At 52.7% G+C, this 87840-nt stretch carries 80 protein-coding genes, 1 other RNA gene and 1 other annotated feature (1 of these 82 only partly in view); of the genes, 38 read left to right on the top strand and 43 right to left on the bottom strand.

Annotation, left to right across the window (positions count from 1 at the left end; genetic code table 11):
- Positions 1-173, top strand: the 3' portion of a protein-coding gene (mnmH, locus tag J4613_RS11835) for a tRNA 2-selenouridine(34) synthase MnmH (RefSeq protein ID WP_080170026.1). 922 nt of this gene lie to the left of the window's left edge; the window shows 173 of its 1095 coding nt (coding positions 923-1095); its start codon lies off the left edge, out of view; the stop codon is at positions 171-173.
- Between the two features lie 38 nt (positions 174-211).
- Here the strand turns inward: mnmH and J4613_RS11840 are convergent, their stop codons facing one another.
- From J4613_RS11840 to ybbA, 6 genes are all read right to left on the bottom strand, one after another.
- Entirely contained in the window at positions 212-871 is a 660-nt protein-coding gene (locus tag J4613_RS11840; RefSeq protein WP_000342247.1) for a methionine ABC transporter permease, read from the bottom strand.
- Positions 864-1880 (bottom strand): virulence-associated ABC transporter ATP-binding protein SfbB, encoded by a 1017-nt coding sequence (gene sfbB / locus J4613_RS11845; protein ID WP_000569660.1) that lies wholly within the window; start codon positions 1878-1880, stop codon positions 864-866. The genes J4613_RS11840 and sfbB overlap by 8 nt, the downstream gene beginning before the upstream one ends.
- A gap of 36 nt (positions 1881-1916) precedes the next feature.
- A complete protein-coding gene (locus J4613_RS11850; protein WP_000524310.1) occupies positions 1917-2747 on the bottom strand; it encodes a MetQ/NlpA family ABC transporter substrate-binding protein in 831 nt (276 codons plus the stop codon).
- Between the two features lie 256 nt (positions 2748-3003).
- The gene (locus tag J4613_RS11855) at positions 3004-4137 is read right to left on the bottom strand and encodes a porin (protein WP_111742421.1); all 1134 of its coding nucleotides are present in this window, start codon (positions 4135-4137) and stop codon (positions 3004-3006) included.
- Between the two features lie 185 nt (positions 4138-4322).
- The gene (gene ybbP, locus J4613_RS11860) at positions 4323-6737 is read right to left on the bottom strand and encodes a putative ABC transporter permease subunit YbbP (RefSeq protein WP_111742422.1); all 2415 of its coding nucleotides are present in this window, start codon (positions 6735-6737) and stop codon (positions 4323-4325) included.
- Positions 6734-7420, bottom strand: coding sequence for a putative ABC transporter ATP-binding protein YbbA (gene ybbA, locus J4613_RS11865; RefSeq protein ID WP_001110598.1), 687 nt, complete (start codon positions 7418-7420; stop codon positions 6734-6736). Before ybbA ends, ybbP begins: the two co-directional genes overlap by 4 nt.
- Between ybbA and tesA the strand changes: the two genes are divergently transcribed.
- The 3 genes from tesA (at position 7391) to cnoX (ending at position 9844) form a co-directional block, all read left to right on the top strand.
- Positions 7391-8005, top strand: a complete 615-nt coding sequence (gene tesA / locus J4613_RS11870; RefSeq protein WP_001010574.1) for a multifunctional acyl-CoA thioesterase I/protease I/lysophospholipase L1 — start codon at positions 7391-7393, stop codon at positions 8003-8005. The two genes, ybbA and tesA, sit on opposite strands and share 30 nt — an antisense overlap.
- A 154-nt stretch (positions 8006-8159) precedes the next feature.
- On the top strand, positions 8160-8930 hold the full coding sequence (locus J4613_RS11875) for an SDR family oxidoreductase (RefSeq protein ID WP_058331291.1): 771 nt from the start codon (positions 8160-8162) through the stop codon (positions 8928-8930).
- Between the two features lie 59 nt (positions 8931-8989).
- Positions 8990-9844: a chaperedoxin gene (cnoX, locus tag J4613_RS11880; RefSeq protein WP_000116060.1), complete on the top strand. Its 855-nt coding sequence runs from the start codon at positions 8990-8992 to the stop codon at positions 9842-9844.
- An 85-nt stretch (positions 9845-9929) separates the two neighbouring features.
- On the opposite strand, the gene fetB is transcribed toward cnoX, so the two are convergent.
- Entirely contained in the window at positions 9930-10709 is a 780-nt protein-coding gene (fetB, locus tag J4613_RS11885; protein ID WP_001002130.1) for an iron export ABC transporter permease subunit FetB, read from the bottom strand.
- Positions 10696-11373: an iron ABC transporter ATP-binding protein FetA gene (gene fetA / locus J4613_RS11890; RefSeq protein WP_061379753.1), complete on the bottom strand. Its 678-nt coding sequence runs from the start codon at positions 11371-11373 to the stop codon at positions 10696-10698. Before fetA ends, fetB begins: the two co-directional genes overlap by 14 nt.
- A 146-nt stretch (positions 11374-11519) precedes the next feature.
- Between fetA and J4613_RS11895 the strand changes: the two genes are divergently transcribed.
- Positions 11520-12437 carry an SPFH domain-containing protein gene (locus J4613_RS11895; RefSeq protein ID WP_000906146.1) on the top strand — a complete coding sequence of 306 codons (918 nt, stop codon included), beginning with the start codon at positions 11520-11522 and terminating at the stop codon, positions 12435-12437.
- Positions 12434-12886, top strand: coding sequence for an NfeD family protein (locus tag J4613_RS11900; protein ID WP_000561177.1), 453 nt, complete (start codon positions 12434-12436; stop codon positions 12884-12886). The genes J4613_RS11895 and J4613_RS11900 overlap by 4 nt, the downstream gene beginning before the upstream one ends.
- Here J4613_RS11900 and cueR read toward each other — a convergent pair whose 3' ends face one another.
- A complete protein-coding gene (gene cueR, locus J4613_RS11905) occupies positions 12887-13303 on the bottom strand; it encodes a Cu(I)-responsive transcriptional regulator (protein ID WP_001026761.1) in 417 nt (138 codons plus the stop codon).
- Positions 13304-13412: 109 nt separating this feature from the next.
- Here cueR and copA point away from each other — a divergent pair, with 109 nt between their 5' ends.
- The 4 genes from copA (at position 13413) to ybaK (ending at position 18456) form a co-directional block, all read left to right on the top strand.
- Positions 13413-15914 (top strand): copper-exporting P-type ATPase CopA, encoded by a 2502-nt coding sequence (gene copA / locus J4613_RS11910; protein WP_080170029.1) that lies wholly within the window; start codon positions 13413-13415, stop codon positions 15912-15914.
- 153 nt (positions 15915-16067) lie between these two features.
- Positions 16068-16895 carry a lysozyme inhibitor LprI family protein gene (locus tag J4613_RS11915; RefSeq protein WP_020839521.1) on the top strand — a complete coding sequence of 276 codons (828 nt, stop codon included), beginning with the start codon at positions 16068-16070 and terminating at the stop codon, positions 16893-16895.
- A gap of 85 nt (positions 16896-16980) precedes the next feature.
- Complete coding sequence (locus J4613_RS11920; RefSeq protein ID WP_000771536.1) at positions 16981-17775, top strand: TraB/GumN family protein; 795 nt, start codon at positions 16981-16983, stop codon at positions 17773-17775.
- Between the two features lie 201 nt (positions 17776-17976).
- Positions 17977-18456, top strand: a complete 480-nt coding sequence (ybaK, locus tag J4613_RS11925) for a Cys-tRNA(Pro)/Cys-tRNA(Cys) deacylase YbaK (RefSeq protein ID WP_000186618.1) — start codon at positions 17977-17979, stop codon at positions 18454-18456.
- Positions 18457-18572: 116 nt separating this feature from the next.
- On the opposite strand, the gene ushA is transcribed toward ybaK, so the two are convergent.
- Positions 18573-20225 (bottom strand): bifunctional UDP-sugar hydrolase/5'-nucleotidase UshA, encoded by a 1653-nt coding sequence (gene ushA / locus J4613_RS11930; RefSeq protein ID WP_080170030.1) that lies wholly within the window; start codon positions 20223-20225, stop codon positions 18573-18575.
- A 172-nt stretch (positions 20226-20397) separates the two neighbouring features.
- On the opposite strand from ushA, the gene J4613_RS11935 reads away from it, so the two are divergent.
- Together J4613_RS11935 and ybaL are read left to right on the top strand one after the other, a co-directional pair.
- Positions 20398-21618 (top strand): MFS transporter, encoded by a 1221-nt coding sequence (locus J4613_RS11935; protein ID WP_001251593.1) that lies wholly within the window; start codon positions 20398-20400, stop codon positions 21616-21618.
- Between the two features lie 214 nt (positions 21619-21832).
- Positions 21833-23509, top strand: a complete 1677-nt coding sequence (gene ybaL, locus J4613_RS11940; RefSeq protein WP_000546202.1) for a YbaL family putative K(+) efflux transporter — start codon at positions 21833-21835, stop codon at positions 23507-23509.
- A gap of 122 nt (positions 23510-23631) precedes the next feature.
- Here the strand turns inward: ybaL and gsk are convergent, their stop codons facing one another.
- The gene (gsk, locus tag J4613_RS11945) at positions 23632-24936 is read right to left on the bottom strand and encodes an inosine/guanosine kinase (protein ID WP_000671592.1); all 1305 of its coding nucleotides are present in this window, start codon (positions 24934-24936) and stop codon (positions 23632-23634) included.
- Positions 24937-25088: 152 nt separating this feature from the next.
- On the opposite strand from gsk, the gene aes reads away from it, so the two are divergent.
- Entirely contained in the window at positions 25089-26060 is a 972-nt protein-coding gene (gene aes, locus J4613_RS11950) for an acetyl esterase (protein ID WP_111742423.1), read from the top strand.
- Here the strand turns inward: aes and hemH are convergent.
- The 8 genes from hemH to J4613_RS11990 all read right to left on the bottom strand — a co-directional run bounded on the left by hemH (position 26057) and on the right by J4613_RS11990 (position 34222).
- Positions 26057-27019, bottom strand: a complete 963-nt coding sequence (hemH, locus tag J4613_RS11955; protein ID WP_001250078.1) for a ferrochelatase — start codon at positions 27017-27019, stop codon at positions 26057-26059. The genes aes and hemH overlap by 4 nt on opposite strands.
- A gap of 228 nt (positions 27020-27247) precedes the next feature.
- Positions 27248-27892: an adenylate kinase gene (gene adk, locus J4613_RS11960; protein ID WP_001220237.1), complete on the bottom strand. Its 645-nt coding sequence runs from the start codon at positions 27890-27892 to the stop codon at positions 27248-27250.
- 241 nt (positions 27893-28133) lie between these two features.
- Complete coding sequence (gene htpG / locus J4613_RS11965; protein WP_001523272.1) at positions 28134-30008, bottom strand: molecular chaperone HtpG; 1875 nt, start codon at positions 30006-30008, stop codon at positions 28134-28136.
- A 110-nt stretch (positions 30009-30118) separates the two neighbouring features.
- Positions 30119-30724, bottom strand: a complete 606-nt coding sequence (gene recR, locus J4613_RS11970) for a recombination mediator RecR (RefSeq protein ID WP_001195023.1) — start codon at positions 30722-30724, stop codon at positions 30119-30121.
- Positions 30724-31053, bottom strand: a complete 330-nt coding sequence (locus J4613_RS11975; protein ID WP_000467098.1) for a YbaB/EbfC family nucleoid-associated protein — start codon at positions 31051-31053, stop codon at positions 30724-30726. The genes recR and J4613_RS11975 overlap by 1 nt, the downstream gene beginning before the upstream one ends.
- A gap of 45 nt (positions 31054-31098) precedes the next feature.
- A complete protein-coding gene (gene dnaX / locus J4613_RS11980; RefSeq protein ID WP_111742424.1) occupies positions 31099-33027 on the bottom strand; it encodes a DNA polymerase III subunit gamma/tau in 1929 nt (642 codons plus the stop codon).
- Positions 31702-31766: a sequence feature (DnaX frameshifting element), on the bottom strand. Its footprint overlaps the gene before it by 65 nt.
- A 113-nt stretch (positions 33028-33140) precedes the next feature.
- Positions 33141-33692 carry an adenine phosphoribosyltransferase gene (apt, locus tag J4613_RS11985; RefSeq protein ID WP_000127350.1) on the bottom strand — a complete coding sequence of 184 codons (552 nt, stop codon included), beginning with the start codon at positions 33690-33692 and terminating at the stop codon, positions 33141-33143.
- Positions 33693-33844: 152 nt separating this feature from the next.
- On the bottom strand, positions 33845-34222 hold the full coding sequence (locus J4613_RS11990) for a DUF454 family protein (protein ID WP_001189860.1): 378 nt from the start codon (positions 34220-34222) through the stop codon (positions 33845-33847).
- Between the two features lie 68 nt (positions 34223-34290).
- Between J4613_RS11990 and priC the strand changes: the two genes are divergently transcribed.
- From priC to J4613_RS12005, 3 genes are all read left to right on the top strand, one after another.
- A complete protein-coding gene (gene priC, locus J4613_RS11995; RefSeq protein ID WP_001519637.1) occupies positions 34291-34818 on the top strand; it encodes a primosomal replication protein N'' in 528 nt (175 codons plus the stop codon).
- Positions 34819-34831: 13 nt separating this feature from the next.
- Positions 34832-34999: a pleiotropic regulatory protein RsmS gene (gene rsmS, locus J4613_RS12000; RefSeq protein ID WP_000051161.1), complete on the top strand. Its 168-nt coding sequence runs from the start codon at positions 34832-34834 to the stop codon at positions 34997-34999.
- Between the two features lie 69 nt (positions 35000-35068).
- Positions 35069-35992 carry an Rpn family recombination-promoting nuclease/putative transposase gene (locus tag J4613_RS12005; RefSeq protein WP_000440508.1) on the top strand — a complete coding sequence of 308 codons (924 nt, stop codon included), beginning with the start codon at positions 35069-35071 and terminating at the stop codon, positions 35990-35992.
- 41 nt (positions 35993-36033) lie between these two features.
- Here the strand turns inward: J4613_RS12005 and mscK are convergent, their stop codons facing one another.
- Together mscK and acrR are read right to left on the bottom strand one after the other, a co-directional pair.
- A complete protein-coding gene (gene mscK / locus J4613_RS12010) occupies positions 36034-39396 on the bottom strand; it encodes a mechanosensitive channel MscK (RefSeq protein ID WP_000178249.1) in 3363 nt (1120 codons plus the stop codon).
- A 118-nt stretch (positions 39397-39514) separates the two neighbouring features.
- Positions 39515-40168 carry a multidrug efflux transporter transcriptional repressor AcrR gene (gene acrR / locus J4613_RS12015; RefSeq protein WP_000101755.1) on the bottom strand — a complete coding sequence of 218 codons (654 nt, stop codon included), beginning with the start codon at positions 40166-40168 and terminating at the stop codon, positions 39515-39517.
- Positions 40169-40309: 141 nt separating this feature from the next.
- Here acrR and acrA point away from each other — a divergent pair, with 141 nt between their 5' ends.
- From acrA to J4613_RS12045, 6 genes are all read left to right on the top strand, one after another.
- Positions 40310-41503 carry a multidrug efflux RND transporter periplasmic adaptor subunit AcrA gene (gene acrA / locus J4613_RS12020; RefSeq protein ID WP_001039202.1) on the top strand — a complete coding sequence of 398 codons (1194 nt, stop codon included), beginning with the start codon at positions 40310-40312 and terminating at the stop codon, positions 41501-41503.
- Positions 41504-41525: 22 nt separating this feature from the next.
- Positions 41526-44675, top strand: coding sequence for an efflux RND transporter permease AcrB (gene acrB / locus J4613_RS12025; protein ID WP_001132508.1), 3150 nt, complete (start codon positions 41526-41528; stop codon positions 44673-44675).
- A 495-nt stretch (positions 44676-45170) separates the two neighbouring features.
- Positions 45171-45545 (top strand): Hha toxicity modulator TomB, encoded by a 375-nt coding sequence (gene tomB / locus J4613_RS12030; protein WP_000344807.1) that lies wholly within the window; start codon positions 45171-45173, stop codon positions 45543-45545.
- A gap of 27 nt (positions 45546-45572) precedes the next feature.
- Positions 45573-45791, top strand: coding sequence for an HHA domain-containing protein (locus tag J4613_RS12035; protein ID WP_001280991.1), 219 nt, complete (start codon positions 45573-45575; stop codon positions 45789-45791).
- Positions 45792-45969: 178 nt separating this feature from the next.
- Positions 45970-46521, top strand: a complete 552-nt coding sequence (gene maa / locus J4613_RS12040; protein ID WP_001278792.1) for a maltose O-acetyltransferase — start codon at positions 45970-45972, stop codon at positions 46519-46521.
- Between the two features lie 116 nt (positions 46522-46637).
- The gene (locus J4613_RS12045; RefSeq protein ID WP_000136181.1) at positions 46638-47108 is read left to right on the top strand and encodes a YlaC family protein; all 471 of its coding nucleotides are present in this window, start codon (positions 46638-46640) and stop codon (positions 47106-47108) included.
- A 54-nt stretch (positions 47109-47162) separates the two neighbouring features.
- Here the strand turns inward: J4613_RS12045 and ykgO are convergent, their stop codons facing one another.
- Positions 47163-47303, bottom strand: a complete 141-nt coding sequence (gene ykgO, locus J4613_RS12050; protein WP_001197749.1) for a type B 50S ribosomal protein L36 — start codon at positions 47301-47303, stop codon at positions 47163-47165.
- Between the two features lie 5 nt (positions 47304-47308).
- Positions 47309-47569: a type B 50S ribosomal protein L31 gene (locus tag J4613_RS12055; RefSeq protein ID WP_000801415.1), complete on the bottom strand. Its 261-nt coding sequence runs from the start codon at positions 47567-47569 to the stop codon at positions 47309-47311.
- Between the two features lie 224 nt (positions 47570-47793).
- Here J4613_RS12055 and J4613_RS12060 point away from each other — a divergent pair, with 224 nt between their 5' ends.
- Entirely contained in the window at positions 47794-49344 is a 1551-nt protein-coding gene (locus J4613_RS12060) for an EAL domain-containing protein (protein WP_000213145.1), read from the top strand.
- Positions 49345-49393: 49 nt separating this feature from the next.
- Here J4613_RS12060 and ffs read toward each other — a convergent pair.
- An RNA gene (gene ffs / locus J4613_RS12065) (signal recognition particle sRNA small type) lies at positions 49394-49490 on the bottom strand.
- A gap of 84 nt (positions 49491-49574) precedes the next feature.
- Between ffs and J4613_RS12070 the strand changes: the two genes are divergently transcribed.
- Positions 49575-49964 carry an MGMT family protein gene (locus J4613_RS12070; protein WP_000961285.1) on the top strand — a complete coding sequence of 130 codons (390 nt, stop codon included), beginning with the start codon at positions 49575-49577 and terminating at the stop codon, positions 49962-49964.
- 32 nt (positions 49965-49996) lie between these two features.
- Here the strand turns inward: J4613_RS12070 and J4613_RS12075 are convergent, their stop codons facing one another.
- Positions 49997-50566 (bottom strand): YbaY family lipoprotein, encoded by a 570-nt coding sequence (locus J4613_RS12075; protein WP_000779802.1) that lies wholly within the window; start codon positions 50564-50566, stop codon positions 49997-49999.
- A gap of 214 nt (positions 50567-50780) precedes the next feature.
- On the opposite strand from J4613_RS12075, the gene tesB reads away from it, so the two are divergent.
- Positions 50781-51641: an acyl-CoA thioesterase II gene (tesB, locus tag J4613_RS12080; protein WP_000084176.1), complete on the top strand. Its 861-nt coding sequence runs from the start codon at positions 50781-50783 to the stop codon at positions 51639-51641.
- 99 nt (positions 51642-51740) lie between these two features.
- On the opposite strand, the gene amtB is transcribed toward tesB, so the two are convergent.
- The 5 genes from amtB to decR form a co-directional block, all read right to left on the bottom strand.
- Positions 51741-53027, bottom strand: coding sequence for an ammonium transporter AmtB (gene amtB / locus J4613_RS12085; protein ID WP_023227339.1), 1287 nt, complete (start codon positions 53025-53027; stop codon positions 51741-51743).
- 31 nt (positions 53028-53058) lie between these two features.
- Entirely contained in the window at positions 53059-53397 is a 339-nt protein-coding gene (glnK, locus tag J4613_RS12090) for a P-II family nitrogen regulator (protein ID WP_000780341.1), read from the bottom strand.
- Between the two features lie 212 nt (positions 53398-53609).
- Complete coding sequence (locus J4613_RS12095; RefSeq protein WP_111742425.1) at positions 53610-55391, bottom strand: SmdB family multidrug efflux ABC transporter permease/ATP-binding protein; 1782 nt, start codon at positions 55389-55391, stop codon at positions 53610-53612.
- Positions 55384-57156 carry a SmdA family multidrug ABC transporter permease/ATP-binding protein gene (locus tag J4613_RS12100; RefSeq protein WP_001235559.1) on the bottom strand — a complete coding sequence of 591 codons (1773 nt, stop codon included), beginning with the start codon at positions 57154-57156 and terminating at the stop codon, positions 55384-55386. The genes J4613_RS12095 and J4613_RS12100 overlap by 8 nt, the downstream gene beginning before the upstream one ends.
- Before the next feature lie 40 nt (positions 57157-57196).
- Positions 57197-57655, bottom strand: coding sequence for a DNA-binding transcriptional regulator DecR (gene decR, locus J4613_RS12105; RefSeq protein ID WP_080219291.1), 459 nt, complete (start codon positions 57653-57655; stop codon positions 57197-57199).
- 112 nt (positions 57656-57767) lie between these two features.
- Here decR and cdsH point away from each other — a divergent pair, with 112 nt between their 5' ends.
- Positions 57768-58823 (top strand): cysteine desulfhydrase, encoded by a 1056-nt coding sequence (cdsH, locus tag J4613_RS12110; RefSeq protein ID WP_072209479.1) that lies wholly within the window; start codon positions 57768-57770, stop codon positions 58821-58823.
- 49 nt (positions 58824-58872) lie between these two features.
- On the opposite strand, the gene cof is transcribed toward cdsH, so the two are convergent.
- Positions 58873-59691, bottom strand: coding sequence for an HMP-PP phosphatase (cof, locus tag J4613_RS12115; protein ID WP_000113030.1), 819 nt, complete (start codon positions 59689-59691; stop codon positions 58873-58875).
- Positions 59692-59791: 100 nt separating this feature from the next.
- Here cof and J4613_RS12120 point away from each other — a divergent pair, with 100 nt between their 5' ends.
- Together J4613_RS12120 and queC are read left to right on the top strand one after the other, a co-directional pair.
- Positions 59792-61492, top strand: a complete 1701-nt coding sequence (locus J4613_RS12120; RefSeq protein WP_001238164.1) for an SgrR family transcriptional regulator — start codon at positions 59792-59794, stop codon at positions 61490-61492.
- A gap of 64 nt (positions 61493-61556) precedes the next feature.
- A complete protein-coding gene (queC, locus tag J4613_RS12125; RefSeq protein WP_000817210.1) occupies positions 61557-62252 on the top strand; it encodes a 7-cyano-7-deazaguanine synthase QueC in 696 nt (231 codons plus the stop codon).
- A gap of 105 nt (positions 62253-62357) precedes the next feature.
- Here the strand turns inward: queC and fadM are convergent, their stop codons facing one another.
- The 9 genes from fadM to bolA form a co-directional block, all read right to left on the bottom strand.
- Positions 62358-62756 carry a long-chain acyl-CoA thioesterase FadM gene (gene fadM, locus J4613_RS12130; protein ID WP_001194543.1) on the bottom strand — a complete coding sequence of 133 codons (399 nt, stop codon included), beginning with the start codon at positions 62754-62756 and terminating at the stop codon, positions 62358-62360.
- Positions 62757-62859: 103 nt separating this feature from the next.
- Positions 62860-63234 carry a helix-hairpin-helix domain-containing protein gene (locus J4613_RS12135; RefSeq protein ID WP_000680322.1) on the bottom strand — a complete coding sequence of 125 codons (375 nt, stop codon included), beginning with the start codon at positions 63232-63234 and terminating at the stop codon, positions 62860-62862.
- Positions 63235-63383: 149 nt separating this feature from the next.
- Positions 63384-65255 carry a peptidylprolyl isomerase gene (ppiD, locus tag J4613_RS12140; protein ID WP_000969432.1) on the bottom strand — a complete coding sequence of 624 codons (1872 nt, stop codon included), beginning with the start codon at positions 65253-65255 and terminating at the stop codon, positions 63384-63386.
- A gap of 290 nt (positions 65256-65545) precedes the next feature.
- Entirely contained in the window at positions 65546-65836 is a 291-nt protein-coding gene (gene hupB / locus J4613_RS12145) for a nucleoid-associated protein HU-beta (RefSeq protein ID WP_254888479.1), read from the bottom strand.
- Positions 65837-66026: 190 nt separating this feature from the next.
- The gene (lon, locus tag J4613_RS12150) at positions 66027-68381 is read right to left on the bottom strand and encodes an endopeptidase La (protein ID WP_001067723.1); all 2355 of its coding nucleotides are present in this window, start codon (positions 68379-68381) and stop codon (positions 66027-66029) included.
- A gap of 185 nt (positions 68382-68566) precedes the next feature.
- Positions 68567-69838 (bottom strand): ATP-dependent protease ATP-binding subunit ClpX, encoded by a 1272-nt coding sequence (gene clpX / locus J4613_RS12155; protein WP_000130314.1) that lies wholly within the window; start codon positions 69836-69838, stop codon positions 68567-68569.
- A 251-nt stretch (positions 69839-70089) separates the two neighbouring features.
- Positions 70090-70713, bottom strand: coding sequence for an ATP-dependent Clp endopeptidase proteolytic subunit ClpP (gene clpP / locus J4613_RS12160; protein ID WP_000122257.1), 624 nt, complete (start codon positions 70711-70713; stop codon positions 70090-70092).
- A 246-nt stretch (positions 70714-70959) separates the two neighbouring features.
- A complete protein-coding gene (tig, locus tag J4613_RS12165) occupies positions 70960-72258 on the bottom strand; it encodes a trigger factor (RefSeq protein ID WP_001198403.1) in 1299 nt (432 codons plus the stop codon).
- A gap of 346 nt (positions 72259-72604) precedes the next feature.
- Positions 72605-72922, bottom strand: coding sequence for a transcriptional regulator BolA (gene bolA / locus J4613_RS12170; RefSeq protein ID WP_000973433.1), 318 nt, complete (start codon positions 72920-72922; stop codon positions 72605-72607).
- Between the two features lie 303 nt (positions 72923-73225).
- Between bolA and J4613_RS12175 the strand changes: the two genes are divergently transcribed.
- The 7 genes from J4613_RS12175 to cyoE all read left to right on the top strand — a co-directional run bounded on the left by J4613_RS12175 (position 73226) and on the right by cyoE (position 80569).
- Entirely contained in the window at positions 73226-73804 is a 579-nt protein-coding gene (locus J4613_RS12175; RefSeq protein WP_001537832.1) for a lipoprotein, read from the top strand.
- Positions 73805-73847: 43 nt separating this feature from the next.
- Entirely contained in the window at positions 73848-75323 is a 1476-nt protein-coding gene (ampG, locus tag J4613_RS12180; protein WP_000098479.1) for a muropeptide MFS transporter AmpG, read from the top strand.
- 452 nt (positions 75324-75775) lie between these two features.
- Complete coding sequence (cyoA, locus tag J4613_RS12185; protein WP_001239448.1) at positions 75776-76732, top strand: cytochrome o ubiquinol oxidase subunit II; 957 nt, start codon at positions 75776-75778, stop codon at positions 76730-76732.
- A gap of 10 nt (positions 76733-76742) precedes the next feature.
- On the top strand, positions 76743-78734 hold the full coding sequence (gene cyoB / locus J4613_RS12190; RefSeq protein WP_111742426.1) for a cytochrome o ubiquinol oxidase subunit I: 1992 nt from the start codon (positions 76743-76745) through the stop codon (positions 78732-78734).
- Positions 78724-79338 carry a cytochrome o ubiquinol oxidase subunit III gene (locus J4613_RS12195; protein ID WP_000179833.1) on the top strand — a complete coding sequence of 205 codons (615 nt, stop codon included), beginning with the start codon at positions 78724-78726 and terminating at the stop codon, positions 79336-79338. The genes cyoB and J4613_RS12195 overlap by 11 nt, the downstream gene beginning before the upstream one ends.
- Positions 79338-79667, top strand: coding sequence for a cytochrome o ubiquinol oxidase subunit IV (locus tag J4613_RS12200; protein ID WP_000019878.1), 330 nt, complete (start codon positions 79338-79340; stop codon positions 79665-79667). Before J4613_RS12195 ends, J4613_RS12200 begins: the two co-directional genes overlap by 1 nt.
- 11 nt (positions 79668-79678) lie before the next feature.
- A complete protein-coding gene (cyoE, locus tag J4613_RS12205; protein WP_000971352.1) occupies positions 79679-80569 on the top strand; it encodes a heme o synthase in 891 nt (296 codons plus the stop codon).
- 84 nt (positions 80570-80653) lie between these two features.
- Here the strand turns inward: cyoE and J4613_RS12210 are convergent, their stop codons facing one another.
- On the bottom strand, positions 80654-82144 hold the full coding sequence (locus tag J4613_RS12210; RefSeq protein WP_111742427.1) for a tetratricopeptide repeat protein: 1491 nt from the start codon (positions 82142-82144) through the stop codon (positions 80654-80656).
- 11 nt (positions 82145-82155) lie between these two features.
- Positions 82156-83667 carry an SEL1-like repeat protein gene (locus J4613_RS12215; RefSeq protein WP_111742428.1) on the bottom strand — a complete coding sequence of 504 codons (1512 nt, stop codon included), beginning with the start codon at positions 83665-83667 and terminating at the stop codon, positions 82156-82158.
- A 524-nt stretch (positions 83668-84191) separates the two neighbouring features.
- Between J4613_RS12215 and J4613_RS12220 the strand changes: the two genes are divergently transcribed.
- Positions 84192-85556 carry an MFS transporter gene (locus tag J4613_RS12220; RefSeq protein ID WP_001000938.1) on the top strand — a complete coding sequence of 455 codons (1365 nt, stop codon included), beginning with the start codon at positions 84192-84194 and terminating at the stop codon, positions 85554-85556.
- Between the two features lie 46 nt (positions 85557-85602).
- Here the strand turns inward: J4613_RS12220 and J4613_RS12225 are convergent, their stop codons facing one another.
- Positions 85603-86094 carry a YajQ family cyclic di-GMP-binding protein gene (locus J4613_RS12225; RefSeq protein ID WP_001138913.1) on the bottom strand — a complete coding sequence of 164 codons (492 nt, stop codon included), beginning with the start codon at positions 86092-86094 and terminating at the stop codon, positions 85603-85605.
- A gap of 125 nt (positions 86095-86219) precedes the next feature.
- Here J4613_RS12225 and panE point away from each other — a divergent pair, with 125 nt between their 5' ends.
- Together panE and yajL are read left to right on the top strand one after the other, a co-directional pair.
- A complete protein-coding gene (gene panE / locus J4613_RS12230; RefSeq protein ID WP_000705816.1) occupies positions 86220-87131 on the top strand; it encodes a 2-dehydropantoate 2-reductase in 912 nt (303 codons plus the stop codon).
- Positions 87094-87684, top strand: coding sequence for a protein deglycase YajL (gene yajL / locus J4613_RS12235; protein WP_001275809.1), 591 nt, complete (start codon positions 87094-87096; stop codon positions 87682-87684). The genes panE and yajL overlap by 38 nt, the downstream gene beginning before the upstream one ends.
- The last annotated feature ends 156 nt before the right edge of the window (positions 87685-87840 follow it).

Genomic DNA, 87840 nt, shown 5'->3' on the forward strand with positions numbered 1-87840 from the left:
CGCTGGCAGAGCAATTATCCAGCGGCAGCACCGACGGCCATATGGCATGGCTGGTTCCGCTACTTAACGAATATTACGATCCGATGTATCGCTATCAACTGGAGAAAAAAGCCGCGAATATCGTTTTTCGCGGCCCATGGCAAGACGTTGCCAACTGGCTAAAAGCGCAATAGCTTATTTTTATTGCCGGCTGACGCTACAGTAAGCCGGCTTAGTGTCTGTCGCGCTTGTCGGCACGTTTTGCCAGCCAGTCGCCCAGCATCTGAACGACCTGAACCAGCACAATCAGCGCCACCACGGTAACAACCATCACTTCGGTTTCGTAACGGTAGTAGCCATAGCGAATCGCCAGGTCGCCTACCCCGCCGCCGCCGACAATCCCGGCCATCGCCGAGTAGCCGATTAAGCTTACCAACGTAATCGTCAGGCCGCGCAGCAGCCCTGCGCTGGCTTCCGGCAACAGTACGGTACAGATAATACGCATCGGACTAGCGCCGAATGCCAGCGCCGCCTCAATAATCCCTTTATCGACTTCACGGAGCGCGCTATCTACCAGGCGTGCATAAAACGCGATTGCGGCCACCGACAGCGGGACGGAGGCTGCAATCGGGCCAATCGTATTGCCCAGCAAAAGCTGCGTTAGCGGCAGTAACAGCACCAGTAAAATAACAAATGGCACCGAGCGGATAATATTCACCAGAACCGAGGCGACGAGATAAATAAAACGGTTCTGCCAGAACAGATGACGATCGGTGACAAAAATCAGAAAACCGAGCGGTAGACCGCCAAGAATCGCCAGCACCGTTGAAATACTCAACATCTGGAAAGTTTCATTGAACGCCAGCGTTAAATCCGGCAATAAATCATCCACGGATCACCTCCACCTGTGCGGTACGTTGACGGATATGCTCCACGGCGGCGGCCACCGCCGTTGGATTATGCGGCGCGGTTAATTGCACCACCAGAATGCCCAACGCGCGTTCGCCGATATACTCAATCTTGCCATGCAGGATATTGACCGCGACGCCAAACTTGATCGCCACCTCCGACAGTACCGGCTGCTCCGCCGAATCGCCGATAAACAAAATTTTCAGCAACTGCCCGGGCAGGTGTTCCCGTAAACGTTCCGGCAGGGTCAAATTAAGGGTATGAGACACCAGTTGCTGTGTGAAAGCGTGTTGCGGGTGGGCAAACACATCAAACACCTCGCCCGATTCCACAACCTTACCGCCCGACATCACCGCCACGCGATCGCAAATAGATTTGATCACGTTCATTTCATGGGTGATCAGCACAATAGTAATCCCGAGCTGTGCGTTGATCTGTCTGAGCAGAGCCAGAATCGTGGCGGAAGTTTCCAGATCCAGAGCGGAAGTTGGTTCGTCACACAACAACACATCCGGATGGTTAGCGATAGCGCGCGCTATCCCCACCCGCTGTTTTTGCCCGCCGCTGAGCTGTACCGGAAAACGGTTCGCTTTATCGGCAAGGCCCACCAGCGTTAAAATTTCCGCCACCCGTGGCGCGATTTTGCTGCGTTCCCAGCCAGCCGCTTTCAGGCTAAACGCAACGTTTTGCGCCACTGTCCGGGTATGCATTAAGTTAAAATGCTGGAAAATCATACCAATACGCTGCCGCGCCTGACGTAACGCTTTTCCGTCCAGCGCAGAAATTTCCACGCCGTTGACGTTGACGCGCCCCTGACTGGGACGCGTTAAGGCGTTCAGGGTACGCAGCAGAGTGCTTTTTCCTGCGCCGCTGGTACCGACAATGCCAAAAATCTCGCCCGCGGCGATATGCAGGCTCACATCATCCACCGCGCGCGTGGGGGTACCGCGACCGGCGGTAAAATCGACGCAGACTTTTTCTATTTCAATCATATTCACCTCAGAAATTGGGGATGGCCACCGCTGCGATCAGGGTGTCGCGGTCATCCATTCCGGTTTCTGGAAGGCGCTATAAATATTCTTTGGATCGTCGATAACCGCGCGATAAGCCGGCGATTTCACCGCCTCGACAATATCTTTGGCAAACGGCTTATCGGCATCTTCACTGCGTACCGCAATGATATTTTTCAGATTCTCATCCAGGTGTTCCTGCTTAATCGCGCTGGAGAGATCGAGTCCTGCCGCCACCGCAAAGTTCCCGTTAACCAGCGCGCCGGTCACGCCATCCAGCGTGCGCGGTAGCTGTGCGGCTTCCAGCGGTTTGAAAACCAGTCCTTTTGGATTGCTGGCGATATCTCGTTCAGAGGCTTTGGTCGGATCGATATTGTCCTTAATCGTGATCAGCTCCAACGATTGCAGGAAGCGAAGGCCGCGCGCCAGGTTGGTCGGATCGTTGGAGAGGGTAATAATGTCCCCTTTTTTAAGCGCATCCAGACTGTTGATTTTACGTGAATAGAAGCCCATCCCGGCGGTCGGTACCACAATAAGTTTGCTGAGCTTCAGCCCTTTGTCAGCGGTGAATTTGTCAAAATAGAGGGTATGTTGAAAGAGGTTGGCGTCAATGCTGCCGTTAGCTAACGCCATATTGGGCTGGACATAGTCGCTAAACTCGCGCACCACAACCTTATACCCTTTTTCTTTTAATGTCGGCGCAATCGCCTGCTTCACCATGTCGCCATACGGCCCTGGCGCGACGCCAAATACGATCGTTTGCGGGGAACCATCGGCATGGGCAAACTGTAATCCGCAGGCCAGTAATAGCGTGCTGGCCGCAATGCGTAAACTCTGACGCAATCCCATAATTTCTCCATTTTAAATAGTGTGATGCTGTGCCGGATGCCGTTCATGCGGCATCGTCTGTTTTGGCCCAAACGAAAGGCTATTTCTTAACATGACACAGATCACAGCCTGCTGTCCTTGAAATTATTTCATGATGTTTCCTGGTGTGTCGTTAAATGTACGAGGCAGGCGCTCAGGCGTGTGTCAGGCGGGAATGGCGTAAAGGGAAATGCCGGATAAGACGTCTTAACGCCAACATCCGGCACAGGAAAACGCTTTAGAAATCGTAACGCAGACGCACCAGGTTCATATCGCCCAGATTGTCAGTGCTGGAGGTGAAAACATGTTCATAATCAACGCGGAAACCATAATCCAGTTGGAAGGTGATCCCCACGCCGTTATCGGTGCGCAGATAGTCGCGGCCATTCACATATTCAATGCGGTCGCCCATAAAGTACGGTTGAATAGCTTTCACGGCATACTGACCAATCGGGAAAGCGTAACCGACAAAATATTCCAGACCCCACGCATCGCCGGCAAAGTAATCATTCACAGACACTTTTTTGGTCGTCATAAAGTTCTGATACCAACCGCCGCCTGCGGCGATAGTCCAGTTTTCCGGCGTCCAGCTTAACGCGGTACCGACAATATTTTGATCGTAAGTTTTATTGCCGTTGCCGCGCATCTCCGCACGGGTATAGTTCCATGCCGTCCCCCAGGTCAGATCGTCGGTGAGATGGTAATCCGCGCCTAAAGAACCGCCGCCTTTACGTTTATAATTCAGGCCGTTATTGGCATTATAATCGTCGCTGAACAGATAAGACGCGTAGAGATCGACATTGCCAATACTTTTTTTGTACTTCAATGACTTACGCGTGCGATAAGAACCATCGTAGTCGCCGTTAATCCCGTTGCCCGGCGCCTGACCTATCATGTCGTAATCCCAGATATCGGTTTTTACGCCCACCACATCGTAATAAATGCTGTTCTGTTGACCGAAGGTCAGCGTTCCCCACGTCGCGCTCTTGAAGCCGGTATACAGCATACGGCGAGTGGTATCAGTCGCGCCCTTCGCATAATGGTTATCCCAGTCAAATACCGCAGGGATATTGACGCCCAGCTCGTAATAGCTAATCCAACTGATATCATCAAACAGATAGTAATCCGCGGCGAAGCGGAAACGCGTCCCGCCATCAAAACCATTACGTTTATAACCGTTCGCGCCGTCATTGCCGGTCATATTCTGGAACTGCGGACGAATACTCCCGCCAACGGTGAAATTGAGTCGGCTGAGTGGATTACCCGCCTGGGGATCTTGTTTTAAAACGGTGATTTCCGCCTGAGTGGCGAAAGGCATGAAAGCCACTGCCGCGCCGATCGATACCGCCAACGCTGTTATTTTAATTGTCATTATATTTTCCTTGATAGATAGCCAATCCAAATCATTTAGCAGGCAAATAATAACTGTTATAAAACCTTACGTGTTGTGTATTTTTTAATGATTTGTGCTACTAAAAATCAAGGAGTTATCAATTTGTGCGACTAAAAAAGTACGCGCCGTTTTAAAAACCGGCGCGAAATTATTCACATCATGAATCATCCGCTAAACTGTCGGAATAGCGCTTTGCCTTTCAGCAAACGAACGCCAAGCCAGCCGCCGCATACGGAAAGCAGCAGCGCGCCGCAAAACGGCAGTGCGCCCCATAAACGCCAGTCCGGCTCCCAGGGGAAATCAAAAACGTTGATTTGTAAGATCGCCAGCGCCGTTTCCGCGCCAATCGCGGCGACCAGCCCGGCAACTAACCCCAGCATGGCGAATTCGCACCAGAGTGTGGTACGCAACAGTTTCTTTCCGGCTCCTAACGTGCGCCACACCACCAGCTCCTGATGGCGCTGACGCATCCCGACCTGTACCTGGGCCAGTAATAGCAACATGCCGCAGAGGGTGACTAGCACAACCATCACCTCCAGCGCCCGACTGACCTGCTCCAGCACCTGTCCCACCTGTTTCAGGATCGCCCCGATATCTAACAGGCTGACGGTAGGAAACTCGCGGTTAAGCTGCGTTAACATGCCGTTGCCATTCTCCCAGCGAAAACTGGTCAACCAGCTTTGTGGTTGCCCGTCCAGCGCCCCGGAAGGAAAAATGAAGAAAAAGTTGGGCCGCAGGCTTTCCCAGTCCACTTGACGCAAGCTGGTGACTTTAGCGCTAAATGCCTGGGTATCGCCCATAAAGGTTACGCTATCGCCGAGTTTGACGTTCAGCCGCTTCGCCAACCCCTCTTCCATGGAGACTTCGCCCGATTTTGGTGGCCAGTGACCGGCGACCAGCGGATTATGCGCCGGGCGCGTATCCTGCCAGGTCAAATTCAGTTCACGGTTGAGCGACTCATCCTGCTGACCTTCCGTCGGATTACCGTTTATCTTCGTTAACCGCGCCCGCACAATCGGATAAAACGTCTGCGGAATCACCTGATGTTCCGCCAAAAAGGCTTTCAGCGGCGCGACCTGTTCTGAAGCAATATTGATAAGGAAATAGTTCGGACTTTCCGGCGGGAGCTGCTGTTGCCAGCGATCAAGGAGGTCGCCGCGCAGCACCAGCAAGAGCGCCAGCAGCATAAACGAAAGCGAAAACGCCGAAAGCTGACTCAACGTTGACCACGGCTGACGCAGAAGTCGGCTGACGGCCAGACGCAGCGGTAGCGACGTCAACGTCATGCCGCGCAGCACGTTAAGCAGCATCCAGCCCACCAGACCGCACAGCAGCGCCAGTATCACGGCGCCCGCCAGAACCGCCCACAACAGCATACTTCCGCCCATCAATCCGGCGAGCAGCGCCACCACGACGGCGCAGGCGACAGGCAAATAAATTTTTAACGGCCAGACGCGAGCGACAACGTCGCGGCGCAGTACCCGTAGCGGCTGGGTCGCCAGCAACAATCGATAAGGCCGTAAACCGACCAGCAGAGAGATGACCGTCATCGCGCCCAGCGCCCACAGCCAGGGCCACAGGCTGGCGGGCGGCAAATCGGCGGGCAGTACCGGTTTTAGCAGCACCAGCAATATGTTTTCAAACAGTAACCCAATCGCGCCTCCCGTGACGGCGGAAAGCCCCAGCACCGTCAACCACTGTCCGATGATAAGTTTACGTAACTGGGCCCGGCCCGCGCCCAACGTTTTTAAAATCGCCACCAGATCGTAGCGGCTACGGCAGTAATGGCTCATCGCCACCGCGACGGCAGCTACCGCCAGCAGTAGCGTTAATAACGCCGAAAGCAGCAAAAACTGCTGCGAACGTTCGAGCGATTTCCCCAATGCCCCGTCATCCTGCTCCAGTCCGTACCAGCGATGTTCCGGTTTAAGCTGCGGTAACAGCCAGCTTTCATAGCCAGCAAGCTGTTGCGGCGTTCCGCCGAATTTATACCGCCACATCACGCGACTCCCCGGCTGTATCGCACCGGTTTTTGCCACATCGGCCATATTCATCATCAGACGCGGCGCCATCTGAAAAGGGTTAAACCCGGAATCCGGCTCCTGCACCACTTCACCGGCAATACGCAAGGTCACGTCGCCGACATCAATGGTATCGCCCGTTTTCAAATTAAGCAGCGCCATCAGACGCGGCGCCAGCAGTACGCTACCCGGCTGCGCTTTTACTCCGCCTGGACGGGTTTGCAATTCGCCGTACATCGGATAAACGCTATCTACCGCCTTCACGCTGGCCAGTTGCGGCGTATCGCCGGCAAACGTCATGGTCGCAAAGGTTAACTGCTCGCCCACGTTAAGGCCGCGTTTACGCGCCTCTTCAAGCCAGGCTTTCGGTACCTCTCGCGAACTTTGCAGCGTCCGATCGCCTGCCATAAACTCGCGGCTTTGCTGACTTAACCCTTTTTCCATCCGGTCGCTAATACTGCCGAGCGCCAGTACGCAGGCCACCGCCAGACTCAACGCCAGCCAGACAATAATCAGCGACGGCGAGCGCCATTCGCGCCAGAACCAGCGAGCTATCATGCCTCCTCCTGTAACTGACCGTTGACCAACCGCAGCCGCCGGTCGCAGCGCGCCGCCAGCGCCGGGTCGTGCGTCACCAGAATCAGCGTGGTGCCGTGCTCGCGGTTAAGCGAAAATAGCAGGTCGGCGATTTTATCTCCGGTCTGACGGTCAAGGTTGCCCGTCGGCTCATCGGCAAACAGCACATCAGGACGCCCGTTAAACGCGCGCGCCAGCGCTACGCGCTGCTGTTCGCCGCCGGAAAGCTGTGCCGGAAGGTGGTCAAGCCGTTTTCCCAGTCCCAGTTGTTCGAGCAGCGCTTTCGCCCCCGCCTTACTCTGACCGCTGTTTTCACCGCGTAGCAGGGCCGGTAGCTCAACGTTTTCCAGCGCGTTAAGCGTAGGAATAAGCATGAAGGATTGAAAAACAAAACCGACATGCTGAGCGCGAAGCTGCGCCCGCGCCTCTTCGTCCATCTGGTGAAGCGGTTTCCCGACCAGACTGACCTCTCCGCTACTGCCGTCATCCAGTCCGGCGAGAATCGCCAGCAGTGTAGATTTTCCCGATCCTGATTCGCCAATCAGCGCAATGGTTTCGCCGCGTTTGACAACCAGTTCAACTCCGGTAAGGATGGAAAGCTCATGCTCACCCTGACCGACGGACTTCCTGAGACGATGAACTTCAACACTGTTTTCCGCTGGCATTTGCCCTTCCTGTTTTTGATCCTGTTAACTTTCCGTGCCGCCGCCGCAGACACCTTATTAATTCTGGGCGATAGCCTCAGCGCCGGTTACCGTATGGCCGCCAGCGCGGCATGGCCGTCGCTCCTTAATGATAAATGGCAAAACAAAACGTCGGTCGTTAATGCCAGTATAAGCGGAGATACCTCGCAGCAGGGACTGGCGCGTTTGCCGGCGCTGTTGCAACAGCATCACCCGCGCTGGGTAGTGGTGGAACTTGGCGGCAACGATGGCCTACGCGGTTTTGCGCCTGCGCAAACCGAACAGACGCTACGTAAAATCATTCAGACGGTGAAAGCCGCCGATGCCCAACCGTTACTGATGCAAATTCATCTGCCCGCTAACTACGGTCGCCGTTATAATGAATCCTTTAGCGCCATTTATCCTAAGCTCGCCAAAGAGTTCGATATTCCTCTGTTACCGTTTTTTATGGAAGAGGTATATCTGAAACCACAGTGGATGCAGGATGACGGCATTCATCCCAACCGCGACGCCCAGCCGTTTATTGCCGACTGGATGGCGAAGCAGTTGACCCCTTTTCTCTCCTGAATAATTCGAGTTGCATGAAGGCGGCACGTAAGAGAATTTCCAGGAGCATAGATACCTATGTGACTGGAGTAAACGAACGCACAGGCAACTTGAAGTATGACGGATATAGTTAACCACGACTCTTAAATCAACGGAGATCCTGACAGGTAAAGTTATGCAAAAATCGGTCTTAATAACAGGATGTTCCAGCGGAATCGGTCTGGACAGCGCGCTTGAGCTTAAACGCCAGGGCTTTCAAATCCTGGCGGGCTGCCGCAAACCTGATGATGTCGCCCGGATGAACAGTATGGGATTTACCGGCGTGTTGATCGATCTCGACTCCCCTGAAAGCGTGGATCGTGCCGCCGATGAAGTGATCGCCCTGACCGATAATCGTCTGTATGGGATCTTTAACAATGCCGGCTACGGCGTATATGGCCCCCTTTCCACCATCAGCCGTGAGCAGATGGAGCAACAGTTTTCCAGTAATTTCTTCGGTGCGCATCAGCTTACTATGCGCTTACTTCCCGCCATGTTGCCGCATGGCGAAGGACGCATTGTGATGACCTCATCGGTAATGGGGCTGATTTCCACCCCAGGGCGCGGCGCTTACGCCGCCAGCAAATATGCGCTCGAAGCCTGGTCTGACGCGCTACGTATGGAGCTACGGCACACAGGCATTAAAGTGAGCCTGATAGAACCGGGGCCGATTCGTACCCGTTTTACCGATAACGTTAACCAGACGCAGCGTGATAAACCGGTAGAAAATCCCGGCATCGCCGCACGTTTCACCCGCGATCCTGACGCGGTAGTAGCGAAAGTACGTCATGCTTTTGCAAGCGATAAACCCAGGCTGCGCTATCCCGTTACGCTGGTCACCTGGGCGGTGATGGCGCTGAAACGCCTATTGCCGAGCCGGATGCTGGATAAAATTTTACAAAGCTGAGTTGAAGCGCGCCAGTCAGCCCCCATGTAAACGTGACACAGACAAAAGAGAGCGACGCCATGTCCGTACAGAACATTGTCAATATTAATGAATCCAACCTGCAGCAGACCTTAGAACAGTCCATGACCACGCCGGTACTGTTCTATTTCTGGTCTGAACGCAGCCAACACTGTCTGCAATTAACGCCAGTGCTGGAAAGTCTGGCTGCCCAGTACCACGGTCAGTTTATTCTGGCAAAGCTGGACTGCGACGCCGAACAGATGATCGCCGCTCAGTTTGGTCTGCGCGCCATCCCGACTGTCTATCTGTTCCAGAATGGCCAACCGGTCGATGGTTTCCAGGGGCCGCAGCCGGAAGAGGCGATCCGCGCTCTGCTGGATAAAGTACTGCCGCGCGAAGAAGAGCTAAAAGCGCAACAAGCGATGCAGTTAATGCAGGAGGGCAACTACATTGACGCGCTGCCGTTGCTCAAAGACGCCTGGCAGCTCTCTTCGCAGAACAGTGAGATTGGCCTGTTACTGGCGGAAGCGCAAATTGCGCTGAACCGCTCTGAAGAGGCCGAAGCGGTGTTAAAAACTATACCGCTACAGGATCAGGATACCCGTTATCAGGGGCTGGTTGCGCAGATCGAACTGCTTAAACAGGCGGCGGATACGCCGGAAATTCAGCAACTTCAGCAGCAAGTCGCGGAGAATCCGCAGGATGCGGCTTTGGCAACGCAACTGGCGTTGCAGTTGCACCAGGTCGGACGTAATGAAGAAGCGCTGGAATTGCTGTTCAGCCATCTGAGAAAAGATCTTGCCGCCGCCGAGGGACAGACGCGCAAAACCTTCCAGGAGATCCTTGCCGCGCTCGGCACCGGCGACGCGCTGGCGTCGAAATACCGCCGCCAGTTGTACGCGCTACTGTATTAATCCTCTCTTGCCTGATGGCGCGCTTATCTGGCCTACCTGTCGTCCTCAGGCCGGATAAGGCGCTTGCGCCATCATCCGGCAACTATCATGATTTCTTGAGCGGCATCACTACCAACTGATGACGCGAATTATAGAACTTCCGGTAGGTTAAATAGCAGGCAATGATGGTAGACAGGCTGGCTGTCGACAACAGCATAAATGTTACCATAATTTGATATTTAATCGCTTTTACCGGATCGATCCCGGCAAAAATCAGCCCGGACATCATCCCCGGCAGGCTCACCAGCCCAACGGTCTTTGCCGAGTCGATCGTCGGGATAAGCGATGCGCGGATACTATCGCGGATAAGCCCGGCGGAGGCCATTTTCGGCGTTGCGCCCAAACTTAATTTTTCCTGGATTTGCTGCTGCTCGCTGTGAAAACGCAGCCCCAGTTGGTTGTAGCACAGCCCTACCGCCACCATCGCATTGCCGGCGACCATGCCAGCGATGGGAATCACCTGCATCGGCGCAAATTCAATCGAACCGGTAAGCACCAGTACCGTCAGCGTTAGTCCGGCGCCGACGGTGATGGCGATAAACGAGGAGAGAAATGCCTTATCGATATATTTACTGCGCTTTTGCGCGTTCCATGCGGCGTTAAAACAGATGAACAGCACCATCAGCAGCGTCAGGGCGGCATGATTAACGCCAAAGATGTATTTCAGTACATAGCCGACAATAATGAGCTGTATCACCGCCCGGCATACGCTCCACAGAATATCTTTTTCCAGCGCCAGCTTTTCCTTGTGACTGATGAGCATCGCGACCACCACCAGCAGCATCGATAACGCCAGCGAGGTATTGGTAATATTATGCTCGTTCATAACGCGCCTCCTGCATCTCTCCGGCAGATGGCGTTAACGTTATCACCTTATCCGCGTGTTGAATTTCATCTTTATCATGCGTTACCCACAAGACAGCGACCTGCTTATCGCGAACATAGCGATGAATAATATCATTCACATTCCGTTTGTTATGTTCATCCAGCGCGCTGGTTATTTCGTCGAGTAACAGTATTTTCGGCAGAAACTGTAGATTACGAATTAGAGCAATACGCTGTTTTTCTCCGCCGGAAAGCGCGGTAATCGGTTTTTGCAGAATCGTCTCCGGCAGTTCAAAACGCGCCAGATCGTCTGCGAAGGCTGTCGGCTGCGGGCGCTGATGGCGAATTTGCCAGGGAAAAATCAGGTTATCGTAAACCGTATCGCCAAATAGCGCTGGCGTCTGAGCGCAATAAGAAACCTGCTGGCGATAGGCTTCCGGACTCAGAGTAGTAATATCCCGCCCCTCAAAAAGAATCACGCCAATATCAGGGCTTATTAGCGAGGCCACCATTTTCAACAACGTACTTTTTCCGCAGCCAGAAGGACCGGTAATTAACTTAAATTCGCCGCGTTGCAGCGTAAAACTGATGTTATTCACTATTTTTGTCGTCGCAGTCCGGTAACCGACCTGCTTTAACTCAAGCAACATGCTACGTTCTGTCATTTATTGCGCATCCGTTGTTCATATTTTTATAGCGATAGTGTATCCCTGTAATTAATAAGGGGGGAACATGCTTTACTGAATCAGGTATAATTCGCTTAATTCGTCAGCAAAATCGGTTTATGGACAACGCAACAGGAGGTTTAGCTATGCTCATTCTTATCCCTATTCTCATTTTCGTCGCGCTGGTGATCGTCGGCGCGGGCGTCAAAATCGTTCCGCAGGGGTACCAGTGGACGGTGGAGCGCTTTGGACGTTACACCAAAACCCTGCAGCCGGGATTAAGCCTTGTTGTACCGTTTATGGACAGAATTGGCCGCAAGATCAATATGATGGAACAAGTGCTGGATATTCCGTCGCAGGAGGTGATCTCAAAAGATAACGCCAACGTCACTATCGATGCGGTCTGTTTTATTCAGGTTATCGATGCGCCGCGCGCCGCTTATGAAGTCAGTAACCTGGAACTGGCAATCATTAACCTGACCATGACCAATATCCGTACGGTGCTCGGTTCGATGGAGCTGGATGAAATGCTCTCCCAGCGCGACAGCATCAACACGCGGCTGCTGCATATTGTCGATGAAGCCACCAATCCGTGGGGAATTAAAGTTACCCGTATCGAAATTCGCGATGTCCGCCCGCCCGCGGAATTGATCTCCTCGATGAACGCCCAGATGAAGGCGGAACGTACCAAACGCGCCTATATCCTTGAGGCCGAAGGGGTACGTCAGGCGGAAATCCTGAAAGCCGAGGGGGAAAAACAGTCGCAGATTCTGAAAGCCGAAGGCGAACGTCAGTCCGCTTTCCTGCAGGCGGAAGCGCGCGAACGTTCCGCCGAAGCGGAAGCCCGCGCTACGCAGATGGTGTCTGAAGCCATCGCCGCCGGGGATATTCAGGCGATAAACTACTTCGTGGCGCAGAAATACACCGAAGCGTTACAGCAAATCGGCTCGGCGAATAACAGCAAAGTGGTCATGATGCCGCTGGATGCCAGCAGTCTGATGGGCGCTATCGCCGGGATCAGCGAGCTGGTTAAGGACAGCGCCAGCGAACGGAAAAAAGCATGATAGCGATGATTCTGGTACATCCGCATATCTTCTGGCTTAGCCTCGGCGGCCTGTTGTTGGCCGCTGAAATGCTGGGCGGCAACGGCTATTTGCTGTGGAGCGGCGTGGCGGCAGTGATTACCGGCTTAACCGTCTGGCTCTTACCGCTCGGCTGGGAATGGCAGGGCGTGCTGTTTGCGGCCTTAACGTTACTGGCGGCCTGGCTTTGGTGGCGCTGGCTGGCGCGTCGCGTGCGGGAACAGAAGCCGACCGACAGCCGCCTTAACCAACGCGGACAACAACTGGTAGGCCGCCGGTTTATGCTTGATGCCGCGTTAGTTAACGGACGGGGTCATATGCGTGTCGGCGACAGCTCGTGGCCGGTATGCGCTGACGAAGACCTGCGCGCAGGTACGCATGTCGAAGTGATCGCCGTGGAAGGCATCACCTTACGCATTCGCGCCGTTTAATCAACGTGACTTTTGCGCCTTGTGATGACAGCAGCCGGAAAGATTATCAATAATCGGGCAGTCGGCGCTGTCATCGCCGGGACAACTCTCCGCCAGCGCCAGCAGTTGATCGCGCATTGATTGCAGCTCGCTGATATGGCGCTCGATCTCCGCGACCTTTTCCAGCGTCCGCTTTTTCACATCTGCGCTATGGCGTCGCGGATCGTTAAACAGATTGACCAGTTCGCCACACTCTTCCAGATTAAACCCCACCTGCCTCGCCTGTCGCAGCAACGTCAGCTCGTTTAAATGCTTCTGCGTGTAGGTGCGATAACCATTTTCGCTACGTAATGGCGGCGTCACCAGCCCTTTCTCTTCATAAAACCGAATGGCTTTGCTGGTTAAACCGGTTTTTTTCGCCACATCGCTAATATTCATATTTCCCCCTTGACCTTAACCTTGCTGGAAGGTTTAACCTTTATCACAGTGAGTCACTACGATTACTAAGGTCAATGAATTGATGACCAATCATAAAGGAGTTTTTACTATGTCTCAAACTATCGACCTGACCCTGGACGGTTTGTCCTGCGGTCATTGCGTTAAACGCGTGAAAGAAAGTCTTGAACAACGTCCGGATGTTGAGCTGGCGGACGTCACCGTAACCGAAGCGCACGTTACCGGTACCGCCAGTGCGGACGCGTTAATTGAAACCATCAAACAAGCCGGGTATGGCGCGACGTTAAGCCACCCAAAGGCTAAACCGCTGACGGAGTCATCAATCCCGTCGGAAGCACTGGCAGCGGTTCCTCATGAGCTTCCGGTAGCGACGGCCGATGAAGAAAGCCAACAGTTGCTGTTAAGCGGCATGAGCTGCGCCAGTTGTGTCACCCGCGTACAACATGCGCTACAAAGCGTACCGGGCGTCACGCAGGCACGGGTAAACCTGGCGGAACGCACTGCGCTGGTGATGGGCAGCGCGTCCGCCGCTGATTTAGTGCAGGCGGTGGAAAAAGCCGGCTACGGCGCAGAGGCGATTGAAGATGACATCAAACGCCGCGAGCGCCAGCAGGAAACCGCCATCGCCACCATGAAACGTTTTCGCTGGCAGGCCATCGTCGCCCTGGCGGTCGGTATACCGGTCATGGTCTGGGGGATGATCGGCGATAACATGATGGTGACCGGCGACAACCGCAGCCTGTGGCTGGCTATTGGCCTGATCACGCTTGCGGTGATGGTCTTTGCGGGCGGTCACTTTTACCGTAACGCGTGGAAAAGCCTGCTGAACGGCACGGCGACGATGGATACGCTGGTGGCGCTCGGCACCGGGGTCGCCTGGCTCTACTCCATGAGCGTCAACCTGTGGCCGCAGTGGTTCCCGATGGAAGCACGGCACCTCTATTACGAAGCCAGCGCGATGATTATCGGTCTGATTAATCTCGGACACATGCTGGAAGCGCGCGCCCGTCAGCGTTCCTCAAAAGCGCTGGAAAAATTACTCGATCTCACCCCGCCCACCGCACGCGTCGTGACAGAAGACGGCGAAAAAAGCGTCCCGCTGGCGGACGTTCAGCCAGGGATGCTGCTGCGGCTCACTACCGGCGATCGCGTGCCGGTGGATGGCGAAATTACCCAGGGCGAAGCGTGGCTTGATGAAGCCATGCTGACCGGCGAACCTATTCCGCAGCAAAAAGGCGAAGGCGACAGCGTTCATGCCGGCACCGTCGTCCAGGACGGCAGCGTCCTGTTCCGCGCCAGCGCGGTGGGCAGTCATACCACGCTGTCACGCATTATTCGCATGGTACGCCAGGCACAAAGCAGTAAACCGGAAATTGGCCAACTGGCCGATAAAATCTCCGCGGTATTCGTTCCCGTCGTCGTGGCCATTGCGCTGTTCAGCGCCGCTATCTGGTATTTCTTCGGGCCAGCGCCGCAAATTGTTTATACGCTGGTCATCGCCACCACCGTACTGATTATCGCCTGCCCTTGCGCATTAGGCCTGGCGACGCCAATGTCGATTATTTCCGGCGTAGGCCGCGCGGCCGAATTCGGCGTGCTGGTACGCGACGCCGATGCCCTGCAACGCGCCAGTACGTTGGATACCCTCGTTTTTGATAAAACCGGGACGCTGACGGAAGGCAAGCCGCAAGTGGTGACGATAAAAACCTTTAACGGCGTTGAGGAAGCTCAGGCATTACGTCTGGCTGCCGCGCTCGAACAAGGCTCCAGCCACCCGCTGGCCCATGCGATTCTGGAAAAAGCCGGCGATGATAAACTGCCGCAGGTGAACGGTTTCAGAACGCTGCGCGGACTGGGCGTCAGCGGTGAAGCGGAAGGTCATCAACTGCTTCTGGGGAACCAGGCGTTGCTGAACGAACAGCACGTCGCCACGGATGACATGACGGCGGAAATCACCGCGCAGGCCTCGCAAGGCTCGACTCCGGTCCTGCTGGCGATTGACGGTAAAGCGGCGGCGTTACTGGCGGTACGCGATCCATTGCGCAGCGATAGTATTGCCGCGCTTGAACGCCTGCACAACGCCGGATACCGTCTGGTAATGCTCACCGGGGATAACCCAACGACGGCTAACGCGATTGCCAAAGAAGCGGGTATTGATGAAGTGATTGCGGGCGTTCTGCCGGATGGCAAAGCCGATGCGATTAAACGTCTGCAAAGCCAGGGTCGTCAGGTTGCGATGGTCGGCGATGGTATCAACGATGCGCCCGCGCTGGCGCAGGCGGACGTCGGTATCGCGATGGGCGGCGGCAGCGATGTGGCAATTGAAACCGCGGCGATTACGCTGATGCGCCATAGTCTGATGGGCGTGGCGGATGCGCTGGCCATTTCGCGCGCGACGTTGCGCAATATGAAACAAAACCTGCTTGGCGCATTTATCTACAACAGCATTGGTATCCCGGTGGCCGCCGGTATTCTGTGGCCGTTTACCGGTACCTTGTTAAACCCGGTAGTAGCAGGCGCGGCAATGGCGCTGTCTTCCATTACCGTCGTCAGCAATGCCAACCGGCTATTGCGTTTTAAACCGAAAGCGTAAAAACGCTATATCAGGCAGCATCAGCTGCCTGATATATTATTAAGCCATCAGTAATTTACCGTATCAATATATAAAAATTTAACCGCACATCCTGTAGAAAAATAAAAAACAACATTTTATAATGTTTTTTTGAATCATAAGGATGTGTTATTTATGTTTAGAAAAGCAGTTACGCTTCTTTTCCTGCTTTCTCCCGTCGTCAGTTATGCAGGGTTATTTGATTCCACTCCAGAGTTAAAATGTGGCAACGATAATGCAGTCACGGCGGCAAAAGAATGGATTTACAATGAAGCATTAGGTCGTTTACAGCAAGACTATATTAAAGAGCCCTCCACGCTTTTCTTCGATATCCCCCAGACTCAATACGAGCAACAACTCCGGGCTATTCCTGTTCAATTCAGTGATGTAATCACGCAGAACCCTCAAGCAGAAAATGCCAACTTACGAACTTGCTCGGCTACCGTCGCCATGGGTATTCCTCAGCCATTATTTAAATTAATGAAAGACTTACCAAACACTCTATTCTATATTTCACAAGGGGATGGACAGGTAATAAACAATACGGTGACCTGGAAACAGGTTAACTACAATATTCAGCTAGCAGACAACAACAAAGATATTGTTGTCACCCCTGTGCCAAAAACCGATAAATTGGCGCGGTCTATTTATGTAATGGCAAGAATGACGGTATCTGGTGATAGCATTATAAAGAAAAAAAATAACTCACTGATTGAAATCGCAGCAAAGAAATTTGAGAGTAGAGATCGCGAGCTTAATCAGGTCTGGAAATCGCTACCCGCCTCTGCCCGAACGGCATTAAAACAAGAACAGCGAGTCTGGGTGACCAAAAAAGAGCAGCAGTGCGGCAAACTTAGCGATGCAAAATCCGAGGCCATACCCGCTGAAAAGCGCATCAGTATTTATAAATGCCAGCTTGAAATGACCATCGCCAGAACGGCCTATCTCGACGGCAGCGAATAACCCGACCGATCGTTGACGTCCCGTCAGGGCGCATTGCGCCCTTTTCTCCAACGCGCTAGCATGAGCTTTTTCAAAGGGAGCGCGTATGAAGCTATTAAATCAACTTAAACGTTTATGGCGCGCGCTGCGTGGTACCCCAAATAGTTGGCCTGCTATCGATCTCTCCCTGCCCGGCGGTCGTCATCTGCATCTGGTTGGCAGTATTCATATGGGGACGCGCGATATGGCTCCTCTTCCAGCAAAGCTGGTGAAAAAGCTACGCCAGGCCGACGCGCTGGTCGTTGAAGCGGATATTTCTGGTAACGAAACGCCATTCAGCAATCTCCCCAAATGCCCGCCGTTGGTCGAACGTCTCAGCGCCGGGCAGTTAAGCGCACTGGAAAAACGGGTCAGCGAGTTGGGTATGCCGCTGATCCATTTTGATAATCAACCTTTATGGCAGATAGCTATGGTGCTACAGGCCACGCAGGCGCAACGGCTGGGATTGCGTCCGGACTATGGCATTGATTATCAGCTATTACAGGCTGCCCGCGAAATGTCGCTGCCGGTGCAAGAGCTGGAAGGGGCGAAACACCAGCTCGAACTACTCTGCGATCTGCCCGATGGCGGGATGGCGCTGCTCGACGACACGCTGACGCACTGGCACACCAACGCACGGCTTTTGCAGGTGATGATCGGCTGGTGGCTTGAGCAGCCGCCGACCAGCGTCGGCGCTTCGCTTCCCAGAACGTTTAGCCAGCCGCTGTATGATGTACTGATGGTAAAACGCAATGAAGCCTGGCGCGACGCGCTGCTGGCACTGCCGCCGGGACGCTACGTGGTAGCCGTAGGGGCGCTACATCTGTACGGCGAAGGCAACCTACCGCAAATATTGAAATAAAAAAATGGCCAATATCGCTATTGGCCCGTCAAAGAGGAATTTCATCGTTATTATTATCCCGACGCTTTCGCTTCGGATCTTCAGATTGTCGCTCAAAGTTGCCGCAACTGCCAAGACCTAATGCACAAGATTATACTATTTTTTAGTCCGCTTTCGGGCGTATGCTGATGGCAAATCACGTCTGTAGTAAGAAGGAACGTTATGACACCCGCAGTTAAGTTACTCGAAAAAAACAAGATTCCGTTTAACATTCACACCTACGATCACGATCCGAATGAAACTAACTTTGGCGATGAAGTGGTGCGTAAGCTCGGGCTAAACGCCGATCAGGTGTATAAAACGCTTTTGGTTGCCGTGAATGGCGATATGAAGCAACTGGCCGTCGCCGTGACGCCTGTAGCCGGGCAGCTGGATTTGAAAAAAGTCGCCAAAGCTCTGGGCGCGAAAAAGGTCGATATGGCCGACCCGATGGTGGCGCAACGCACCACGGGATATCTGGTCGGCGGGATCAGTCCGCTGGGACAGAAGAAACGGCTGCCCACGCTGATTGACGCGCCTGCCCGCACGTTTGCCACTATTTATGTTTCCGGTGGTAAACGCGGGCTGGATATTGAACTGGCGGCTGACGATTTGGCCGCCATACTGGGTGCTAAATTCGCTGATATCGCGCGTCGGGATTAAGCCTGCGTAAAATACATTGCCGGATAGCGGCGCAAACGCCTTATCCGGCCTACAGCAGACATAATCCGTAGGCCTTAAGGCTGCGCGCCATCAGGCAGAAATGGCTATCCGTACCGCTACAGCCAGCTCACCTCGCCTTTTGGCGTAAACGCCGCCGCATCCAGCGGTGAATTTTGCTGAATAAACTCTTTCAGCACTTCCGCGTCAATAAACCCGGTATTCACGTATCCCGGTTTGTTATCGATGCGCGGATAACCATCGCCGCCCGTGGCGTTGAAACTCAGCGTCGCCATGCGGTAGGTTTTGGCCGGATCAACAGGCTCGCCTTTGATTTTCAGCTCGGTGAGCTTGCCCTCTTTGGCGACAAAGCTCACATTGGCGAACTGTGGATAGGCGCCGGAGTCCGGTTTCATCTGTGCTACGGCGGTGAGATAATCAACTACCTCTTTGCCGCTCATATCGGCATACACCACAATGTTGCCGAACGGCTGTACCTTGAGCACGCTTTTATAGGTAATATCTCCCGCCTCAATCGAGTCGCGAATACCGCCGCCGCTCATCACGCCAAAATCGGCGCCGGTGCGCGCGATCTGCGCAGCCAGAATCACCCGTCCCATATTGGTCTGGACAAATCTGACCTTACTGCGATCGCCTTCAAGAAGGCCATTCACGCTACCAATTTTCACCTCCAGTTGCGCTTTACCTTTATTCTGGAACGGCGTTAATAACAAGAGCATTTGCGGATTTTCGGCGATTTCCGGCGTGTAAAGTACACGCTCGCTTTTCCCGTTATCCCAGGTCACTTTTTTCTTGAGATTTACCGGAATAAGCTGGTAGTTAACCATTTTCATCTCGCCGTTACGGAATTCGAAATCCGCGCGGCCCACATATTTACCCCACTCATGCGCCTGCACGATCCAGATACTATTTTGCTTATCCGGCGCGCAGGGCGTTCCCGGTACGTAATTCACCTGTTTTTTATTTTCCGACGCCATGCATACCGGGTCTTGTGAGTGACCGCCCACAATCATCGCCAGCGAACCGGCAGGCAGGCTACGCGCCATCTCAACGTCGCCCGGCGCGTTCGAACCGTGATCGCCGTTGTCATAATGTCCCATATGCGTGGTCGCGATAATCACGTCCGGTTTTTCATTCATATTAAGTTCCTGAATCACCACCTTTGCTTCTTCAGCAGGTTTACGAAACTCAATATCGGTGAAATATTCCGGGTTGCCTATTTTCGCCGTGTCATCGGTGGTTAAGCCGATTACCGCGATTTTTATATCCTGGCGTGTAAAAATAGCCCACGGCTTAAACAGACGCTCGCCGGTACTTTTTTGATAAATATTGGCGGAAAGAAAGGGAAACTTCGCCCACTTTTCCTGCTGGCGCAATACGGTGAGCGGGTTATCAAATTCATGATTACCGACGGCCATAGCGTCGTAGCCAATCAGATTCATCCCGCGGAAATCGGGCTCCGCATCCTGGAGATCGGATTCCGGCACCCCGGTATTAATGTCGCCGCCGGATAACAACAGGACGCTTCCCCCCTCTTGCGCCACCTCTTTACGGATACTGTCCACCAGCGTTTTTTGCGCTGCCAGACCATATTCGCCATATTCGCTGCGCCAGAAGTGACCGTGGTGATCGTTGGTATGCAGGATAGTAATTTTATAGGTTTTATCTTTTTCGTAAGCCTGTGCAGGCTGAGTCGTCAGCGCGAACGCCGCCAGTAACGCCAGCGCCACACCCCGTTTCAAAAATTTCATCTTTCTCTCCCTGACTCAATATCAACCGCAGAAATTACCTTTCCTTGCAATAATAGACAAATATGTTTTCAGAATTGAGACTTCCTTCAAACACATTTCACAGGTATGTTAGGCAAGTAATAATTACACATCCTACTATCTCCAACATCGCATAAAATTTAAGTGACTTTCTATGGCCATGAGTGAACCAACCCAGCCGTTAGCCGGCGCGCCCGCAGCGGCCGCTAAAGCACGTACTTCGTTTGGTATTTTGGGCGCGATCAGTCTTTCCCATCTGCTGAACGATATGATCCAGTCGCTAATCTTAGCCATTTATCCCCTGTTGCAGGCGGAGTTTTCGCTGACTTTCGTCCAGATAGGTTTGATCACCCTGACGTTCCAGCTCGCCTCATCGCTACTGCAACCGGTCGTCGGCTACTGGACGGATAAGTATCCCATGCCGTGGTCGCTGCCTGTCGGCATGTGTTTTACCCTGAGCGGGCTGGTACTGCTGGCAATGGCGGGAAGTTTTGGCGGCGTATTGCTCGCTGCGGCGCTGGTGGGTACCGGCTCGTCCGTTTTTCACCCGGAATCATCCCGCGTGGCGCGCATGGCCTCCGGAGGACGTCATGGTCTGGCGCAGTCTATCTTCCAGGTCGGCGGTAACTTCGGCAGTTCGTTGGGGCCGCTGCTGGCCGCCGTGATTATCGCGCCCTATGGCAAAGGGAATGTCGCCTGGTTTGTGCTGGCCGCGCTGCTGGCGATCGTGGTGCTGGCGCAGATCAGCCGCTGGTATGCAGCCCAGCACCGGATAGCGAAAGGCAAGCCAAAAGCGATAATCGCTAACCCGCTGCCGCGCAATAAAGTCGTGCTGGCGGTCAGCGTGTTATTGCTACTCATTTTCTCGAAATATTTCTATATGGCGAGCATCAGTAGCTACTACACCTTTTATCTGATGCAAAAATTCGGATTATCAATACAAAACGCGCAGCTCCATCTGTTTGCCTTCCTGTTTGCGGTGGCTGCCGGGACGGTAATCGGCGGGCCGGTGGGCGATAAAATCGGCAGGAAATATGTGATTTGGGGCTCTATTCTCGGCGTCGCGCCGTTTACCCTTGTTTTACCCTACGCCACGCTGTACTGGACGGGGATTTTAACGGTGATTATCGGCTTTATTCTCGCGTCGGCGTTTTCCGCCATTCTGGTGTATGCCCAGGAGCTGCTGCCAGGACGCATCGGTATGGTTTCCGGCCTGTTTTTCGGGTTTGCCTTCGGGATGGGAGGCCTGGGCGCAGCGGTGCTGGGGCTGATTGCCGACCATACCAGTATCTATTTAGTTTATAAAATCTGTGCTTTCCTGCCGCTTCTGGGGATACTGACCATATTCTTACCTGATAATCGACATAAAGCGTGATTTTATGGCGGTTAAAGGTACGCTTTAACCGCCTGTACATCCCGATGCCATCATGCTTTGCCCATCCCATACTTATCACTTTTCCGTTCCGTGCTCTTTTTACCGTCAGATTGTATTTTTTTATAAAACACAACCATTTTTTATAAACATCATGATTGAAATTGTCATAAACTATTACCCGGAGTTTTGGAGTCCAGCAACCAAAGGAGACGGAATGCATCACGCTACCCCGCTTATCACCACCATTGTCGGCGGCCTTGTGCTCGCTTTTATTCTCGGCATGATTGCCAACAAATTGCGTATTTCTCCACTGGTGGGATATCTGTTAGCGGGCGTTCTGGCGGGACCTTTTACCCCGGGTTTTGTTGCGGATACCAAACTGGCGCCGGAGCTGGCGGAGCTCGGCGTGATTCTATTGATGTTCGGCGTCGGGCTGCATTTTTCGCTGAAGGATTTGATGGCGGTAAAGTCTATCGCCATTCCCGGCGCTGTCGCTCAGATAGCGGTGGCGACGCTGCTGGGTATGGCGCTTTCCGCCGTGCTGGGATGGTCATTAATGACCGGCATCGTTTTTGGGCTCTGTCTGTCTACCGCCAGTACCGTCGTCCTGCTGCGCGCGCTTGAGGAGCGACAACTCCTTGATAGCCAGCGCGGGCAAATCGCCATCGGCTGGCTGATTGTCGAAGATCTGGTGATGGTGCTGACGCTGGTCTTGCTGCCCGCCGTTGCCGGCATGGTGGAAAAAGGCGATGTCGGCATAGCCTCGCTGGCAGTCGATATGGGGATAACCATTGGTAAAGTGGTGGCGTTTATCGCCATCATGATGCTGGTCGGACGCCGCCTGGTGCCGTGGATTATGGCCCGCAGCGCCGCCACCGGCTCGCGCGAATTATTTACCCTTTCCGTACTGGCGCTGGCGTTAGGCATTGCGTTTGGCGCGGTAGAACTGTTTGACGTCTCTTTTGCGCTGGGCGCGTTCTTCGCTGGAATGGTGCTTAATGAGTCGGAACTGAGTCACCGGGCGGCGCACGATACGTTGCCGCTGCGCGACGCCTTTGCCGTCCTGTTTTTTGTTTCCGTCGGCATGTTGTTCGATCCGTTAGTCTTGATCCAACAGCCGCTGGCGGTGCTGGCGACGCTTGCCATTATCGTCTTTGGCAAATCGATCGCTGCGTTTTTCCTGGTGCGTATGTTCGGCCACTCGCCGCGAACCGCGCTGACCATTGCCGCCAGCCTGGCGCAAATCGGCGAGTTCGCCTTTATTCTCGCCGGACTCGGCATGGCGCTCAACCTGCTGCCGCAAGCGGGACAGAACCTGGTGCTGGCAGGCGCTATTTTGTCGATTATGCTTAATCCCGTACTGTTTACCCTGCTGGAGAAGTATCTGGCGAAAACCGAAACGCTGGAAGAGCAAACTCTGGAAGAGGCTATCGAAGAAGAGAAGCAAATTCCGGTGGATATCTGTAATCATGCCCTGCTGGTGGGTTTTGGCCGCGTAGGCAGTCTGCTGGGAGAAAAATTACTGGCGGCGGGGATTCCGCTGGTGGTTATCGAAACGTCCCGTACCCGCGTGGATGAACTGCGCGAACGCGGGATTCGCGCCGTGCTGGGCAACGCCGCTAACGAAGAAATTATGAATCTGGCGCATCTGGACTGCGCCCGCTGGCTGTTGTTGACCATCCCCAACGGGTACGAAGCCGGCGAGATTGTCGCCTCAGCGCGGGAAAAAAGCCCTGATATCGAGATAATCGCCCGCGCGCACTATGATGATGAAGTGAAATATATTACCGAGCGGGGAGCCAATCAGGTAGTGATGGGCGAGCGAGAAATTGCCCGGGCGATGCTGGAACTGCTTGAAACGCCGCCCGCAGGTGAAGTCGTCGCCAGTTAAGGGTTTGCCGGACGACAACAAACGTCTTATCCGGCATGGAATGTCCCACTTTACGTAGACCGGGCTATCAGGCAATCAACGCCGGACGGCCCGATGCGCGCAGCGCCATCGGGCAAGCCAGATTAGCGATCCCAGTACGACTCTTCCAGGCTGTCCTCACGCTCCGGCAGCCCGCGTGTCAGACGCGGAGAATGCTGGTTCAGTACCTGATAACTGACACGGTTAGCATATTTACACACCTGCGCCAGCGACGAATAGGTCAGCCAGGTGAATTTGTGCTTACTGGAGTTCGGTACGTTGCTACGATGGTAACTGTTCGCCGTAATATCGTGCAGCAGCGCCGCCAGCGCGCCATCGCCCGCGCCGTTGGTGTTCATGATTTTTTCCGGCCCGCCCATATACGGCGCAATATGCGAATAAACGCGTAGCGGATTAATACAATCTTTATGGCGCATTGCCCGGCTAAATTCATACTGGTTAAATTCAGCAATAGCCCCCGGCAGCAGCGGATGCTGGGTTTTACGTTTTGCTTCCTCTTCGGTGAAGCCTGCCATATATAACCCTATCGGTCCGGCGGTGCATAACACCAGGTCGACCCAGTCCAGCGCCTTATCCGCCGCCAGCAGCGGGTCGTTTTCGCCGGTCAGCGCTTCCGCTTCTTCTTCGTTCATTGCCAGAATCGAGACATTCTCTTTGAGAAACGCCTGCCACCACTGCGGATTATCGGCGATCACAAATTTGGTGCCCAGCGTCATGACAACCGGCACGTTATGCTTTTTCGCGTATTCGATCGCTTTCATCGTCGCGTCAGGCATCGGTTCGCCAGGCTTACAGCGCACCAGATATGAGGTCAACACCAGCGCGGAAGCGCCAGCGATCACCGCTTCCGGAATACTTTCCGCCCGTAGCTGATTCATATGGCCGGGGCTGATAGCGAAGGTACGCTCGCCGGATTCGCCAATCAGCGTGAAACAGCGGCCAATCGGGCCATCTACCGCTTGCAGATAATTCAGGTCGGTACGGCTGGAAGTATTACACAGGTAGCGATAAGCGTAGCTGCCAATCTCAATGTTGCTGCACATCACGCCCAGTAACACCGAACGGTCATCCGCCAGTACCGAGTAATTATGCATCGTATTGCCTATGGTGCCGCCAGCAAACTGATGGGTGATCAGATTTTCCCGCGTCAGTTCCTGATACAGCTTCTCCGCCACCTCGTCTTCTATCACCAGAGAATGCCCGGCGCTTAATCCATAGCGTGTAATAAAATCGTCATCCACTTTCGCCTCAATATCCACCAACGTCTGGTCGATACCGACGACCCAGGAGGCGTTGGTTTCCTGTTCTGGCTGAATTTGTTGCAACAACGGGTCACGCGCATTGACGGGAAAATAGTGTTTGGATTTACGTTTACCGGGAAATTTCATGATTGTGCTTACGGATGAATAACGGAGCGCTGCATGGTAGCACATTCCCCCTGCTGCGCGCGACGGACGATGGCGTTTCAATATCGGACGACGAGATCGCAGTTTCTCCAGCCGCGTTTTTTACAATGGTTCACTTTCACAAGGAGCGTTTTATGAAGCCGGAAAATAAAATTCCCGTACTCACCCGACTGTCTGACGAAATGAAAGCCGTCGTAAACTTCCAGCAACCAGGCCTCCCCCCCTGGCCTGCCGATGGCGATATTGAGACCCAGCGTCAGTATTATCTTCTTGAGCGCCGTTTCTGGAATGCCGACGCGCCGTCCATGACCACCCGCACCTGCGCCGTCCCTACGCCTTATGGCGATGTAACAACCCGGCTCTACTCGCCGCAGCCGACCAGTCAGGCCACCTTATACTATCTGCACGGCGGCGGATTTATCCTCGGTAATCTGGATACGCATGACCGGATAATGCGTCTGCTGGCGCGTTATACCGGCTGCACCGTGATCGGTATTGATTATTCGCTGTCGCCGCAAGCGCGTTATCCGCAGGCCATTGAAGAAACCGTCGCGGTATGCAGCTACTTCTCTCAACATGCCGATGAATACTCGCTCAACGTGGAGAAAATCGGTTTCGCCGGGGATTCCGCAGGCGCCATGCTGGCGCTTGCCAGCGCGATCTGGCTACGTGATAAGCACATTCGCTGCGGTAACCTTATCGCGATTCTGTTGTGGTATGGGCTGTATGGGTTGCAGGACTCGGTAAGCCGCCGTCTGTTCGGCGGCGCATGGGACGGCCTGACGCGTGAAGATCTGGACATGTACGAAAAGGCCTATCTGCGTAACGATGAAGATCGGGAATCGCCCTGGTATTGTCTGTTTAATAACGATCTCACGCGCGATGTGCCGCCCTGCTTTATTGCCAGCGCGGAGTTTGATCCGCTCATTGATGACAGCCGCTTGCTGCACCAGACATTACAGGCGCACCAGCAGCCCTGCGAATACAAAATGTATCCCGGCACGCTGCACGCCTTTCTGCACTATTCGCGAATGATGACAATCGCCGACGATGCCTTGCAGGACGGCGCACGCTTCTTTATGGCGAGGATGAAGACGCCGCGTTAACGGTACGGCGCCGTGAGTTTCAGCATCATATCAATATGTTCCGGCGTCGCGTTCAGCGCCGGAATGTACGCATATTTTTTACCGCCCGCTTCAAGGAAAATCTCGCGATTCTGTTCCGCTATCTCTTCCAGCGTCTCCAGACAATCCGCGGCAAACCCCGGACACATGACCTGAATATGGCCCGTCCCCTTTTCACCCAACATTTTTAGCGTTTCATCGGTGTACGGCGTCAGCCACGGTTCACGGCCAAAGCGCGACTGGAACGTCATCATTACCTTTTCCGGCGGCAGTCCCAATGCGGAAACCAGTTCGCGCGTGGTATCGCGACAGCGCTGCGGGTAGTCATCGCCTTCATCCGCATAACGTTGTGGAATGCCGTGATAAGAGAGCAGAAGCACATCCGGCTCGCCGTGTCTGGCGAACGACTCACGCGCGCTTTTCGCCAGCGCATCGATATAAGCGCCGTCATCCGCGTAATCGCGAATAAATGAGATACCGGGAATACGACGTTTACGCGCCAGTATCCGCCCCAGTTCGTCCCAGACTGCGCCCACCGTTGAGCAAGAGTATTGCGGGTACAACGGCAGCACGACGATATGGTCGACGTCGCTTGCTAACAGTTCATCGACAGCGCTTTCCAGCGAGGGCGAGCCGTAGCTCATCCCCAGCGCGACGGGCGTGTCTGGCAACCGCGCGGCCAGCGCCTGTTGCTGTTCGCGGCTATATACCATGAGCGGCGAACCGCCATCCATCCAGATAGATTGATAGAGTTTCGCGACGCGCGGCGAACGCAGCGGTAAAATAACGCCACGCAGCAGCGGCCACCACAGCAGACGAGGAGTATCCACCACGCGTCTGTCGCTTAAAAATTGTTTCAGGTAGCGCTTTACCGCTTCGGGAGTTGGGGCATCTGGCGTGCCAAGGTTAGCCAGCAGGATACCGGTTTTCGTCTGACGCATTGCCGCCTCTTATCTATTCAAATTGTTGATAATTGTAGCGGAAAAGCGATAAAGAAGAACTAATTGCTGCAAGAGGTAAGACGAGAATTCGCCGAATGGCGCTAACGATGCCAGTAGGCCGGATAAGGCGTTCAGGCCGCCATCCGGCACCGATTGCCTGATGGCGTTACGCTTATCAGGCTTGCGGGATAACAGCAGGCCTGATAAGTGCTTCACTACGCGAAAAAATTAACCGAGGATTTTTTCCAGCGCTGCGCGCACGTCGGCAACGGCCTGCGTACCGTCAACTTTAGCGTATTTGGTGTTGCCCGCTTCCGCTTCTTTCTGGTAGTAGCCAATCAGCGGCGCGGTCATCTGATGATATTCCACCAGACGTTTGCGAACGGTCTCTTCCTGATCGTCTTTACGGGTGGTCAGATCTTCGCCGGTGACGTCATCTTTGCCTTCCACTTTCGGCGGATTAAACTTTACGTGGTAAACGCGGCCAGAGGCGGCGTGTACGCGGCGACCCACAATACGGTCAACGATCAGTTCGTCCGGTACGTCGAATTCCAGCACGTAATCCACGACAATACCCGCTTCTTTCATCGCGTCAGCCTGCGGGATCGTGCGCGGGAAACCGTCCAGCAGAAAACCGTTACGGCAGTCTTCCTGGGCGATACGCTCTTTAACCAGCGCAATCACCAGTTCATCGGTCACCAGTTTACCGGCGTCCATGATATCTTTCGCCTGTTTGCCCAACTCGGAGCCTGATTTCACTGCGGCGCGCAGCATATCGCCAGTGGAGATTTGCGGAATACCATATTTCTCCATGATGAACTGAGCCTGAGTTCCTTTACCCGCGCCCGGAGCGCCAAGCAGAATAATACGCATTACGAAAATCCCCTCAAAGGTTGTCGATATTTTTTAAAAAGCGCTAAACGATACCACCATCACGCATTTCGCTCAAGGAAGCCGCCTGATGCTGAAACGGTTAACGAAGAGAAATCGAGAAAAGAGAAGGTATTATAAAAAATGCCGGATGGCGCTGGCGCTTATCCGGCCTACAAACAGTACTCGCCCGTAGGCCGGATAAGATGCTTCGCGTCGCTATCCGGCAATCAGATGAGCGTTATCAGGATACCAGCAACTGGTTCATACGGCGGATAAACTGGTTCGGATCTTCCAGCGTACCGCGTTCAGCGAACAGCGCCTGATCCAGCAGCAGCTCGACCCACTCTTTAAACTGCGCTTCATCCTCGGTATCGGCAGTGCGTTTAACCAGCACATGATCCGGATTGAGCTCAAAGATGTATTTCACTTCCGGCACGGACTGACCGGCCGCGGCGAACAGTTTCGCCATCTGGGTGCTCATTTCATCCGCATCGGTGGTGACAATCGCCGGCGTGTCGGTTAAACGGTGCGTCAGACGCACCTCTTTCACGCGATCGCCCAGCAGGGTTTTGACACGCTCCACGAACGGCTCAAGCGCCTTTTCCGCTTCTTTCGCGTTTTCGTCGACTTCATCCGCCAGTTTTTCGATGGACTCATCGGCTTTAGCGACCGACTGGAATGCTTTACCGTCAAACTCGGTCAGGTAGTTCATCATCCACTCATCGATGCGATCGGAGAGCAGCAGCACTTCGATGCCTTTCTTACGCAGCAGCTCCAGGTGCGGGCTGTTTTTCGCCGCCGCATAGCTGTCTGCGGTGATGTAGTAGATTTTTTCCTGCCCTTCTTTCATCCGGGAGACGTAATCTTCCAGCGACACGGTCTGGGCGGAAGAGTCGGTATGGGTGGAGGCAAAGCGCAACAGTTTAGCGATCGCTTCCTGGTTGGCGTGATCTTCCGCCGGGCCTTCTTTCAGCACCAGACCGAACTGTTTCCAGAAGGTTTGGTATTTTTCCGCGTCGTCTTTCGCCAGTTTTTCCAACATTTGCAGAACGCGTTTGGTCAGAGCGCTACGCAGATTACGCGTTACCGTGCTGTCCTGCAGGATTTCACGGGAGACGTTCAACGGCAGGTCGTTAGAATCAATCAGGCCGCGCACGAAACGCAGATAATTCGGCATGAACTGCTCGGCATCGTCCATAATGAACACGCGCTGTACGTACAGCTTCAGACCATGTTTGTGATCGCGGTTCCACAGATCCCACGGCGCCTGCGACGGGATATACAGCAGGCTGGTGTACTCCTGCTTACCTTCCACGCGGTTGTGGCTCCAGGTCAGCGGATCGGTGAAATCATGCGCGATGTGCTTGTAAAACTCGTTGTACTCGTCGTCTTTAATTTCCGACTTGTTACGGGTCCACAACGCCTGGGCCTTGTTGATTTTCTCCCAGGAAATCACGGTTTCGCCGTCTTTTTCTTCCCGTTTTTCAATCTCTACCGGCAATGCGATGTGATCGGAATATTTGCTGATAATCGAGCGTACGCGCCAGTCATCGAGGAATTCATCTTCGCCTTCACGCAGGTGTAAGGTGATTTCCGTACCACGGTCATTTTTGGTGATATCGGCAACGGTGTATTCGCCTTCGCCTGCCGATTCCCAGAACACGCCATTTTCCGGCTTGTCGCCTGCCGCACGAGTACGTACGGTCACTTTATCGGCCACAATAAACGCGGAGTAGAAGCCTACGCCAAACTGACCAATGAGCTGGCTATCTTTCGCCTGATCGGACCCCATTGATTCGAGGAAAGATTTGGTGCCGGACTTGGCAATGGTGCCTAAGTGGTCAATCACCTCATCACGATTCATCCCCACGCCGTTATCGGCAATGGTCAACGTACGCTTATCTTTATCGAAAGAGACGCGCACACGCAGCTCGCCATCTCCTTCATACAGGTCCGGGTTTGACAGAGCGCGGAAACGCAGCTTGTCCGCCGCATCTGAGGCGTTAGAGATGAGTTCACGCAGGAAGATTTCTTTATTGGAATAAAGAGAATGGATCATCAGGTGCAGAAGCTGTTTAACTTCTGACTGAAAACCACGCGTTTCTTGTCCTTTCATGTGGATAGACCTCAACAATGCCATTTTTAATGGTAAAAATACGTTGAGGGTGAGATGGGGACAAGCGGGTGTGATTTCAAGCGGAGGCCGCGAATGCCGCCTCCGTTTGTTCAGAAAATAATCTTATGGCGTCCCGCCAGCGAGTGGGACAGCGTCGTACCGTCGACCATCTCCAGTTCGCCGCCAACCGGCACGCCGTGGGCGATACGACTGGCTTCGACGCCGGCCTCCGCGCACAGCTCGGCAATATAGTTTGCGGTAGCCTCTCCTTCAACCGTCGGGTTGGTCGCGAGGATCAGCTCACTGATTTTTTCTGACGCCAGCCGCTGTTCCAGACGATCGAGACCGATATCATCCGGCCCGATGCCGTCCAGCGGCGACAGGTGGCCCATCAGCACGAAATACCGCCCGGAAAATTGCCCGGTCTGCTCAATGGCGTAGATATCCGCAGGACTCTCCACCACGCAAATCTGGCCGTTTTCCTGACGCCGCGGGTTCGAGCAGATATTACAAACATCCTGCTCGGTAAAGGTGCGGCAGTCGGCGCAGTGGCCGATTTCCGACATCGCCCGGGTCAGCGCCTGCGCCAGGCGCATTCCGCCGCTGCGATCGCGCTGCAACAGGGTAAACGCCATCCGCTGCGCCGACTTAGGGCCAACGCCCGGAAGGCAGCGCAACGCTTCCATAAGCTGAGTTAACAGCGGACTGGTTTGCATCAGAATGGCATCTTAAAGCCTGGCGGCAGTTGCATACCGGAAGAGACGGAAGCCATCTTCTCTTTTTGCGTCTCTTCAATGCGGCGCGCCGCATCGTTGAAGGCCGCAGCGACCAGATCTTCCAGCATCTCTTTGTCATCTTCCAGCAGGCTTGGGTCAATTTCCACGCGGCGGCAGTTATGCGCGCCGTTGATGGTAACCTTCACCAGACCCGCGCCGGATTCGCCGGTCACTTCCAGCTGCGCAATCTCTTCCTGCATTTTCTGCATTTTTTCCTGCATCTGCTGGGCCTGCTTCATCAGATTGCCCAGACCGCCTTTTCCAAACATAAGCTCTCTCTCTTGATGGTTCACAATCGCAAGCCAGGCTTACGATCAAATGGGGCGGATACTCTCTTCATCCAGCTCGGCGTCGAAGAATCGACGCAGCGTCTGAATGTTATTATCCGCAATAATTGACTCACGCGCTTGCGCGAGTTTCTCTTCATAAATGGCCTGACGCCATTCCAGCGGCGTACGCACCGCGGGATTATCATCTTCAACGATGGTCAGTTCAACCGTCGTTCCCGTCAGATCGCTGAGCGCTTGCGCCAGCTTTTGCTGCGCGCCGCTGGAATTGAGGTGCCGCTGCGTCGAGCGCAGATGCAGACAAACCGCGTTGCCGTTCTGCTCCTTCCAGGCATTGAGCGCCACCTGCTCCACCAGCTTAGGCAAAGAAAGCTGGCTTACCTGCGCCGCCCACGGATCGCGCTCAATCGCTTCCGCCGCCAGTTTAGCCGCCAGCTCCGGCGTTTTTTCATGCTCCAGAGCTTTCTTAAGCGCTTTTGGCGTAGCCACCACTTCTTTGGTTTGTACTACCGGCGTGGTGGCCTTCCAGCGATAAGCCTCTTTCTTTACTGGCGCCGTTTCCAGCGCAGACGGCGCCGGGCGCGCCTGTACGCGCTCCGAAACCGAGGCCAGCCGCTCCAGCGCAGAGTTATTCACCGGCCGCACGCGGGATGCGGCTGCCGGTTCACTCTTTTTTGTTTTGGTTACTCCCTGCGCGCGCTGTAGCTGATTGCGCGCCGCCAGCACCTGACTGGTAGACGCCGGCAGCGGCGCTGGCGATGTCTGCGGCGCGGGCGCCGACGGCTGCTGCACCTGCGGCGGCGTCATTACCGCCGTTGGGGCCACGGGCGCAAAAGACTGCCGCGGCGTTTCAGGCTCCGGCAAGGGCATACGCGGGTGAAACGCCAGTGCACGCAGTAACGTCATTTCAACGCCCATCCGCCGGTCCGGCGCCCAGGGCAATTCTTTGCGACCAATCAACAACGTCTGATAATAGAGCTGAAGATCGCCGGGAGGCACCGTCCGGGCAAGTTCGCGCATCCGTTGCTCGATAGCCGCCATATCGCTGCCTAACGCGGCAGGCGAAAGTTGCACCATCGCAATACGGTGCAGCAGGCTAAGCATTTCGACCAGCAGCGCTTCCCATTCAATACCGCGCGCCGCCGCCTCGTTGATAAGCGACATGACGCGTTCGCCGTTAGCGTCAACCACCGCCTCGACTAATGACAAAGCCTGGTCGTCGTCCAGCGTACCGAGCATGGCGCTTACCGCCTGCGTCGAAACCTGCCCGTCGCCGCTGGCGATCGCCTGGTCAGTCAGACTTAATGCATCGCGCAGGCTGCCGTCAGCCGCACGCGATAACAACTGCAACGCGCGGGGTTCGTGAGCGATATGTTCCTCATTGAGAATATGCTCAAGCTGATGGCGAATCTGTTCAACATCCAGCGCTTTGAGATGAAACTGTAGGCAGCGCGACAAAATGGTCACCGGCAGCTTCTGCGGATCGGTGGTCGCCAGTAAAAATTTCACATGCGCTGGCGGCTCTTCAAGCGTTTTAAGTAGCGCATTAAAGCTGTGGCGCGACAGCATGTGGACTTCATCGATCAGATAGACTTTAAAGCGACCGCGCGCAGGCGCGTACTGGACGTTATCCAGCAGGTCGCGGGTGTCTTCGACTTTGGTACGCGATGCGGCGTCAATCTCAATGAGATCGACAAAACGCCCTTGCTCAATTTCCCGACAGTTATCGCAAACGCCGCACGGCGTCGCGGTAATGCCGGTTTCGCAGTTCAGCCCCTTCGCCAGCAGTCGGGCGATAGAGGTTTTACCGACGCCGCGCGTGCCGGAAAAAAGATATGCGTGATGAATGCGCCCTAACGACAAGCCGTTCGCCAGTGCGGTCAGCACATGTTCCTGGCCGACGACGTCAGCAAAGGTTTGTGGGCGCCATTTTCTGGCTAAGACCTGATAACTCATTGGCAGGCTCTGAAACGCTGGAAGGTGGATTCATAGAAGGGTAATGCTAACACAACCTCGCCGATACAGCGAGGTTGTCTCTCTGGCTAAAATAGCAGTGCGAATAGCCTGAATCAATGCCCCGGAAACGGCACCAGGCTATAACAGGTAATCCCCTGCTTTTCCAGACGCTGCTCGCCGCCCAGATCGAACAAATTGATGATGAACGCCGCATCGGTGACTTTCCCGCCCAGACGACGGATCAGCTTCACGGTCGCCTCAATGGTGCCGCCAGTCGCCAGCAGATCGTCCACGACCAGCACGTTGTCGCCAGGTTTAATCGCGTCGACATGAATTTCCAGCTGATCGGTGCCGTACTCTAATTCATAGGTCTCGGCAATAGTTTCACGCGGTAATTTGCGCGGTTTACGTACCGGAACAAAACCAACGCCCAGCCCAAGCGCAACCGGCGCGCCAAACAGGAAGCCACGCGCTTCGGTGCCGACCACTTTGGTGATACCCGCATTTTTATAACGCTCAACCAACAGTTCAATACTGAGCGCGTAGGCTTTCGGGTCTTCCAGTAAGCTGGTGACATCACGGAAAAGAATGCCCGGTTTCGGGTAATCCTGAATGCTTTTGATGCTGTTTTTGAGAAACTCAAGCTGCTGTGCAGTCGCGGTCATGGATATATGCCTGCTAAGTACGGTGTTACTCACGGCGCAATACTTTTCAGTCAGGGGTAACGCTCGGTTACTCTTTGACCGCCTGCGCCTGTGCTCGAAAACGGTCGAATTTACTGGCTGTGAACGACAATTGCAACAGCGATTCGTGTGCTTCAGCGCTTTTGTTGCTTTTCATCAATCACCGGTATCCGCCACATAAAAATCAGCAGGCAGGCCAAAATAACCAACAGCAGCACCCGCACCCACATCATATTCACCAGCCACAGCGAAATACCAAAGGTCAGCAATATCAACGCGATCGCTCGCGGTTTCGCTCCCGGCGGCATGGCCCGATAGCGCTGCCAGTGGCGCAGATAACCGCCAAACCATGAGCGGTATAACAACCAGGCATGGAAACGCGGCGACGAGCGGGCGAAACACCAGGCCGCCAGTAAAATGAACGGCGTTGTCGGCAACAGAGGCAAAACCACGCCCAATGTCCCTAATACTACCGCCAGCCAGCCAATGATGATTAAAATAGTACGTTGCATAATGCGAATCGTTATCAAACAGAAGGCTACTGTAGCACAGCCTGTCTTATTTTCATCGGGGTGTTGAATTGAAAACCGCTATGCTGTTACAGACGCTGGAAGAGAGGCTGGCGACGCTACGCCAACGCTGCGCGCCGCTGGCGCAACATGCGACGTTAAGCGCGCGCTTTGACCGACACCTTTTCCGTACCCGCAGTACTCTGTTGCAGGGATATCTGGAAGAGGCTGACGCCAATCTCGCCGCGTTGCGTCAGGCGGTAAAACATGAGCAACTGCCGCAAGTCGCCTGGCTGGCGGAACATCTGGCTTCGCAACTGGAGGCTATATCGCGTGAAACCGCCGCCTGGTCGCTGCGCCAGTGGGACACCGCCGCGCCAGGGCTTGGCCGTTGGCAGCGCAGACGAATACAGCATCAGGAGTTTGAACGTCGACTACTGGCGATGACACAGGAGCGCAAAATTCGTCTGGCGCAGGCGACCGGCCTTGTCGAACAACAAACGCTGCAAAAGGAAGTCGAGATCTATGAAGGACGGCTGGCGCGCTGCCGACATGCGCTGGAGAAAATAGAAAACGTACTGGCGCGTTTAACCCGTTAATCCTGGAGAAAGTATGTCGCTTGAAAATGCCCCTGATGAAGTCAAACTGGCCGTGGATTTAATTGTGCTGCTTGAAGAGAATCGCTTACCGGCACGAACGGTGCTACGCGCGCTGGAAATAGTTATGCGTGATTATGAAAACAAGTTAAAAAGTACGGAAGACGACTCGCAAACAGAGTAATTGCCTGCTGGTTTGTCCTCGTTGTCGCTGACAGAGTGGTCGCTACAGTCAGGCAACAAAGGACGGGGCATGGAACGTCTACCCACCACGCCGCACGATGCGGTATTTCGACAGATGCTGATGCAAAAAGAGGTCGCCCGCGACTTTCTGGCTATCCACTTGCCAGAAGCCTTTCTTGCAATCTGCGATCTGGATTCACTGAAGCTGGAGTCAGGGAGTTTTGTTGAAGACAATTTACGCAGCCGCTATTCAGATATTCTCTACTCTCTGCATACCCAACACGGCCCCGGGTATGTTTACGCGCTCATTGAACATCAGAGCAAATCAGACCGGCTGATGGCTTTTCGCCTGATGCGTTACGCCATTGCCGCCATGCAGCGTCATCTGGATGCCGGCCATGATACCTTGCCGCTGGTGGTACCAATCCTCTTTTATCACGGTCCGGAAAGCCCGTGGCCCTATAGCCTTAACTGGCATAATATGTTTGTGAAACCGGATATGGCGAAGGCCTTATACAGCCGCGAATTTGCGCTGGTCGACCTGACGACAATGCCGGATAATCAGCTTTTGCAGCATCGGCGGATAGCGATGTTAGAGCTCCTGCAAAAACATATTCGTCAACGCGATTTAAGCGAACTGCTCGACCCCCTTATCACGCTTTTAACGCAGGATCATTTGACGGACACGCAGCTCAGTGTACTAATCAACTATATGTTGAAAGCAGGAAACGCCGCAGAACCCGGGGCGCTAATTCGTCAACTGGCGCAGGGCGCGCCGCAGTATAAGGAACAACTGATGACAATAGCGGAATGGCTGGAAGAAAAAGGCCGAACGGAAGGGTTGCAAAAAGGCCTTGAGCAAGGGTTAGCACAAGGCCGTGAGGCCGAAGCGCGCGCTATTGCCCGCAAAATGCTTGCCAACGGGCTGGAACCTGGGCTCATCGCCAGCGTCACCGGCATTACGCCGGAAGAGCTTTCTACGCTTTCGCATTAGCGGTGCCGCGCGCACTCATAAAGCGCGCAGCCCACCGCCTTTTAGCTTGCCGTAGGCGCCAGATCGCCGCCGTTGAGATCGCGCTTCACTTCAGTGACTTCGTCGCCCTTCGCGTTATGCAGATGCACCTCAAGCTGGTTAAAGGCGATATTGATATCATTTTCACGGCACAGTCGATCGATCGCGCGGTTCAGTTCATCCACCGTATGGCTACGATCGCGCAATTCACGCACGTACAGACGCAGTTCATGATCCAGAGTGCTGGCGCCAAAGGTGGTGAAGAATACGGCAGGTTCCGGATCGTGCATCACCTTCGGATGCTCCATCGCCGCCTGTAGCAGGACTCTTTTCACTTTCTCCAGATCCGAGCCATAGGCCACGCCAAGCCGGATCACCAGACGTGTCGTGGTATCGGAGAGGGACCAGTTAATCAGCCGCTCCGTCACGAACGCTTTGTTCGGAATGATCACTTCTTTACGATCAAAATCGGTAATAGTGGTGGCGCGAATACGAATCTTACTGACCGTGCCGGAGTAGGTGCCGATCGTTACCGTATCGCCAATGCGTACCGGACGTTCGAAGAGGATGATTAAACCCGAGACAAAGTTACCGAAGATCTCCTGTAGCCCAAAACCGAGACCTACCGACAACGCCGCCGCCAGCCACTGGAGTTTATCCCACGAGACGCCGAGCGATCCGAATACTGTCATCGCGCCAACAGCGATAATGACGTAGTTAAGGATCGTGGTGATCGCATACGAAGCCCCCTGGCGCATATTCAGGCGTGAAAGCACCAGCACTTCCAGCAGGCCGGGTAAGTTGCGGATGAGCGCCCAGGCCACCATCGCGGCAATAATGGCAAATAGCAAGCTGCCCATCGTCACGCTTTTCACCACCGCAGCGCCAGCTTCGGAGCCGTTGTAGTGCCACAGCGTGATGCTATCAAGATAGCTGAATACGGTGATCAAATCGGACCAAATCGCCCAGAACATAACGCCAAACAGGGCAAGCATTAGCAGCATCGTGATACGTAATGTTTGCTGGTTAATCTGCTCCAGCGCGATGGTGGGTTCTTCCTGTGGCTCCGCCCCTTCCGCTCCCTCTTTTACCAGGTTCTGACGACGAGCCAGCGCGCGTCGCCAGGCAATCCGGCGCGCCGCTACACTTAACCCGCGCAGCACCGTTTGATAAAGCAGGTTCCAGATAATGACCAGATAGACGGTTTCAATCCAGCGCCCCGCCAGGCGCAGGGTGGTATAGAAATAGCCGGTCGCCGTTAATACCATTAACGCCACCGGAATAATGGAAAGAATCGTCACGGTCACCAGTCGAATGCCGTGAGATTCTTTATCGCGCCAGCTTTCCCGGCACAGTGGCCACACCAGCAATGTTATGACCAGCAGATTGAGGAAAATAACCGCCTGCCCCAGCACGTCATCCATCAGATTCAGCGGCGACAACTCCGCCACCACAGACCAAAAGTGCAGCGGCAGCAATGCGAGGCTAATGCGTACAATCTGGCGACGCCAGTGGCTGGTCAACTGCGCCGGCATACCAAAATGGCGTATCGCCACGCCCTCTTTTTCCAGCACCTTCCAGCACAGCCCAAAGACCAGCCAGAACATCGCGAGCTTTTTACTAAAGGCCCAGAGCAGATCGCTGATATTTAGCTGCATGGTCAGCAGGATCAGTCCAAGCGCGAGGATAATCAGGCACACCGGCAACGCGCGGATAAGATCGATCAGAATAGCTTTTGGCGTATTGAGCTGACTATCGTTACGCAGCGATCCCACGGCGGCGGCCAGCTTCTGTTGATACGCTTTTAACCATTTCAGACGCCAGCGGATTAAACCGGCGATGAGCAAGAGCGGCAACCCGGCCAAAAAAGCAATAAATACCGCGGGCCAAGCTTTTTGCCAGTTCACCGTGATTTTCATGGCGCTGAATTGCTCTTTTAATGTTTGGGGGAACGCTTTAAGCCAGTCCCAGTCCATAGGGCGGTTACTGTTCACCCAAAAAATCTGCTGCGTCAGAATGGCTTTCAGATTTTTCGAGACGCTCATCAACTGCTGCTGGTTAACTTGCAGGTTAATCGCCATCATCAGCTGGTTACCCAACTGTTTATTTAGCTGATCCAATAGCTCACGGCGCATCTCCACCACCTGAAGCAACGCATCATGAACTTCATCATTCACCTCGCTGGTATGCCCCTCCTCCAGCTTGTCGACAAAGGCATCGCTTTGGAATAAGGCATCACGCTGCTGGTTGATTTCAAACTGCTCCAGACGCAAATCCGCAATGCGGTTGGTCATATCTTCGAGTTCGTCGGCGGAGGGCAGGGTTTGCTGCTGTTGATAAAGAATACGCGACAGCAACAGGCTGCCTTTTAAGACGGCAATCTGTTCTTTGATATTTCTTTCCGACTGCAGCGCGCGATCGAGCCAGTTTTTTACTTTAATGTTTTGCTGCATCAACATATTGCCGTTTTCGGTCGCGACAATCAGACGCTGGCTGAGTTGATGGTTAATATCCAGTTCCTGTTTTACCAGCGGGTTTGCCTGGATACGCGCCGTTTCGTCCGGCGAAATGGCCTCCTGGGCCGTTTTTTCCGTTAGCGTAAGTCGTTTACTGTTGACCGCCTCCTGTAAAAGTTGAAGCTGATGTTCAAGGCGATTACTGTTGGCCGTCACGTAATCTCGCTGTTTTTGCAGGGTGTCCTGCAAAACGGTATTTCCTTCAAGACTCTTACGTTGCTGGTCGATCTGCGCATTAAGCAGCGCCTGTTGTGCCTGTAATAACACCTGTTGGCTGGGGCGAAGCGCGGCTTCGCCGACGTTATTGCCGTCCAGACGGTTACGGATTTGCTGTATTTGCTGTGAGGCGGTATACATGGCGTTTTGCACGCGCTCAGGCTGGGTCTGTAGCGAAACAAGCTGGCTGTTATAAGCGGCAAGATCGTTTTGCGAATTTTGCAAATCATCCAGTACCTGCGCCACGCGCAGCTCAAGCTGACGTAGCGAAAGCGCACTCAGCGTTTTTCGCATTTCATCATCATTATCGACGTCGCTCAGCGCATTCAACGCAGCCGTCGCCTGACGCATTTTTTCAGGCGCCTGCGCCACCTTCTGCCGTAGCTGTACGGTCTCCTCTTTCACCCGCTCGATTTTCTCCAGCGTAGCTAACGTATCAATAAGGTCCTGCTGGACGAGCTTATCCTGGGCGGAGAGATCTTTTTGCTTATTCAGCGTATCCAGCTGGTTTTGCACATCCGCTTTTGACGGCAGGTCGCCATTCGTTTGCCCCCGGGCAAATGCCAGAGACTGACAGGACAGCAAGATAATAAGGACGCTAATTGTAATAAAAACAAAATGCTGTGAACGTTTATAAAGCTGCAACATAGTCATGAGAATGAAGTGTCTGAACCGGCAAGCAGACCGGAAATAATTGAGTCGCAAGAATATCACGCCTGTAACAAACAGAATAGCGACACAGAAAATGTCCAGGAGTTTTCCTGGAATATTATCAGGGGGAGCCGTTGACCGTCGACGCGCGCAGCGTCGGACACAATTGATACATCTCCAGCAGGATCGTGACGTAGGCGCGAGCTTCTTTTTTTAAATCAAACGATTGCGGAGCAAATAACCAGTTTTCCATGAGCCCTGAAATAAAGCTGCGCATCAGTATCGCCGCACGACGAGTCAGCAGATTTTCAGGCAGCATTTTAGCATTAATACAATGTTTTAACGTTTGTTCAATCCGATCGTAACTTTCCAGACAAAGGCTACGTTGCGCCTGTTGAACCACAACCATTTCTCCGACAAACTCACATTTATGGAATATAATCTCCATCAATAAGCGGCGTCGTTCTTCTGTTACAGTAGCTTCAAGAATATGAACTAAAATTTCTCTTAATACAGATAGTGGATCGTCGGGGAATTTTGCCTGATACTCAATCTCAAGCTCACCAATATTGGATTCTGATAGCTCCCAGATCTCACTGAATAAATCCGACTTATTTTTGAAATGCCAATAGATTGCGCCGCGCGTCACGCCAGCAGCGTTCGCAATCTCCGCCAGCGAGGTTGCTGATACGCCTTGCTGCGAGAACAAACGCAGGGCCACATCCAGGATGTGTTGTCGTGTCTCCAGCGCTTGTTGTTTGGTTTTTCGTGCCATATGTCGGTGAATTTACAGGCGTTAGATTTACATACATTTATGGATGTATGTACCATAGCACGACGATAATATAAACGCAGCAATGGGTTTAAGGACCTTTGACCATTGACCAATTTGAAATCGGACACTCGAGGTTTACATATGAACAAAAACAGAGGGTTAACGCCTCTGGCGGTCGTTCTGATGCTCTCAGGCAGCTTAGCGCTAACAGGATGTGACGACAAACAGGACCAGCAAGGCGGCCAGCAGATGCCAGAAGTTGGGGTTGTCACACTAAAAACGGAACCACTGCAAATCACAACTGAACTTCCGGGTCGTACCGTTGCTTACCGTATCGCCGAAGTTCGCCCGCAGGTAAGCGGCATTATCCTGAAGCGTAATTTCGTTGAGGGAAGTGATATCGAAGCGGGAGTCTCTCTCTATCAGATTGATCCTGCGACCTACCAGGCGACTTACGACAGCGCTAAGGGCGATCTGGCAAAAGCGCAGGCCGCCGCGAATATCGCTGAACTGACGGTGAAGCGTTATCAAAAGCTGCTGGGTACGCAGTACATCAGTAAGCAGGAATACGATCAGGCGCTGGCTGACGCACAACAAGCGACTGCCGCTGTTGTCGCAGCAAAAGCCGCCGTTGAAACCGCACGTATCAACCTGGCGTATACCAAAGTCACCTCGCCGATTAGCGGTCGTATTGGTAAGTCATCCGTAACGGAAGGCGCACTGGTACAGAACGGTCAGGCGTCGGCGCTGGCGACAGTGCAGCAGCTGGACCCTATTTATGTCGATGTGACCCAGTCCAGCAATGACTTCCTGCGCCTGAAGCAGGAGCTGGCAAATGGTTCGCTGAAACAGGAAAACGGCAAAGCGAAGGTCGACCTGGTGACCAGCGACGGTATCAAATTCCCGCAGTCCGGTACGCTTGAGTTCTCCGACGTGACCGTTGACCAAACCACCGGGTCTATTACTTTGCGCGCCATCTTCCCTAACCCGGATCACACCTTATTGCCAGGAATGTTCGTTCGCGCACGTCTGCAGGAAGGGACAAAACCGACGGCATTACTGGTTCCACAACAGGGCGTTACCCGTACTCCACGCGGCGATGCCACAGTGCTGGTGGTTGGCGCTGATAACAAAGTGGAAACCCGCCAAATCGTCGCAAGCCAGGCGATCGGCGATAAGTGGCTGGTGACTGACGGGTTGAAAGCGGGCGACCGCGTAGTCGTCAGCGGGCTGCAAAAAGTACGTCCTGGCGCACAGGTTAAAGTGCAGGAAATTACCGCGGATAACAAACAGCAAGCCGCAAGCGGTGATCAACCTGCTCAGCCCAGGTCTTAACTTAAACAGGAGCCGTTAAGACATGCCTAATTTCTTTATCGATCGCCCTATATTTGCGTGGGTGATCGCCATCATCATCATGTTGGCAGGGGGGCTCGCGATCCTCAAATTGCCGGTAGCGCAATATCCGACGATTGCGCCACCAGCAGTGACGATCTCCGCAACCTACCCTGGCGCTGATGCGAAAACGGTACAGGATACCGTCACGCAGGTTATCGAACAGAATATGAACGGTATCGATAACCTGATGTATATGTCCTCCAACAGTGACTCCACGGGGACCGTGCAGATCACGCTGACCTTTGAATCCGGCACCGATGCGGACATCGCGCAGGTTCAGGTTCAGAACAAGTTGCAACTGGCAATGCCGTTACTTCCCCAGGAAGTACAGCAACAGGGCGTAAGCGTTGAGAAGTCCTCAAGTAGCTTCCTGATGGTAGTGGGCGTCATTAACACCGACGGCACCATGACCCAGGAGGATATTTCGGATTACGTTGCCGCCAATATGAAAGATCCGATCAGCCGTACCTCTGGGGTGGGCGACGTCCAGCTGTTTGGTTCGCAATATGCGATGCGTATCTGGATGAATCCGACAGAGCTGACCAAATACCAACTGACGCCGGTCGACGTGATTAACGCGATCAAAGCGCAGAACGCCCAGGTCGCGGCAGGTCAGCTCGGTGGTACGCCGCCGGTAAAAGGCCAGCAGCTTAACGCATCGATTATTGCCCAAACGCGTCTGACCTCAACGGATGAGTTTGGCAAAATCCTGCTGAAGGTGAATCAGGATGGCTCTCAGGTTCGTCTGCGGGATGTAGCGAAAATTGAGCTTGGCGGCGAGAACTACGACGTCATCGCGAAATTTAACGGTCAGCCAGCGTCAGGTCTTGGCATCAAACTGGCTACCGGCGCCAACGCGCTGGATACCGCTACCGCTATTCGCGCCGAACTGAAAAAAATGGAACCGTTCTTCCCGCCAGGGATGAAAATCGTCTACCCGTATGACACCACGCCGTTCGTGAAGATCTCTATTCATGAAGTGGTAAAAACGCTGGTCGAAGCGATTATCCTCGTGTTCCTGGTGATGTACCTGTTCCTGCAGAACTTCCGCGCGACGTTGATTCCGACTATTGCGGTTCCGGTGGTGTTGTTGGGAACCTTTGCCGTGCTTGCGGCATTCGGTTTCTCGATAAACACGCTGACGATGTTCGGGATGGTGCTCGCCATCGGCTTGCTGGTGGATGACGCCATCGTGGTGGTCGAGAACGTCGAACGTGTTATGACGGAAGAAGGCCTTCCGCCGAAGGAAGCGACGCGCAAATCCATGGGCCAGATTCAGGGCGCATTGGTGGGTATCGCGATGGTACTGTCGGCGGTATTTATTCCGATGGCCTTCTTTGGCGGCTCAACCGGGGCAATTTATCGTCAGTTCTCTATCACCATCGTATCGGCGATGGCGCTGTCGGTGCTGGTCGCGCTGATCCTGACGCCTGCGCTGTGCGCGACGATGCTCAAACCCGTCGCCAAAGGCGATCATGGCGAAGGGAAAAAAGGCTTTTTCGGCTGGTTTAACCGCCTGTTTGATAAGAGCACGCATCACTACACCGATAGCGTAGGCAATATTCTGCGCAGCACCGGGCGTTATCTGCTGCTCTATCTCATTATCGTCGTCGGTATGGCTTATCTGTTCGTTCGTCTGCCAAGCTCTTTCTTGCCGGATGAAGACCAGGGCGTATTCCTGACAATGGTCCAGCTCCCCGCTGGCGCGACGCAAGAGCGCACGCAAAAAGTGCTGGATGAGGTCACGGATTACTATCTGAACAAAGAGAAAGCCAACGTTGAATCGGTATTCGCCGTCAACGGCTTCGGTTTTGCAGGGCGCGGTCAGAATACCGGTATTGCATTCGTGTCGTTGAAAGACTGGGCCGATCGTCCAGGCGAAAAAAACAAGGTTGAAGCGATTACCCAGCGAGCAACCGCAGCGTTTTCACAAATTAAAGATGCGATGGTCTTCGCCTTTAACCTACCGGCGATTGTTGAACTGGGCACCGCAACCGGGTTTGACTTCGAGTTGATTGACCAGGCGGGACTTGGTCATGAAAAACTCACCCAGGCACGTAATCAGTTGTTCGGCGAAGTGGCGAAATATCCTGATCTGCTGGTCGGCGTTCGACCTAACGGTCTGGAAGATACGCCGCAGTTTAAAATCGATATCGACCAGGAAAAAGCTCAGGCGCTGGGCGTGTCTATTAGCGACATTAATACCACGCTGGGCGCAGCATGGGGCGGCAGCTATGTAAACGACTTTATCGATCGCGGTCGTGTGAAGAAAGTTTACGTGATGTCCGAAGCGAAATACCGCATGTTGCCGGATGATATTAACGACTGGTACGTTCGTGGTAGCGATGGTCAGATGGTGCCATTCTCCGCATTCTCCTCTTCCCGCTGGGAATATGGTTCGCCACGTCTGGAACGCTATAACGGTCTGCCTTCGATGGAAATTCTGGGTCAGGCGGCGCCAGGCAAGAGTACTGGTGAAGCGATGGCGATGATGGAAGAACTGGCCAGCAAGCTGCCGTCAGGCATTGGGTATGACTGGACCGGGATGTCCTACCAGGAGCGGTTGTCCGGCAACCAGGCCCCTGCCCTGTATGCTATCTCGCTGATCGTCGTCTTCCTGTGTCTGGCGGCATTGTATGAGAGCTGGTCTATCCCGTTCTCCGTAATGCTGGTTGTTCCGCTTGGGGTTATCGGCGCGCTGCTGGCTGCCACCTTCCGCGGACTGACTAACGACGTTTACTTCCAGGTGGGCCTGCTCACAACCATTGGGTTGTCGGCGAAGAACGCGATACTTATCGTCGAATTCGCCAAAGACTTAATGGATAAAGAAGGGAAAGGTCTGGTAGAAGCGACGCTGGAGGCCGTCCGGATGCGTTTGCGCCCGATTCTGATGACCTCGTTAGCGTTCATGCTGGGGGTTATGCCGCTGGTTATCAGTTCCGGCGCGGGTTCCGGCGCGCAGAATGCGGTAGGTACTGGCGTACTGGGCGGGATGGTAACGGCAACCGTACTGGCTATTTTCTTCGTACCGGTCTTCTTCGTGGTGGTACGCCGCCGCTTTAGCCGTAAAAGCGAAGATATTGAGCATAGTCATTCGACAGAACATCGCTGATTTGCTCACTGTTGATAAGGCCGCGCAAGCGGCCTTTTTTACGCAAAAATCATAAAATACGCTTATTGTTAGATTGATTATTTTTTGCCATATTAATAAAAGGTATAATCCTTACTGCGTTAAAGGCTTTTCTTAGGAAAGTTGGCCATTTCTTAATTCAGCCATTAATTAAGAAATATTAAGAATATTCCTGGCTATTTTCTCCTGTCAGAGTCTATTGTTTTAGCCTGAAAAGCTAAAAAACGTTAACCCAATGATTACACAAACAATAAAACTGGTTCCTTTTTAGGCGACCGACGATCACTGTTAAAATTCGAAAAAGTATGGCAACACGCGGCTTTCACGCAATTGTAATTTTTAGTAATATGACGATGAAAAGTTTTTTAGAGTAGATTATAGTTAAATCATAAGGTGACGTGGGAAGTACCAGGTTAGTTAGTTGTATCCATCCCGAAGGTGTTCGGTTAGTTTAAGCCACTAAAAAGGGGATGCATTATGGACGAATACTCACCCAAAAGACATGATATAGCACAGCTTAAATTTCTTTGCGAAACCCTGTATCATGACTGTCTTGCAAACCTTGAAGAAAGCAACCATGGCTGGGTTAATGACCCGACCTCAGCAGTCAACCTGCAGCTCAATGAGCTGATAGAGCATATTGCAACTTTCGCGCTTAATTATAAAATTAAGTACAATGAAGACAATAAATTGATTGCGCAGATAGATGAATACCTGGACGACACCTTTATGTTGTTCAGCAGCTATGGTATTAATACGCAGGATTTGCAAAAATGGCGTAAATCGGGCAACCGCCTGTTCCGTTGTTTCGTCAACGCCACCAGGGCTAATCCTGTTAGTTTGTCTTGTTAAAAATTATTACAATCATAGGTAGAATTTATGTCTGATAAACCATTAACTAAAACTGATTATTTGATGCGTTTACGGCGCTGTCAGACAATTGACACTCTGGAGCGCGTCATTGAGAAAAATAAATATGAATTGTCCGACAATGAGCTGGCTGTATTTTACTCAGCTGCGGATCACCGTCTTGCAGAATTGACGATGAACAAACTCTACGACAAGATCCCCTCTTCAGTATGGAAATTCATTCGTTAATCACGCTACATTACTTTTTAGAGAACACGCAGGTGTTATCTGCCTCCTCGTTCTGGCTAATAACACAACGGGCTATTATAGAACAGTGATATAGATCACATACCAATAGCAGGGAACGTTCCCTCTAATACTTTATTATTGCTTCTATTGCGATAATATCCACCAAGGGGAGCGCGCGATGAGTGACGAAAAACAAAAAATGATCGCTGGGGCACTGTATTGCCCGACCGATGAAACTTTATGCCAGGATCGACTGCGGGCGCGTCAACTCATCCATCAATACAATTATACTACGCCTGATGAAATAAATAAGCGTCAGGCGATTTTACGCGACCTGTTGGGTCGATGCGAAGACGCCTATATTGAACCTTCCTTCCGTTGCGACTACGGCTATAATATTTTTCTTGGTCACTCCTTTTACGCTAACTTCGACTGCGTCATGCTTGATGTTTGCCCAATTCATATTGGCGATAATTGTATGCTCGCGCCAGGGGTACATATCTATACCGCCACGCATCCGCTGGACGCCGTCGAACGCAACAGCGGCAGAGAATTAGGTAAACCCGTCACTATCGGAAATAATGTCTGGATAGGCGGACGAGCCGTCGTTAATCCGGGCGTAACCATCGGCGATAACGTCGTCGTCGCTTCAGGCGCTGTGGTGATAAAAAACGTACCGCCAGACGTTGTGGTAGGCGGAAATCCGGCGCGAATCATTAAAAAATTGTAGTCAAAATGATAACTGTTATGCTAATTCGTGGTTAATCTGTTACTTTTTTCACGTTACACCTCCCTTTAAAATGGGCTGTTATTACCCCTATGTCGCAGAAATCATGAAGGCAAAAGATGACAGAGATACAGCGCCTGCTTAGCGAAACTATTGATGACTTAAACATCCGTGAAAAACGCGATAACAGGCCGCGTTTTAGTATCAGTTTTATCCGCAAGCATCCTGGGTTATTTATCGCGATGTATGCAGCCTGGTTTGCGACGCTGGCGGTCATGCTGCAATCAGAAACGCTGGTGGGGTCAGTGTGGCTGTTAGTGGTGTTATTTATCGCATTTAATGGCTTCTTCTTTTTCGACATCGCCCCGCGTTATCACTATAACGACATCGATGTGCTGGACCTCCGGGTCTGTTACAACGGCGAATGGTACAACACCCGCTTTGTTCCCCCCACGCTCATTGAGACGATTCTTCAGTCTCCACAGGTGGATAATGAACATAAAGTCCAGCTGCAAAAAATGGTTGCCCGTAAGGGCGAACTTTCCTTCTACGATATTTTTACGCTGGCCCGCGCAGAAGCCAGCCGGTAATAAAAAAGTGCGCACCCTCCCTGGTACGCACTGCTTTCCCTGAACTGTTGGTTTTTAACGTCTTTTTTTACGCCCCTGAACCGCCTTAAAACGTGGATTTGTTTTACAAATCACGTATAAGCGTCCTTTGCGTTTGACTATCTGGCAATCCGGATGCCGTTGTTTTGCATTGCGAAGTGAGTTTAACACCTGCATTTCATTTACCCCCTTTTAGCGCCGATAAAATGACCGAAACGTTTCTGGAAGCGTGCGGCGCTACTTTCGCTATCAAACGTTTTCTGTCTACCGGTATAAAAAGGATGCGATTTTGATGACACATCAATAGTGACATACGGATATGTCACGCCGTCCAGTTCGATTTCACGTTCAGTTTTGATAGTTGATCCCACTTTCACATATTCATTTGCGCTGGTGTCGTGAAATACGACGGTGCGGTATACAGGATGAATATCAGGTTTCATTGCGCCCTCTCAATTATGTTATAACATAACAACAAAATACGCTATCAACGATCCTTTTTCAACCGGTAAACATTCACGATCTCTTCCTGGCAGCAAAAGCAACGTGGCGTAACGCGTTAGCCTGGCGCCTGAATCTGTAAAATCGATAAAATAGCTTTATCATTCGAGGGCGCGATTTACGATCGGATATACTTTCTCTACGCTGTGTTTATAAGGACATCACTGTGACAACACGACATCTGGTCAGCCTGGTAACGGGAGTGCTTATCCTGTCTGTCCTTTTCCCGATAGGATTGAGTCTGTGGCTAGCGCACCGTCAAGTTGAAAAGAGGTTTAATGAAGAGCTGGATATCTTCTCGTCCCGGGTGGCGCTACGTACAGAAAGGGTCAGTGACCAGGCAAAAGCCGCGTTAACGCATATTGCCTCCTTTAAAGGCGAGCCCTGCAGCAGTGCCCATTTACTCGCCATGCGCCGCGTGTCTTATAGCTTTCGGTATGTCCAGGAAGTTCTGTATCTTAAAAATTCGATTCCCGTTTGCTCCTCACTTGAAAAAGAGAGCCATATTCCCGCTTTCCCTCCGCCCATGAAAATCACTCGCGACGGTTATCGCGCCTGGTTTACGGCGCAAAACGATCTGGGTATAAAACGCTATATGGCGGCACTCGGGAGCGACAGCTATATCGTGATGATCGACCCGGCATCCTTTATCGATGTGATTCCGTTTGGCGCATGGCCGATTGACGTCGCTATTATTGGCCGGGAACGCAATACTGTGGTTGCCAGCAGCGGTAACCTTGACCCCGCTATTCTTCCGCTCATTCACCATGAGACGCCCCTGCGGCTGGAAAACCGAGGCATTCAGTATGCTATTCACCCCTTTCCGGAAATGGGCATTACTATCGTAAGCTGGGCACCGACCGCTCCGCTGGAAAGGAGCTGGTATCGACAGGCATTTATCTGGCTACCGGCGGGCATCGTAACGGGTCTGCTGGCCGCGGCCTTTATTCTGCGTATTTTGCGTCGGCTACAGTCGCCCCGCCACCGTCTCCAGGATGCGATAGACAATCGCGAAATTAACGTACACTATCAGCCTATTGTCTCCCTGAGCAGCGGAAAAATTGTCGGTGCCGAAGCCTTAGCTCGCTGGCAACAGGCGGACGGCACCTTCCTTTCGCCGGAAATTTTTATCGCGCTGGCTGAACAAACCGGGCTCACGGAGCCGCTAACCCGGTTAATCATCGAAACCGTTTTTGAAGACATGGGGAGTTGGTTAAAGTCCCATCCCGAACAACATATTTCAATCAATCTTGAGGCATCCGATCTGGCGTCGGAAACGTTGCCGACGCTGTTAAGCACGCTGCTGAACCGTAGCCAAATTTCTCCGTCGCAAATCGCGCTTGAATTAACGGAACGCGAGTTCGCCGATCCGAAAACCAGCGCGCCCATTGTCGCCAGATACCGTAACGCGGGACATTCCATTTATATTGATGACTTTGGCACCGGCTATTCCAGCCTCAGCTACTTACAAAATCTGGATGTGGATGTCCTTAAAATTGATAAATCTTTTGTCGATGCGCTGGAATATAAAAACGTCACGCCGCATATTATTGAAATGGCGAAAACGCTTAAACTCAAGATGGTCGCAGAAGGCATCGAAACGACCAGGCAAGAACAGTGGCTACGCCAGCATGGCGTACATTATGGTCAGGGCTGGTTATACAGTAAGCCCCTACCCGCTACGGCATTTATTCTTTGGGCGGAACAGCGGCTATAACGTCGCACAGCAGAAAAGAACAGTGTGGAGAGGCACAAATGGGTGGGGGCCCTGCCAGCTACATCCCGGCACACGCGTCATCTGCCTTGGCTGCTTCCTTCCGGACCTGACCTGGTAAACAGAGTAGCGTTGCGGGAGAACCAACAGAGCCCCCATTGAGAGCGTTGTGAACCAACGCGCAGGCGCATTATCACTGCTATATCGTGCAATTGCAACCCATCAGGCATCGGATGCTGGTTTCTTGCGCATCCGGGCTTTCCTCCCCCCTTATTCCAGATTATCCTGAAGCATTAACGCAGGATTCTATTATGGATATTCAGGACACATTTCCTCAACGCGTCTGGCAAATCGTCGCTTCGATCCCGGAAGGGTTTGTCACGACCTACGGCGATGTCGCCCGGCTTGCCGGTTCCCCTCGGGCAGCGCGTCAGGTCGGCGGAGTTTTAAAACGTCTGCCGGAAGGCAGCACTTTACCATGGCATCGGGTGGTGAACCGCCACGGCGCAATATCACTTACCGGGCCGGATCTACAGCGGCAACGTCAGGCATTACTGGCGGAAGGCGTGGTGGTGTCGGGAAGCGGACAAATCGATTTACAACGCTATCGCTGGGTGTATTAACCCTCTCCGTAACGGAGAGGGTTGGCGCAGGATTAATACTGGGTAGGCGCAGGAACGGCAGAAGACGGATTGACCTGGGTCGGCGAAGTCGATGGAACCGTCGTCGTCGCACCACCGCTGGCCTGCACAGGCACCGCCGTTTGCTGTACCGGTACCAGCGTCAGATCCGCTTTAGTGCCGCCATTGTTAATCACCGGTTTCACGCTATCGGTAATAAATACCAGCTTATTGTCAACGGTGATGGCCGCGCTCAGGAGAATACGCGCGTTAGGTTGAATATCTGATGGGTTAAACGGCAACACAAAACTGAAAGGCGCCTGTTTACCTTCGGTACGTACCGCTTTTTGCGACAGCACCTTAGACGGCGCATCAGCCAGCGAAGCATCTGAAAGCGTCACGGTCAGCACCGCATCTGGCGGCAGAGCGACCTTCTGGCGGATCCAGACGGTACCGGAAACATTGGGTTGCTGAATAGTAGACTGGTTAGCTGTAATCGACATGTTAGGGTTTGGCGCAGGCGTCTGGATATCAGCGCTTTTATCAGCGCAGGCCGCCAGAGATATCGCAACCGCTAAACCACTTACGATGTGCACGAGTTTCATTCAATTCTCCTTATCATCAATGCACCAGCAGGCCTTTCCCCCCGCCGGAAGAGTGGTTAACAGAAACATAACGTGATTAAGTGTGGCACATGTCACTCATTTTTGCCTGGAATTGGTCTGTTATTCAGACTTTTGTACCCATCGGACCACTTGCAAAATTGCGTTATACTCTGCCCTACCTCGCTTCGGCATCGTTGTCACCTGGAGAGTATGTATGAGTCAGACACTGAATAATTTGCTGACATTATTGAATCTGGAAAAAATTGAAGAAGGACTCTTTCGGGGCCAAAGTGAAGACTTAGGGCTGCGCCAGGTATTTGGCGGTCAGGTGGTGGGCCAGGCGCTCTATGCCGCCAAAGAAACGGTGCCGGAAGCGCGACTGGTGCATTCATTCCACAGTTATTTTCTGCGGCCAGGCGACAGCCAAAAACCCATTATCTATGACGTAGAAGTGCTGCGCGATGGGAATAGCTTCAGCGCCCGCCGCGTTGCCGCTATTCAGAACGGGAAACCCATCTTTTACATGACCGCCTCATTCCAGGCACCGGAACCGGGTTTTGAACATCAAAAAACCATGCCGACGGCAGTCGGGCCGGAAGGACTACCGTCAGAAACGGAAATCGCGCAATCGCTGGCGCATTTACTGCCGCCGATTCTGAAAGAAAAGTTTCTCTGCGATCGCCCGCTGGAAATTCGTCCCGTCGAATTTCACAATCCGTTGAAAGGTCACGTCGCCGCGCCTGTGCGTCAGGTATGGATTCGCGCCAACGGCACCGTTCCGGATGACATTCGCGTCCATCAATATTTACTGGGATATGCCTCGGATCTGAATTTCCTTCCCGTCGCGCTTCAGCCTCACGGCATCGGTTTTCTGGAAAAGGGCATTCAGATCGCCACTATCGATCACTCTATGTGGTTCCATCGTCCGTTCAATTTTAATGAATGGCTACTTTATAGCGTGGAGAGCACTTCCGCCTCCAGCGCCCGGGGCTTTGTTCGCGGCGAGTTTTATACTCAGGATGGCGCTCTGGTCGCTTCAACCGTGCAGGAAGGGGTAATGCGTAATCACAATTAAAAAACATGCCGCTATGCGGCGTTAATGGCCTGATGACGCTGCGCTTATCCGGCCTACGGTAGACTGGGTAAGCGCAGCGCCATCAGGCATGTTGCGCAATCACGCGTTATACGCATTCTCGCCGTGACTGTTCACATCCAGCCCCTCGCGCTCCTGCTCTTCCGGTACACGCAGTCCAACAAGGATATCCGCCAGTTTGTAACCAACAAACGCGACAACGCCGGACCAGACGACCGTAATAGCAATACTTTCCAGCTGTACCATCACCTGATGTCCCATCGTAACGCCGTCGACAAAGCCAACGCCGCCCAGCGAACTGGCGGCAAAAACGCCGGTCAGGATACAGCCGACTATTCCGCAAACGCCGTGAACGCCAAATACGTCGCACGGATCATCTACCCGTAGCAGACGTTTAAGCATGGTGACTCCCCACAATCCCGCCAGACCCGCAATAACGCCGATAACCAGCGCGCCGCCAACGCCAACATAGCCACAGGCTGGCGTCACGCCGACCAGACCGGCAATCGCGCCGGAACAGGCTCCCAGCAGGGAAGGCTTACCGCGTAGCGTCCACTCGCCGATAATCCACCCCAGAATCGCGGCGGCGGTCGCCACCACGGTGTTCACAAAGGCCAGCGCTGCTATCTCGTTTGCGCTACCCGCAGAACCCGCGTTAAATCCAAACCAGCCGATATACAGAATCGCAGTACCGGTAAAGACCATCGGCAGGTTATGGGGTTTAAATGCTTCTTTCCCAAAGCCGACGCGTTTGCCAATTAAATAAGCCCCTACCAGCCCGGCGATAGCGGCGTTAATATGCACCACCGTACCACCGGCAAAATCCAGCGCGCCGTGAGCAGCCAGCAGGCCGCCGCCCCACACCATGTGCGCAATCGGGATATAAGAGAGCGTGAACCACACCACGACAAAAATCAGTACCGCCGAAAAACGAATACGCTCCGCCAGCGCGCCGACAATCAGCCCGACGGTAATACAGGCGAAAGATCCCTGAAATACGACATGAATATACTGATAAATCGTACCCGTTACCGCCGTCAACGCGATATTCTTCAACATCGCCCCATCAGCATTACCGAAGAAATGATTCCCTTCGCCAAAAGCCAGCGAATAGCCGTACACCACCCATAAAATACAGACCAGCGCAAAGGTGACGGTCACTTGCGTTAACATTGACAGCACGTTCTTGGCGCGAATTAATCCGCCGTAAAACAGCGCGATACCCGGTATCGTCATGAACAGCACCAGCGCGGTGCAAATCATCATAAAAGCACTATCCGCTTTATCGGCAACCGCCGGCGCGGCTATCGTTAGCCCAGGCAGCAGCGCCAGTGAAGCCAGTGTGGTTTTTATCATCGCTATCTTCATTTTTTCATTTCCTGTTGCTGTGTGGCGGGTCTTACAGCGCTGCTTCGTCAGCTTCGCCGGTACGAATCCGAATAACGCGCATGAGCTCCGCGACGAAAATTTTGCCGTCGCCAATTTTTCCGGTGTAAGCCGCTTTACTGATGATATCGATCACCTCTTCCAGTTGGTCGTCGGCGATAGCCACATCAATTTTGACCTTCGGCAGGAAATTCACGCTGTACTCCGCGCCGCGATACAGTTCGGCGTGTCCTTTCTGACGGCCAAACCCTTTCACTTCGGTGACGGTCAGTCCCTGAATGCCAATGGAAGAAAGCGCCTCCCGCACGTCCTCCAGCTTGAACGGTTTGATAATCACAGTAACCAGCTTCATAGAACCCTCCAGTCAGAATTAGGTAACGGCTGCCGCCGCGCATGGACTCTTCAGGATGGATATTGCAAAGGATGTGCCAGAAGCTGGCGAGCGAGGAAAAGCGCGGTTAGCGGCGCGTCTTTATATTGACGCGCCCCAAAATCGAAGCAGGGAAAGAAAAACGCACCATGACGGTGCATGATGGGCGAGGTTTTGCTCTGTGGCGCCAAACCTTACGCCGCAGGGCCGGATTCTTCGTGTACGCTGGCGGCTAACTCCTCGCCAACTAACTGTAATTGATACATTTGCCAGTAGCGCCCTTGCGCCGCCAGCAATTGTTGATGCGTCCCGCGCTCCACCGCCTGGCCGCGATGGAGAACCAGAATGGTATCCGCCTCCACGATTGTCGATAGACGATGGGCAATAACCACCAGCGTGGTGCGCTCGCGAATCGCCGCCAGCGCCTGCTGTATCGCCTGCTCAGTGCCGGAATCGATGCTGGCCGTCGCTTCATCAAGAATTAATATTTGCGGGGCGTCAACCAGCACGCGCGCCAGCGCCAATAGCTGTTTTTGCCCGACGGACAGCGTATTTCCCTGCTCGCCGAGATGCGTATGCAGCCCGTCGCTCAAGCCGCGCGCCAGATCTGCCAGTTGTACCGTTTCCAGCGCCTGCCACACCTGCGCCTCGGAGACATCGCGCCCCAGCGTCACATTAGCCAGAAAGGTATCCGCCATCACTACCGGGTCCTGTTGAACCATCGCCACGCCCTGGCGTAAAACGCGATGATTAAGAGAGGAGATCTCTCGCCCATCCAGCCGAATTTCGCCTTGTGTCAGGGGGTAATACCCCATTAATAAGCTGGCGAGCGTGCTCTTCCCGCTGCCGGTGTGCCCCACCAGCGCCACAAAGCTACGGGACGGTACTGATAGCGTAATGTCCTGTAAAACAAGATTATCGTCGCGGTAAGCAAACGACAGATGATCAATATCAATCGCCCCGCTTTGCAACGGCCTATCGTCGCTGCCATAGCGCTGGCGCGGGCGATCCATCAGTTCAAAAACACGTTCTCCCGCCACAACCGCCTGCTGTAGCATGGATTGCTGGGTGGTCAGTTCAATGAGCGGCTCGTTCAGACGTGACAAATAGCTAATGAACGCATACAGCACCCCGACCTCAATCGTGCCGGCAGACGTAAAGCTGAAAAGCATCAACAAACCGCATAAAATGAGCGCGGAAAAGAGGCTAAGCAGCGGACGCAATAAAAAGCCATCCAAGCGCAGCGTCTGCATCCGCGCCATGTAGTGCGAGCGGCTGGCCTCGCCCATGCGTTCGCCGAAGCGCGCCTGCTGGCGAAACTGCTGGATTACGCTCATCCCATTGATGATTTCGTTAAAGCCGTCGTTAATATCCGCCAGGTATGCCCGCACGCGGCGTACAATCGGCGTGCTGTAGCGCTGATAAATGATCATCACGGTCAATACCGCCGGAAAAATCAAAATCGCCACCAGCGCCATCCGCCAGTCAAGGCTGAACATAGCGACCAGCATGGCGCCGATCAACGCCGCGCTACGTAATACCGTTGCGACGACCGTGACGTACAGATCGCGGATGACTTCCGTATCGTTGGTCACGCGTGAAATTAATTGTCCGACAGGCTGCGTGTCGAAGGCGCTTAGCGGCTGGCGCAAGGCGGCATCCATGACGTCCGTGCGCAAGGACTGAACCACGCCAACGGCCGCCCGGTTAAATAATAAAGACTGGGCGTAATGCAGACCCGCCGCCAGAAATTGTAGCCCCACATAGGCGGCCGCCAGCCCCGCGACCTTGCCCAACGGTAAATGGTGGCGGGCCACCATGTTATCAATGAAATAGCTGATCAGCAGCGGACCGCTAACCTCCGCCGCCGCCGCAATCCACAGCATTATCACCGCGACAGAGAGCGGTTTTCGCCATGGCGAGCCATACGCCAGCAACCGTTTCAGCGTCGGCCATAGCTGTCCAAAACTACGCATTCGCCGCCTCCTCGCCGCGTTCCGGCGCGTCATCCAGCGCGGCCTCCAGTTGCTGATAGCGATACATATCGCGATACCAGCCAATCTGCTGCGCCAGTTGATCGTGATCGCCGCGCTGAACAACATGACCATGTTGCATAACGATAATTTCATTGGCGTCGGTCAGCGCGGATAAACGATGCGCGCTGATGATGACCGTACGCCCTTCGCCCCACTGGCGCAAATTATGCAAAATCTGATGCTCCGTGCGGCCATCTACTGCTGAGAGCGCATCATCAAGAAGCAGAATTTCCGCATTCAACAGCAGCGCTCTGGCAATCGAGATACGCTGTTTTTGCCCTCCCGATAACATGACGCCACGTTCACCTACCTGCGTGTCGTAGCCCTGAGGCAAACGGAGAATATCCTCATGTACGCTGGCTAAACGCGCCACCTGTTCAATCTCCTCCTGAGTCGCCTCCGGGCGTCCGAGCGCAATATTATTGGCAATAGAGTCCGAGAACAAAAACGGCGTCTGGCTGACGACCGCCAGTCGGCTACGCCAGCTATCCAGTTGCAGATGCGTCAACGGCATGTCATGGAATCGGATCTCTCCCTGCGTCACATCAAAATGGCGCTGGATAAGCGACAATATTGTGCTTTTCCCCGCGCCGGTCGGACCGCATATCCCCAGCATCTGACCCGGTTTAAGACGAAAGTTCACATTCTCCAGCGCCGGATGCGTCGTTTGCGGATAGCAAAACTCACGAATGGCCGCCGTCAGTTCGCCGCGCCCCGCCGGGACCGGCTCTTCGCCATCCTTAACTACCGGCGCTTCCGCCAGCATGGCGCGGATGCGGCTGTAAGCGGCGCTACCCCGCTCCACGATATTAAACATCCAGGCCAGCGCCAGCATCGGCCAAATCATCAACCCCAGATACATCATAAAGCTGGTGAGTTCGCCCAGCGTCAGGCTGCCGTTAACCACCATCCAGCTTCCGCCGCTAATCGCAAGCAGGTTCGCCATGCCAATGGCGATGTAAATGGTTGGATCAAAACGCGCGTCAATACGCGCCACGCGCATATTTTTCTTGCCGGTATCTTCGGCATCCGCCGCAAACAGCGAAGACTGGCGGTCCTCCAGACCAAACGCTTTGATCATACGGATGCTGGTCAGACTCTCCTGCGTGCGGTCGTTCAGGCTGGAGAAGGCGGCCTGCGCCAGTTTGAAATAGTCATGCAGCCGATCGCCGTAACGTTTGATCATCAGCGCCATAATCGGCATTGGCAACAGCGCTAATAGCGTTAGCTGCCAGCTAATTTGCGTCGACATGACAATCAGTACCGCGCAGCCCATTACCAGCGAGTCAACCAGCGTCAGAACGCCCTCGCCCGCCGCAAATACGACGCGATCCACATCATTCGTCGCACGCGCGATCAGATCGCCCGTCCGATGGCGCTGATAAAATTCGGGATGCTGACGACTCAGCTGGCGATAATAATCTTCACGCAGTTCGACGGCTAATTGATAAGAAGCGCCAAATAGCAGCACGCGCCAGACATAGCGCAACAAATAGACCACTACGGCGATCAGGGCAATGGTGCCAATCCACATCGCTATTCGGCCTGGAGTAAAATGCTGTGCGGTTACGCCATCCACGACAATCCCCACCACTTTGGGCGGGATCAGCTGAAGCATCGCAATAAGCATAAGCAGGGCCACCGCGCCAAGATAGCGACGCCATTCCCGGCGAAAGTACCAGCTTAATTGAGCAAATAATCGCACGCGTTATTTCCTGATATGATTTCCGGCAATACCGGGAGAATTATTCAATGGGCAGAGAGGTGGTGTACTTAATCTGTTCCATCGCAAAACTGGAGGTGACGTCTGACAGTCCTGGGACGCTATTGACCAGACGTTTATAGAAGTCGTCATACCGCTTCATGTCGGCCACCTGAACTCGCATCAGATAGTCGTATTCCCCCGCCATCCGCCAGAAGCCAAGCACTTCCGGCATCTCAGAGACGACGGTCACGAACCGACAGTACCATTCACTGCTGTGGTGCTGCGTTTTTATCAACACAAAAGCGGTTAATCCCAGACCCAGTTTTTCCGGGTCCAGCAGCGCGACCCTGCCAAGCAGGATACCGTCATCTTCCAGGCGTTTAAGCCGCTTCCAGCAAGGCGTTGTCGTCAGATTAACGGCATCCGCCAGCGCCTGCAAAGAGAGGGTACAGTCCCGCTGCAATAAGCAAAGCAGTTTACGGTCAATTTTATCTAACATACCCACTCCATAGAGAATATTTTTCTCCTTACATTGTAATTTAAAGGTCAAATAGCAACAATTTTTTCCGTACTTTTCGCTACTCTTGGCACAAAATGATAAATGGATATTAATGATGAGTAGCAATTGGGTTAAAAATGCCATTAATGAAATTAACGCTGACCACCAGCGCTCGGCGGATACGCATCTTATTCGTTTGCCCCTGCCGGCATTTCCAGGTATCCAGCTTTACCTGAAAGACGAAAGCACGCATCCCACCGGTAGCCTCAAGCATCGTCTGGCGCGCTCGCTGTTCCTTTATGGGCTGTGCAATGGCTGGATTAAAGAAGGCACTCCGATTATTGAAGCGTCATCAGGCTCAACGGCGATTTCCGAAGCCTGGTTCGCGCGTTTACTGGGACTGCCGTTCATCGCCGTCATGCCCGCCTGTACCGCAAAACGTAAAATCGAACAGATTCAATTTTACGGCGGCCACTGTCATTTTGTGGAGAGCGCCTGCGAAATTTATGCCGCCTCCGAGCGGCTGGCGCATGAACTGAACGGTCACTATATGGACCAGTTTACCTACGCAGAACGAGCTACCGACTGGCGGGGCAACAATAATATTGCCGACAGTATTTTCCGCCAGATGCGCAACGAACCCCATCCGGTACCGCGATTTATCGTCATGAGCGCCGGAACGGGCGGAACCTCTGCGACGATTGGGCGCTATATTCGCTGCCAGGGCTATGATACTCAGCTCATGGTGGTGGATCCGGAAAATTCCGTCTTTTTACCTTACTGGCAGGATCGCGACGCTTCATTACGCAGCCCGGTGGGCAGTAAAATTGAAGGAATTGGTCGTCCGCGAGTAGAGCCTTCTTTTATTCCGGATGTCGTGGATGAGATGCTGCGCGTGCCGGACGCCGCCAGCGTTGCCACCGCACACTGGCTGGAAACGCAGCTAGGCCGTAAAGTCGGCGCCTCTACCGGCACGAATATGTGGGGAGCGCTGCAGCTTGCGGCCCGGATGCGCGAGGCTGGAGAAACCGGCGCTATCGTAACGTTATTGTGCGATAGCGGCGATCGCTATCTGGATACCTATTACCATCCGGCCTGGGTTAGCGACCATATCGGCGATTTGACGCCGTGGTCAGCGGCCATCGCAAAATTACTTACCGGCGACTAGAAACCAAAAAAAAGCCAGACTGAATGTCTGGCTTGCTGGAAGAGATCTCTCATTCGGGGGAATAAGGTAGATGCGGATTGTCCAGCCAATGCGTCAAAAAGTGTGATACCGCTTGATTACCACAATGTCCGATAACCGAAAGGTGTGGCAGCGCGGCGATAAGCTGCGGCATGGCATTGCCCATAATGAGCCCCCGCCCGACGCTGCCCAGCATTTCCCGATCGTTCATCGCGTCGCCAAACGCCATGCAATCTGCCAGTGAAAGCCCTAAATGGTTGCTCAATACCGCCAGCGCCGATCCTTTATTGCACCCCAGCGGTAGCACTTCCAGGCAGTCGACGGCAGAGAAACAGAGGTGCGCGCGTTCTTCCAGCGCCTCATTGAGCTGAATGCGCAAACGGATCAGATCGTCATGATCGCCGCAAAAACAGATCTTCGTCACCTGATGGGCCGGAATGCTTTTTATATCGATAACCTGATAACGAAAGCCGCTGTAGACGTGCGCCTGGAGTAGCGCGGGGATCTCCTGGCCTGTAAACCAGCCGTTGTCATTAAACACATGCATACTGGCTCGGGTATCCCAGGCATGGTGCATCACCGTATCGGCAACCTGAGGATCGAGATCCTGACGATGCAGCACGTCGCCTTCCAGCGAGTGAATTCGCGTCCCGTTACCGGTAATAAGATAAGCATCCAGTGAAAGCGTCCCCAGAATATGCCGCATTTCCAGCACATGACGACCCGTAGCGAATGTCAGGGTGATATCGCGTTCGCGCAGACGCGCCAGCGTGGCGATCGTTTCTCTACCCAAATGGTGATCGGGCATTAATAACGTGCCATCCATATCAAATGCTGCCAGACGGGCCATCTCTTTCTCCACACTGTGACGCGGTTAACTTGTTGTTCAGTATTACCTGAGATATACGGAAGTAATAGTGAACAGATAAAAGGAAGTGTTCCGGGTTTCTATGAGGCTACTGAATCGGCTTAATCAATATCAACGCCTCTGGCAGCCTTCCGCCGGGGAAACGCAACATGTCACCGTTAGCGAACTGGCCGAACGCTGTTTTTGTAGCGAGCGCCATCTGCGAACGCTGCTGCGTCAGGCCCAGCAGGCGGGTTGGCTAAGATGGGAGGCGCAGTCCGGGCGCGGGAAACGTGGACGGCTCCAGTTTCTGGTCACGCCGGAATCGCTCCGCACCGCCATGATGGAACAGGCGCTGGAAAAAGGGCAGCAGCTCAACGTACTGGAACTGGCGCAGCTGGCGCCGGGCGAGTTACGGGCGATGCTCCAGCCTTTTATGGGCGGCCAATGGCAAAACGATACGCCGACATTGCGTATTCCCTACTATCGTCCGCTTGATCCGCTGCAGCCGGGTTTCCTGCCAGGCCGCGCGGAACAGCATCTCGCAGGGCAAGTTTTTTCCGGGTTAACGCGCTTCGACCGCGACAGTCAATATCCTTGCGGGGATTTGGCGCATCACTGGGAGGTTTCCGCCGACGGTTTACGCTGGGATTTTTATATTCGCTCCACGCTGCACTGGCATAATGGCGATGCGGTGGATACCGCGCAGCTACACGAACGCCTGGAAAGGCTGCTTACCCTACCGGCGCTAAGCAAATTGTTTATTAGCGTCGCACGGATCGAAGTAACGCATCCTCAGTGCCTGACCTTTCTCCTTCACCGACCTGATTACTGGCTGGCGCATCGTCTGGCGAGCTATTGTAGCGGTCTGGCGCATCCTGACCTGCCGCTTATCGGCACCGGTCCTTTTCGCCTGGCGTTGTTCACGCCGGAACTGGTGCGTCTGGAAAGTCATGACCATTATCACCTCAGCCATCCGCTGCTGAAAGCGATTGAATTCTGGATCACCCCGCAACTGTTTGCCCAGGATCTGGGCACCAGTTGCCGCCATCCGGTGCAGATTGCCATCGGCAAACCGGAAGAGCTGGCGACGCTGAGTCAGGTAAGTAGTGGTATCAGTCTTGGCTTTTGTTATTTAACCCTCAAAAAGGGCTCACGGCTCAACGTACAGCAGGCGCGGCGTCTGATACATATTATCCATCATACTTCGCTGCTGAAAACCTTACCGGTAGATGAGAACTTGATTATGCCAAGTCAGGGGCTGCTACCCGGCTGGACAATCCCGCAATGGCAGGACGTTGATGAAACGCCATTGCCGAAAAAACTTACCCTGGCGTATCACCTTCCCGTAGAGCTGCATACGATGGCGGAACAGCTTCGACATTACCTGGCGACGCTCGGCTGTGAGTTAACGTTGATTTTTCATAATGCCAAAAACTGGGATAACTGCCCTGCGTTGACGCAAGCGGATCTGATGATGGGCGACAGGCTGATCGGCGAAGCGCCGGAATATACGCTGGAGCAGTGGCTACGTTGCGATCAGATCTGGCCGCATGTCCTGGACGCGCCTGCGTTTTCCCATCTGCAGGCTACGCTTGACGCTCTGCAAATTCAGCCCAATGAAAAAGATCGCCGCGCCGCGCTACAACAAGTTTTTGCCAACCTGATGGATGATGCCACACTTACGCCGCTGTTTAATTATCACTATCGCATCAGCGCCCCTCCGGGCGTTAACGGCGTTCGGCTCACCCCTCGCGGCTGGTTTGAATTTAGCGAAGCCTGGCTTCCGCCGCCTTCGCCGTGAAGAAGCTGGTCGGGATTATCCGTACGCGTTACCATATTGGCTTTCGTCATTGATCAGGATAACTATGAAACGCGCCGTTGTTGTATTTAGTGGAGGTCAGGACTCCACCACTTGTCTGGCGCAAGCGCGGCATCAGTATGATGAAGTGCATTGTGTCACGTTTGATTATGGTCAGCGCCACCGCGCAGAGATTGATGTCGCGCGCGATCTGGCGTTAAAACTTGGCGCACGCGCGCATAAAGTGCTGGATGTCACTTTACTGAACGAACTGGCGGTCAGTAGCCTGACGCGGGATAGCATTCCGGTGCCGGACTATGAACCGAACGCTGACGGTATCCCCAATACTTTCGTACCGGGACGCAATATTCTCTTTCTGACGCTGGCGGCGATTTACGCTTATCAGGTCAAAGCCGAAGCGGTGATCACTGGCGTTTGCGAGACCGATTTTTCCGGCTATCCAGACTGTCGCGATGAGTTCGTCAAAGCGCTGAATCACGCGGTGAATCTGGGCATGGCGAAAGATATCCGTTTCGAAACGCCCTTAATGTGGATTGATAAAGCTGAAACCTGGGCGCTGGCCGATTATTGGGGCCAACTGGATTTGGTTCGCGAAGAGACGCTGACCTGCTATAACGGCATTAAAGGCGATGGCTGTGGTCATTGCGCGGCCTGTAATCTGCGCGCTAACGGCCTGAATCATTATCTGTCGAATAAAGCGGCGGTGATGGCGGCAATGAAGCAAAAAACCGGGTTAAGGTGATTGTTTTGCCGGATGGCGGCGCATGCACCTTATCCGGCCTGGCGATATTCACCATGGTCAATATCGCCAGGCCGGACAAGTTCAACGCCATCAGACTGCGAAGCGTTATTGCACCATCTGTTCCAGCTTTTCACGCAATTCGCCTTCCAGCGGCAGCGCTTTTTGCGTTTTTAAATCAATACAAACAAACGTGATGAGCGCATCGGCCACCACCTGCCCTTCTGGCTCCAGCGTAATCGTCTGGCTTAATACGCCGCTTTTACCGTTAAGCTGTTGTACCTGGCTGGTCACGGTCAGTAGATCGCTCAATACCGCCGGACGACGGTAATTTATATTGATGTTTACCACCACAAAGGCAATATTGCGGGCCGTCATCCACTGAAAGCTGTCGCTGTTTTCCAGACCATCCCAACGGGCCTCTTCCAGAAACTCCAGATAGCGGGCATTATTAACATGTTGATAAACATCAAGATGATATCCACGAACTTTGATTTGTGTTTGCATAGCGCAATAACCTTACGTTGTTGTTATAAGTAAACGACAAGTACAGAGGTCATAACTGGTATGACCTCTACAGTCTGGCAAATTTTGGCCACTGTGCAAGTGATTACAATGTTAAAACTGCCAGATTACGCTCCACCAGCGCGCTTCCCATTCCCGGCACCTGCTTTAAATCATCCACCGTTTTAAAAGGACCATACTCCTCCCGATAGCTCACAATAGCCTGCGCTTTTTTCAGCCCAACGCCGTTCATCACCCGCGCCAGATCCTCCGCAGACGCGGTATTAATGCTCACCCTGGTACCTTCATCATCGCTGGCTTTAGCAGGTAATGCCGCTTTGGCGGAGGATGAAGAAGGCGTATCCGCTTTTGTTTCCACCGCTGCATTTTTTGCGACAGGCGTCGCCGCCAGCGCGCTATGGGCCATGCCCGCGCAGGTTAAAGAAAGCGTAATAAGCAGTGCTTTAATTCCGTGTTTCATACTGTTTTCTCCTTGTTTGTTAACAGTGCAGCCACGATAGCGGGGCGGAGAAAAACGAACAAACGGCAATTCTCAGAAATGGAAAAGGCCGCGAAAGCGGCCTTTGTGGGATACAACGTTTTGCAATTTTTTGCGAAGCGCCTCGACGATTACTGCTGTTCCAGAGCGTCGCCGATTTTGATTTTCGCCTCTTTACGCAGATTGCTCATCAGCGCCTCAAAGACAATTTGCGCATTGTTTTGCGTGATGCCCTGCACCATCGCTTTTTTCTGCGCTTCCGGCATGGCGCCCGCTTTCACCTCGTCAAACGCCAGCAGAACGACGTTACCCTGCATATCGTTCGCCACGCCATAAACTGGCTTATCTTTCGTCGGAAGGCTTAACGCAAAGGCCGCCTGACTCACCGGATCCTGACTGGTACGACTTAACGTTTTAGGCTCGCCAAAACTCAGCCCCGCCGCTTTCATCGCTTCCGCGCCTTTGCCCGCTTTCAGCTCGACCAGCAGTTTTTCCGCATCCAGCTTCGCCTGTTGTTCCGCTTTGTTATGCTTCACCAGGGCAGTGACCTGTTCCTTCACTTCTGCCAACGGCTTCACGGCTTCAGGTTTATGTTCGCTCACGCGCACAACAAAAGCCCGGTCGCCATCTACGGTGATAATGTCTGAATTCGGCCCCGGCGTACCGTTTTCGCCTACCAGGCCGCCATTAAAGATAGCATCGGCTACCGGTTTGAAGTTCAGCTCTTCCGGTAAGGTGTCATGACTAAACCAGCCGGTTTCAACGGCTTTTACGCCAGCGACCTGTTCAGCGCCTGCTAACGACTCATTGTCGTTGCTTGCCGCATCGCTCACTTTCTGCTGCAACGCATAGTAAGCATCCAGCGCTTTTTCCTGTTTCACTTTCGCGGCAATGTCGTCGCGAACCTCGCTTAACGGTTTCACTTTGGCAGGCTGAATATCATCCAGACGCGCCACCAGAAAACCGACAGACGACTTAATCACGCCAGATATCTGGCCTTTTTCTTTTAATCCGGCGTTTTTCAGTTCCGGCACCGTGGCAGACTCTTCCAGCCAGCCCATATCGCCGCCATTACGCGCAGAGATGATATCGGTAGATTTCTCTTTCGCCAGCGTGGCGAAATCTTCGCCCTTGTTCAGCGCATCCAGTACCGCTTTCGCATCATCTTCCGTTTTGGTCTGAATAATGCTGTAACGAATACGCTCCGGCTGAGTAAACTGATCTACATGCTGGTCATAATAGGCCTGAATATCCGCATCGCTGACCGGTGCCTGCATCGTCGCGGCATCCAGCTTGATATAGCTTACGCGGAACTGTTCCGGCGTCATAAAGCGGACTTTATTCTGATCGTAGTAGCTGGACACTTCCTGATCGGTCACCTGCTGCTTCGCCGCCAGCGCGTTGACATCAATAACGGCTTCACGCACCACGCGCTGTTGAGAGACTAATGCCGCCAGTTCGTCGGTTTCCCCTTTCAGCATAAAATCAGTACCGGCCACGCCGTTGATCAGTTGCTGAGTGGTAAGCTGGTTACGCAGCGCCTGAGCATACTGATCGGCCGTCATTCCCATCTGATTCACAATCGCGTTATAGCGGTTGTTGTCAAACTTACCGTCCACCTGAAAAGCGGGAGTGGCGAAAATCGCCTGCTTTACCTGCTCATCGCTGATGCCCAGTTTCAGTTCGCGGGAATATTGATCCAACAGCGCTTCATCTATCAGACGATTCAGCACCTGCTGGCGCAGGCTTTTCATATAACCTTCGTTGGCCGCCAGTTCAGAATACCTGTCGCCCAACTGCTGCTGCATACGGTTACGTTCGTTATTAAACGCATTCTCAAACTGTGCCCGGCTGATTTCCTGGCCATTCACTTTTGCGGCGTAGTTATTGCTTCCGCCAATCAGGTAACCACTAACGCCGGTCAAAATGAACGACACGATAATGATAACGAAAATAATCTTGAGCACGAGACTGTTTGCAGCCGTGCGTAAGCTGTCCATCATGGTGTAACCACACTCCGCTGTAGGTGACTTTACACTTTATCTTTCAGGCGGCTTCTCTGCTGGCTACTGAGTGATTCGCTCAGTAGCCGCGTCGACGCAACCTGAATGATTTGCGTATAGAGACTTCACGCGCATCGCATTTTCTGAACGCGGCGCACAAAAGCCTATTGTGACAAGAAACGAGGGCAATTGTCAGCCCGCAACGCACAGAAAGTCCCGAATCGCCAATAAAAAAGGCACATCAGTTGATGCGCCCTTGTACTTTGTCACATCCCCCGAGGGGATCACGCTTAGTTTACCGCGTCTTTCAGCGCTTTACCTGCACGGAAACTCGGCACTTTGGCAGCGGCGATGGTGATCTCTTTACCTGTTTGCGGGTTGCGACCAGTACGGGCAGCACGCTCTTTAACAGCAAAAGTACCAAAGCCTACCAGTGCAACGTCATCCCCTTCTTTCAGAGATTCGGTAACAGAAGCAATAATCGCATCTAACGCACGTCCAGCCGCAGCCTTAGAGATATCAGCCCCTGCAGCAATTTTTTCGATCAGTTGAGATTTATTCACTCTTCTCTTCCTCTTTATAATTTATATCGCACCTGAATCCTTCGAAGTACGACCGCGCAGCAGTTATATCAGGCCTGCCACGCCCTTACAACACCCGTTAATGGTGGCAGACCCAATCAACCATCTAAATTAGCTATACAAAAAAAGGCTGGCAAGTCCGAAATAGCCTGCCAGCCCTGTTTTTATTAGCGCTATTTGCGCGAGGTCACTATTTTGCGGTTACAACCTGCATTCCAGACGGTTCGTTTTGCAGAGCAAGCGTCAGAACTTCCTCAATGCGCTTCACAGGATGAATATCCAGATCGGCAATCACGTTGTCCGGAATTTCCTCCAGGTCACGTTTATTTTCGAACGGAATTAAGACCGTTTTAATCCCGCCGCGATGCGCCGCCAACAGTTTTTCTTTCAGGCCGCCGATCGGCAACACCTGACCACGCAGCGTGATCTCACCGGTCATTGCCACATCTGCGCGCACCGGATTACCGGTCAGGCAGGAAACCAGCGCGGTACACATCGCGATACCGGCGCTTGGACCGTCTTTCGGCGTTGCGCCTTCCGGCACGTGAACGTGGATATCGCGTTTTTCGTAAAAGTCCGGATTAATACCCAGTTTTTCCGCGCGCGCACGCACCACGGTCAGCGCCGCCTGAATGGATTCCTGCATCACTTCACCGAGCGAGCCGGTGTAGGTCAACTTGCCTTTGCCCGGGACGCAGGCGGTTTCGATGGTCAACAGATCGCCGCCCACTTCCGTCCACGCCAGGCCCGTCACCTGACCTACGCGGTTTTCGCTATCCGCGCGGCCATAGTCAAAGCGCTGCACACCGAGGTAGTCGTGCAGATTATCACCGTTAATTTCGATATGTTTTAACGACTTATCGAGCAACAGTTGTTTAACCGCTTTGCGGCACAGTTTGGAGATTTCACGCTCCAGACTACGAACGCCCGCTTCACGCGTGTAATAGCGGATAATACCGATAATCGCGCTATCGTCGACCGTCAGTTCGCCTTTCTTCAGCGCGTTACGCTCGATCTGCTTCGGCAGCAGGTGACGTTTAGCAATATTCAGCTTCTCGTCTTCGGTATAACCGGACAGACGGATCACTTCCATACGATCCAGCAGCGGCGCCGGAATGTTCATGGAGTTGGAAGTGGCGACGAACATCACATCGCTGAGATCGTAATCCACTTCCAGGTAATGATCGCTGAACGCCACGTTCTGCTCCGGATCCAGCACTTCCAGCAGTGCGGAAGCCGGATCGCCGCGCATGTCAGAAGACATTTTGTCGATCTCATCGAGCAGGAACAGTGGGTTTTTAACCCCCACTTTGGCCATTTTTTGGATCAGTTTACCCGGCATAGAGCCAATGTAAGTCCGGCGATGACCGCGGATTTCCGCTTCATCACGCACGCCGCCCAGCGCCATACGGATGTATTTACGCCCTGTTGCTTTAGCGATGGACTGGCCCAACGAGGTTTTACCTACCCCCGGCGGCCCCACCAGACACAGGATCGGCCCCTTGATTTTATTTACACGGCTTTGAACCGCGAGATACTCAAGGATGCGGTCTTTCACGCGCTCCAGACCATAATGGTCAGTATCGAGGATTTCCTGCGCCTGACGCAGGTCTTTTTTGACCTTGCTACGCGCATTCCACGGCACCTGCACCATCCAGTCGATGTAGCCGCGCACCACGGTCGCTTCCGCCGACATCGGAGACATCATTTTCAGCTTCTGCAGTTCCGCTTCCGCTTTCTCTTTCGCCTCTTTCGGCATTTTCGCCGCGTCGATCTTACGCTTCAGCGCTTCGTTTTCGTCCGGCGCGTCGTCCATCTCGCCAAGCTCTTTCTGAATCGCTTTCATTTGCTCGTTCAGATAGTACTCGCGCTGGGATTTCTCCATCTGCTTTTTCACGCGGTTGCGAATGCGTTTCTCAACCTGCAGCAGATCGATTTCAGATTCCATCATCGCCATCAGATATTCCAGACGTTCGTTAACGTCGGACATCTCCAGTACGGACTGTTTATCCGCCAGTTTCAGCGGCATATGCGCGGCGATGGTGTCAGCCAGACGTGCAGGGTCGTCAATGCTATTGAGTGACGTCAGCACTTCCGGCGGAATTTTTTTGTTCAGCTTGATGTAGCCTTCGAACTGGCTGATAGCGGTACGCACCAGCACTTCTTGTTCACGCTCATCAATGGCTGGCGAATCAAGGTACTCCGCCTTCGCGGAGAAATGTTCGCCGTTGTCAGACAGCGCGGAAATACGCGCGCGCTGTAACCCCTCGACCAGCACTTTTACGGTGCCGTCAGGCAGTTTCAGCATCTGCAAAATAGAGGCCACGGTCCCGACGGTGAAAAGATCGTTTACACCCGGCTCATCCGTCGATGCTTCCTTCTGGGCGACCAGCATGATTTTTTTATCATGGTCCATAGCCGCTTCCAGACAACGGATAGATTTTTCCCGCCCTACAAATAAGGGTATGACCATGTGCGGATAAACCACCACATCGCGCAAGGGCAATACGGGGATTTCAATGCGTTCAGAACGCTCAGGATTCATAGAGCTCTCTCTTAGTTTAGTGTCCGCCAGGTAATCAGATAGTATAGCTGTGCTCCATACCACCTATAACATGTACGTCAGTATATGGGGATGTTTCCCACACATTCAACGGCGTGTTTACAGGAAAAACGAAAGGGGAGATAAAATCCCCCCTTTTTTGGCTAACTGATTGTATGAATGTTTAATTATTCGCCAGAAGCCTGCGCTTCCGGTTTGCCGTAAATCAGCAACGGCTTACTCTGACCGGCAATAACGGACTCGTCGATCACCACTTTTTCGACGTCTTCCATAGATGGCAAATCGTACATGGTATCCAGCAGCGCCGCTTCGACGATAGAACGCAGGCCACGGGCGCCGGTTTTACGCGCCATTGCTTTCCTGGCGATAGCGTCCAGCGCTTCGTCACGGAATTCCAGATCGACGCCTTCCAGGTTAAACAGCGCCTGATACTGCTTGGTCAGCGCATTTTTCGGCTCTTTCAGGATTTGAATCAGCGCTTCTTCGCTGAGTTCATTCAGCGTCGCTACCACTGGCAGACGACCGATAAACTCAGGAATCAGACCAAATTTGATCAAATCTTCCGGTTCAACCTGCGACAACAGCTCGCCTTCGCTGGCTTTGTCGGACTTCGCTTTCACCGTCGCGCCAAAACCAATGCCGGAGCCGGTTTCAACACGGTTAGCGATCACTTTATCCAGACCGGCAAACGCGCCGCCGCAGATAAACAGAATCTTAGAGGTATCTACCTGTAAGAACTCCTGCTGCGGATGTTTGCGACCGCCCTGCGGTGGAACCGCGGCGACGGTGCCTTCGATCAGTTTCAGCAACGCCTGCTGTACGCCTTCGCCGGAAACATCGCGGGTAATGGACGGATTGTCTGATTTACGCGAAATCTTATCGATTTCATCAATGTAGACAATCCCACGCTGCGCTTTTTGCACGTCGTAGTCGCATTTCTGCAACAGTTTCTGAATGATATTCTCGACGTCTTCACCAACGTAACCCGCTTCGGTTAGCGTGGTCGCATCCGCCATAGTGAACGGCACATCCAGCAAGCGCGCCAGCGTTTCCGCCAGCAGCGTTTTACCGGAACCGGTCGGTCCAATCAGCAGAATGTTGCTTTTACCTAACTCGACGCCATTGCTGGTATCGCCGTTACGCAGACGCTTGTAGTGGTTATAGACCGCCACCGCCAGCACTTTTTTCGCCTGCTCCTGGCCGATAACGTAATCGTCCAGGTGGGTACGAATTTCATGCGGCGTCGGCAGCGCACTACGTTCACGGTGCGGAGCAACTTCTTTAATTTCTTCGCGAATAATGTCGTTACATAAATCGACGCATTCGTCGCAGATATACACGGATGGACCGGCAATCAGCTTGCGCACTTCATGCTGGCTTTTGCCGCAAAAAGAGCAGTACAACAATTTGCCCGAGCCATCTTTGCGTTTATCTGTCATGAGTCAAAACCTCTTCTTTGTTCTTTGTGCCGCACACGACGACGCAAATGCCATTCTCAGGCGCAAGCCGCTAATCAGCGTTGTGCCGCCCTTCATTAGTATATACACAAAATCATTCGAGCTACATCAAGGCGGCAACTCGGCGACTCCGCAGGCGCTTACATAAGTAAGTCACTGGGAGGCGCGCTAACAGCCAACACCGAGGTAGCGTGAAGGATGAAGTGTATAGCGGCACACTTGCGTCCAGGGCATCAATTACGATGGGTCAAAATTGAGTCAACCAAACCGTACTCTACCGCTTCAGGCGCGGAGAGGAAGCGATCGCGCTCAGTATCACGTTCAATCTGCTCAAGAGATTGACCCGTATGATGCGCCATAAGTTCATTCATGCGCCCTTTTACTTTCAAAATTTCGCGGGCGTGAATTTCAATATCCGTCGCCTGGCCCTGGTAGCCGCCCAGCGGCTGGTGGATCATGACGCGAGAGTTCGGCAAGCAGAAACGTTTGCCTTTCGCCCCGGCAGTCAGCAGAAACGCCCCCATAGAGGCCGCCTGTCCCATACAAATGGTGCTGACGTCTGGCTTAATAAACTGCATGGTGTCATAGATGGACATCCCCGCAGTAATTACGCCGCCAGGAGAATTAATGTACAGATAGATATCTTTTTCCGGGTTTTCCGCTTCCAGGAACAGCATCTGCGCCACGATCAGGTTAGCCATATGGTCTTCGACCTGGCCGGTCAGAAATATGACGCGTTCCTTAAGTAGACGAGAATAGATATCAAAAGAGCGCTCACCGCGTGAGGTCTGTTCAATGACCATCGGCACCAGCGCCATATGAGGGGCCAAATTATCTCGTTCTCCGCTGTATGACATTTCCGTCTCCTGGATAAAAATTGAAAAAACCTGCTGTACTGATTGTAACCTGATGGACGGATTATCAGCCAGTCCCTCTGTAATGGGTACGGCATCGCCATAATTCAAGCATAACAATCTTTTGCTCTAACGCTAACACTGAAACGCGGTTTTCGCACCCTTACCATGCAAAATGCGTGACAAAAAAAACCCGTCACTGAAAGGTGACGGGTTTTTGTGCAAATTTCGTGCTTTTAACGCGACAAATTACGCCTGCTGGTTCATCAGCTCATTGAAGGAAGTGGCTTTTTCAGACACTTTCGCTTTTGCCAGAACCGCTTCAACAGCCTGTTCTTCCAGAGCGACGTTACGCATATTGTCCATCAGCTCTTTATTTTTGCTGTAGAACTCAATTACTTCTTTCGGATCTTCGTAAGCAGACGCCATCTCTTCGATCAGGCCTTTAACGCGTTCTTCGTCCGCTTTCAGCTCGTTGGTACGAATGACTTCGCCGAGCAGCAGACCGACAACTACACGACGCTTAGCCTGTTCTTCGAACAGTTCGCGCGGCAGCTCCAGAGCCTGTTTCTCGTTACCACCAAAACGCTGCGCAGCCTGACGACGCAGAACGTCGATTTCGCTGTCGATCAGCGCAGCCGGTACGTCGATGTCGTTAGCTTTTACCAGACCTTCGATCGCCTGAGACTTAACGCGGTTACGCACCGCGCCTTTCAGCTCGCGTTCCATGTTTTTACGTACTTCAGCGCGCAGACCGGCTACGGAACCATCTTCAACGCCGAAACGTTTGATGAATTCTTCGGTCAGTTCCGGCAGTTCGCGTTCTTCAACTTTCTTCAGGTTGATAACGAACTTAGCCGCTTTACCTTTCAGGTTTTCAGCATGGTACTCTTCCGGGAAGGTCACATCGATAGTGAACTCTTCGCCAGCTTTGTGGCCTTTAACGCCGTCTTCAAAGCCCGGAATCATACGACCCTGGCCCATCGCCAGAACGAAATCGGTCGCTTTGCCGCCTTCGAACTCTTCGCCGTCTACAGAGCCGGTGAAGTCGATGGTCACGCGGTCTTCCGCATCAGCAGCGCCGTCTTTTTCTTTCCAGGTCGCCTGCTGCTTACGCAGGGTGTCCAGCATCACATCAACGTCAGCGTCGGTGACTTCAACAACCGGTTTTTCAACTTCGATGGACTCGAGGCCGGTCAGCTCAACTTCCGGATAGACTTCAAACTCGACGGAGTAAGTGAAGTCTTCACCCACTTTGTATTCGCCCGGAACATAGTTCGGCGCGCCTGCCGGGTTAATTTTTTCTTTGATGATCGCGTCAACGAAGTTGCGGCTCATCAGATCGCCCAGCACGTCCTGGCGAACAGAAGCGCCATAACGCTGAGCGACGATATTCATCGGTACTTTGCCTTTACGGAAGCCGTCAATACGTACTTTTTTCGCTACGTTGACCAGCTCGCTTTTTACAGCGGTCTCGATGCTGTCAGCAGCGATTGTAATCGTTACACGGCGGCCAAGGCCCTGAGTGGTTTCAACTGAAACTTGCATCTTGTTACCTCAAAAAATCACAGTGCTCGGTCAACTCTACTCCGCAAGCACGTGCTATTTGCTTCGCGGAACCGGGATGTTCTCATAATCAATCACATTCCCTGTCGTCAGAATCATCCCGAAGACGTTCATATATAAGACGGCGCATTATAGCGGCATCACTTTTGTGAGTCGAGAACGGTGATTGTGCGATGCTGCGGCGGTTTTCACAATTCTCGGCTAATTTTTGTCTGAATACTGTACGACACGCTCAAAATTCAGACAAAACAAAACGGCCCGCAGGCCGTTTTCACATAATTCTGTAGCAACATACTGGAAAAGCGGAGGTAGTTGCAAATCCGTTTTGCTACGCGATGCTTCCCGCGCCGCGACAAGGAGGCGACGCGAAGATAGTATCCTGCAACCCTTCCCACTCTTTGAGGGTATAAGTATGCAGTGCCAGCGCATGTACGGTTGTGGAGAGTTCCGCCGTTAACGTACCGTAAATCATCCGATGACGATTAAGAAAACGTTCGCCTGTAAAGCGATCGCTCACCAGCACGACCTTAAAATGGCTTTCCGATCCTGCAGGAACATTGTGACGATAGCTTTCATCCACAACTTCGAGAAACACGGGGTCGAACGCTGTCCTTAATTTTTCTTCTATTTGCTCACGTATCATCATGAAAATCTCCTCCGACAACGCTGTGATGTCACCCATCCCTTTAAATACTAGCCGCTTTTACCGTTTCCATTACAGCATGACAACAAAAATTTAGCTTTCGTCTGATTATTTCAGCCAAACGTATGAAGTTTACTGCCTTAATCATTCTTTTAGCGCTCAAAATCCCCGCTCGCGCCGTTATCAATACCAAATCGGACATTACGACGAATTTACCTGCGTTGACCACTTCCCCTCGCCGTTAGCGGTGTTATGATGGCGGGAATTTTTACCTATCACGTTTTAAGCGTCATTGAGAGCCTGAATATGTTAAAAAAACTTCTCTTTCCGTTAGTCGCTCTGTTTATGCTGGCAGGATGCGCCACACCGCCGACGACCATTGACGTCGCGCCGAAGATCACCTTGCCACAGCAGGACCCGAGCCTGATGGGCGTCACCGTTAGCATTACCGGCGCGGACCAGCGCCAGGATCAGGCGTTAGCGAAAGTCACGCGTAACAACCAGCTGGTAACGTTAACCGCCTCCCGCGATTTACGCTTCCTGTTACAAGAAGTCCTGGAAAAACAGATGACGGCGCGGGGCTATATGATCGGGCCTAACGGCGCGGTTAATCTGCAGATTATTGTTAACCAACTGTATGCTGATGTTTCCCAGGGCAGCGTGCGCTACAACATCGCGACCAAAGCGGATATCGCGATTATTGCGACCGCGGCAAATGGCAGCAAGATGACCAAAAACTATCGCGCCAACTACTCTATTGAAGGGGCGTTCCAGGCCTCTAACCAGAATATTGCCGACGCGGTAAACAGCGTTCTGACCGATACCATTGCTGATATGTCTCAGGACACCAGTATTCACGATTTTATCAAGCAAAACGCCCGTTAATAGCAACAACAAGACCCGGCAGAAGCCGGGTCTGTAGATGCCTATGTCAAGTCAATATTTACGTATTTTCCAGCAACCGCGCTCAGCCATTCTGCTGATATTGGGTTTTGCCTCCGGTCTCCCGCTGGCGCTCACTTCCGGTACGCTACAGGCGTGGATGACCGTCGAGAATATCGATCTTAAAACGATTGGCTTCTTCTCGCTGGTTGGTCAGGCCTATGTGTTTAAGTTTCTCTGGTCCCCGCTGATGGACCGCTACACGCCGCCTTTTTTAGGTCGTCGTCGCGGTTGGTTACTCGCCACCCAACTGTTGTTACTGGCGGCGATTGCGGCGATGGGCTTTCTTGAACCCGGCACGCAGCTACGCTGGATGGCGGCGCTGGCGGTGGTGATTGCTTTTTGCTCCGCCTCGCAGGATATCGTGTTCGACGCCTGGAAAACCGATGTTTTACCCGCAGAAGAACGCGGCGCTGGCGCGGCAATCAGCGTGCTTGGCTACCGGTTGGGAATGCTGGTTTCCGGCGGACTGGCGCTATGGCTGGCCGATCGCTGGCTCGGCTGGCAGGGCATGTACTGGCTGATGGCGGCATTGCTGATCCCCTGCATTATCGCCACCTTACTGGCGCCGGAACCGACCGATACTATCCCGTCCCCGAAATCGCTGGAACAGGCCGTCGTCGCGCCGCTACGCGATTTCTTTGGCCGTAATAACGCCTGGCTGATTTTACTGCTCATTGTGCTTTATAAACTGGGTGATGCCTTCGCTATGAGCCTGACCACCACCTTTTTGATTCGCGGCGTCGGCTTTGACGCCGGCGAAGTCGGCGTGGTCAATAAAACGCTGGGCCTGCTGGCGACGATCGTCGGCGCGTTATACGGCGGCATATTAATGCAGCGTCTTTCGCTGTTTCGCGCGCTGCTGATTTTCGGCATTTTGCAAGGCGCGTCCAACGCCGGTTACTGGTTGCTCTCCATTACCGATAAAAACATGTTCAGCATGGGCGCGGCGGTCTTTTTCGAAAATCTGTGCGGCGGGATGGGTACTGCCGCCTTTGTCGCCTTATTAATGACGCTATGTAATAAGTCGTTTTCCGCAACACAGTTTGCCCTACTGTCGGCCCTCTCCGCAGTAGGCCGGGTTTATGTTGGTCCTGTAGCGGGCTGGTTCGTTGAAGCGCACGGCTGGCCGACATTCTACCTCTTCTCGGTTGTTGCCGCCGTTCCCGGGCTGTTACTGTTGCTGGTCTGTCGGCAAACGCTGGAATATAGCTGGCAGAGCGAGCGTTTCATTCCCCGCACGCAATACCGTGGCGCCTACAATTTCGCGCTTTCAATCCTGCTCGCGGGCGTCGCTTTGCTGGCGGTATGGGTACTCCTGCTGACCATGAACGCGTTGGATTACACTAACTTCTCATTCCTGTCCGGATTGCTTGAGACTGCGGTAGCGGTTGCCGTGTGCGGCATTGTCTTTGGCGGGTTGCTGGACTACCTGGCACTACGAAAAACACGCCTGCTCTAAAACATTATTTGCCGTTGTAATAACGACCCGGAATTATAACGGCTAAATAACCATCAATTGATAAAAAATATATTTGTCTTTTTGTGCGCAACAGAATTTTGGAAATTATTGGTAATTTCTACGCTACCTATTTTCTTTACACGATTCAGCCGATTAAATTTAAATTTCTGCCGTTGATTGTCCTTTTATTGATAATAAATTGTTAAGTAATTGTTTTATTTTTACATTGGTTATACCAATTATCCCTCAACATCCCACTTACAGACCTCATCCGTTATAACGCAAAGTTTCAACAGTGTCTTAAAGTTATTTCGACATACTTGGCAACATATGTGACATGCGCGGCAGAACTTGGTAACACAGAACCAATCATGTTTACAGTAATGTAACCTTACCGTAAAATGCCCCTACACTTTAAACGCCACCAGGTCCCGTGGAATTGAGGTCGTTAAATGAGACTCAGGAAATACAATAAAAGTTTGGGATGGTTGTCATTAATTGCAGGCACTGCATTACTCAGTGGCTGTAATTCTGCGCTGCTGGATCCCAAAGGACAGATTGGACTGGAGCAACGTTCGCTGATACTGACGGCATTTGGCCTGATGTTGATCGTCGTTATTCCCGCCATCTTGATGGCTGTTGGTTTCGCCTGGAAGTATCGTGCGAGTAATAAGGATGCGAAGTATAGCCCGAACTGGTCACACTCCAATAAAGTGGAAGCCGTGGTCTGGACGGTGCCTATCTTAATCATCATTTTCCTTGCCGTACTGACCTGGAAAACCACGCACGCGCTTGAACCAAGCAAGCCGCTGGCGCATGACGAAAAACCGATCACCATCGAAGTGGTTTCCATGGACTGGAAATGGTTCTTCATCTATCCGGAGCAGGGTATCGCCACCGTCAACGAGATCGCCTTCCCGGCGAACACGCCGGTTTATTTCAAAGTGACCTCCAACTCCGTGATGAACTCCTTCTTTATCCCGCGTCTGGGTAGCCAGATTTATGCCATGGCCGGTATGCAAACACGTTTGCATCTGATCGCCAACGAACCCGGAACCTACGATGGCATCTCCGCCAGCTATAGCGGCCCGGGCTTCTCTGGTATGAAGTTTAAAGCTATCGCCACCAAAGACCGCGCAGAATTCGACCAATGGGTCGCAAAAGCGAAGCAGTCTCCGAACACCATGAATGATATGGCGGCGTTCGAGAAAGTGGCTATGCCAAGCGAGTACAACAAGGTGGAATATTTCTCCAGCGTGAAACCAGATTTGTTCAAGGACGTTATTAACAAATTCATGGACCACGGTAAGAGCATGGACATGACCCAACCTGAAGGTGAGCACAGCTCGCATGAAGGAATGGAAGGTATGGACATGAGCCACGCGGAATCCGCCAACTCCAAGGGTTGAGGAAGATAAGATGTTCGGAAAATTATCACTGGATGCAGTACCGTTCCATGAACCTATCGTCATGGTAACGATCGCTGCAATTATCGTCGGGGGACTGGCGATACTGGCAGCGATTACTTACTTCGGTAAGTGGACCTACCTATGGAAAGAGTGGTTAACGTCGGTTGACCATAAACGCCTCGGCATCATGTATATCATCGTCGCGATTGTGATGCTGTTACGTGGTTTCGCCGATGCCATCATGATGCGTAGCCAGCAGGCGCTTGCCTCCGCAGGCGAAGCGGGTTTTCTACCGCCGCACCACTACGATCAGATCTTTACCGCTCACGGCGTAATCATGATCTTCTTCGTGGCGATGCCCTTCGTTATCGGTCTGATGAACCTGGTGGTTCCGCTGCAGATCGGCGCGCGCGACGTTGCGTTCCCTTTCCTGAACAACCTGAGCTTCTGGTTCACCGTTGTCGGCGTTATTCTGGTTAACCTCTCGCTGGGCGTGGGTGAATTCGCGCAGACAGGGTGGCTGGCTTATCCGCCGCTATCGGGAATAGAGTACAGTCCCAGCGTCGGGGTCGATTACTGGATATGGGCGTTGCAACTCTCGGGTATTGGTACGACGTTAACCGGTATCAACTTCTTCGTGACGATCCTGAAGATGCGTGCGCCGGGTATGACAATGTTCAAGATGCCGGTCTTTACCTGGGCCTCTTTGTGCGCCAACGTACTGATCATCGCCTCTTTCCCGATTCTGACGGTTACCGTCGCGTTGCTGACCCTGGATCGCTATCTGGGCACCCATTTCTTTACCAACGATATGGGCGGCAACATGATGATGTACATCAACCTGATTTGGGCCTGGGGCCATCCGGAAGTGTACATTCTGATTCTGCCGGTCTTCGGGGTATTCTCCGAAATCGCAGCGACCTTCTCGCGTAAACGTCTGTTCGGCTATACCTCGCTGGTTTGGGCGACCGTCTGTATTACCGTACTGTCGTTTATCGTTTGGCTGCACCACTTCTTCACGATGGGCGCAGGCGCGAACGTTAACGCCTTCTTCGGTATCACCACCATGATTATCGCCATCCCGACCGGGGTGAAGATCTTCAACTGGTTGTTCACCATGTATCAGGGCCGTATCGTCTTCCATTCCGCAATGATGTGGACCATCGGCTTTATCGTGACCTTCTCGGTCGGCGGTATGACCGGCGTGCTGCTGGCGGTACCGGGCGCGGACTTCGTCCTGCACAACAGTCTGTTCCTGATTGCGCACTTCCATAACGTGATCATCGGCGGCGTAGTGTTTGGCTGCTTCGCGGGTATGACCTACTGGTGGCCGAAGGCGTTTGGCTTCAAGCTGAACGAAACCTGGGGTAAACGCGCCTTCTGGTTCTGGATTATCGGTTTCTTTGTAGCCTTTATGCCGCTGTATGTACTGGGCTTCATGGGCATGACCCGTCGCCTCAGCCAGCAAATTGATCCGCAGTTCCATACGATGCTGATGGTTGCCGCCGCCGGCGCCGCGCTGATTGCGCTGGGTATCCTGTGTCAACTGATTCAGATCTTCGTTTCTATTCGCGATCGCGATCAGAACCGCGATCTGACCGGCGACCCATGGGGTGGCCGTACGCTGGAGTGGTCAACCTCTTCTCCGCCGCCGTTCTATAACTTTGCCGTTGTGCCGCACGTTCACGAACGTGACGCCTTCTGGGAAATGAAAGAAAAAGGCGAAGCGTACCAACAGACTGGACAGTATGAAGAGATTCATATGCCGAAAAATAGCGGTGCCGGTATTGTTATCGCCGCCTTCGCGACGGTATTTGGCTTCGCCATGATCTGGCATATCTGGTGGCTGGCGATAGTGGGTTTCGCAGGCATGATCATCAGCTGGATTGTAAAAAGCTTTGATGAAGATGTGGATTACTACGTGCCGGTCCCGGAAGTCGAAAAACTGGAAAACCAGCATTTCGATGAGATTACTAAGGCAGGGCTGAAAAATGGCAACTGATACTTTAACGCACGCGACTGCCCACGCGCACGAACACGGGCACCATGACGCAGGCCAGAACAAAATCTTCGGATTTTGGGTCTACCTGATGAGCGACTGCATTCTGTTCTCTATTCTGTTTGCTACCTATGCCGTTCTGGTGAACGGCACCGCTGGCGGCCCGACAGGTAAGGACATTTTCGAACTGCCGTTCGTTCTGGTTGAAACCTTCCTGCTGTTATTTAGCTCCATTACCTACGGCATGGCGGCGATCGCCATGCACAAGAACAACAAGAGCCAGGTTATCTCCTGGCTGGCGTTGACCTTCTTGTTCGGTGCCGGATTTATCGGGATGGAACTCTATGAATTCCATCACCTGATTGTTAACGGTATGGGCCCGGATCGCAGCGGCTTCCTGTCTGCGTTCTTCGCGCTGGTCGGCACGCACGGTCTGCACGTCACTTCCGGTTTGATTTGGATGGCGGTGCTGATGGTGCAAGTCGCCCGTCGCGGTCTGACCAGCACTAACCGTACCCGCATCATGTGCCTGAGCCTGTTCTGGCACTTCCTGGATGTGATTTGGATTTGCGTATTCACTGTTGTTTATCTGATGGGGGCGATGTAATGAGTCATTCTACCGAGAGCGGCGGCGCATCCCACGGCAGCGTAAAAACGTACATGACCGGCTTTATCCTGTCGGTCATCCTGACGGTTATTCCATTCTGGATGGTGATGACCGGCGCTGCCTCTCCGGCCGTTATTCTGGGATCTATCCTGGCAATGGCAGTGGTGCAGATTTTGGTGCATCTGGTGTGTTTCCTGCACATGAACACCAAATCTGATGAAGGCTGGAACATGACGGCCTTCATCTTTACCGTGCTGATCATCGCCATCCTGGTTGTGGGCTCCATCTGGATTATGTGGAACCTCAACTACAACATGATGATGCACTAAGAGCGGCGAGTATGATGTTTAAGCAATACCTGCAAGTAACGAAACCAGGCATCATCTTTGGCAACCTGATCTCGGTGATCGGGGGATTTCTGCTGGCTTCGAAGGGCAGCATTGACTATCCCCTGTTCATCTATACGCTGGTCGGGGTGTCACTGGTTGTGGCGTCGGGTTGTGTATTTAACAACTACATCGACAGGGATATCGACAGGAAGATGGAAAGGACCAAGAATCGGGTGCTGGTCAAAGGCCTGATTTCTCCTGGCGTCTCGCTGGTATACGCCACCCTGCTGGGTATTGCTGGCTTTATGCTGCTGTGGTTTGGCGCCAATCCTCTGGCCTGCTGGCTGGGGGTAATGGGCTTCGTGGTCTACGTTGGCGTGTACAGCTTGTACATGAAGCGTCACTCCGTTTACGGCACGCTGATTGGTTCTCTCTCCGGCGCAGCGCCGCCGGTGATTGGCTACTGCGCCGTAACGGGCGACTTTGACAGCGGCGCGGCGATTCTGTTGGCTATTTTCAGCCTCTGGCAGATGCCGCACTCTTACGCCATCGCCATTTTCCGCTTTAAGGACTATCAGGCGGCCAATATCCCGGTTCTGCCGGTGGTAAAAGGAATCTCAGTCGCTAAAAACCACATCACGCTGTACATCATTGCGTTTGCCGTTGCAACGCTAATGCTAACGTTGGGCGGTTATGCTGGTTACAAATACCTGGTGGTCGCCGCGGCGGTCAGCGTTTGGTGGCTCGGCATGGCGCTACGCGGTTACAAAGTGGAAGATGATAAGGTCTGGGCGCGCAAGCTGTTCGGCTTCTCTATCATTGCGATTACCGCGCTGAGTATCATGATGTCCGTTGATTTTATGGTGCCGAATTCGCAGAATCTGCTGACTTACGTCTGGTAACAAGCGTTGCTATTGAAAAAACCGCCGTGTCACAAACGGCGGTTTTTTTATTCATTTCATCAGGCAGTAACGCCCCACGACTTATCAATTCTGAATAATATGTAAATTATCCGTTTTCAGTAAATCAACTTTTTTACCATTGATTGTTGCCGTCGCTGACTTCACGGTGAAAGTAAGTTTATGGTAATCACACAAGTCACCGTTTTTCATCAAGATATATCCCATCGACTTAAAAGAATCCCCCATACCCTGTTCAGCACCCAGAGTATTGAGACCCAAAGGAGGAAAAGCGACCATTCTTTCGTCACTAACTCCAGCATCATTTTTTAATATCAATTTCACACGTAAGTTCGCAACATGAATTAACTTATTCGTATTGACAACAAATCCAATCTGACACAGAGGAATATTATCAATCCTGCCAAATAATCCCGCATATTTTTCTAATGTCAGCTCAGGAAGTTGCTGACTAAAATCATTACGGCGCTTTCGATCTTTTTCACAATAATCAAGATAATCGCGTTGTGTCATCTTTTTTATATAGCTGTTATCGTAATAGTGCCAGGATTGTTGGCAATCGACATCTACACTCTGGCCATTAAAATACATCTGTGCTAAATAATCAGCGGCCTCCTGTAATTTTTTCTCATAAGCTTTTTTAAAAAAATACAGCGCTTTATCGTAATCAACGTTAACCATTACGCCAGAATAGTACATACGACCTAACGTATACAATGCTTCTCCATTACCTTGCTGCGCCGCCATTTCATACCATTTCCTGGCTTTCTCTCCATCTGGTTGTAATCCCAATCCAGCGTGTTCATAAAGAAAACCTAACAGCGTCTGTGAGTCGGCATCCCCCTTCTCGGCCGAAATTCGGAGCCATTTCAGCGCTTCAGCAATATCTATCGTTTTCGTTTCATTATTAAAATACAAAGTAGAGACCAGTTTTGCCGTCTGATACGCGACCTCAGGATCACCCTCTCTCGCCCAGAGTATCGCTATCCGCGCAAGATGTGATGAGTCAAAACCTATTCGACTCAGCAGTTTTCGCTCATCTGATTGCGGGGCATAAAAATAGAAACTTAAGCCTTGAATAAAATGAGGACGAAATGAAAGGTCTCTATATGCCTCAAGTTTATTACTATAAACACTCCCAATTATACGTTCACTCACCTTTTTATCGAGATTGATATTGGATAGATTAATTTTTTCTCTAAGCTGTTTTGCTAATGTTTTCGCTTGCGTAATGTCCTTTTGGGTACCGATGCCATATTCATAGAAATAAGCTGCATTAAAGCAACCATAATCACCGTCCAAATCACAAGCCTGCTCGTAGTACTTTATTGCTTGCGGAATATCCACAGATACTGAAACACCGTACTCATAAATAAACCCCAACTCCGCCAGCGCTTGAGCATTATTATCTTTGGCTAACGCTTTTAGCTCATTTAGCGCCTGAATATCTTTCTGCGCAATACGGCTATACAACGCGTCAATATCATCACCTGCCTGACATACCGATGCGAAAGAAAGCCCAAGCAGAAACAAAATACTCCATTTCCGTTTTATCATTTTTCATTCCCTTATTCTTTATCTAAAAAGCGCACACTATCAGCTTTCAGTAAATCGACATTCTTACCGTTAATCGTTGCCGTAGCGGATTTCAGCGTAAAATGGATATCGCCGATCCCGTGACAAAAATCTTGCGTATACAGCGGGAGATCGTATGTGGTAATGAGAGGATCAACATCATGATTTTGCATATCTATCCCCAGAGTATTCAAACCGAATGGCGGAATCATCAACGTTTCCTCAGTTGCCATTCCATCATCATTTTTCAGCTCAAGCGTAATATGCAAATTCGCCATGTTACGGATTTTATCTGTGCCAATCTGAAAAATTAGTGCGCATTCTTTCGGTTTAGCCGTTATCCCGCGAGAGAAAACACTCTCTTTTTTTAGCGTTACTTTAGGTAAAGCATCCGCGTTGTTTTTTCGACTCTGAATATCCGCTGCGCACTTACTTAAAAATATTTTTTCCTCAACCATCTTACCTACATATTGAGATGCTTTCTTGTAATACGACCAGGCTTTATCACAATCAGGTGCAGTACCTAAACCGTTATAATACATCCAACTCAACGGCATCGTTGAGCGCGAATTAGTACCATCATTTTCAACCTGCGTAAATAATGCCAGCGCTTTAGCGTAATCAGTGCGCCCTGTTGCGCCAGAATAATAGATTTTACCTAACGCAATCTGTGCATCGCTGTCACCCTGCTTAGCCGCCTGTCCATACCATTTTTGTGCTTCCTGAATGTCTGGCTTAATCCCCCACTCATCGCCCTCTCCCCCCGAATAAATACCCCCCAAGAGAGATTGGGCCTCAACGACGCCTTTTTCCGCGGCGGCGCGAAACCATTTCAACGAGGCCGGCCTGGCTTTATAAGGCTCATCCACATAATGACCAGAGAAATCATTAAGGGTGAGTAACCCCAGTTGATAATCCATTTGTGGATCGCCGTCCTGCACCCATAGCGTAGCAAGGCGGAACGTTTTTTCCTGATTAAATCCGATACGACTAAAAAAAAGCGCATCGCTCTCTGGCCTATTATTTAGAAAATTAAATAGTGCATTAATAAATTCTGGTCGCTGCGATTTATCCGTATCGGCCAATACTTTTGCCGTGAAAATTTCTTGCGAAAACTTATCAATATATTCTTGCTCAATCAATAAATTATCCAGATTCATTTTCTTAGCATACTTATTGGCCTGAGCGCTATCTTTGGCCACTCCGTCGCCATACTGATAAGCATACTTCACATTATAACAGCCGTAGTTACCGCCAAGCTCACAGGCCTGCTTGTAATACTGCAACGCCTGTTCGCGATTCATCGGTACATTAAGGCCGTATTCATGGATAAACCCCAGTTCATCCAGAACCGAAGCTCTTTTTTCCACAGGCAAAGCATCAAGATCCTTCTGGGTAAGCGCAGCATATTTTACATCATCTTTACCGTTGTTCGCTGAAGCATTCACCTGGCTAACAAATAAAACACCCGCTAAAATACATAATGATAAAAATTTAATTTCCATAACGAATTCACTCCTTGAATAATATAATAAATGCGACTGCTGACGAACCTTCTGCCTGATAAACGCGCGCCATCACGCGGAAAGTTTGCTATCAGTCTCGGCGTTGTTGAATAAATCAAATTTTCAGGAGATGGACGGTTCTGATCATTGCCATCGTTTCAGAATCGGCTTCCTATGGCAAAGCAAAAGTTTAAAGTCACCCACCGGCCAGCAGCGCGGTTCGCTGACTGTCTGACTTGACGAGTCTGCTATTGCGACATGGAGCAACAGCGTACACAGCCTGAAGGCCGTGGCTAACCGCTACACTATACTGAGATGGCTCAGATAGCCACTACAGCTCAAGGAGATCGGAATATGAATGAGCACAAGGCTATGCTGACTCTCCCGATCGCCCCTATCGTGTTAACAATTTATCTCTTTTTTAGCTCAACTGTTTCAAAAACATAATATTTGCTAATTAACCCTCTATTTACCCGACACACTCCCCGCACTACACTACTCCCAGCTTTTATACAGAGGTGGCAATGAACGATTATAAAATGACGCCAGGGGAGCTGCGCGCCACATGGGGTTTAGGGACCGTCTTTTCGTTGCGTATGCTGGGTATGTTTATGGTTCTACCAGTACTGACCACATACGGTATGGCGCTACAGGGCGCCAGCGAAGCATTAATCGGCATTGCGATCGGCATTTACGGGCTGGCGCAGGCTATCTTTCAAATTCCCTTTGGGCTGCTGTCCGACCGCATTGGCCGCAAACCGCTGATTGTCGGCGGACTGGCGGTATTTGTCGCGGGTAGCGTCATTGCCGCGCTCTCCCACTCAATCTGGGGCATTATTCTGGGGCGAGCGCTACAGGGGTCCGGCGCTATTGCCGCCGCCGTCATGGCGCTCCTATCTGACCTCACCCGCGAGCAAAACCGTACCAAAGCGATGGCGTTTATCGGCGTCAGCTTTGGTATCACCTTCGCGATTGCGATGGTATTAGGGCCGATCGTTACCCATAGTTTGGGATTGAACGCGTTGTTCTGGATGATCGCCGCCCTCGCCACTCTGGGCATTCTTCTGACGATCTGGGTGGTTCCCAACAGTACCAACCATGTGCTGAATCGCGAATCCGGGATGGTCAAAGGCAGCTTCAGTAAAGTGCTGGCGGAGCCGAGGCTGCTCAAGCTCAATTTCGGCATTATGTGTCTGCATATTTTATTAATGTCCACCTTTGTCGCCCTGCCCGGCCAGCTTGCCGATGCCGGTTTCCCTGCCGCCGAACACTGGAAGGTGTATCTGGCAACCATGGTGATCGCCTTTGCCGCCGTCGTGCCTTTTATCATCTATGCTGAAGTCAAACGGCGGATGAAGCAGGTATTCCTGTTCTGCGTGGGGCTCATTGTCGTCGCGGAAATCGTGTTGTGGGGAGCGGGCCAGCATTTCTGGGAGCTGGTGATTGGCGTACAACTCTTTTTCCTCGCCTTTAATCTGATGGAGGCGCTGCTGCCTTCGCTTATTAGCAAAGAGTCGCCCGCGGGGTATAAAGGAACGGCGATGGGCGTCTATTCTACCAGTCAGTTTCTTGGCGTGGCGCTTGGCGGTTCGCTGGGCGGCTGGATAGACGGCACGTTTGATGGGCAAACCGTTTTCCTTGCCGGGGCCGTACTGGCGATGGTATGGCTGGCGGTGGCAAGTACCATGAAAGAGCCGCCCTATGTCAGCAGCCTGCGCGTGGAAATTCCAGCGGATATTGTTGCTGACGACAGGCTAAAACAGCGGCTGTTAGCAATGAAAGGCGTAAGCGAAGCGCTGATCGTGGCGGAAGAGCATTCCGCTTACGTCAAAATCGACAGCAAAGTGACCAATCGCTTTGAAGTTGAACAGCTTATCAGCAAAGGATGAATGCTGCATTGCCGGATGGCGGCGAGGCTCTATCCGGCATAACAACTTAATCGCGGAAGTTTTTGAACTGGAACGGCTGGCCCAAATCACCGCCGCGAACCAGCGCCATTACCGATTGCAGATCGTCACGTGATTTGCCCGTCACGCGAATCTCTTCCCCCTGAATTTGCGCCTGCACCTTCAGTTTGCTGTCTTTAATCAGCTTGACGATTTTCTTCTGCACGGCGCTTTCAATGCCCTGCTTCAGCTTCGCTTCCACATACCAGGTTTTACCGCTATGCACGAACTCGTCCGGTACATCCAGCGAAGCGCCTTCAATACCGCGTTTAAGCAGCTTGGCGCGCAGAATATCGAGCAACTGATTGACCTGGAAATCGGACTCGCTCAGCACCTTGATGGTTTTATTGGCATCGTTCAGTTCAATAGTCGCCTCTACGCCACGAAAGTCAAAACGAGACTCAACCTCGCGAACCGCGTTATCCACGCCGTTACGCGCTTCCTGCAGATCAACTTCAGAAACAATATCGAAAGATGGCATCTTTTCTTCTCCCTTCATTTTCGTTGCGTTGCATAATACCTGCAACGAGGCTTAACGAGAAGCTTAGCTGATGACGCTATAATTAGCGCCATAACACCTGGCGCTGTTGCAGGTGAGGAGGAACAATGAAAATTACTGTACTGGGATGCGGAGCCTTAGGACAACTTTGGCTTTCGGCACTGTGCAAACACGGACATGACGTACAGGGCTGGCTACGGGTGCCACAACCTTATTGCAGCGTAAATCTGATCGATACCGATGGTTCCTTTTTCAACGAATCACTGACGGCAAACGATCCGGATTTTTTGGCGAAGAGCGAACTGTTATTAGTCACGCTGAAAGCGTGGCAGGTTTCCGACGCAGTACGAACCCTGGCGTCAACCCTACCGGTGACGTCGCCTATCCTGCTCATTCATAATGGAATGGGAACCATAGAAGAACTGCAAAATATCCAACAGCCGATGTTGATGGGGACTATCACCCATGCTGCGCGCCGCGACGGTAATATCATTATTCATGTCGCTAACGGTACTACGCATATTGGCCCGGCGCGCGAGCAAGACGGCGATTACAGTTATCTCGCCGATATCCTGCAGGGGGTACTGCCCGATGTCGCCTGGCATAACAATATCCGCGCAGAGATGTGGCGCAAACTGGCCGTCAACTGTGTTATCAACCCGCTCACCGCGCTTTGGAACTGCCCGAACGGCGAGCTGCGCCATCATACTGATGAAATTAACGCAATTTGCGAAGAGGTCGCCGCCGTGATTGAACGTGAAGGCTACCACACATCGGCAGACGATTTACGCTATTATGTTGAGCAAGTGATTGACAGTACGGCAGAAAACATCTCATCCATGTTGCAGGACGTGCGTGCCATGCGCCATACCGAAATTGACTACATTACCGGTTATTTACTCAAGCGCGCCCGCGTGCACGGTCTCGCCGTTCCGGAAAATAGCCGCCTGTTTGAAATGGTAAAGCGAAAGGAGAGTGAGTATGAGCGCTCAGGCACTGGTATGCCTCGCCCCTGGTAGTGAAGAGACCGAAGCGGTCACCACTATCGATCTGCTGGTTCGCGGCGGAATCCACGTCACTACCGCCAGCGTCGCCAGCGATGGCAACCTGACGATTGTCTGCTCGCGCGGTGTAAAGCTACTGGCGGATGCGCCGCTGGTTGAAGTTGCCGACGGCGATTATGACATCATCGTGTTGCCCGGCGGAATTAAAGGCGCCGAGTGCTTTCGCGACAGCCCGCTGCTGGTCGAAACCGTAAAACAGTTTCACCGCTCCGGGCGCATTGTCGCAGCCATTTGCGCCGCAGCCGCCACAGTGCTCGTGCCGCACGATATCTTCCCTATCGGCAATATGACCGGTTTTCCGGCGCTGAAAGATAAGATCCCCGCCGAACAGTGGCAGGATAAGCGTGTGGTGTGGGATGCGCGGGTAAAATTATTAACCAGCCAGGGACCGGGTACCGCTATCGATTTTGGTTTGAAAATCATCGACCTGTTGGTTGGTCGTGAAAAAGCGCATGAAGTGGCTTCGCAACTGGTGATGGCGGCGGGGATTTATAACTACTACGAATAAGAATGATTGCCGGATGGCGGCGTAAACACCTTATCCGGCCTTGTATCCTGAACAGATAGCTGATTAGCTGTCAGCTATCTGAAACGGGAGAAGCTTGTATCCGGCCTGAAGACTCTGAGCTTCCGATGTAGCTTAAGCCTCCCGTTTCACCTTTCA

Source organism: Salmonella sp. 32020114201800008SM, assembly GCF_017572025.1.
Taxonomy (GTDB): domain Bacteria; phylum Pseudomonadota; class Gammaproteobacteria; order Enterobacterales; family Enterobacteriaceae; genus Salmonella; species Salmonella enterica.

Excerpts from the sequence above, each read along its gene's own strand:
- sfbB (WP_000569660.1), bottom strand. The coding sequence starts at position 1,880 with ATGATTGAAATAGAAAAAGTCTGCGTCGATTTTACCGCCGGTCGCGGT.
- J4613_RS11850 (WP_000524310.1), bottom strand. The coding sequence starts at position 2,747 with ATGGGATTGCGTCAGAGTTTACGCATTGCGGCCAGCACGCTATTACTG.
- J4613_RS11855 (WP_111742421.1), bottom strand. The coding sequence starts at position 4,137 with ATGACAATTAAAATAACAGCGTTGGCGGTATCGATCGGCGCGGCAGTG.
- ybbP (WP_111742422.1), bottom strand. The coding sequence starts at position 6,737 with ATGATAGCTCGCTGGTTCTGGCGCGAATGGCGCTCGCCGTCGCTGATT.
- tesA (WP_001010574.1), top strand. The coding sequence starts at position 7,391 with ATGAACTTCAACACTGTTTTCCGCTGGCATTTGCCCTTCCTGTTTTTG.
- ybbA (WP_001110598.1), bottom strand. The coding sequence starts at position 7,420 with ATGCCAGCGGAAAACAGTGTTGAAGTTCATCGTCTCAGGAAGTCCGTC.
- J4613_RS11875 (WP_058331291.1), top strand. The coding sequence starts at position 8,160 with ATGCAAAAATCGGTCTTAATAACAGGATGTTCCAGCGGAATCGGTCTG.
- cnoX (WP_000116060.1), top strand. The coding sequence starts at position 8,990 with ATGTCCGTACAGAACATTGTCAATATTAATGAATCCAACCTGCAGCAG.
- fetB (WP_001002130.1), bottom strand. The coding sequence starts at position 10,709 with ATGAACGAGCATAATATTACCAATACCTCGCTGGCGTTATCGATGCTG.
- fetA (WP_061379753.1), bottom strand. The coding sequence starts at position 11,373 with ATGACAGAACGTAGCATGTTGCTTGAGTTAAAGCAGGTCGGTTACCGG.
- J4613_RS11895 (WP_000906146.1), top strand. The coding sequence starts at position 11,520 with ATGCTCATTCTTATCCCTATTCTCATTTTCGTCGCGCTGGTGATCGTC.
- J4613_RS11900 (WP_000561177.1), top strand. The coding sequence starts at position 12,434 with ATGATAGCGATGATTCTGGTACATCCGCATATCTTCTGGCTTAGCCTC.
- cueR (WP_001026761.1), bottom strand. The coding sequence starts at position 13,303 with ATGAATATTAGCGATGTGGCGAAAAAAACCGGTTTAACCAGCAAAGCC.
- copA (WP_080170029.1), top strand. The coding sequence starts at position 13,413 with ATGTCTCAAACTATCGACCTGACCCTGGACGGTTTGTCCTGCGGTCAT.
- J4613_RS11915 (WP_020839521.1), top strand. The coding sequence starts at position 16,068 with ATGTTTAGAAAAGCAGTTACGCTTCTTTTCCTGCTTTCTCCCGTCGTC.
- J4613_RS11920 (WP_000771536.1), top strand. The coding sequence starts at position 16,981 with ATGAAGCTATTAAATCAACTTAAACGTTTATGGCGCGCGCTGCGTGGT.
- ybaK (WP_000186618.1), top strand. The coding sequence starts at position 17,977 with ATGACACCCGCAGTTAAGTTACTCGAAAAAAACAAGATTCCGTTTAAC.
- ushA (WP_080170030.1), bottom strand. The coding sequence starts at position 20,225 with ATGAAATTTTTGAAACGGGGTGTGGCGCTGGCGTTACTGGCGGCGTTC.
- J4613_RS11935 (WP_001251593.1), top strand. The coding sequence starts at position 20,398 with ATGGCCATGAGTGAACCAACCCAGCCGTTAGCCGGCGCGCCCGCAGCG.
- ybaL (WP_000546202.1), top strand. The coding sequence starts at position 21,833 with ATGCATCACGCTACCCCGCTTATCACCACCATTGTCGGCGGCCTTGTG.
- gsk (WP_000671592.1), bottom strand. The coding sequence starts at position 24,936 with ATGAAATTTCCCGGTAAACGTAAATCCAAACACTATTTTCCCGTCAAT.
- aes (WP_111742423.1), top strand. The coding sequence starts at position 25,089 with ATGAAGCCGGAAAATAAAATTCCCGTACTCACCCGACTGTCTGACGAA.
- hemH (WP_001250078.1), bottom strand. The coding sequence starts at position 27,019 with ATGCGTCAGACGAAAACCGGTATCCTGCTGGCTAACCTTGGCACGCCA.
- adk (WP_001220237.1), bottom strand. The coding sequence starts at position 27,892 with ATGCGTATTATTCTGCTTGGCGCTCCGGGCGCGGGTAAAGGAACTCAG.
- htpG (WP_001523272.1), bottom strand. The coding sequence starts at position 30,008 with ATGAAAGGACAAGAAACGCGTGGTTTTCAGTCAGAAGTTAAACAGCTT.
- recR (WP_001195023.1), bottom strand. The coding sequence starts at position 30,724 with ATGCAAACCAGTCCGCTGTTAACTCAGCTTATGGAAGCGTTGCGCTGC.
- J4613_RS11975 (WP_000467098.1), bottom strand. The coding sequence starts at position 31,053 with ATGTTTGGAAAAGGCGGTCTGGGCAATCTGATGAAGCAGGCCCAGCAG.
- dnaX (WP_111742424.1), bottom strand. The coding sequence starts at position 33,027 with ATGAGTTATCAGGTCTTAGCCAGAAAATGGCGCCCACAAACCTTTGCT.
- apt (WP_000127350.1), bottom strand. The coding sequence starts at position 33,692 with ATGACCGCGACTGCACAGCAGCTTGAGTTTCTCAAAAACAGCATCAAA.
- J4613_RS11990 (WP_001189860.1), bottom strand. The coding sequence starts at position 34,222 with ATGCAACGTACTATTTTAATCATCATTGGCTGGCTGGCGGTAGTATTA.
- rsmS (WP_000051161.1), top strand. The coding sequence starts at position 34,832 with ATGTCGCTTGAAAATGCCCCTGATGAAGTCAAACTGGCCGTGGATTTA.
- J4613_RS12005 (WP_000440508.1), top strand. The coding sequence starts at position 35,069 with ATGGAACGTCTACCCACCACGCCGCACGATGCGGTATTTCGACAGATG.
- mscK (WP_000178249.1), bottom strand. The coding sequence starts at position 39,396 with ATGACTATGTTGCAGCTTTATAAACGTTCACAGCATTTTGTTTTTATT.
- acrR (WP_000101755.1), bottom strand. The coding sequence starts at position 40,168 with ATGGCACGAAAAACCAAACAACAAGCGCTGGAGACACGACAACACATC.
- acrA (WP_001039202.1), top strand. The coding sequence starts at position 40,310 with ATGAACAAAAACAGAGGGTTAACGCCTCTGGCGGTCGTTCTGATGCTC.
- acrB (WP_001132508.1), top strand. The coding sequence starts at position 41,526 with ATGCCTAATTTCTTTATCGATCGCCCTATATTTGCGTGGGTGATCGCC.
- tomB (WP_000344807.1), top strand. The coding sequence starts at position 45,171 with ATGGACGAATACTCACCCAAAAGACATGATATAGCACAGCTTAAATTT.
- J4613_RS12035 (WP_001280991.1), top strand. The coding sequence starts at position 45,573 with ATGTCTGATAAACCATTAACTAAAACTGATTATTTGATGCGTTTACGG.
- maa (WP_001278792.1), top strand. The coding sequence starts at position 45,970 with ATGAGTGACGAAAAACAAAAAATGATCGCTGGGGCACTGTATTGCCCG.
- J4613_RS12045 (WP_000136181.1), top strand. The coding sequence starts at position 46,638 with ATGACAGAGATACAGCGCCTGCTTAGCGAAACTATTGATGACTTAAAC.
- ykgO (WP_001197749.1), bottom strand. The coding sequence starts at position 47,303 with ATGCAGGTGTTAAACTCACTTCGCAATGCAAAACAACGGCATCCGGAT.
- J4613_RS12055 (WP_000801415.1), bottom strand. The coding sequence starts at position 47,569 with ATGAAACCTGATATTCATCCTGTATACCGCACCGTCGTATTTCACGAC.
- J4613_RS12070 (WP_000961285.1), top strand. The coding sequence starts at position 49,575 with ATGCTGGTTTCTTGCGCATCCGGGCTTTCCTCCCCCCTTATTCCAGAT.
- J4613_RS12075 (WP_000779802.1), bottom strand. The coding sequence starts at position 50,566 with ATGAAACTCGTGCACATCGTAAGTGGTTTAGCGGTTGCGATATCTCTG.
- tesB (WP_000084176.1), top strand. The coding sequence starts at position 50,781 with ATGAGTCAGACACTGAATAATTTGCTGACATTATTGAATCTGGAAAAA.
- amtB (WP_023227339.1), bottom strand. The coding sequence starts at position 53,027 with ATGAAGATAGCGATGATAAAAACCACACTGGCTTCACTGGCGCTGCTG.
- glnK (WP_000780341.1), bottom strand. The coding sequence starts at position 53,397 with ATGAAGCTGGTTACTGTGATTATCAAACCGTTCAAGCTGGAGGACGTG.
- J4613_RS12095 (WP_111742425.1), bottom strand. The coding sequence starts at position 55,391 with ATGCGTAGTTTTGGACAGCTATGGCCGACGCTGAAACGGTTGCTGGCG.
- decR (WP_080219291.1), bottom strand. The coding sequence starts at position 57,655 with ATGTTAGATAAAATTGACCGTAAACTGCTTTGCTTATTGCAGCGGGAC.
- cdsH (WP_072209479.1), top strand. The coding sequence starts at position 57,768 with ATGATGAGTAGCAATTGGGTTAAAAATGCCATTAATGAAATTAACGCT.
- cof (WP_000113030.1), bottom strand. The coding sequence starts at position 59,691 with ATGGCCCGTCTGGCAGCATTTGATATGGATGGCACGTTATTAATGCCC.
- J4613_RS12120 (WP_001238164.1), top strand. The coding sequence starts at position 59,792 with ATGAGGCTACTGAATCGGCTTAATCAATATCAACGCCTCTGGCAGCCT.
- queC (WP_000817210.1), top strand. The coding sequence starts at position 61,557 with ATGAAACGCGCCGTTGTTGTATTTAGTGGAGGTCAGGACTCCACCACT.
- fadM (WP_001194543.1), bottom strand. The coding sequence starts at position 62,756 with ATGCAAACACAAATCAAAGTTCGTGGATATCATCTTGATGTTTATCAA.
- J4613_RS12135 (WP_000680322.1), bottom strand. The coding sequence starts at position 63,234 with ATGAAACACGGAATTAAAGCACTGCTTATTACGCTTTCTTTAACCTGC.
- ppiD (WP_000969432.1), bottom strand. The coding sequence starts at position 65,255 with ATGATGGACAGCTTACGCACGGCTGCAAACAGTCTCGTGCTCAAGATT.
- lon (WP_001067723.1), bottom strand. The coding sequence starts at position 68,381 with ATGAATCCTGAGCGTTCTGAACGCATTGAAATCCCCGTATTGCCCTTG.
- clpX (WP_000130314.1), bottom strand. The coding sequence starts at position 69,838 with ATGACAGATAAACGCAAAGATGGCTCGGGCAAATTGTTGTACTGCTCT.
- clpP (WP_000122257.1), bottom strand. The coding sequence starts at position 70,713 with ATGTCATACAGCGGAGAACGAGATAATTTGGCCCCTCATATGGCGCTG.
- tig (WP_001198403.1), bottom strand. The coding sequence starts at position 72,258 with ATGCAAGTTTCAGTTGAAACCACTCAGGGCCTTGGCCGCCGTGTAACG.
- bolA (WP_000973433.1), bottom strand. The coding sequence starts at position 72,922 with ATGATGATACGTGAGCAAATAGAAGAAAAATTAAGGACAGCGTTCGAC.
- J4613_RS12175 (WP_001537832.1), top strand. The coding sequence starts at position 73,226 with ATGTTAAAAAAACTTCTCTTTCCGTTAGTCGCTCTGTTTATGCTGGCA.
- ampG (WP_000098479.1), top strand. The coding sequence starts at position 73,848 with ATGTCAAGTCAATATTTACGTATTTTCCAGCAACCGCGCTCAGCCATT.
- cyoA (WP_001239448.1), top strand. The coding sequence starts at position 75,776 with ATGAGACTCAGGAAATACAATAAAAGTTTGGGATGGTTGTCATTAATT.
- cyoB (WP_111742426.1), top strand. The coding sequence starts at position 76,743 with ATGTTCGGAAAATTATCACTGGATGCAGTACCGTTCCATGAACCTATC.
- J4613_RS12195 (WP_000179833.1), top strand. The coding sequence starts at position 78,724 with ATGGCAACTGATACTTTAACGCACGCGACTGCCCACGCGCACGAACAC.
- J4613_RS12200 (WP_000019878.1), top strand. The coding sequence starts at position 79,338 with ATGAGTCATTCTACCGAGAGCGGCGGCGCATCCCACGGCAGCGTAAAA.
- cyoE (WP_000971352.1), top strand. The coding sequence starts at position 79,679 with ATGATGTTTAAGCAATACCTGCAAGTAACGAAACCAGGCATCATCTTT.
- J4613_RS12210 (WP_111742427.1), bottom strand. The coding sequence starts at position 82,144 with ATGATAAAACGGAAATGGAGTATTTTGTTTCTGCTTGGGCTTTCTTTC.
- J4613_RS12215 (WP_111742428.1), bottom strand. The coding sequence starts at position 83,667 with ATGGAAATTAAATTTTTATCATTATGTATTTTAGCGGGTGTTTTATTT.
- J4613_RS12220 (WP_001000938.1), top strand. The coding sequence starts at position 84,192 with ATGAACGATTATAAAATGACGCCAGGGGAGCTGCGCGCCACATGGGGT.
- J4613_RS12225 (WP_001138913.1), bottom strand. The coding sequence starts at position 86,094 with ATGCCATCTTTCGATATTGTTTCTGAAGTTGATCTGCAGGAAGCGCGT.
- panE (WP_000705816.1), top strand. The coding sequence starts at position 86,220 with ATGAAAATTACTGTACTGGGATGCGGAGCCTTAGGACAACTTTGGCTT.
- yajL (WP_001275809.1), top strand. The coding sequence starts at position 87,094 with ATGAGCGCTCAGGCACTGGTATGCCTCGCCCCTGGTAGTGAAGAGACC.